The sequence below is a fragment of the Flagellimonas marina genome, assembly GCF_042651185.1.
Lineage (GTDB): Bacteria > Bacteroidota > Bacteroidia > Flavobacteriales > Flavobacteriaceae > Flagellimonas > Flagellimonas marina.
Window position 1 is genome coordinate 1,091,747 of the sequence record NZ_JBHSCL010000004.1, and the last position, 115,343, is coordinate 1,207,089.

108 protein-coding genes (2 of these 108 running past the window's edge) are annotated in these 115,343 nt (G+C 42.1%); 49 read left to right on the forward strand and 59 right to left on the reverse strand.

Translation table 11 applies throughout. The features are described 5' to 3' along the window. Together ACFOWS_RS08460 and ACFOWS_RS08465 are read right to left on the reverse strand one after the other, a co-directional pair. Positions 1 to 702, reverse strand: the 5' portion of a protein-coding gene (locus ACFOWS_RS08460; protein ID WP_379763490.1) for a TIGR03915 family putative DNA repair protein. It extends 75 nt beyond the left edge of the window; 702 of the gene's 777 nt are visible here — the first part of the coding sequence; its start codon is at positions 700 to 702; the stop codon falls past the left edge of the window. 116 nt (positions 703 to 818) lie between these two features. Continuing rightward, the gene (locus ACFOWS_RS08465) at positions 819 to 2,081 is read right to left on the reverse strand and encodes a putative DNA modification/repair radical SAM protein (RefSeq protein WP_379763491.1); all 1,263 of its coding nucleotides are present in this window, start codon (positions 2,079 to 2,081) and stop codon (positions 819 to 821) included. A gap of 100 nt (positions 2,082 to 2,181) precedes the next feature. Here ACFOWS_RS08465 and ACFOWS_RS08470 point away from each other — a divergent pair, with 100 nt between their 5' ends. Further along, positions 2,182 to 2,940 carry an XRE family transcriptional regulator gene (locus ACFOWS_RS08470; protein WP_379763492.1) on the forward strand — a complete coding sequence of 253 codons (759 nt, stop codon included), beginning with the start codon at positions 2,182 to 2,184 and terminating at the stop codon, positions 2,938 to 2,940. On the opposite strand, the gene ACFOWS_RS08475 is transcribed toward ACFOWS_RS08470, so the two are convergent. Genes ACFOWS_RS08475 through ACFOWS_RS08490 form a run of 4 tightly spaced genes read right to left on the reverse strand, consistent with a single transcriptional unit; the run spans position 2,941 to position 7,191 of the window. After that, a complete protein-coding gene (locus ACFOWS_RS08475) occupies positions 2,941 to 3,936 on the reverse strand; it encodes an SMP-30/gluconolactonase/LRE family protein (RefSeq protein WP_379763493.1) in 996 nt (331 codons plus the stop codon). It lies immediately after the preceding gene. Positions 3,937 to 3,996: 60 nt separating this feature from the next. Then, positions 3,997 to 4,917: an ATP-grasp domain-containing protein gene (locus ACFOWS_RS08480; protein WP_379763494.1), complete on the reverse strand. Its 921-nt coding sequence runs from the start codon at positions 4,915 to 4,917 to the stop codon at positions 3,997 to 3,999. Positions 4,918 to 4,927: 10 nt separating this feature from the next. After that, a complete protein-coding gene (gene ggt / locus ACFOWS_RS08485; protein ID WP_379763495.1) occupies positions 4,928 to 6,610 on the reverse strand; it encodes a gamma-glutamyltransferase in 1,683 nt (560 codons plus the stop codon). After that, a complete protein-coding gene (locus ACFOWS_RS08490) occupies positions 6,598 to 7,191 on the reverse strand; it encodes an acyl carrier protein phosphodiesterase (RefSeq protein WP_379763496.1) in 594 nt (197 codons plus the stop codon). Before ACFOWS_RS08490 ends, ggt begins: the two co-directional genes overlap by 13 nt. A 91-nt stretch (positions 7,192 to 7,282) precedes the next feature. Between ACFOWS_RS08490 and glmM the strand changes: the two genes are divergently transcribed. Beyond that, positions 7,283 to 8,674 (forward strand): phosphoglucosamine mutase, encoded by a 1,392-nt coding sequence (gene glmM, locus ACFOWS_RS08495; protein ID WP_379763497.1) that lies wholly within the window; start codon positions 7,283 to 7,285, stop codon positions 8,672 to 8,674. Here the strand turns inward: glmM and ACFOWS_RS08500 are convergent. From ACFOWS_RS08500 to ACFOWS_RS08510, 3 genes are all read right to left on the reverse strand, one after another. Continuing rightward, positions 8,671 to 9,210, reverse strand: coding sequence for a DUF4440 domain-containing protein (locus ACFOWS_RS08500; protein WP_379763499.1), 540 nt, complete (start codon positions 9,208 to 9,210; stop codon positions 8,671 to 8,673). The two genes, glmM and ACFOWS_RS08500, sit on opposite strands and share 4 nt — an antisense overlap. Before the next feature lie 113 nt (positions 9,211 to 9,323). Then, the gene (locus tag ACFOWS_RS08505; protein WP_379763501.1) at positions 9,324 to 10,316 is read right to left on the reverse strand and encodes a sterol desaturase family protein; all 993 of its coding nucleotides are present in this window, start codon (positions 10,314 to 10,316) and stop codon (positions 9,324 to 9,326) included. Positions 10,317 to 10,433: 117 nt separating this feature from the next. Beyond that, complete coding sequence (locus tag ACFOWS_RS08510) at positions 10,434 to 11,330, reverse strand: lysophospholipid acyltransferase family protein (protein ID WP_379763503.1); 897 nt, start codon at positions 11,328 to 11,330, stop codon at positions 10,434 to 10,436. Positions 11,331 to 11,383: 53 nt separating this feature from the next. Between ACFOWS_RS08510 and ACFOWS_RS08515 the strand changes: the two genes are divergently transcribed. Then, a complete protein-coding gene (locus tag ACFOWS_RS08515; RefSeq protein WP_366589305.1) occupies positions 11,384 to 12,034 on the forward strand; it encodes a rhomboid family intramembrane serine protease in 651 nt (216 codons plus the stop codon). 58 nt (positions 12,035 to 12,092) lie between these two features. Here ACFOWS_RS08515 and ACFOWS_RS08520 read toward each other — a convergent pair whose 3' ends face one another. Beyond that, positions 12,093 to 13,208, reverse strand: a complete 1,116-nt coding sequence (locus ACFOWS_RS08520) for a TlpA disulfide reductase family protein (RefSeq protein WP_366589303.1) — start codon at positions 13,206 to 13,208, stop codon at positions 12,093 to 12,095. A 98-nt stretch (positions 13,209 to 13,306) separates the two neighbouring features. Beyond that, positions 13,307 to 13,804 (reverse strand): hypothetical protein, encoded by a 498-nt coding sequence (locus tag ACFOWS_RS08525; protein WP_366589301.1) that lies wholly within the window; start codon positions 13,802 to 13,804, stop codon positions 13,307 to 13,309. A 90-nt stretch (positions 13,805 to 13,894) separates the two neighbouring features. Here ACFOWS_RS08525 and ACFOWS_RS08530 point away from each other — a divergent pair, with 90 nt between their 5' ends. After that, on the forward strand, positions 13,895 to 16,810 hold the full coding sequence (locus ACFOWS_RS08530) for an FAD-binding and (Fe-S)-binding domain-containing protein (RefSeq protein ID WP_379763505.1): 2,916 nt from the start codon (positions 13,895 to 13,897) through the stop codon (positions 16,808 to 16,810). On the opposite strand, the gene ACFOWS_RS08535 is transcribed toward ACFOWS_RS08530, so the two are convergent. Continuing rightward, positions 16,781 to 17,719, reverse strand: a complete 939-nt coding sequence (locus tag ACFOWS_RS08535) for a UDP-2,3-diacylglucosamine diphosphatase (protein WP_379763507.1) — start codon at positions 17,717 to 17,719, stop codon at positions 16,781 to 16,783. The genes ACFOWS_RS08530 and ACFOWS_RS08535 overlap by 30 nt on opposite strands. A gap of 195 nt (positions 17,720 to 17,914) precedes the next feature. Between ACFOWS_RS08535 and aroC the strand changes: the two genes are divergently transcribed. Further along, positions 17,915 to 18,979 carry a chorismate synthase gene (gene aroC, locus ACFOWS_RS08540; protein ID WP_379763509.1) on the forward strand — a complete coding sequence of 355 codons (1,065 nt, stop codon included), beginning with the start codon at positions 17,915 to 17,917 and terminating at the stop codon, positions 18,977 to 18,979. A 54-nt stretch (positions 18,980 to 19,033) separates the two neighbouring features. Beyond that, on the forward strand, positions 19,034 to 20,365 hold the full coding sequence (locus ACFOWS_RS08545; RefSeq protein ID WP_379763511.1) for a dicarboxylate/amino acid:cation symporter: 1,332 nt from the start codon (positions 19,034 to 19,036) through the stop codon (positions 20,363 to 20,365). Here ACFOWS_RS08545 and ACFOWS_RS08550 read toward each other — a convergent pair. The 3 genes from ACFOWS_RS08550 to ACFOWS_RS08560 form a co-directional block, all read right to left on the reverse strand. Next, the gene (locus ACFOWS_RS08550) at positions 20,362 to 20,769 is read right to left on the reverse strand and encodes a thiol-disulfide oxidoreductase DCC family protein (protein ID WP_379763513.1); all 408 of its coding nucleotides are present in this window, start codon (positions 20,767 to 20,769) and stop codon (positions 20,362 to 20,364) included. The two genes, ACFOWS_RS08545 and ACFOWS_RS08550, sit on opposite strands and share 4 nt — an antisense overlap. 305 nt (positions 20,770 to 21,074) lie before the next feature. Further along, positions 21,075 to 21,953: an amidohydrolase family protein gene (locus ACFOWS_RS08555; RefSeq protein ID WP_379763515.1), complete on the reverse strand. Its 879-nt coding sequence runs from the start codon at positions 21,951 to 21,953 to the stop codon at positions 21,075 to 21,077. Between the two features lie 393 nt (positions 21,954 to 22,346). Beyond that, the gene (locus ACFOWS_RS08560) at positions 22,347 to 23,375 is read right to left on the reverse strand and encodes a DUF6414 family protein (RefSeq protein WP_379763517.1); all 1,029 of its coding nucleotides are present in this window, start codon (positions 23,373 to 23,375) and stop codon (positions 22,347 to 22,349) included. Between the two features lie 316 nt (positions 23,376 to 23,691). On the opposite strand from ACFOWS_RS08560, the gene ACFOWS_RS08565 reads away from it, so the two are divergent. Further along, entirely contained in the window at positions 23,692 to 23,970 is a 279-nt protein-coding gene (locus tag ACFOWS_RS08565) for a hypothetical protein (RefSeq protein WP_379763519.1), read from the forward strand. Positions 23,971 to 24,098: 128 nt separating this feature from the next. On the opposite strand, the gene ACFOWS_RS08570 is transcribed toward ACFOWS_RS08565, so the two are convergent. The 3 genes from ACFOWS_RS08570 to ACFOWS_RS08580 all read right to left on the reverse strand — a co-directional run bounded on the left by ACFOWS_RS08570 (position 24,099) and on the right by ACFOWS_RS08580 (position 27,668). Then, positions 24,099 to 24,512 carry an EthD family reductase gene (locus ACFOWS_RS08570; protein WP_379763521.1) on the reverse strand — a complete coding sequence of 138 codons (414 nt, stop codon included), beginning with the start codon at positions 24,510 to 24,512 and terminating at the stop codon, positions 24,099 to 24,101. 150 nt (positions 24,513 to 24,662) lie between these two features. After that, positions 24,663 to 25,367, reverse strand: coding sequence for a hypothetical protein (locus ACFOWS_RS08575; RefSeq protein ID WP_379763523.1), 705 nt, complete (start codon positions 25,365 to 25,367; stop codon positions 24,663 to 24,665). A 411-nt stretch (positions 25,368 to 25,778) separates the two neighbouring features. Further along, complete coding sequence (locus tag ACFOWS_RS08580; RefSeq protein ID WP_379763525.1) at positions 25,779 to 27,668, reverse strand: tetratricopeptide repeat protein; 1,890 nt, start codon at positions 27,666 to 27,668, stop codon at positions 25,779 to 25,781. 312 nt (positions 27,669 to 27,980) lie between these two features. Between ACFOWS_RS08580 and ACFOWS_RS08585 the strand changes: the two genes are divergently transcribed. Then, positions 27,981 to 29,591: a thiol-activated cytolysin family protein gene (locus ACFOWS_RS08585; protein WP_379763527.1), complete on the forward strand. Its 1,611-nt coding sequence runs from the start codon at positions 27,981 to 27,983 to the stop codon at positions 29,589 to 29,591. Positions 29,592 to 29,915: 324 nt separating this feature from the next. On the opposite strand, the gene ACFOWS_RS08590 is transcribed toward ACFOWS_RS08585, so the two are convergent. Next, complete coding sequence (locus ACFOWS_RS08590; protein ID WP_379763529.1) at positions 29,916 to 31,373, reverse strand: Gfo/Idh/MocA family protein; 1,458 nt, start codon at positions 31,371 to 31,373, stop codon at positions 29,916 to 29,918. Positions 31,374 to 31,515: 142 nt separating this feature from the next. Next, complete coding sequence (locus ACFOWS_RS08595; protein WP_379763531.1) at positions 31,516 to 33,687, reverse strand: endonuclease MutS2; 2,172 nt, start codon at positions 33,685 to 33,687, stop codon at positions 31,516 to 31,518. Positions 33,688 to 33,848: 161 nt separating this feature from the next. On the opposite strand from ACFOWS_RS08595, the gene ACFOWS_RS08600 reads away from it, so the two are divergent. Next, entirely contained in the window at positions 33,849 to 34,514 is a 666-nt protein-coding gene (locus ACFOWS_RS08600; RefSeq protein WP_379763534.1) for a uracil-DNA glycosylase, read from the forward strand. Positions 34,515 to 34,596: 82 nt separating this feature from the next. Continuing rightward, positions 34,597 to 34,995, forward strand: coding sequence for a response regulator (locus ACFOWS_RS08605; RefSeq protein ID WP_379763536.1), 399 nt, complete (start codon positions 34,597 to 34,599; stop codon positions 34,993 to 34,995). Here the strand turns inward: ACFOWS_RS08605 and ACFOWS_RS08610 are convergent. The 5 genes from ACFOWS_RS08610 to ACFOWS_RS08630 form a co-directional block, all read right to left on the reverse strand. Continuing rightward, complete coding sequence (locus ACFOWS_RS08610; RefSeq protein ID WP_379763538.1) at positions 34,985 to 35,839, reverse strand: substrate-binding domain-containing protein; 855 nt, start codon at positions 35,837 to 35,839, stop codon at positions 34,985 to 34,987. The genes ACFOWS_RS08605 and ACFOWS_RS08610 overlap by 11 nt on opposite strands. A 79-nt stretch (positions 35,840 to 35,918) precedes the next feature. After that, a complete protein-coding gene (locus tag ACFOWS_RS08615) occupies positions 35,919 to 36,800 on the reverse strand; it encodes a nucleoside phosphorylase (protein WP_379763540.1) in 882 nt (293 codons plus the stop codon). A gap of 9 nt (positions 36,801 to 36,809) precedes the next feature. Beyond that, positions 36,810 to 37,742: a DUF1835 domain-containing protein gene (locus ACFOWS_RS08620; protein ID WP_379763542.1), complete on the reverse strand. Its 933-nt coding sequence runs from the start codon at positions 37,740 to 37,742 to the stop codon at positions 36,810 to 36,812. A gap of 124 nt (positions 37,743 to 37,866) precedes the next feature. Beyond that, positions 37,867 to 38,196, reverse strand: coding sequence for a translation initiation factor (locus ACFOWS_RS08625; RefSeq protein ID WP_379763544.1), 330 nt, complete (start codon positions 38,194 to 38,196; stop codon positions 37,867 to 37,869). A gap of 3 nt (positions 38,197 to 38,199) precedes the next feature. Next, entirely contained in the window at positions 38,200 to 39,150 is a 951-nt protein-coding gene (locus tag ACFOWS_RS08630) for an isopenicillin N synthase family dioxygenase (protein ID WP_379763546.1), read from the reverse strand. A gap of 111 nt (positions 39,151 to 39,261) precedes the next feature. Between ACFOWS_RS08630 and ACFOWS_RS08635 the strand changes: the two genes are divergently transcribed. The 5 genes from ACFOWS_RS08635 to ACFOWS_RS08655 all read left to right on the forward strand — a co-directional run bounded on the left by ACFOWS_RS08635 (position 39,262) and on the right by ACFOWS_RS08655 (position 44,032). Beyond that, positions 39,262 to 41,238: an alpha-ketoacid dehydrogenase subunit alpha/beta gene (locus tag ACFOWS_RS08635; protein ID WP_379763547.1), complete on the forward strand. Its 1,977-nt coding sequence runs from the start codon at positions 39,262 to 39,264 to the stop codon at positions 41,236 to 41,238. 86 nt (positions 41,239 to 41,324) lie between these two features. Beyond that, the gene (locus ACFOWS_RS08640) at positions 41,325 to 41,807 is read left to right on the forward strand and encodes a lipocalin-like domain-containing protein (RefSeq protein WP_379763549.1); all 483 of its coding nucleotides are present in this window, start codon (positions 41,325 to 41,327) and stop codon (positions 41,805 to 41,807) included. Positions 41,808 to 41,811: 4 nt separating this feature from the next. Then, positions 41,812 to 42,504: an OmpA family protein gene (locus ACFOWS_RS08645; protein ID WP_379763551.1), complete on the forward strand. Its 693-nt coding sequence runs from the start codon at positions 41,812 to 41,814 to the stop codon at positions 42,502 to 42,504. Positions 42,505 to 42,671: 167 nt separating this feature from the next. After that, entirely contained in the window at positions 42,672 to 43,001 is a 330-nt protein-coding gene (locus ACFOWS_RS08650; RefSeq protein ID WP_379763553.1) for a hypothetical protein, read from the forward strand. Positions 43,002 to 43,114: 113 nt separating this feature from the next. After that, a complete protein-coding gene (locus ACFOWS_RS08655) occupies positions 43,115 to 44,032 on the forward strand; it encodes an EamA family transporter (protein ID WP_379763555.1) in 918 nt (305 codons plus the stop codon). Positions 44,033 to 44,047: 15 nt separating this feature from the next. Here the strand turns inward: ACFOWS_RS08655 and ACFOWS_RS08660 are convergent, their stop codons facing one another. Then, positions 44,048 to 44,617, reverse strand: coding sequence for a Crp/Fnr family transcriptional regulator (locus ACFOWS_RS08660; protein WP_379763557.1), 570 nt, complete (start codon positions 44,615 to 44,617; stop codon positions 44,048 to 44,050). Positions 44,618 to 44,693: 76 nt separating this feature from the next. Here ACFOWS_RS08660 and ACFOWS_RS08665 point away from each other — a divergent pair, with 76 nt between their 5' ends. After that, entirely contained in the window at positions 44,694 to 45,896 is a 1,203-nt protein-coding gene (locus ACFOWS_RS08665; protein ID WP_379763560.1) for an MFS transporter, read from the forward strand. Here the strand turns inward: ACFOWS_RS08665 and ACFOWS_RS08670 are convergent. Next, positions 45,885 to 48,080 (reverse strand): carbohydrate binding family 9 domain-containing protein, encoded by a 2,196-nt coding sequence (locus tag ACFOWS_RS08670; protein ID WP_379763562.1) that lies wholly within the window; start codon positions 48,078 to 48,080, stop codon positions 45,885 to 45,887. The genes ACFOWS_RS08665 and ACFOWS_RS08670 overlap by 12 nt on opposite strands. Positions 48,081 to 48,174: 94 nt before the next feature. Between ACFOWS_RS08670 and ACFOWS_RS08675 the strand changes: the two genes are divergently transcribed. Both ACFOWS_RS08675 and ACFOWS_RS08680 read left to right on the forward strand, forming a co-directional pair. Beyond that, positions 48,175 to 48,738 carry a DUF4251 domain-containing protein gene (locus ACFOWS_RS08675; protein WP_379763564.1) on the forward strand — a complete coding sequence of 188 codons (564 nt, stop codon included), beginning with the start codon at positions 48,175 to 48,177 and terminating at the stop codon, positions 48,736 to 48,738. 92 nt (positions 48,739 to 48,830) lie between these two features. Beyond that, entirely contained in the window at positions 48,831 to 50,018 is a 1,188-nt protein-coding gene (locus tag ACFOWS_RS08680) for a PQQ-dependent sugar dehydrogenase (RefSeq protein WP_379763566.1), read from the forward strand. A 7-nt stretch (positions 50,019 to 50,025) separates the two neighbouring features. On the opposite strand, the gene ACFOWS_RS08685 is transcribed toward ACFOWS_RS08680, so the two are convergent. Then, positions 50,026 to 50,319 carry a hypothetical protein gene (locus ACFOWS_RS08685; RefSeq protein WP_366589231.1) on the reverse strand — a complete coding sequence of 98 codons (294 nt, stop codon included), beginning with the start codon at positions 50,317 to 50,319 and terminating at the stop codon, positions 50,026 to 50,028. A gap of 530 nt (positions 50,320 to 50,849) precedes the next feature. On the opposite strand from ACFOWS_RS08685, the gene ACFOWS_RS08690 reads away from it, so the two are divergent. The 3 genes from ACFOWS_RS08690 (at position 50,850) to ACFOWS_RS08700 (ending at position 55,847) form a co-directional block, all read left to right on the forward strand. Next, positions 50,850 to 53,972 (forward strand): WD40/YVTN/BNR-like repeat-containing protein, encoded by a 3,123-nt coding sequence (locus tag ACFOWS_RS08690; RefSeq protein ID WP_379763568.1) that lies wholly within the window; start codon positions 50,850 to 50,852, stop codon positions 53,970 to 53,972. A gap of 195 nt (positions 53,973 to 54,167) precedes the next feature. After that, entirely contained in the window at positions 54,168 to 55,250 is a 1,083-nt protein-coding gene (locus ACFOWS_RS08695) for an AAA family ATPase (RefSeq protein ID WP_379763570.1), read from the forward strand. A 3-nt stretch (positions 55,251 to 55,253) separates the two neighbouring features. Continuing rightward, positions 55,254 to 55,847: a DUF3226 domain-containing protein gene (locus ACFOWS_RS08700; protein WP_379763572.1), complete on the forward strand. Its 594-nt coding sequence runs from the start codon at positions 55,254 to 55,256 to the stop codon at positions 55,845 to 55,847. Between the two features lie 4 nt (positions 55,848 to 55,851). Here ACFOWS_RS08700 and ACFOWS_RS08705 read toward each other — a convergent pair whose 3' ends face one another. Continuing rightward, entirely contained in the window at positions 55,852 to 56,136 is a 285-nt protein-coding gene (locus ACFOWS_RS08705; RefSeq protein WP_379763574.1) for a hypothetical protein, read from the reverse strand. Positions 56,137 to 56,331: 195 nt separating this feature from the next. Between ACFOWS_RS08705 and ACFOWS_RS08710 the strand changes: the two genes are divergently transcribed. The 9 genes from ACFOWS_RS08710 to ACFOWS_RS08750 all read left to right on the forward strand — a co-directional run bounded on the left by ACFOWS_RS08710 (position 56,332) and on the right by ACFOWS_RS08750 (position 64,623). After that, positions 56,332 to 56,799: a YHS domain-containing (seleno)protein gene (locus ACFOWS_RS08710; protein ID WP_379763576.1), complete on the forward strand. Its 468-nt coding sequence runs from the start codon at positions 56,332 to 56,334 to the stop codon at positions 56,797 to 56,799. Positions 56,800 to 56,857: 58 nt separating this feature from the next. Then, positions 56,858 to 57,274 carry a DUF1348 family protein gene (locus ACFOWS_RS08715; RefSeq protein ID WP_379763578.1) on the forward strand — a complete coding sequence of 139 codons (417 nt, stop codon included), beginning with the start codon at positions 56,858 to 56,860 and terminating at the stop codon, positions 57,272 to 57,274. Positions 57,275 to 57,446: 172 nt separating this feature from the next. Further along, positions 57,447 to 58,256, forward strand: coding sequence for a hypothetical protein (locus ACFOWS_RS08720; protein ID WP_379763580.1), 810 nt, complete (start codon positions 57,447 to 57,449; stop codon positions 58,254 to 58,256). Between the two features lie 3 nt (positions 58,257 to 58,259). After that, positions 58,260 to 58,892 (forward strand): YdeI/OmpD-associated family protein, encoded by a 633-nt coding sequence (locus tag ACFOWS_RS08725; RefSeq protein WP_379763582.1) that lies wholly within the window; start codon positions 58,260 to 58,262, stop codon positions 58,890 to 58,892. A 196-nt stretch (positions 58,893 to 59,088) separates the two neighbouring features. Then, on the forward strand, positions 59,089 to 61,026 hold the full coding sequence (locus ACFOWS_RS08730) for a hypothetical protein (protein WP_379763584.1): 1,938 nt from the start codon (positions 59,089 to 59,091) through the stop codon (positions 61,024 to 61,026). 2 nt (positions 61,027 to 61,028) lie between these two features. Beyond that, on the forward strand, positions 61,029 to 61,859 hold the full coding sequence (locus ACFOWS_RS08735; protein ID WP_379763586.1) for a DUF2490 domain-containing protein: 831 nt from the start codon (positions 61,029 to 61,031) through the stop codon (positions 61,857 to 61,859). A gap of 33 nt (positions 61,860 to 61,892) precedes the next feature. After that, entirely contained in the window at positions 61,893 to 62,738 is an 846-nt protein-coding gene (locus ACFOWS_RS08740) for an MORN repeat-containing protein (RefSeq protein ID WP_379763588.1), read from the forward strand. A gap of 308 nt (positions 62,739 to 63,046) precedes the next feature. Then, the gene (locus ACFOWS_RS08745; RefSeq protein ID WP_379763590.1) at positions 63,047 to 64,006 is read left to right on the forward strand and encodes a DUF4382 domain-containing protein; all 960 of its coding nucleotides are present in this window, start codon (positions 63,047 to 63,049) and stop codon (positions 64,004 to 64,006) included. A 188-nt stretch (positions 64,007 to 64,194) separates the two neighbouring features. Next, positions 64,195 to 64,623: an FKBP-type peptidyl-prolyl cis-trans isomerase gene (locus tag ACFOWS_RS08750; protein WP_366589205.1), complete on the forward strand. Its 429-nt coding sequence runs from the start codon at positions 64,195 to 64,197 to the stop codon at positions 64,621 to 64,623. A 205-nt stretch (positions 64,624 to 64,828) separates the two neighbouring features. On the opposite strand, the gene ACFOWS_RS08755 is transcribed toward ACFOWS_RS08750, so the two are convergent. Both ACFOWS_RS08755 and ACFOWS_RS08760 read right to left on the reverse strand, forming a co-directional pair. Further along, a complete protein-coding gene (locus tag ACFOWS_RS08755; RefSeq protein WP_379763592.1) occupies positions 64,829 to 65,713 on the reverse strand; it encodes a CPBP family intramembrane glutamic endopeptidase in 885 nt (294 codons plus the stop codon). Positions 65,714 to 65,718: 5 nt separating this feature from the next. Continuing rightward, the gene (locus ACFOWS_RS08760) at positions 65,719 to 66,246 is read right to left on the reverse strand and encodes a hypothetical protein (protein WP_379763594.1); all 528 of its coding nucleotides are present in this window, start codon (positions 66,244 to 66,246) and stop codon (positions 65,719 to 65,721) included. A 146-nt stretch (positions 66,247 to 66,392) separates the two neighbouring features. Between ACFOWS_RS08760 and ACFOWS_RS08765 the strand changes: the two genes are divergently transcribed. Continuing rightward, positions 66,393 to 67,424, forward strand: coding sequence for a helix-turn-helix domain-containing protein (locus ACFOWS_RS08765; protein WP_379763596.1), 1,032 nt, complete (start codon positions 66,393 to 66,395; stop codon positions 67,422 to 67,424). On the opposite strand, the gene ACFOWS_RS08770 is transcribed toward ACFOWS_RS08765, so the two are convergent. Together ACFOWS_RS08770 and ACFOWS_RS08775 are read right to left on the reverse strand one after the other, a co-directional pair. After that, positions 67,395 to 69,605, reverse strand: a complete 2,211-nt coding sequence (locus ACFOWS_RS08770) for a DUF5916 domain-containing protein (protein ID WP_379763598.1) — start codon at positions 69,603 to 69,605, stop codon at positions 67,395 to 67,397. The two genes, ACFOWS_RS08765 and ACFOWS_RS08770, sit on opposite strands and share 30 nt — an antisense overlap. A gap of 468 nt (positions 69,606 to 70,073) precedes the next feature. Continuing rightward, the gene (locus tag ACFOWS_RS08775; protein ID WP_379763600.1) at positions 70,074 to 70,301 is read right to left on the reverse strand and encodes a hypothetical protein; all 228 of its coding nucleotides are present in this window, start codon (positions 70,299 to 70,301) and stop codon (positions 70,074 to 70,076) included. Positions 70,302 to 70,501: 200 nt separating this feature from the next. Between ACFOWS_RS08775 and ACFOWS_RS08780 the strand changes: the two genes are divergently transcribed. The 3 genes from ACFOWS_RS08780 to ACFOWS_RS08790 all read left to right on the forward strand — a co-directional run bounded on the left by ACFOWS_RS08780 (position 70,502) and on the right by ACFOWS_RS08790 (position 72,579). Then, positions 70,502 to 70,705 (forward strand): helix-turn-helix transcriptional regulator, encoded by a 204-nt coding sequence (locus ACFOWS_RS08780; protein WP_379763602.1) that lies wholly within the window; start codon positions 70,502 to 70,504, stop codon positions 70,703 to 70,705. Between the two features lie 158 nt (positions 70,706 to 70,863). Continuing rightward, positions 70,864 to 71,343, forward strand: a complete 480-nt coding sequence (locus ACFOWS_RS08785; RefSeq protein WP_379763604.1) for a hypothetical protein — start codon at positions 70,864 to 70,866, stop codon at positions 71,341 to 71,343. Between the two features lie 234 nt (positions 71,344 to 71,577). Beyond that, entirely contained in the window at positions 71,578 to 72,579 is a 1,002-nt protein-coding gene (locus tag ACFOWS_RS08790; protein WP_379763607.1) for a hypothetical protein, read from the forward strand. 655 nt (positions 72,580 to 73,234) lie between these two features. Here the strand turns inward: ACFOWS_RS08790 and ACFOWS_RS08795 are convergent. Then, positions 73,235 to 74,605, reverse strand: coding sequence for an aldehyde dehydrogenase (locus ACFOWS_RS08795; RefSeq protein WP_379763610.1), 1,371 nt, complete (start codon positions 74,603 to 74,605; stop codon positions 73,235 to 73,237). Between the two features lie 120 nt (positions 74,606 to 74,725). Continuing rightward, entirely contained in the window at positions 74,726 to 75,520 is a 795-nt protein-coding gene (locus ACFOWS_RS08800; protein ID WP_379763613.1) for a hypothetical protein, read from the reverse strand. A gap of 155 nt (positions 75,521 to 75,675) precedes the next feature. Between ACFOWS_RS08800 and ACFOWS_RS08805 the strand changes: the two genes are divergently transcribed. Beyond that, positions 75,676 to 76,152 carry a hypothetical protein gene (locus tag ACFOWS_RS08805; RefSeq protein WP_379763616.1) on the forward strand — a complete coding sequence of 159 codons (477 nt, stop codon included), beginning with the start codon at positions 75,676 to 75,678 and terminating at the stop codon, positions 76,150 to 76,152. A 12-nt stretch (positions 76,153 to 76,164) separates the two neighbouring features. On the opposite strand, the gene ACFOWS_RS08810 is transcribed toward ACFOWS_RS08805, so the two are convergent. The 3 genes from ACFOWS_RS08810 to ACFOWS_RS08820 form a co-directional block, all read right to left on the reverse strand. Then, entirely contained in the window at positions 76,165 to 76,806 is a 642-nt protein-coding gene (locus ACFOWS_RS08810; RefSeq protein ID WP_379763618.1) for a class I SAM-dependent methyltransferase, read from the reverse strand. A gap of 6 nt (positions 76,807 to 76,812) precedes the next feature. Further along, positions 76,813 to 80,064 carry a WD40/YVTN/BNR-like repeat-containing protein gene (locus tag ACFOWS_RS08815; protein ID WP_379763620.1) on the reverse strand — a complete coding sequence of 1,084 codons (3,252 nt, stop codon included), beginning with the start codon at positions 80,062 to 80,064 and terminating at the stop codon, positions 76,813 to 76,815. A gap of 100 nt (positions 80,065 to 80,164) precedes the next feature. Next, entirely contained in the window at positions 80,165 to 80,584 is a 420-nt protein-coding gene (locus ACFOWS_RS08820) for a DUF3052 domain-containing protein (protein WP_379763622.1), read from the reverse strand. 134 nt (positions 80,585 to 80,718) lie between these two features. Here ACFOWS_RS08820 and ACFOWS_RS08825 point away from each other — a divergent pair, with 134 nt between their 5' ends. The 4 genes from ACFOWS_RS08825 to ACFOWS_RS08840 all read left to right on the forward strand — a co-directional run bounded on the left by ACFOWS_RS08825 (position 80,719) and on the right by ACFOWS_RS08840 (position 82,473). After that, positions 80,719 to 81,147, forward strand: coding sequence for an SRPBCC family protein (locus ACFOWS_RS08825; protein WP_379763624.1), 429 nt, complete (start codon positions 80,719 to 80,721; stop codon positions 81,145 to 81,147). Beyond that, positions 81,137 to 81,463, forward strand: a complete 327-nt coding sequence (locus ACFOWS_RS08830; protein WP_366589183.1) for an ArsR/SmtB family transcription factor — start codon at positions 81,137 to 81,139, stop codon at positions 81,461 to 81,463. The genes ACFOWS_RS08825 and ACFOWS_RS08830 overlap by 11 nt, the downstream gene beginning before the upstream one ends. A 142-nt stretch (positions 81,464 to 81,605) precedes the next feature. Beyond that, the gene (locus tag ACFOWS_RS08835) at positions 81,606 to 82,253 is read left to right on the forward strand and encodes a GntR family transcriptional regulator (protein WP_379763626.1); all 648 of its coding nucleotides are present in this window, start codon (positions 81,606 to 81,608) and stop codon (positions 82,251 to 82,253) included. Between the two features lie 28 nt (positions 82,254 to 82,281). Next, positions 82,282 to 82,473, forward strand: a complete 192-nt coding sequence (locus tag ACFOWS_RS08840; protein WP_366589179.1) for a hypothetical protein — start codon at positions 82,282 to 82,284, stop codon at positions 82,471 to 82,473. Here ACFOWS_RS08840 and ACFOWS_RS08845 read toward each other — a convergent pair. The 11 genes from ACFOWS_RS08845 to ACFOWS_RS08895 are packed head-to-tail and all read right to left on the reverse strand — an operon-like array spanning position 82,435 to position 92,784. Continuing rightward, positions 82,435 to 83,517: an amidohydrolase family protein gene (locus ACFOWS_RS08845; RefSeq protein ID WP_379763629.1), complete on the reverse strand. Its 1,083-nt coding sequence runs from the start codon at positions 83,515 to 83,517 to the stop codon at positions 82,435 to 82,437. The two genes, ACFOWS_RS08840 and ACFOWS_RS08845, sit on opposite strands and share 39 nt — an antisense overlap. Positions 83,518 to 83,524: 7 nt before the next feature. Further along, entirely contained in the window at positions 83,525 to 84,115 is a 591-nt protein-coding gene (locus tag ACFOWS_RS08850) for a nucleotidyltransferase family protein (protein WP_379763631.1), read from the reverse strand. Between the two features lie 3 nt (positions 84,116 to 84,118). Then, positions 84,119 to 85,117, reverse strand: a complete 999-nt coding sequence (locus tag ACFOWS_RS08855) for an XdhC family protein (RefSeq protein ID WP_379763633.1) — start codon at positions 85,115 to 85,117, stop codon at positions 84,119 to 84,121. Beyond that, positions 85,114 to 86,316 (reverse strand): molybdopterin molybdotransferase MoeA, encoded by a 1,203-nt coding sequence (locus ACFOWS_RS08860; RefSeq protein WP_379763635.1) that lies wholly within the window; start codon positions 86,314 to 86,316, stop codon positions 85,114 to 85,116. Before ACFOWS_RS08860 ends, ACFOWS_RS08855 begins: the two co-directional genes overlap by 4 nt. Next, positions 86,313 to 87,095 (reverse strand): sulfite exporter TauE/SafE family protein, encoded by a 783-nt coding sequence (locus ACFOWS_RS08865; protein WP_379763637.1) that lies wholly within the window; start codon positions 87,093 to 87,095, stop codon positions 86,313 to 86,315. Before ACFOWS_RS08865 ends, ACFOWS_RS08860 begins: the two co-directional genes overlap by 4 nt. Next, the gene (locus tag ACFOWS_RS08870) at positions 87,086 to 88,150 is read right to left on the reverse strand and encodes a ThiF family adenylyltransferase (RefSeq protein ID WP_379763639.1); all 1,065 of its coding nucleotides are present in this window, start codon (positions 88,148 to 88,150) and stop codon (positions 87,086 to 87,088) included. The genes ACFOWS_RS08865 and ACFOWS_RS08870 overlap by 10 nt, the downstream gene beginning before the upstream one ends. 3 nt (positions 88,151 to 88,153) lie before the next feature. After that, on the reverse strand, positions 88,154 to 88,747 hold the full coding sequence (locus ACFOWS_RS08875) for an NTP transferase domain-containing protein (protein WP_379763641.1): 594 nt from the start codon (positions 88,745 to 88,747) through the stop codon (positions 88,154 to 88,156). 20 nt (positions 88,748 to 88,767) lie between these two features. Next, positions 88,768 to 89,754, reverse strand: coding sequence for a GTP 3',8-cyclase MoaA (gene moaA / locus ACFOWS_RS08880; protein WP_379763643.1), 987 nt, complete (start codon positions 89,752 to 89,754; stop codon positions 88,768 to 88,770). A gap of 47 nt (positions 89,755 to 89,801) precedes the next feature. Then, a complete protein-coding gene (locus ACFOWS_RS08885; protein WP_036384838.1) occupies positions 89,802 to 90,056 on the reverse strand; it encodes a MoaD/ThiS family protein in 255 nt (84 codons plus the stop codon). 4 nt (positions 90,057 to 90,060) lie between these two features. After that, on the reverse strand, positions 90,061 to 92,295 hold the full coding sequence (locus ACFOWS_RS08890; RefSeq protein ID WP_379763645.1) for a xanthine dehydrogenase family protein molybdopterin-binding subunit: 2,235 nt from the start codon (positions 92,293 to 92,295) through the stop codon (positions 90,061 to 90,063). Positions 92,296 to 92,322: 27 nt separating this feature from the next. After that, positions 92,323 to 92,784, reverse strand: a complete 462-nt coding sequence (locus tag ACFOWS_RS08895; RefSeq protein WP_366589158.1) for a (2Fe-2S)-binding protein — start codon at positions 92,782 to 92,784, stop codon at positions 92,323 to 92,325. 183 nt (positions 92,785 to 92,967) lie between these two features. Between ACFOWS_RS08895 and ACFOWS_RS08900 the strand changes: the two genes are divergently transcribed. Together ACFOWS_RS08900 and ACFOWS_RS08905 are read left to right on the forward strand one after the other, a co-directional pair. Further along, on the forward strand, positions 92,968 to 94,056 hold the full coding sequence (locus tag ACFOWS_RS08900) for a vWA domain-containing protein (protein WP_379763648.1): 1,089 nt from the start codon (positions 92,968 to 92,970) through the stop codon (positions 94,054 to 94,056). A gap of 73 nt (positions 94,057 to 94,129) precedes the next feature. Then, positions 94,130 to 95,077 carry a 3-keto-disaccharide hydrolase gene (locus tag ACFOWS_RS08905; protein ID WP_379763650.1) on the forward strand — a complete coding sequence of 316 codons (948 nt, stop codon included), beginning with the start codon at positions 94,130 to 94,132 and terminating at the stop codon, positions 95,075 to 95,077. 223 nt (positions 95,078 to 95,300) lie between these two features. Here ACFOWS_RS08905 and ACFOWS_RS08910 read toward each other — a convergent pair whose 3' ends face one another. Continuing rightward, positions 95,301 to 95,909, reverse strand: a complete 609-nt coding sequence (locus ACFOWS_RS08910; RefSeq protein ID WP_379763652.1) for a 3-keto-disaccharide hydrolase — start codon at positions 95,907 to 95,909, stop codon at positions 95,301 to 95,303. Positions 95,910 to 96,058: 149 nt separating this feature from the next. Between ACFOWS_RS08910 and ACFOWS_RS08915 the strand changes: the two genes are divergently transcribed. After that, complete coding sequence (locus ACFOWS_RS08915; RefSeq protein WP_379763654.1) at positions 96,059 to 96,226, forward strand: hypothetical protein; 168 nt, start codon at positions 96,059 to 96,061, stop codon at positions 96,224 to 96,226. Here the strand turns inward: ACFOWS_RS08915 and ACFOWS_RS08920 are convergent. From ACFOWS_RS08920 to ACFOWS_RS08935, 4 genes are read right to left on the reverse strand one after another with little or no spacing between them, the layout of a single operon-like run. Further along, positions 96,223 to 97,668 carry a M14 family zinc carboxypeptidase gene (locus ACFOWS_RS08920; RefSeq protein ID WP_379763656.1) on the reverse strand — a complete coding sequence of 482 codons (1,446 nt, stop codon included), beginning with the start codon at positions 97,666 to 97,668 and terminating at the stop codon, positions 96,223 to 96,225. The two genes, ACFOWS_RS08915 and ACFOWS_RS08920, sit on opposite strands and share 4 nt — an antisense overlap. 4 nt (positions 97,669 to 97,672) lie before the next feature. Continuing rightward, positions 97,673 to 98,353: a peptidoglycan recognition protein family protein gene (locus ACFOWS_RS08925; protein WP_379763658.1), complete on the reverse strand. Its 681-nt coding sequence runs from the start codon at positions 98,351 to 98,353 to the stop codon at positions 97,673 to 97,675. A gap of 37 nt (positions 98,354 to 98,390) precedes the next feature. Next, on the reverse strand, positions 98,391 to 98,795 hold the full coding sequence (locus ACFOWS_RS08930; protein ID WP_379763660.1) for a 3D domain-containing protein: 405 nt from the start codon (positions 98,793 to 98,795) through the stop codon (positions 98,391 to 98,393). 46 nt (positions 98,796 to 98,841) lie between these two features. Beyond that, positions 98,842 to 99,714, reverse strand: a complete 873-nt coding sequence (locus ACFOWS_RS08935; protein WP_379763662.1) for a pirin family protein — start codon at positions 99,712 to 99,714, stop codon at positions 98,842 to 98,844. A 50-nt stretch (positions 99,715 to 99,764) separates the two neighbouring features. Here ACFOWS_RS08935 and ACFOWS_RS08940 point away from each other — a divergent pair, with 50 nt between their 5' ends. Continuing rightward, positions 99,765 to 101,102 (forward strand): serine hydrolase domain-containing protein, encoded by a 1,338-nt coding sequence (locus tag ACFOWS_RS08940; protein ID WP_379763664.1) that lies wholly within the window; start codon positions 99,765 to 99,767, stop codon positions 101,100 to 101,102. Between the two features lie 391 nt (positions 101,103 to 101,493). On the opposite strand, the gene ACFOWS_RS08945 is transcribed toward ACFOWS_RS08940, so the two are convergent. Continuing rightward, positions 101,494 to 102,336, reverse strand: coding sequence for a 1,4-dihydroxy-2-naphthoyl-CoA synthase (locus ACFOWS_RS08945; protein ID WP_379763667.1), 843 nt, complete (start codon positions 102,334 to 102,336; stop codon positions 101,494 to 101,496). A gap of 108 nt (positions 102,337 to 102,444) precedes the next feature. On the opposite strand from ACFOWS_RS08945, the gene ACFOWS_RS08950 reads away from it, so the two are divergent. The 5 genes from ACFOWS_RS08950 to ACFOWS_RS08970 all read left to right on the forward strand — a co-directional run bounded on the left by ACFOWS_RS08950 (position 102,445) and on the right by ACFOWS_RS08970 (position 109,921). Beyond that, entirely contained in the window at positions 102,445 to 102,819 is a 375-nt protein-coding gene (locus ACFOWS_RS08950) for a hypothetical protein (RefSeq protein ID WP_379763669.1), read from the forward strand. Between the two features lie 120 nt (positions 102,820 to 102,939). Then, positions 102,940 to 105,804 (forward strand): glycosyl hydrolase 115 family protein, encoded by a 2,865-nt coding sequence (locus ACFOWS_RS08955; RefSeq protein WP_379763671.1) that lies wholly within the window; start codon positions 102,940 to 102,942, stop codon positions 105,802 to 105,804. Between the two features lie 123 nt (positions 105,805 to 105,927). After that, entirely contained in the window at positions 105,928 to 107,532 is a 1,605-nt protein-coding gene (locus ACFOWS_RS08960) for an N-acyl-D-amino-acid deacylase family protein (RefSeq protein WP_379763673.1), read from the forward strand. A gap of 163 nt (positions 107,533 to 107,695) precedes the next feature. Further along, the gene (locus ACFOWS_RS08965; protein ID WP_379763675.1) at positions 107,696 to 109,222 is read left to right on the forward strand and encodes a carbon-nitrogen hydrolase family protein; all 1,527 of its coding nucleotides are present in this window, start codon (positions 107,696 to 107,698) and stop codon (positions 109,220 to 109,222) included. Between the two features lie 285 nt (positions 109,223 to 109,507). Further along, complete coding sequence (locus ACFOWS_RS08970; protein ID WP_379763677.1) at positions 109,508 to 109,921, forward strand: DUF6326 family protein; 414 nt, start codon at positions 109,508 to 109,510, stop codon at positions 109,919 to 109,921. Positions 109,922 to 109,991: 70 nt separating this feature from the next. On the opposite strand, the gene ACFOWS_RS08975 is transcribed toward ACFOWS_RS08970, so the two are convergent. Together ACFOWS_RS08975 and ACFOWS_RS08980 are read right to left on the reverse strand one after the other, a co-directional pair. After that, positions 109,992 to 111,230 carry a glycosyltransferase gene (locus tag ACFOWS_RS08975; RefSeq protein ID WP_379763679.1) on the reverse strand — a complete coding sequence of 413 codons (1,239 nt, stop codon included), beginning with the start codon at positions 111,228 to 111,230 and terminating at the stop codon, positions 109,992 to 109,994. Between the two features lie 116 nt (positions 111,231 to 111,346). Beyond that, entirely contained in the window at positions 111,347 to 112,858 is a 1,512-nt protein-coding gene (locus tag ACFOWS_RS08980) for a DEAD/DEAH box helicase (protein ID WP_379763681.1), read from the reverse strand. 243 nt (positions 112,859 to 113,101) lie between these two features. Here ACFOWS_RS08980 and ACFOWS_RS08985 point away from each other — a divergent pair, with 243 nt between their 5' ends. Then, positions 113,102 to 113,965: a sigma-70 family RNA polymerase sigma factor gene (locus ACFOWS_RS08985; RefSeq protein WP_366589112.1), complete on the forward strand. Its 864-nt coding sequence runs from the start codon at positions 113,102 to 113,104 to the stop codon at positions 113,963 to 113,965. Positions 113,966 to 114,378: 413 nt separating this feature from the next. On the opposite strand, the gene ACFOWS_RS08990 is transcribed toward ACFOWS_RS08985, so the two are convergent. Together ACFOWS_RS08990 and ACFOWS_RS08995 are read right to left on the reverse strand one after the other, a co-directional pair. Then, entirely contained in the window at positions 114,379 to 114,735 is a 357-nt protein-coding gene (locus ACFOWS_RS08990) for a hypothetical protein (protein WP_379763683.1), read from the reverse strand. Positions 114,736 to 114,745: 10 nt separating this feature from the next. Next, a protein-coding gene (locus tag ACFOWS_RS08995; RefSeq protein WP_379763685.1) for a hypothetical protein crosses the window boundary here: on the reverse strand, positions 114,746 to 115,343 show its 3' portion. Its footprint extends 188 nt past the window's final position; 598 of the gene's 786 nt are visible here — the last part of the coding sequence; its start codon lies beyond the right edge, outside the window — the gene reads right to left on this strand; it ends in the stop codon at positions 114,746 to 114,748.

Genomic DNA, 115,343 nt, shown 5'->3' on the forward strand with positions numbered 1-115,343 from the left:
GATGCGCGATTTTATACTGGTGCTTTTAAAGTAATCATTCCACAAGGTTTGGTAATCGTACTCCTCGGTTTTAAAAACATCACTTTTAATGGTCTTGTTGTAGTGGATGTCTCTAAGATTCAAGGATACCATTTCCACATGGTCCAAATTGTAAAAAATACCATAGTTTCGTTTTACATCATAGATCAACCATTGCTGGTCCGCGTAGCGGTCCCGAAAGTGTTTGGAGATTAAAGGCAAGACATCAAAATCGGGTTCAATATTGGCAAAATAAATGTCGTCCTTGGTCAATTGAAAACGGACAAAGGCTTCCATACGGTGCTTTTCACGCCCTACTTTTCGAGCCAGTTGGCTAATGTGGAGCACAATTCCGTCCGAATAATCCAACTGTTTTCCACTTTTGGTGGCCATCAATTTTTGGATGTAGGTATACAGCATTAATTCCACGCCCTCAGTTTCGCTCAAAAAGGCAAAATACACATTGGCAATGGCATTATGGCTCTTGTTCCGAACACCATTCCATACCCGCTTGGCTTTTTCAACGTTGGTGAAGATGGTTTCAGTTTCAGAAAACAAACCATTTTGACATTCGCTATTTTTTTGGATATCGGCCACATTAAGTTTTTCATCAAAAGCGACAAAGACGGCGGTGAGGAAGCCGTTAAAGCTACCGTCGTAAATTAAGGTTGTTGAGGGTTTCATAATGTTCGTTTTTATAGTTTTTCAATGTCATTTCGAAGGAGTTTACGACTGAGAAATCCAGATTTCTCACATGCGTTCGAAATGACATACTCCTGTTCATTGCTCATTGCTCATTGTCAATTGAACAATGACAATTGTGTACTGTACTGATTCCGAAACTTGCCAGACGAAGTCTGTAGAATCATACCTTTAATTTTCTCCGCATCCAAATCACGGCGCTCCCAATGGCGGGAATCGCACACCATAAAATATTTGGCACGGTTGAGGGCCACTCCAATTTTCTTGAGATGGTCCCAGTTCAATTTTCGAAACTTTCTAGCTTTTATTATTTTTTCAACGGATTGCATGCCAACACCGGGAATGCGTGCCAAAAGCCGCTTATCCGCTACGTTTACATCCACAGGAAAGTGATGCAGGTTGCGTAAAGCCCATGAAAGTTTGGGGTCTACCTCCATATCTAAATTGGGATGGTTATTGTTCAAAATTTCATTCACGGCAAAGCCGTAAAAGCGCAATAGCCAATCCGTTTGATACAATCGGTTCTCCCGAAGCATGGGGACTTGCGAGCCAATGGCCGGAAGGCGGGCATCATCTGCCACCGGCACATACCCGGAATAATATACCCTTCGCATCGCATATTTTTTATAATAATACGTCGCTGAGTACATGATATCTTTATCCGTCTCCCCAGACGCCCCCACGATCATTTGGGTACTTTGCCCCGCAGGGGCATATTTAGGTGTACTCTTGATGATTTTTTTCTCTGACTTGTATCGTACAATCTCATTTTTGACTTTTAGCATGGGTTTGGTGAAATCTTCATGCTTCTTATCAGGAGCCAATAATTTTAAACCTGATATGGTGGGCACTTCAATATTCACCGAAAGCCGGTCTGCATACAAACCAGCTTCATACATGAGTTCGTCACTGGCTCCGGGGATGGATTTGAGATGAATGTACCCATTAAAGTTTTCCTCTTCCCGCAATTTTTTGGCCACGGCCACCAAACGCTCCATGGTGTAATCGGGGCTTTTGAAGATTCCCGAACTCAAAAAAAGTCCTTCAATATAATTTCTTCGGTAAAAATTAATAGTCAAATCAACCACCTCTTGAATCTTAAATGCGGCACGTTTGACATCGTTGCTTTTTCGGGTGACGCAATAGGCGCAATCAAAAATGCAGTGGTTGGTCAATAAAATTTTTAATAGGGAGATACAGCGACCATCTGAGGTATAACTATGGCAAATTCCCATGCGTGAAGCGTTCCCTAACCCTTTGTTCTTGTTGGTCCGGTCGCTGCCACTACTGGCACAGGACACGTCGTATTTGGCGGCGTCTGCAAGGATGTTTAGCTTTTCTCGAATTCTGTCAAAGTTCATAACTTGGAAATATTCCAATCAAAGATATGGAAATATTCCAATAAATGGATATAATCCAAATTTATTTTTGGAAATAATCCAAAATGTATATATTTGAATTGTGGAAAACGAACTTACACTAAAACGGTTTATTGATATTCGAAGGGAATTGGGCTATACCCAAACTGAGTTTGCCCAGTTGTTGGGGGTGAAGAACACGACTGCGGATATTGAACGGGGCCGGACCAAATTGTCAGGGAAAGTAGTGGAGGAGCTATTAAAGCAATTCAAAATAAACCCACTGTGGCTTTTTGGCGATAGTGACCAAAAACATTTGGACACCTCCAAAACCAGTGTAATTCCAAAAGTGGTCACTGTAGATAGTTCCGATCAAGATAATATGGTCTTGGTCAATGCCAAAGCCGCTGCGGGGTATCCTCAAAATATTACAGACACGAGTTGGTACCAACAACTTCCAGCTTTTGATATGCCCATTCCAGAGTTTCGGAATGCTACGTATCGTGGTTTTCAGGTAGAAGGTGACAGTATGTTGCCCAATTTACGGCCCAATGATTGGGTATTGGCGCGTGCCATTGAGCATATTGACCATGTGAGCCCCAATAAAATGTATGTGGTGGTTCTTCAAGATTCGGTGATGGTAAAGAAAATTGAGCGTAAACCAAATTCCAACAATATTACCTTGGTTTCTTTGAACGAATCGTATCCTCCCTACGATATTAAACCCTTCCAAATTCAGGAAATATGGGAAGTAAGTAGCAAACTTACTTTCAATATAGACGCCACTACAGAAACTGGACTACTGAAACAATTGCAGCAATCCATGGAGGAATTAAAAAAGCAGATGGGTCAAATCAAATAGTTAAAACCCATCACCGACCGTTTTGGTCTGAACTCGCATCAACGTATTATTGGCGGTCATATAAAGTACCGAACCATCATCGCCCCAAGCGCAGTTGGCCGTGGGTTGACCTGTTTCTATCCTTCCCAAGTATTTGCCTTCCGAAGTAATGACCAGAACACCACCGGGACCTGTGGAAAATATAGTTCCGTCTTTGGCTACCTTCAAGCCATCGGGCAATCCCCTTAAACCGGGTTTTAATACAGTTTTGGCATCAAAAAACACTTTTCCTTCATCCACAGAGCCATCATCTTGTATGTTGTACGCCATAATATAAGGGGCATTGAAATCTGATTGGGCCACATAGAGTGTTTTCTCATCTGGGGAAAGCGCTACGCCATTGGGACGGTTAAGGTTGCTGATTACCATTTCCACACTACCGTCGGTTCCTATTCTGTAAACACCAAAGGCATCGATTTCCCGAATTTCTGAATCCTGTTGCTTGGGCAAGCCGTAAGGTGGGTCGGTAAAATAATACGTTCCATTGGAAGCTTGGACCACATCATTGGGGCTATTAAACCGTTTGCCTTGCCATGTGTCGGCTAAGGTGAATTTTCCACCTCCAACCAATGGCATTCGGGTGATTCTGCGGTCACCATGTTCACAGGCGACCAACTCACCATTGTTGTTTATGGTAAGACCATTACTGCCCGGTTCACGACTGTAGGGCAGCACGCCGGTGTACCCTGAAGGTTTTAAAAATTCGGAAATTCCTTCACCTTCCTTCCATTTAAAAATGGTGTTTTTGGGAACATCAGAAAAGAGAAGATAACCCCCTTCCTTAATCCAAACTGGTCCTTCGGACCAAGTGAAGCCTTCGGCCAAAATCTCTATTTCAGCATTCTTATCAAGATAATTGTAAAATGCGTCGTTTTCGGCTACTAATTTTGGTGCAGCTTTTTCTTGTGCTGTGCACCCCAATGTTATTCCCAATATTAGGAATGCTATTTTTTTCATTTTGATAATTTACTGGATTAAATATAATCATAACTCTGGGCAGGAACCTGAAGAGCACAACTAAAAATACGATTTCATTATAGATTGTGACAAAATATCTGCCGCTTTGGGATTGAGTCGAAACCAAAGTTCTGGCTCAAAGATTTCCAGTTCGGCCAAGGCCCAATCGTCATCGTTGTCCTTAAAAATATCTACACGGGCATATATGGGAAGCTCAGGAGCGGCATGTACCACACTCGTGGCAAAGTCAATTTGTTCTTGGGTAGGTTCATGCTGATGAACGGTTCCTCCAAAATCGTCCTGCACCCTAAAATCACCCGGTTTTGCAACTTTTAATACGGCATGGGTGAACTCTCCATTGAAGACCATCATGGAGATTTCTCCTTCCTTTATAATATTCTCTTGAAATTCTTGTAGCATCATGGCTTCTTCGGAAATCAATTTCTGAAATACAGCCTCATGTGCTTCAATGGATTCTTTCTTGATTTTGTACGTATGCCGGGCTGCACCGGACACACAGGGCTTCAAAATAAATTCTGAAGGTTGAAATCCCATCGTATTTATTGCATGTTGAAAAGCTTCTTCCAAGGTGATCTGTGTACCCGATTCCACAAAATAGGTTTTTGGAATGGTGACCCCAGCCTTAGAAAGATCTTGCAGATAGTGTTTGTCAATATTCCAATGGATGAGCTTTTTGGAATTGATAAATTGGGTTTTTTGTGAAGTGGTCTCCAACCATTTGGCAAACTTGGGAAAGCGGTCAAAATAGTCCCAAGTGGTTCTGAAGAGGGCATATTTGGTAGAGGACCAATCAAATTCTTGATCGTCCCATGATTTACGAATAGCCTTCAACCCTTGATTTTGTAGAGCTTCCAGAACCAATCGGTCTTCCAAGAGCACATTATCGATATAAACGCTTTGTTTTTTAGGATTGATGTACCTCGAATCGGTAAGTACTACCACATCATAATGCATACCCATAGTATAGAATTTAAAAACCAACTGCCGTATCGTCGCCGCGTTTGTCAGCGCCACCTTCCAATTTGCCATTGGGCAGTACGCGAATGGCATCTACTTTTCCGATAACCGGGGTACGGCCTTCCAAGATTTTGTAGCCTTTGGATTCTAGTTCGGTCTTTAAAGTATTGGAAAAACCTTCTTCTTCAAACATAACTACATCAGGTAGCCATTGGTGATGGAAACGAGGAGCATTCACGGCCTCCTGCATGCTCAGGTTGAATTCATATACATTGAGAATGGTCTGAGCCACCGCTGTGATGATGGTTGAGCCCCCGGGGGTGCCCACGACCATATACAACTCCCCATCTTTTTCCACAATAGTAGGCGTCATACTGCTCAACATTCGTTTTTCCGGCGCGATGCTGTTGGCTTCGGCCCCTACCAGTCCAAACATATTGGGAACTCCGGGTTTGGCGCTGAAATCATCCATTTCATTATTCAAAAAGAAGCCCAGTTCTGCAGCATAAAGTTTTGAGCCATACCCACCGTTTAGGGTGGTAGTGGCCGAAACGGCATTACCCTCACTATCCACAATGGAGTAGTGGGTGGTTTCAGCACTTTCAACAATCTCCACCTCACCATAACTCACTTCAGATGAAGGTGTAGCTTTATCAAAGGAAAAGTCGGCCATTCTTGTTTGCAGATAGGTGTCATCCAAAAGCCTGTCCAACGGAATGTCCACAAAATCAGGGTCACCCAAAAAATAATTTCTGTCGGCATAAGCGCGTCGCGAAGCTTCAGTAAACAATTGTATGGTCTTGGCAGAGTTATGGCCAAAATCGGATAGGTGATACGGTTCCATCATCTTAAAAATCTGATTGATGGTGACCCCACCGCTACTGGGTGGACTCATGGAAATAATCTTGATATCCTTATAATCAAAAACAATAGGGTCTCTCCATTTGGCTTCATACTTGGCCAAATCCTCTTCGGTGATAAAACCGCCGCTTTCTTGAATAAAAGCGGCTAGTTTTTGGGCAACTTCACCCTTATAAAAACCATCTCTTCCATTATCAAGGATTTTTTGCAGGGTACTGGCCAGTTCGGGATATTTTATGGTATCCCCTTCTTTAAAATAGGCAGCAAACTTGGTACTGTCTCCGTTTACTTCTATAAAGGCCTCTTTATAACTTTTTAATCTTTCTGCTTGTTTCTGAGTGACTACAACCCCCTTCTTGGCCAAATTGATTACCGGCTGTAAAATTTCCGATAGGGGAAGAGACCCGAATTTTTTGTGCACCTCCATTACCCCGGCTACCGTGCCTGGTACACCCACTGCTGTAGCACCCAAGGTGCTCATGTCAGGAATTACATTCCCAAGGGAATCCAGATACATATCCTTATGGGCACCAAGTGGGGCTTTTTCCCGGTAGTCCAATCCACCAAGGTCCCCATTCTTCTTTCTATAGACCATAAAACCTCCTCCGCCAAGATTTCCAGCATAGGGATAAGCCACCGCCAAGGCGAGTTCGGTGGCAACCATAGCATCAAAAGCGTTCCCTCCTTTTTCCATGATGGCAACCCCAATTTGGGAAGCTTCCTCACGTGCGGAGACCACCATGGCCTTTTCAGTGACCAGTCCGGTTGGGCTAGCTGGTTGTTGTTTACAATGAATGAATAGGATGAGGGGCAGAAAGAGGATCAGTCTTCGCATAGGGAAATAAATTTTTGCCGGGAAAAGGTAATCAATTCTTTAAAAAAAGCGGTGAATTCATTTTCGAAATCAGAATAGTGTTCTTCAAGGTCCATGATGGCAAAATTCATCCTGGATTTGTTCTTCGTCCTTCGGTTCATACCATTGAGAACTCGATCTATCCCGTTAAGATTGGCATAGTTCAACAACCAATTGTCCGCAATCATGTAGGGCATCAGTCGTTTGGTACCCAGTGGAAGTATCTCATAATTGTTTTCCAATAAGTCGTAAAAATTTTCCACATAATTCTCAAGCGGTACCTGAGAATATTCACTCCAGTTTTTGGCTAAAAAATGGTCGTAGAAAATATCCACAATTACCCTACTGTAATGGCTGTAGTTTTTATGGAGCCGTTTGCTGCTTTTTTTGGCAATGGGATGAGAATCGGTGAAGGTATCTATCTCACGATGCAGGAGAATTCCTTTTTGTATTTTATCCGGGAAGTGCTTGTACTTATTCCCCCGAATATGGTCGGCAAAAAAATTCCCCAAAGTGATTTCTTCGTCATCAAAGGACAAATAAATATGTGCCAAGAAGTTCATCGGGGCTTTTTCTTTTCTGTCGAAATTTACAAATTCAAAACATGGATTACCGAATGCCCCGCTATATTTGCAAAAACTTTTTTAACAATTTATGACACTGATCAAATCAATTTCGGGAATACGAGGCACCATAGGTGGCAAAACAAATAACAACCTTACTCCATTGGATGCTGTTAAGTTTGCAGCATCATATGGTACTTGGTTAAAAGCGTACGCCAACAAAGATAAGCTCACCGTGGTTATTGGAAGGGATGCCCGACTCTCGGGTGAAATGATTCAAAATCTGGTGGTCTCCACCTTGGTGGGGCTTGGAATTGATGTGATTGATTTGGGTTTGTCTACCACACCAACCGTTGAAATTGCTGTACCACTTGAAAAGGCAGATGGGGGGATTATTCTTACTGCAAGTCATAATCCCAAGCAGTGGAATGCGCTTAAACTGTTGAATGAGAAGGGAGAATTTTTGGATGCTGAGCAAGGTGCCAAAATTTTGGCCTTGGCAGAAAAAGAGGATTTTGATTTTGCTGAAGTGGATGATTTGGGCGAAATCACCAAAAACGATTCGTATATGGACATTCACGTGGATGAAGTATTGGCACTACCGTTGGTAGATGCAGAGGTCATAAAAAAAGTTGGTTTTAAAGTGGTCGTGGACGGCGTAAATTCTTCAGGAGGCATTGCCATTCCCAAGTTATTGGAAGAATTGGGCGTGGAAGTGGTGAAGCTGTATTGTGACCCTACGGGTCATTTTCCCCATAATCCAGAGCCTTTAAAGGAGCATTTAGGGGATATTTGCAAGAAAGTTGTGGAAGAAAAGGCCGATTTTGGTATTGTGGTTGACCCCGATGTGGACCGTTTGGCATTCATCAGCAATGATGGGGAAATGTTTGGCGAAGAATATACACTGGTAGCTTGCGCTGATTATGTTTTGGGCAAGACCAAAGGAAATACGGTCTCTAATTTGTCATCTTCAAGGGCTTTACGGGATGTTACTGAAAAACATGGGGGAACCTATGAGGCCGCTGCTGTGGGCGAAGTGAATGTGGTAGCTAAAATGAAAGCCAACAAAGCCATTATCGGCGGAGAAGGAAATGGAGGCATCATTTATCCTGAAAGTCATTATGGACGGGATGCCTTGGTGGGAACGGCTCTTTTTTTAATGTTGATGGCAGAGCGGGGCGGAACCGTGGCCGAACTCAGGGCCAGCTACCCAAGCTATTTTATGAGCAAAAAGAAGATTGAACTCACCCCAGAATTGGATGTGGATGCCCTATTGGAAGCCATGCACAACAAGTATAAAGACGAAGAAGTATCCACCATTGATGGGGTAAAGATTGATTTCCCTGAAAACTGGGTGCATTTACGCAAGTCCAATACCGAGCCCATTATCCGAATTTACACCGAAGCCAAAACACAGGACTCGGCGAACAATCTTGCAGACCGAATTATTGATGAAATAAAGGAGGTGGCGGGGTTGAGCTAGGATTTTCCTAATTCATAAACGATTTCTTGCGCGTTAAAATCTTCAGGAGAGAGCTGGATGCGTTTGTCCGAATCCAGCCATATTTTCCATGAACCGTTTTCTTTGCGAAGACCTACATTGAATTCGCCATAGCCTCTCACTGTAAAGGCCTCTTCACCACTGCGTTTAGAGCTGAACCGATAATACCCGGTTTGGTGGGCTACATCATAGTTGTCGTTAATGGCCGTGGAAACTACAGCAAAGGCAATATTAACATGGTCACCTCTGGATTTTACACTCTCTACAAAGTTTCCGAAACTCTCTAAATAGGTTTCTCCGGTCTCTACCTGATTTTGATCCAATGTGACTCGAACAATATCCTTGGTGTGGATGGATTTTAATTTTTGGGAGTCGGATTGGTCATAAGCTTCCATAAAGGGAATCCATACATCAGTTTTGATGGCTTCCAAGGTTTCTTGGGGAATGTCTTTTGGAGGTTGTTGTCCATAAGAAAGTGCAAAGCAACCTAAGAGCAAGAGTGTAGCTAACTGTTTCATTTTTTGAAGTTTGAATTGTGCTGAATGTATAAAACATCCTTAGATCAAGCTTCCTTTTTAAGAAAAGTATAAGATTTTGCCTGTTCTTACAGAACCCTTTAGACATTTTGGGGTCAATTGGCTTTGGCGCTTTCCAAATAGGCGCTACGTGCTACTTTCGCTGTTTTATGATTGCCGGTATGGTTCCAGCCCGGGGGCATCAGTAAATACCGAAACTTGTTGCCGATGCCGGGAGCGTTCCAGACATCTTTGGCCAAGGCCACGATTTCACCAAAATATACATCCAGAAAATTTCCGGAATCCATCTCGCGTGTAATGCCGTATTCAATCTGGATATGGTGCTGCTCTTCTTGATAAGTCTTGAAGACCTTGTCCCAAATGTTGAGCAGATTGCAAAAATTGGTATCCATATAGAGTGGATTTTTGGCATGGTGCACCCGATGGTGCGATGGGGTCAGGATAATTTTGTTCAAAAAGCCCAAGCGACCATTTTTCAATATATTTTCTCCAATATGGATGAAGGCACCATACGTGCCGTCAATGAACATGATAAGGAACAACATTTCCGGTTGCACGCCCAAGAGAATGCAAACGGTGGTCCTAATGGTGTCAGCATACGGAGCTTCCAAAAAGAAATGTGCATGGGTCACGGATAAGTTCATGTCCTCGGGGGCATGGTGCGTGGAATGTAAACACCAGAATAATCGAACTTTATGACCCAGATAGTGATAGACAAAATGACCCAGTTCCCAAACAATGTACCCGTAAATGAACCAATACCACGTCATTGTGGTCTGGAACGGGGCGTATTGTTGAAAAAGTCCAATACAAAGGGCGACCATGGCAATGGCAATGAACCGACCCACAAACCGATTGAAGATGTAGATAAGGAAATTTACCTTGTAGACCTTGGCCTGGGGTTTTTTGTAGATGAACCCCAAAATAAGTTCAAGAATGAGCAAGAGAGGTATAATGGGGTAGATTAGGGAAACAATACCGTCGTACGTGGTAAAGGTAGAATAATCCCCAGAGCGGAGAATTTCCAAGGCCTGCGAGATGCCCAGAAAGCCAATGACCTCGTTATAAAGGGTTTCTAAAAATTCCATGTGGGTTTGTTTAGTTGGTACAGAAAATAGAAAACTTGGAAAAAAAGTCTATAAAATTTCGACCAACACCCATTTAAGGCACATTTACGTTAAAGAAAGTGGCTGTTTTATATAACCTTAAAAATTTTGTAGGGCTTTGGGAGCTTTATCTTTGTGTTTCCAACGTTTGTGTGTCCAGAAATAATATTCAGGTGCCTCAAGAATAGCTTTCTCTGTTTCGTTCATAAACGCTTCTGAAATCTCATAATCCGGTATTTCGTTAGGATTTTCAGTCAAAACTTTAAAGGTGGCTTCATAGTATCCGCGCCCTGTTTTTTTAACCTTCAGGTATACCGGAACCATACCGGTGCTTTTACAGATTTCCTCCGCACCAACATGTATGGGGACCAAAATGCCCATGAATTTGGCCCAATGTCTTGCTCTGTTCAACATAGGGGATTGGTCGCTAATAATCCCGACCGTAATCAATTCGGATGCTTTTTTTGAATCGGCTATAATTTTTCGACTCTCAGAGGTCTTTATCAATGTAGTGCCATATTTGCTCCGTATATCTCGGACCAACTTATCAAAATATTTATTTTGGATGGGTTGATATATGGCATAAGCTTTTGAGCTTATTAGCGTATTTAATGAGAAAACCCATTCCCAACTGGCATAATGGGGCATCATTATCATAACACTTTTACCACTATTTTCAAGTTTTTGAAAAACCTCAACATTGGTGAAAACATACCTTTTTTTTATTTGTTCAGTGGTGATTCCCAAGGTCTTTATCATCTCCAAAAACATATCACAGAAATGTTTGTAGAATTCCTTTTCTATCAATAAACGCTCTTCTTCCGATTTTTCGGGAAACACAAGGGCCAAGTTGTTGCGCACCACTTTTTTACGGTATCCTATGGCATTGTAGAGGAGGGCATAGACTCCATCAGAAATGACATAAAGGATTTTAAAAGGCAACCTGGAAATCAACCAGAGTAAAGGATAAGAAAGGATATAAACTACTAGCTGCATTGGTAATTCTTGTGTGCAAATATAGCTATATTTGAATCCAAACCTGAGTTACCATGTTCAATTTACATATAGCAACCATTGGCATTATTGCAGCCAATGTAATTGTGTCCTTGCGCGGCTTTAGCGACTCCATTTTTTTTGACCGATATAAATTCAGTATTGGTGCCATACGTGCCGGACAACGGGAAAGAACCGTTACATCGGGCTTTTTGCATGTTGATATTTCCCATTTGTTCTTCAACATGTTTACCCTGTATTTTTTTGCCAATGTGGTCATTAATTGGTTTGGACCCGGAAAGTTTTTGATCATTTACTTCATCAGCCTGCTTGCCGGAAGCCTCTTGGCCATGTTTTTCCATAAGGATGAACCCTACTACAGTGCCGTTGGGGCCAGTGGTGCCGTCACGGGTATTTTATATGCTGCAATTCTGTTGAATCCTGATATGCAACTTGGGATAATGTTCATTCCCATTCCATTGCCCGCTTACGTTCTGGGAATTGCTTATTTGCTCTATTCCATTTACGGAATGAAAAGCAGACTGGGCAACATTGGCCATACAGCCCACTTTGGCGGTGCCATTGGGGGTTATGCCACTACGTTGTTGTTCAGGCCAGAATTGTTTGTAACGGATACTTTTATAGTTGTTCTTTTGGCTGTTCCTATTCTGATTCTCTTTGTTTTGGAGAAGATGGGTAAAATTTAAACCATAAAAAAAGGTTCAAGTAAAACCTGAACCTTCTCTATTTTGAAAGTATCTTGTCTTAATTGAGAAGTTCTGCCACTTTTTCTTCCAAAGCAGCTCCGCGCAAGTTCCTGGCCACGATGACTCCATTTTCATCCAATAAAAAAGCAGCAGGTATGGCATCAACATTATACATTTCTGCTATGGGGTCTTGAAAACGCTTTAGGTTGGATATATGGTTCCATGCCAATCCATCGGCTTCAATGGCGCTTTTCCAATCTTCGGCACGGGTATCTAAAGAAACGCCAAGCACGTTGAATCCTTTGTCTTTGTACTTATTGTAAACGGATACAATATTGGGGTTTTCCATACGGCACGGTCTGCACCATGCAGCCCAAAAGTCCACTAAAGTAAGTTTGCCTTTACTGGTGACCTCGCTAAGGGCCAAGGGTTCACCGCTTGGCGTAGGAGCAGAAAAATCTGGGGCCACGGCACCAATTTCTGTGGATTTCATACTGTCCAAACGTTCTTTTAGCTCCATGGCAGGCTTGGTGGCCTTCATTTCTGGGGATAGTCCTTCGAACAGTGCTTTGATTTCATCCGCAGGAAGTGCCTTGCTCATCATTAGATTTCCAATGATCAACACTGAAATCATAGCATCTGGATGGTTCTTGGCAAAGTCTACGTTGAAGTTTTTTGCCTCTTCTTGGAATTCAATAAATTCTTCCCGAAGTGCATTGACTGTTGCGGTATCGCGCTGTTGCGCAGCAGTTCTCATATCATTTTGCATGGACATGGCCCTATCGGAAAGGATTCTGGATTCATCCAAAAAGTCCATAAAAAGCTCATTCTGTGGAGTACCCTTAAGCTTTGCATAGTTCATACTATCCTTTTGGAACTGGATGTCGATTTCTCCGTTTTCCAGAAAGAAAGGAACGTTGCCTCTGTTGGCTTCTAAAAATATGTAGTGTAGTTTGGGTTCAGTTTGGGTGCCCTTAAAACTGAAGACACCGTTTTCAACCGTGGTCGTGTCTATATCAACCAATTGATTGATGGAATCCGTAGTTTTTAGGTATACTGGCGTGCCATTTTCCAATTCGCCGTCAACCTTGCCATTTAGCGTATATCCATCGGATTTTGAACCACATGATGCCAAGAACACAACTCCCAGCACAATTGCAAATACTTTTTTCATTTCTCGTTGTTTAAGCCGCTAAGGTATTCATAACTTATTGCATAAAAAAACCCTTGACCTTATGAAAGTCAAGGGTGAGTTCAGAATTATGCTATTTGTTAGAATTGATATCGAATTCCCAGGGCGATATCGAAGTCAAAATCATTGTCGAATCCATCATAGCCCACTAGTCCGATTTCAGGTCTAAAATCCAATGAAATGAGCAGGGGTATGTCAAAATTGTATTCCACACCAATATCACCGGCAGCAAACACAAAAAGACCATCATTGTCGTCGTCAAAATTGGGGTTTGGTTCAAAATCAACACTACCCAATCCACCACCTACACCGTAAAACCAGTTAAAATTTCCATCCAGTTGATGTACCCATTGATAAACACCGGTAAGTTTAAAAGCGTCAAAGTTTCTACTATCACGCCAGCCCAGGTCGAACTCTGCCCGATTATATCTACCTATGGATTTCTGATAAGATATTTCGGCCCCAAAACCGTCGCTGTCACCCAAACGGAGACCTAGGGCGTGCTCGGAAATTTCCTGTGCACTAACGGAAGCTGTTGCAAACAAAAAAAGCGCAGCAAATAATGTGGTAATCTTCATAAGTTTACTCGTTAAGTTAAAAATTAGAGATAGTTTTGTAACTACATTTACGTTTGTTAAACCATTTTGGTTCCCAAAAAGTATTCCAAATTGAATAAAAATTTGTTAAAAGCCCTTTCTGAAGAACTACAGGGGGAGTTGATGGTGGATGACCTCAGCAGAGCATTATATTCCACCGATGCTTCGGTGTACAGAAAGCGACCTCTTGCAGTGGCTTACCCTAAAAATACACTGGACCTCAAAAAACTGATTCAGTTCGCCAATGCCCATACGGTTGGGCTAATACCCAGAACCGCTGGAACCTCATTGGCAGGGCAGTGTGTAGGTGATGGTATTGTGGTGGATGTTTCCAGGCATTTCACTCAAATATTGGAACTGGACAAAGAAAAAAAGCAGATAAAAGTTCAGCCAGGAGTTGTCCGTGACGAACTCAATCAATATTTAAAACCATTCGGTCTATTTTTTGGACCGAATACCTCAACTTCCAATCGATGCATGATAGGAGGGATGGTGGGCAACAACTCTTCGGGTACCACTTCCATTCAGTATGGGGTAACCCGGGATAAGGTCATAGCAATGCACTGTGTGCTTTCGGATGGAAGTGAAGCAATAATCTCGGACATTTCCAAAGCAACTTTTGATGCCAAAAAGCAGGAAGACACTTTGGAAGGTAAGATTTACGCATCCTTGGAACAAGAACTTTCCAATGGAGAGAACAGAAAAAATATTCTGGCCGAGTTCCCAAAACCCAGCATACACCGAAGAAATACAGGCTATGCGGTGGATGAACTTTTGAAAAATAATCTCTTCGGAAGTGAGAAAGAGGACTTCAACCTCTGCAAATTGTTGGCCGGAAGCGAAGGAACCCTTGCATTTACCACCGAAATCACCCTTCAATTGGATGATTTACCACCACCATTGTCCGCCATGGTGGCCACGCACTACAAAACCTTGGAAGATTGTTTGAGCGATGTGGCGCCAGTGATGCAGCATAACCTGCATACCTGTGAGATGATGGACAAGGTGATTCTGGACTGTACTAAAAACAACAGGGCACAGTTGGCCAATCGTTTTTTTGTGGATGGTGATCCCGCCGGAATCTTAATGTTGGAATTAAAAGCTTATTCCGAAGAAGACCTTGAATCGCAACTAAAGGAATTGCTACAAACTATTGAAAAATCAGGTTTGAGCTATGCAAATCCCATTTTAATGGGTGATGACATCAATAAAGCCATTGAATTGCGTAAGGCAGGTCTTGGTTTGCTTGGGAACATGGTGGGTGACCGAAAGGCGGTGGCCTGTATTGAGGATACGGCGGTTGCTTTGGAGGATTTGAAGGATTTCATCATGGAGTTCTCCCAAATTATGAAGGGGTATGACCAGCAAGCGGTATATTATGCTCATGCTGGAGCCGGAGAATTGCATTTACGACCTATCCTTAATCTAAAAAAGTCGGAAGATGTGGTGTTGTTCCGTTCCATTACCACCGATGTGGCCAAGCTCACCAAAAAATACAAAGGAAGTTTTAGTGGGGAACACGGAGATGGTATTGTTCGTGCTGAATTTATCCCGTTGATGATTGGCGATGCCAATTACGAGCTGTTGAAACGGGTTAAAAAGATGTTCGACCCGAACAATATTTTTAATCCCGGTAAAATTGTGGATGCTTTCCCGATGGATGAATCGCTTCGATACGAGGTGGACCGACAGGAGCCTGAGGTAAAAACCTTTATGGACTTCTCGGACAGTGAGGGTATTTTGAAAGCGGCTGAAAAATGTAATGGAAGCGGGGATTGCCGAAAAAACCATACCATGTCTGGAGGGATGTGTCCGAGTTACCACGCCACTAAAGATGAGAAGGACACAACTCGGGGACGGGCAAATGCACTTCGGGAATTTTTGACTCAATCTGACAAAACCAATCGGTTCGACCAAAAAGAACTCAAGGAAGTATTCGACCTGTGCTTAAGTTGTAAGGCCTGTGCCAGTGAATGTCCCAGCAATGTTGATGTGGCCACCTTAAAAGCGGAATTCCTCTATCAGTATCAAGAATCCAACGGGTATCCTTTGCGAAGCAAACTGTTTGCCCATAACACCAAAGTGAATGCTTTGGGAAGTAAGATTTCGGGTATCACCAATGCCGTATATGAGTCCAAAATTTTGGGCGGATTCTTGAAAAAGACCGCTGGCGTAGCTTCCGAGCGAAGTTTTCCCAAGGTGTACAACTTCAATTTTGAACGACATTTGGAACAATTCAATCTGAAAAACACGGACCTTTCCAAGAAGAAAGTGGTGCTCTATTTGGACGAGTTCACCAAATATCTTGACATTGAAGTAGGTAAGGATGCCATTGAGCTTTTGTGCAAATTGGGCTATGATGTGGAACTCTTCTATGCCGAAAGCGGACGAACCTATTTATCCAAAGGTTTTTTAAAGCAAGCTAAAAAGTTGGTGTCCAAAAACATGTTGAAACTAGCACCATATCTAGAAAAGAACATTCCCATTGTTGGACTAGAACCTTCGGCCATACTATCGTTTAGGGATGAGTACCAAAGGCTCCATGACGATAGACCTAAATTGACCAAGCTGGCGGTTCAATCTTTGTTGATTGAGGAGTTCTTGGCAAAAGAAATCGCTCAAGGTCATATTACTAATGAGAGTTTTACAGAAGAGGAGCGTACGGTGAAAATTCATAACCACTGCCATCAAAAGGCGTTGAGCGATCAAAAAGTGACCTTTGATGTATTGAATCTTCCTAAAAACTATAAGGTTACAATCATTTCCTCTGGTTGCTGTGGTATGGCAGGTTCATTTGGCTATGAAAAAGAGCATTATGAAACCAGTATGAAGGTGGGGAGTTTAAAATTATTCCCAGCCGTTGAAAAAAGTGAGAAAAACACCTTGATTGCTGCCAATGGAACCAGCTGTAGGCATCAAATTAAGGATGGCACCAACAGGAATGCGGAGCATCCGGTGTCAATCCTGCGTAAAGCCTTGATTATCTAGACCTTTTTTGTTGGGTTCGTTCGTTGGTTCGTCTTCCAAGGGATTTTCAATAAAGAAATCTTCTTGGTTGATTTCCTCCATGTCCACTTCCTTATCGGTGATTGAGGCAATAAGTTCGTTCATGTCCATCTCCTTAAGGTCTTCATCCACAAAGAAGGGGGATAGTCTATCATGGTTGTAATGGTATATTCTCCAGCGCTTGAAGGAGTATTCCAAGGCAGTGAGGTTCTCTACCCAATCTCCTGAATTAAGATAGGTGCAGCTACCATATTTATTTTCGTAATGCTCTTTTTTAGGCTGATGGATGTGCCCACAAATCACGTAATCATAATCATTTTCTATAGCAAGGTCGGCCGCAGTCTTCTCAAAATTATTGATGTATTTTACCGCACCCTTCACACTATTTTTGATACGCTTGGACAAGGAATATTTTTCGCGCCCCAACCTTACCAACCACCAATTCACAAAGCTGTTGATCAAAATCAAAAGGTCATACCCGTACCCACCCAGCTTGGCCAACCATTTTGCATTTTGAATGGAGACATCGAACACATCCCCATGGAAGATCCATGCTTTTTTGCCATCTAGATTGAGCACTAGCTTGTTCATGATTTTAAAGTTTCCCATTGAAGTATCACTGAACTTACGAAGCATTTCGTCATGATTTCCAGTGATATAGTAAACCTCTGTGCCTTTTGAGGCCATTCCAATTACCTTTCTCAAAACCTTTAAATGGGACGGCGGGAAATAACGTTTGCTAAACTGCCAAATGTCGATGATATCGCCATTTAAAATGAGTTTTTTAGGCTGAATACTGTTAAGATAAGCAATGAGTTCATCAGCATGGCAGCCATAGGTTCCAAGGTGGACATCTGAAATAACCGCCAGTTCTATCTTCCTTTTTTTCAAATGAATAGGGTTTGTATGCAAAATAACGGTGTAGGAATAAACTTAAAATCAATTTCAAATCAATAATTCATGAGGATATGGTTAATAAAACATGAAGTCCATAAAACCTATGTTACTTAAAGATTAACTAAAGGAGTTACTTTTGAATTCGGCTGAGAACATCTACCTTTGGGCAACCATTAATTTTTATACCGGATGGCTGGAAATTCTTTTGGAGAACTTTTTAGGTTGACCACCTTTGGTGAATCACATGGAAAAGCCATTGGCGGCGTGTTGGACGGATGCCCCGCTGGGGTGGAATTGGATATCGAAAAAATCCAATTGGAATTAAATCGAAGAAAACCAGGTCAATCCGCAATTGTTACCCAACGCAAAGAACCTGACACGGTTGAAGTCTATTCAGGAATTTTTGAAGGAAAGACCACAGGTACGCCCATCGGCTTTGCCATTCATAATACCAATCAAAAATCCAAAGATTACTCCCACATCAAGGATTCATACAGACCTTCGCATGCAGATTATGTGTACGATAAAAAATACGGTTTTCGCGATTATAGAGGCGGGGGTCGAAGTTCGGCCCGCGAAACTGCAAGTAGGGTAGTGGCCGGCGCCATTGCCAAACAATTTTTGAGCGATATTCAAATCAATGCGTTTGTCTCCCAAGTTGGGGAATTAAAAATGGGAAAATCGTATCAAGAATTGGACTTTTCATTGATTGAATCCAATCCGGTACGTTGTCCGGACCCAGAGATGGCCCAAAAAATGGAGGATTACATCAAATCCATTAAAAAAGAAGGGGATACCATAGGCGGTGTCATTACCTGTGTTGCGCAAAATGTACCCATTGGTTTGGGCGAGCCGGTTTTTGATAAGCTCCATGCTACTTTAGGAGCGGCCATGCTCTCCATCAATGCGGTAAAGGGCTTTGAATACGGGAGCGGCTTTGAGGGCATCAAGATGAAAGGTAGCGAACACAATGATGCCTTTAATCCAGACGGCACTACAAAAACCAATCGAAGTGGAGGAGTGCAAGGGGGTATCAGCAATGGGATGGACATCTATTTCAATGTAGCTTTTAAACCCGTGGCCACGATATTGCAATCCTATGAGACCATCAATAAAGAAGGCGAACCCGTGACCACCCAAGGTAAAGGAAGGCATGATCCCTGTGTGGTGCCCAGAGCGGTGCCTATTGTGGAAGCCATGGCAGCATTGGTCTTGGCGGATTTTACGCTATTGGCCCGAACCAATAAAATTTAGGAGCATTAGGGCGTTTCGCGCCAAAATACTATCTTCCTTTCCTAAAAACTACTCATGCGTAAACTCGAACTGCACTGGCAGATTCTTATTGGGATGCTTCTAGGTATCCTATTCGGATTTGCAATGACCCAAGTAACTTGGGGTATAGATTTTGTATCAGATTGGATCCAACCTTTGGGAACCATTTTTGTAAAACTACTTAAACTGATTGCGATTCCGCTGATTTTGGCGTCGTTGGTCAAGGGGATTTCCGACCTCAAGGATATATCAAAATTCAAGAATATTGGTTTACGTACCATTGGCACGTATATCGTAACAACCGTGGTGGCCATCACCATTGGATTGCTCTTGGTGAATGTCATAAAACCAGGCAATGGGATTTCCGAAGAAACGGTGACAAAACTTACCGATACTTATGCCGGGGATGCGGGAGTTACGTCTAAGTTGGAGGAAGCCAGTCGACAAAAAGAAAGCGGCCCCTTGCAATTTTTGGTTGATATGGTCCCTGACAATGCCTTTTCGGCCATGAGTGATAATGCTCTTATGCTCCAAGTGATTTTCTTTGCCATTATATTGGCGATTTCCATGTTGTTGATTGGGGAGAAGAGTGCAAAACCCCTCAAGGATTTCTTTGACTCCTTGAATGATGTGGTCTTAAAGATGGTGGATTTGATTATGCTCACCGCACCTTATGCTGTTTTTGCCTTGTTGGCCGGGGTTGTGGTTTCCTCCAGTGATCCTGATTTATTATTGGCTCTATTAAAATATGCCGGTGTTGTGGTCTTGGGACTATTTTTAATGATAGTATTCTATTCCATTGTGGTAACGGCATACACCAAAAAGAATCCGTTTTGGTTTTTAAAGGAGATGAGCCCGGCACAGCTATTGGCCTTTTCCACCAGTTCCAGTGCAGCCACCTTACCAGTGACCATGGAACGTGTTGAAGAACATATTGGTGTGGACAAGGAAGTATCCAGTTTTGTATTGCCCGTAGGAGCTACCATCAACATGGATGGAACAAGTTTGTACCAAGGTGTTGCCGCGGTTTTTATTTCGCAGGCGCTTGGGTTTGACCTTACTTTTTCAGGCCAATTGACCATTATTTTAACCGCTCTACTGGCTTCCATTGGTTCCGCGGCCGTTCCAGGAGCAGGGATGGTGATGTTGGTGATTGTACTGGAATCCATTGGTTTCCCTTCGGATAAACTGGCTATCGGTCTAGCCTTGATCTTTGCGGTGGATCGCCCGTTGGATATGTGCCGGACCATTGTAAATGTAACCGGAGATGCCATGGTCTCCATGGTGGTGGCCAAATCTGTTGGTAAATTGGGAGATCCCCATGTGGAAGAGTGGGACGATCATTTAGATCAAGTTAAAGGCAGTTAACCCAAAAACTTGGCCTTCAATTCAGGGGTGGGAATCATACACGACTCTTGTTTGCCAAACCATTTATAACGATTCTTGGCCACAAAGTCGTAAATGGCATTCCGAAATGAAGTGGGAATCCACGTGAAAATGGCGCTCAGTTTCCATAACCCACCCAATTCTTGGGCAATCTCCAAGGCTGCATCCGATTTTGTATAGTAGGCCACACCTGGTTCAATGAGAATGATGGAATCCACTTGGCTCGTATCAATATTGCGTTCTGAAACCAGTTTTTCACCAATTTCACTTTGTAAGGCCGCATAGCGGAACACGTCCTTCTTGTCCCGCTTGATAACAAACTGAACGGACCCGTTGCAAAGATTGCATACGCCGTCGAAAAGAATAATTTTCTTGCCGTTTTCCATGCTACAAAGATACGCAGGTTTAAAATGAAAAACTATAGATAAGCATGTCAGGCGTAGGCAGGAATCACAAGAATCATCACGAATGTTGGAGGGTGTCATTTCGAGTAAGCGAAGCGACGAGAAATCTATTTTTGTTCAGATTTCTCAATCGTCGTTGCACTCCTCATGTCGAAATGACATCGCGGCCGAAACTGTCACTTCGAGTTAGTGCCAACTCGTGTAAAGCATTTATTCAATTTCAACCATTTCTGGGTTAAAAAAATAAGACGCGTGAATCAGGCTTAGGGCCTATAGATTTAATATAATCATTCCTTCAATCGTAAAAACCGTACTGCATTGTCATAAAATATCTTCCTTTTATCTTCTTCATTCAGAAAGTCGTAGCTATTTAATTGGTTTATGCTTTTTTCAATGGCGTGTGGCCACACCATTTGGTCAGATCCAAACATGATCCTATCCATCAAGCCATATTTTTTGGCTTTCCTTAAAAATTGTTCTGCATAATCCATTGGTTGCTTGTCCACCCAAAGTATAACCCCTAAATCCGTGTACAATTGGGCATATTGAAGCATTAGTCGCAATGCATTTTCGTAAAAAACTTCGCCGGCATGCATCATGTAAATTCTCAATTTAGGGAATTTGGCAAGGACATCTTCAATGGTATATGGATCTCCAAATCGTATTCTAAAATTTGGGCAGCACCTGTACGTAATGTTCATGGGGCCTCCGCCCGTATGCACAGCCACGGGGATGTCATACCGTTCGCAAATTTTTAAAAAGGGTTCAAATTCCGGGTCAGACAAGGTGTGCCCATCATAAACAGCTCCTATTTCTCCAAAAACCTTCAATTTTCCGGACTCAATAAGTTCCTTAAAAGCAATGGTGTCATTTGGCGGGGAATTGGTATAATATCCAGGTATCATAATTCCATCATTATCCCATGTATTTGGTCCTCCAATAGTGCTGACTACCGCTTTTTGAATATTATTCTCCTTTAGGGCTTTAAGCAATTCTTCCTTATAGGTTTTGTAGTCCTTTGGGGCCATTGTTCCATCTGGCGCAGGTGCGGTAAAATACGTTTGCTCTGTATAGTCATGTAGGTGCATGTCTATTATGGGCTGATCCCCTACTTGCGCATGACTTAAAAACGAGGTGACAAGCAGGGCGAATACTATTTTTTTCATTTTTCTGGGTTATAGGGTTAGTGTGTTATGAAATATAGTTGCCTCCTAATTTCACCTATTTCTAGCTGAAAAGCAAGTGGTTGACAATGTACAATCTTTCAGTGGTCTATAGACCGACACAAATGGCACAAATCTTCACGAATTATTGTGGTGCGTCATTTCGAACCGACCGGAGGGAGTGTGAGAAATCTAGATTTCTCAATCGTCGTTGCACTCCTCATGTCGAAATGACATCGCGGCCGAAAATGTCATTTTGAGTGAGTGTCAAATACTGTAAAGTGAGTATCTAATTTCACCCATTTCTGGAATAAAAACAAGTGGCATAAAAATCCATCTTATAATTTGAGAGGGGGAGTTAAGCAATAAATTATGGCCATAATTTGGTAAAAATTTTTATTCCATAATAACTTCTCTGTAAATTCCTATTGGACTAATAGCTATTTTCGGATAGCTTGGTACAAAAAAGAATTTTTCAAAATTCTCGAATGATGCAAACATATTTCTAAAAGCTTTGTCGTAAACAGCTTCTTCGGTTAATTCATTCTCATCAAAAGCAAGGTATTCCTCATTCAAGTCAACTCGAACATCATTCTCTTGCGGACAAGAAGTTATTACTCCGAAAACTGATAGCTTTATATTTGGTCTACTTCCATATGTGTAAATGACATTCTCAAAATCACCATTTACCAAATATTGACTTTTTAAATTCGCCAATATTTGAAACTCAGAAAAATCATCAAAAGGTGCAAGTCTAAAGTTTAGTCGATTTGGTGAAAAGGTGTCAAGGAAAATCTTTACTCTTTCAACAAATGTTTCATCAAGTAATTGTGCCTCCGAGTGTTCTTCGATTATTTTGTCAAAGTTTTTTTCAGCGGCTTTTAGTCTGTTTAATTCTTTGTGGTTTTGTGATTTTTTTAGTGACCGTTTTAATTCACTTATTTGTTTCTTATGTGCAACAATTTCTGGATTGTCTTCTAATGCGGAAGCATATATTAATCTTTGAACATCATTAAAATTTGACATTATATTTTTAAATCTCCCGTAATCTTCAAATGAACTCCAACCCGTAGCTTTTATATATGTGTATTTTAGAACATTTTCTAAAAATTCATCAAAACTTTTTCCGTCAGTTGTCAAAGCTTGATTTAAGTCTTTTAGTACTCTATTGTCATTCAGCTTATTTTCTACCTCATTCAATAATTCGTGATAGAGTTCAATTCTTTCAGTTTTTATTGTTTTCTCGTCTGCTGCTGCTCCAACTTTTGCTTTTAATAATTTAATGTCAAAACCAAATTCAGATTGAAGTCCGCCTTGTTCTTCGATTGCTCTAGTTATTTCGCTAACAATTCCTCCACTCAATTGGCTATTAAGTGATTTGGCTTTGTCGTAATCGAAGTATATCAAATCTTTTACTGATTTCATTGTTTCTTCAAATGTTTACTAACTTGTTTGATGGGATGTAAAATACATCTGTTAACCGCCAAATTTCACTCATTACCTTCTCAAAACCAATAGGTTACAATCAAAACTTTTCAAGATTTATCAACCAAAACTTTTAAAATGTATATTTGCTCCGTCAACACATTTTATAATCTCGCAATGCGAAAATCTCGAAATCGGTTTAAACAAAAGAAACTGGGAAGGCATACGGGTGCAAGTCCCGAGACCTATCTAAGCATTGCTTGGAATGTGTTGACGGTGACCTTCCCTCTTTGTTTAATTTTTAATCCTCTTATTTATGTCAGCACAAGATGGTCAAAAAAACAGCCCCCATTGTCAGCAGGGTAGTACCGATGCCGCGCTGAGCGCACCCAAAATCACCCGAGAACTTAGCCCGGCCCAAGAGCAGCTCTTGGAGTACACCGATTACCTAGATGGCCCCGATCTGGTAAAATGCCTAAAACTGCTCCACGACATTACCATTTACCATTCCCACGAACCCTTGGATGAGGCAGAAAAAGATGCTCTCTTTACCGTAAAGGGGCTTTGGGAGTGTATTGAACGCATCAATGCGTGAGGTACGAAGTTGGAGGAGGGAAGTTAGAAGTTATTAACCCGAATGTCAGTTCGAGCGCAGTCGAGAACAGCTTGCATGACGCGTACTGTAATGACCTCTCGACTGCGCTCGAGGTGACACTTTAAAAATCATTGCACAGTCTGCACCTCACTAAATTGAATCACGGGTTGTATGTTGGTGTAGTTGGGAACATCGGCCCGTAGTTTGTCTCCAATAGGTCCCATGGCCTTTTGGAAGGCTTCCATGCTTTCAAAATAAAAATAGCCTACGGCTACATAAGGGGAGGGGCTGTCTGGCGCTCCACCCGAGAGGCCCTTGTCGATCATCATGGCTTTTAGGTCATCGCCCATAAGATCGGCCGCCATGGCCATGTGGTTGTTGATGTAATAGTCCATGTTAAAGGTTGCGTCTTCGGCATTGGGGTAGAAAATGGTCATTTTAATCATGCCCTTTTCAATTTTGGGGTAATCGGCAGTTTCGTTTTTGGCAAAGGCAAATACGATGATCAGGGCCAAGGCTAGGAGTGTGCTTTTTGTTTTCATATGATGTTGTTTAGTGTGCTGTTCGTGATAAATTGTGCTAGTGAATATAGTTAAAATACGGGTATGTTTTATGGGATGGTTGGATAATTGAAAGGTTGGGGGTCAGAAGTCAGAAGCCTGATATCCGATGTCTGAAATCTGTAGTCTGAACTAAAGAAAGGGTTTTACAAAAATGGCTGCTAACATATCCATAAAAGCAGCCCCCATTGGGGACAACCAGAAGTAATCGGCGAAGAAGAAAATGCCCAAAACGAGTACAGGGGTAATTAAATCGACCCAGACCACTTTTTTTAGTTTTACGAAATCAAAAAGAAACAAAACGGCTGCCGGGAAAATCTGTATGCCTTTGTTGAACAACTGACTAGCCTGAAGGCCAAAATCAAAGGACACCCTAAAAATAGCAGCACTGGTGCACATTACCATGCAGCCTAACATCAATCGCTTGTGCAGAAAGGCTTTTTTTCGGTAGGCAAATGCAAAACCGAACAGGATATAGGCAGACAGTAGACGAAATACATTGTGTCCTGCAACATCAACGGTATTGGTGCCCACATACGCTTTGTAGACGACCGGAAAGAAGCCGGTTGGAATCATTACAGCCATGATGACAACTCCAAGGATACCCAAGGTCATGTGTGTTTTATAGTTTCGGTAACGGATTAAAAATACTTGCACCGCATACAGCAAGACCCAGAGGGTAAACGATATTCCATGAATGAAAAGATGAACGGGAAGCGGTTCGGGGTTATCAAAATATTTGGAGAGGTAGAAGGAAGGCGCAAACCCCCAAAATACAATGAGGAGAAACCAAATGGCCGAAAAGATAAAATATCGGTTTTCTGAGGTGGCTTTCATACCGTAAAGTAGATTGAAAATGAAATAGTTAAATGGGGGAGAGAGCCTAAGTTCGTGTATTCTAAGCAAATAGCCAACACTTATTGCAGAACTGGGATCACTTTTCTTATTTCCACCTACGCACAAAAGGAATAAAACACATCTAGATTTCTCAATCGTCGTTGCACTCCTTATGTCGAAAAGACATTGGTTTCAACCGTATAGAGGTCTTTTGATAAAATTTGTCATTTCGAGTGAATTCAGCCGAAGGTCTTGTGCTGAATTTGTATCGAGAATCAAATTTTAGTTCTCTACCTACCTGCCAGCAGGTAGGTACGATTTCCTTCTGAAACCACTCGAACTGACAATGTTTTGGGTTGGGTTTTCGATACAATTTTCTTCGAAAATCACTCGAACTGACATTGGTAACAGTTAGAGCGAATTCAAAAAACTCACCAAATCCGTTTCTTTGTCCAGTTCCAGTTTCTTTTTGAGGCGGTATTTGGATTTTAGAATACTATCCGGAAGTACATTCAGCGTAGCTGCAATTTCTTTGGTGGTGAGGTTCATCCGCAGAAAAGCGGCCAAACGTATTTCCTTTTCTGAAATATCGGGGTAGAGGGTCTTGAGTTTTTGGTCAAAATCGTTGTGCACTTCGGCAAAATAGGTTTTGAATACCTCCCAATCCTTGTCCGAAGCATTCTCTTTTTTGAGCAGCATCACAATCCGCCGAAACTCCATCTTAAATTTTTCTGGGGAGTTTTTAATGCTCTCCAGATTTTCCATCAACTCTTGGATAAAGGTGTTCTTCTGCACCAAATGCAGGGTTTGGCTGGCCAGTTCCTTCTTTTTATGGGCAATCTCTTGCTTGTAGATTTCCTCCTGTTTTTCTCGGGCAATTCGGTTTTTCTTCATCCGCTGGCGAAACCCAAATACCAATAACCCAGACAATGCTAGGGCAGAGGCCATGCCCCCGGCGTAAAGACCCTTGGTAAGTTTGTCCACTTTTGCCTTTTCGTTGAGGGTGTTGATTTCTTCTGTTTGTAGAGCGATTTCGGCTTCTTTCTTTTCGGTTTCGTAGATGGTTTGGAGTTCGGAAAGGCGTTGTCCGTTTTCAATATTGTAAATGCTATCGTTCAGGGTTTTGTATTCCTTAAAATAGGTCAATGCCAAACCTTCCTTTTTTTGTTTATGGGCTATTTCCGACAACAATTGATTTGCCCTGGCCTGATTTTCCAAAAGTTCGTTTTCTGTGGCAAGGGATAAGGCTTTTTGGGCCCATGACGTTCCTTCGTCCAGTGCATTCTCTTCCGTTGCAATCTCGGCTACATGGATTTGGTTAGCAACCACGTTCACTGTTTGACCTATTGAATCCGCTAGGAAAAGTGACCGATTAAAGTATGTTTTGGCTTCAGGAAAGTCGCCTTTTAGTTGATAGTATCTCCCCAATCCAAATAAGGTGTTTATCTGGCCCAATGGATATTTCATGCTTTGGGAGAGCTCCCAACTTTCATCAAATTGTTTTTTGGCAGTTTCCAGACTATCCTTTTTAGTCAAGTATATATTACCCAAATTGGTAAGGGAGGCAATAATGCCATGTTTATCATTATCCTGCCTGTTCATTTGTTCCAATTGTAACAGATAGTTGATGGCGTTTGTGGTATCGCGCATCTTCAAATAATTACGGGAAATTCCCCGCATAGCATCTTTCAAGCTGTTCCGGTCGTCATAGCGTTCGTAAATGTCCATGGCCTTTAGGTTGTTTTCCAAGGACAATCGATACGCACCTTTGGAGAAATGCATTCCGGCAATAACATTATAACAGGCCGCAATTCCTGTGGAATCTTGCTCCTTTGCAAAATTCTCCATGGACTTGTTGGCATAGAACAAGGTACTGTCATGCTGGCTCATGATAGAATGGTTAATGGCGATGTTGATTTGCATGGCGGCGGTAGAGCTATATTCTTGGGCTTTTTCGCTCAACTCCATGGCTTTCCTGTAATAATTATTGGAAGATGGATAATCATCAATATAGGAATAGGCAATCCCCATCCGTTGGTAACCGGTATGTTGAATAGGAACGTTGTCCAGTTTCTTTCCCAAATCAATGAGTTGGTTCGCGTAACCGAAGGCTTTATCTATATCCCTGTTGATGTGCGCTCTCCAGAGGTTGACCAAAATAGGGGTGCGGGAAGAATCAATTGGAGATTTTTGTAAGACGTTCAATAAGCTGTCAATAAGTTGGGGACTGGCATCATATTGCCCATAACTACCAAATTGGGTCATCAAAAAACAGACAAAGAGCAAAAGAAATCGTTTCATGGCGGGAGGTTGATTGCTTTACCAAGATACCGATTAATTCCATTGGGCAAACAGTCGTTTCTATGCTCAAAGTTCCAGTTGTCCATAAAAAGTCCATGAAATCTTAAGGATATTTCTTGCGATTTATTTCTATTATGTGTTGATTTTAAAGGGTTTAATCGATGAAAAATATATTCTGTGAAAATGCGATGTCCATGCCTGATTTTGTCGGAATCCATGAATGCTGTCCATACTTTGTCCATGCCCAAAAATAGGCTGGTGGGGGATTGGGGTCTAATTTCGGCAGTGTTGAACCCATAAAACCAAATAGTTATGAAAACAAAACAATCACCCCTAACCCTAGGACTCTACGTTTCAATATTGAGTCTTGTGTTTATAGCCTGTAATGGTTGCAGTAAAGATGAAATTGAACCTGGCCCCGAACAACCTAAGTTCTCCAACGATGAAGCGGAGGCGTTCGATGCGGCTGTGGCACAACTTCAGGCTTTTAGCCAACCCACTGAAACTTCTGTTCAAGAAGATGCCGCAACCGACCCTGAACGTGATACCGAGGATACTGCTTTGGAATGTGTGACCCGGACGTATAAAGGAGCTCCCGGATTTAATGAATTGTTTACATTGGACCCTACCACGGATGTTATTTATCCGGGTTCCATGCTAAAAGGAGAATCCATTCCTACAGGAGAATATACCAGAATCAGTGCGGATAGGGCCCCTATCACCATGTCCATTTCGTTGAGCAATATCACGGGAAAGTCTAGTGTTACCGTTAACGACCCTAACAAACTCAGTGAGGTGCGGGATGGCATCAATGAATTGTTGAATCGGGAAGTGACGGGAGCCACTCCTGCACAACTAGTGGTTACCGAATCTGAAGTATATTCCGAGGAACATTTGTCCGTTGCTGTTGCTGCCAACTATAGGGATGCCACCAAAGATGTTTCGGCCAATCTTGATTTTAGTAATTCTACGTACAAAAACAAATATGTACTAAAGTTTCTTCAGCGTTATTTCACCTTGGATTTGGATTCGCCGGGTAAATCTCCAAGCGATATGTTTACCAATCTTCCCAATTTGGAGACTTTGGGGACTACCAATCCAGTATATGTCTCTTCAGTCACGTATGGTCGGATGGTGTTGTATACCATTGAATCCGATTCCACCATATCTCAGGTAAAAGGTGCTTTTGATGCGGCCATCGAAGCCGGCAAAAAAGAAGGTGAATTTGAATTGGATGTCGAGTCAAAGGAAATCATTACCAACTCTAGTATTAAAGCTTTGATCATTGGTGGGTCGGGTGAAAGTGCTGCCCAGGCCATAAGTGGTGTGGAGAACAACCCGGCTCAAATTTATGAGTATATCGCTGAAGGCGGTAATTACTCCAAAGACTCTCCTGGTGCTCCCTTGGCCTATAAGTTGAGCTATGTTAAAGAAGGTTTTCCAGCGGCCAAAGTGGTTCTGTCAACAGAATATCAAATACGGGATTGTGATGTGGCGTACCCGGAGTTTCAAGTTACAATTGATAAAATAACGGGGACCCAACCATCCGACACCGAAGTGAACGGGAGTTTGAACATGAAGATGAAAGTAGGCACAGATTATTTGGACATTAATAACAATGGTATTGATGATGGTCCGTATTGGAGTAGAGGCACTTCAAACTTTGTGGATGTTCAGAATGATAAAACCCACAACATTGGCGAAGTGTACGTGCTGAAACCCTACCGACCTAATATGGCCGTGGACCAGATTGAATACTACGGAAACCTGTATGACTACAATGGGATTTTGGGCAATGCCAATTTAGGCGAACATACTGGCACAGTGAAACTTGATGATTTGAAAATGAACGAAGAAGAGACCTACACCTTAAACTTCAATGCGGGCATCACCGCCCATTTTAAAATAACCCGAATCAAGTAAATTAGGTTTTAAAAGCACAGTCGGCCGCTCAAGTGGGTTCAACCATTTGATGCCGGCTGTTGTTTTATTCATGCGTAGGTCGGAATCAATGCACTTTTGCAGTTTGACACGCCTGCCTGCCGCAGGAAGGAATTGCACGAATTTCCACATATTCTTGTGGTGCTGTCATTTCGAGTGAGCGAAGCGACGAGAAATCTCTTCTTGTTCAGATTTGGCAATCTTCGTTGCCTCTTAATGTCAAAATGACCCTTAGAAACACTGCAAAATAAAAGGCCGCATCATGCGGCCTTTTTTGATATTTGAATTTCATTCAAGGGGTATGGCTTACACTTTCCATCCTTCCCGATAGGTTCGGGTAACAAACTGGTTGGCGTCCTCAAAATTGGTGATTTTCATGTTCTCCCCATCCCACAACAATTTTTTACGGCCATAAAATTCCATATTGCCTTCACCATTCTCTCTTCGCAACATATAACTACGAATGGCCAAGTTGCCCATAAGTACTGTTTCCGTCATGGGGCCGGCATAGTTAAAAGAGGAGGTCAACCCTTGGTGCTCGGGACTTCCAAACCCCGCTTTGCAGGCATCCACCCATTTCCGTTGGTGACCGTATTCCGGTTCTGGCATGTCTTCGACCTCGGGACCAAATTCGGTAACCCCGTTGTTCATATACAACTTGGGAGTGAGTGGCGAACTGTCATTGATGTTGGTGGAAATGATACCATGTTCCCCATGAATCAATACCCCATTGTAGCTTCCAGGGCCTCCAATGTCGCTATCGGCGGGAATAATTTCTGGATGGGAAGGACGAATACCACCATCGCTCCAGGTCATGGTGACCGGTGCGCCAGTTTTGTCCGTCGCTTCATAATTTAATGTAATGAATGAAGTGGCGGGACAACCTTCTGGATGGTAATCGGGATTCCACATTTGGGAGAAGACCGTTCCGACACTGCATTCTGCGGCGGTGGGGTATTTTAAGTTCAGGGTTCGGTACGGGATGTCAATCAAGTGACACCCTACATCGCCTAAAGCGCCTGTTCCGTAATCCCACCAGCCTCTCCAGTTGAAAGGGTGTAAGTTGGGAGTGTAAGGCTTCATTGGAGCGGGCCCCAGCCATAAATCCCAATACAAATCTTCGGGTTTCATGTCAGGGTTAGGCTCTGGCATAGCATAACCTTGCGGCCACACCGGGCGATTGGTCCAAATTTCCACCTTGGTGATTCTTCCTAAAGCGCCTGAATCGACCCACTTTTGCACGAGGCCCAATAAGGGATTGGAACCCCCTTGGTTGCCCATTTGCGTAACGACCTTTTTGTCCCGGGCCATTTGGGTCAATATGCGAGCCTCTCTTATATTGTGGGTCAATGGTTTTTGTACGTACACATGCTTGCCTCGTTCCATGGCATAGGCAGCAGCAGGTCCGTGTACGTGGTCGGGAGTACTGATGGTCACCGCATCAATCCCTTTAACCTTATCCAGCATTTCACGATAATCATTAAACAACTCTGCTTTTGGAAACTTCTCCACTGTGCTTTTTGCAGACCCAGAAAAGTCGACATCGCAAAGCGCAACCACACGCTCACGGCCATTTACCGAAGCATTGGCAATATCGCTCGCGCCCTTGCCACCAGAGCCAATGGCTGCCAAATGTAAGCGGTCGCTAGGGGCTAAATAACCGGGACCGCCCAAAACATGGCGAGGTACAATAAAAATCCCGGAGGCGATTGCTGTATTTTTGATAAAGTTTCTTCTACTTGAGGAGGAGGGTGTTTTTTTCATTTTTATAAGGTTGGGCAAAATTTATATGCTCAACAAGATAGAAAAATACTGTTCAATTTGCTTGGGGGCCTTCTCAAATTCTTGAAATTGATAATGTTTATGCAAAAAAAATGGCGCTTAAGTATATCGGAACTCTTATTAATTATTTTTTCGCCTCCACCAACTCCAATTGGTCCACGCTCACGTTGGTAGTGAACATGCCGTAATTAACAACTGCTTTACCTTTTTCTAGGGTGTCGATGCTGCCCACAGCTTTTCCGTCCATGAGCCGGACGCGGTCCCCAATTTTAAAGACAGGTCTGGGCTTATTCTTTTCTTTTTGGATGGCCTTTTTCTTTTCCACCTTTTTCTCTACCCGTACTTTTTTGATTTTCTGTTCCAGTTCTTGGGCTACCTGCTGTTGTTGTTTTTGCTTTTCTTTTGCCTTACGGGCAGTAGTTTTTTTACGTTTACTGTTTTCAGTTTCCACAATGCGCAGCAATTCGGAAATCAGGGGACGCTTTTTGTTATTGATGAAATACTGTTCCGCGGCTTTGTTCACTTTATTGCCCAATTGGATCATCCGTTGGTTGTGGTCGTACAACTCTTGGTAGCTTTCCAGTTTAGATTTGATTTTGGAGTTCAATTGCTCCAATTTATCGGCTTCTTCACGGGCTTTGGATTCCTCTTCCTTGAGTTTGGAACCCGTCTGAACCATTTTATTGCGCTCTTTCTGCAATTTGGCAATCGTAGCATCAAAACGGACCTTGCCACGCTCTATCTTTTTCTTGGCTTTATTGATCAAGGAGTAGGGGATGCCATTCTTTTGGGCTACCTCAAATGTGAAAGAACTTCCAGCTTCACCCAATACTAGTTGAAAGGTCGGCTCCAAAGTCTGGGAATTAAATCGCATGTTGGCGTTGGTGGCATGTGGCAACTCGTTGGCCAAAGCCTTAAGATTGGCGTAGTGTGTGGTGATAACTCCATACGCTTCGCGTTCATAGAACACTTCCAAGAACGCCTCGGCCAAAGCCCCGCCCAATTCTGGGTCGCTTCCCGTACCAAATTCGTCAATAAGGAATAAGGTTTTGTCGTTGCAGCGCTTTAAGAAGTGGTTCATGTTCTTCAAGCGATAACTATATGTACTAAGATGATTTTCAATGGATTGATTATCTCCAATATCCGTCAAAATTTTATCAAAAAGACAAACTGTACTTCGTTCATGAACCGGAATCAATAGTCCACTTTGAAGCATCACTTGTAGTAGCCCGATGGTCTTCAACGTGATACTTTTTCCGCCTGCATTGGGTCCCGAAATGACAATGATTCGGTTTTCTTTATGCAGTTGAATGGTCTGCGGCCATGTTTTTTGGTTCTTGCGTTTGTTCGTCAAATAAAGCAGTGGGTGGTAGGCATCCCGTAGGGATAATTCTCGCTCTTCACTGATTTCGGGCAATAGTGCATCCATTTCTGAAGCATATTTGGCCTTGGATGCTGTGATGTCAATATCTGTAAGGTACGATTGGTATTCCTTGAGCAACGGAGCAAAAGGACGGATGGTATTCGTAAGCTGATTGAGAATACGCTGTATTTCTTCTTTTTCATCAAACTCCAAATTATTGAGTTCGCGGGTGTACCCTACCGTGGTATCGGGAATAATATAGACAATGCTGCCCGTCTTTGAACTACCCATCACTGTGCCTTTTACTTTACGGCGGTGCATGGCTTTTACTGCCAAAACTCTTCTATTTTCTACAACAGATTCCCGAATATCATCCAAAAAATCAGAGGATTGGTAACGGGTCAAAGCCGCGCCGAAGCTTTGATTGATTTTACCACGGACTTCATTGATTTGGGAGCGAATGTGTTGTAAATCAGCCGAAGCGAAATCCTTAATCTCACCAAATTTGTCAATAACATGGTCAATGGCATCCGGAATTTCGGTGTTGGCTTCCAGTGCATCCGATTTTTTATGCAGCAATGGATAGTATTCCTTGAATTTCTTCAAAAACTTCTGGTGGATGGACACCGTTTTGCAGATTCCTCCAATCTTTCTAAACCCGGAAATTTCCAAAGTGCTGTTTTCAATCTTGAGCAATGACAATTCCGAATTGATTGTATCGAACCCATGATTGGGAATCCGGTTATCATTGGAAAAGGAGGCGAGATACTCCGAGGTCTGCCCCAAAACTTCCTTTAAAACCTCTTGGTCTGAAATGGGCGTTATGGTCAAGGCCATTTCTTTCCCCAATTCGGTATTGCACCGGGCGGAAAGCTGTTGCAGCACCGTGGGAAATTCTAGATCTTGAAGGGTTTTTGGGTGAATGTTACGCATCTTTTTCTGTTAGCAAGACAAATATAGAATTTTGCTGTTTTTTCTTATCCAAAAAGTAAAACCATAGTAATGTGTACATTTGACTAGACGAATGTTCTGCTCAATTATGAGCCAGACTCTTTGGCTTTGTGAATATTTTGACCAAAAAGAACACATAATATATGGATGTTTCCATTGAACCAAGCTGGAAAGCACACTTACAACCCGAATTTGAGAAGCCCTACTTTCAACAATTGACTGATTTTGTGCGGCAAGAATATCAGAATCATACCTGTTACCCAAAGGGAAAAGATATTTTTGCGGCTTTTGATTATTGTCCATTCCAGGAAACCAAAGTGGTGATTATTGGTCAAGACCCCTACCACGGGCCAAATCAGGCCAACGGATTGTGTTTTTCGGTAAAGGATGGTATTCCGCATCCTCCATCCTTGGTAAATATATTTAAGGAAATCAAAGTTGATATGGAGAAACCCTATCCCAAAAGCGGCAATTTGGAGCGATGGGCCAATCAAGGGGTTCTGCTGCTCAATGCTACCTTAACGGTTAGGGCGCACAATGCTGGAAGCCATCAGAACAAAGGGTGGGAGCAGTTTACCGATGCCGTCATCAAAACGGTTTCCAATGAATTGGAGGGAGTTGTTTTCTTGCTTTGGGGCGGTTTCGCTAAAAAGAAATCGACATTGATTGATAAGAGCAAGCACCATATCCTAACTTCAGGGCATCCTTCGCCTTTGAGTGCCAATAGAGGACTGTGGTTTGGTAACCAGCATTTTAGTAAAACCAACGGTTTATTATCAAAAATGGGGAGAACATCCATAGAATGGTGATGTTCGGCTAAACAGATTTTGTAATTGTTTGGAATTCTGTATGTTTGGTCCCTTTAGCTGAAAACGCCCCAATTTGGAGAGATTGAAATCTATTTTATTGGTTGATGATGACGAAACCACCAATTTGGTCAACAGCTTTTTTATTAGACAACTTGACAGTTCTTTAAAAGTAAACAACGTGAATAATGGCAAGGAAGCCATTGCGTTTTTGGAAAAAGCTTCTCCCAGCGAAGATTTGCCATGCTTACTGTTGTTGGACGTAAATATGTCCGTTATGAATGGTTGGGAGTTCTTGGATGTCTATACGGAAAAGTTTGGTGGCCGATTTGAAAAGGATGTTGTTATTGTGGTTCTAACGAGTATGGACATTGATGATAATGCGATGGCCATGACACATCCCAGTGTTGCGGAAATGATTCAGAAACCCTTGTCGGATATTAAATTCCGGGCTTTGGTGACCAAGCACTTTTTTAGTGATTAGGATGTAAGAAGGTATTCGGTTGTTTAATCTCCTCAATCAAATTTAAACTGAATAGCTTTTCTTGGACGTTCAGTAGTGTTTCTTCCGATAGTTGATGTTGCCCCCAAATGGTTTTGGGCAACCATTTTTGAATATCATCCAGTTTTTGACCGTAACGGTTGGCCAAAGTGCGGTCTATACTAGGTATTTGCTTGAATTCTTTGGTATAGGTATTGATGACTTCCAAAATATGCTTTAACACTCCTGGTTGAGACCCTAAAAACGAATCGGTGGCGGCAATCACAAAGCAGGGCCATGGTGTAGGGCAGTCCCCCAACCTTTTAAAGATACCCTTATCCACCAGGGGTTTGGTAGTAAAGTGCTCCCACATGAAATAAGCGCCAGAACCCTCATTGAGGCTTTTAACAGCACCTTCCAGATTGTTTATGATTTCAAATTGCAATTTCTCGGGATTCCATCCTTGATTTTGGGCATTTACATAGGCCATTAAGTGACTGCCACTTCCAAATCGGCTTATGGCTACTTTATCATCCTGCAAATCTTGAATGGAATTTCTAGAGCTTTCAGCTGCTACGTGAATACCCCATAGAAGGGGAGAGGAAATAAATTCTTGGACAATTTTACTTGGATTCCCCTGCGAAATACTTTTGATGATGCCTTCTGTGAGAATTATGGCCAAATCCGCTTCGGTATCTTCCAATAATTGACACATTTTGCCTGTTCCTTCCGGTACATCGGTCCATTCAAGGTTAATGCCACGATCTTCAAAAGCACCATCTTCCATAGCCAAATGCCAAGGGAGGTTAAAATGCTCTGGAACTCCAATTATTCGTACAGTCTTCACGAGATTTTTTTAAGGGTTTATAAAAATATTGATTCCACTTGGTATCTTTTTTCTCTGAGCAAATAATACAACAAAAACGTTAGTCAAAATCAGAAGAGATTATTTTTTCCAATGTAAATTGAATAAGGTCATTAATTGTTTTTTGACCATTTTTTGAAAATTCCCCTGTAGCTCTATTGGCAAGTATGGCGCTTAATGAAATTGCTCGGTGTCCATGGAGTTTTGCCAGCCCATAGATGCCGGCGGTTTCCATTTCCAGATTGGTGATTTGGTGGTTTTGATAGGAAAATCCAGCAAGACGAGCATTAAAATCGGGTAAGGCTGTAGCTATCCGGAGGTTTCGACCTTGAGGCCCGTAAAATCCTGAATTTGTTGCTGTTACGCCAAATCGTATACGATTTGAAGTGAAATTACCTGCTAGTTGCCCGTCAAAATCAGTGGCGTACGCATAGATTTTCTGTTCCTTCCATCTTAAGTAATCGTTGAGTTTGGATTCTAAATCAGCGTTTCGGACGTGTCCACTATCATAAAAATGCAAGAGCCCGTCAAAACCGACCCCTGATGAACTTAACAGAAACGAGTCAACTGGGAGGTTGGGTTGAATACTTCCCGATGTACCAATCCGTATAAAACTGAGCTGTCTTTTTTTTTCGTTGATGGTCCGAGTGACAAAATCAATATTTGCCAGAGCATCCAATTCGTTCAAAACTATATCTATATTGTCGGTTCCAATACCTGTGGAAATAACTGTAATGCGTTTTCCTGAAAGAATACCGGTATGGGTAGTAAATTCACGCTTTTTCTTTTCCAGTTCAACAGAGTCGAAATGTTTGGAAACCTCATGTACGCGGTCTGGGTCTCCCACGGTGATTATGATGTCCGCAATATCATCGGGAAGAAGGTTTAGATGATAGATGCTGCCATCAGGGTTCAGAATCAATTCTGAGCTGCCTAAGGACATGGATGCTATTTAGAGTTTTAAAATACGGTTGGTGTCTGTGTTGTATAGAAAATTATACTTTAAGGAACCGCCCAGATATAATTGATTATCACGTATTTGTGAATAATAATTATTTTTATTCTCCAATACTTCCATTCCCTTTTTGGTCAATTTGACAGGGTTGAAAGAGCTGAAGAGGGGTTTTAAAGAAGTAATAATACGCTCATATTGCGAATCCCCAAATCCATAGAATCCTTGGTCTGTCAAAAGGTTTCCTAAAAGTTCCTTTCTGGATTTTGGCTTCTGCGTTGCCGCTAAGTCCAAAATATGGTTCTCCAATTCGTTCAGACCATTTTTTATGGTTGGGAATCGCTTTAAATGCGTTTTAAGGGCATCTGAAAGATATTCAAACTGAAAGTTATCGTTGTTGATGAGGTTCTCCAGCCGGATTGGGTTGTCGCTGCAATAGAGTTGCCACACATAATCAGCGTATTCTATATCGTCTTGGGAGAGCATGGTCCTATTTTCGTAAAGCTCTAAGAGTTTTTCATCGCTCAATTCACTAAGACCATAGTATTTATCGCTGTCATCTTCTTTTCCACTGCAGACCAGTGAGATTTCGGCATGCCTTCTGTGGGTTTTTAACCAACTTAGCACGGCCAGCATGTTGATTTGGCAAAATAAGTCATATTCAAACCAAAGTACAATCTGGTCTTGCTGTTTGTGGTTACATAAAGAGCGGTACTCTTTGAGTGTTTTTTCAACAAACCAAGATTTGGAAATCTTGTAGTTTTTACTCAAAAATTCAAATCGTGTTTTCCAGAAAGATTCACTACCAACCGTACACAAAGTCTTGCCTTCGCAAAGCATCTCTCTCCATGTAATAATATCTCCCTGTAGTTGTAACGATTGTAATTTAGACGTGAAACTGTCCCCGTTGGTTATGTGCAACAGTGATTTCATTTTCAGTTCAGTTTTCGTTGGTTAGGAAGAATAAAAGTAAGGTACTCTGCCAAGAACACAAAAAATTTTTTGTAAAACATTGGTTTTCAATATGAAAATTTAACAAGTAAATCGCTCCAAATCCCTATCCACCGACTCGTTTTACAGAAAATCCATGGTCCTTTAAAAACTCCATGATTTTATCCCTGTAATCCCCTTGAATAATGATGGATTCGTTCTTGAAGCTGCCGCCTACACCCAAAAAAGTTTTTAGATCTTTTGCTAATTTTTTGAAATCCGAATCGGCACCATTGTATCCTTCCAAAATGGTAATGGGTTTTCCTTTTCGTTTTTCATATTTGCAGATAATGGGGTCGTCCTGAAGCCAATAATCAGACTTTTCACTTTCCTTTTCCGTGTTTTCCTCGGGAACATAATCTGGAAACAGGTTCTTGAGCTGGTCCTTAAGGTCCATATTCTATTTTTTTATCAATCCGAGTTCAATCAATCGCTCATGAAGAAATTCCCCCGCGGTGATGTCTTCAAAAGCTTTAGGATGTTCTTTATCCACACAATTTTCCAGGCAGTTTAAAGGCATTTCGCTTATGGGGTGCATAAAAAATGGAATGGAATACCGAGAAGTGCCCCAAAGTTCCTTCGGAGGATTCACCACCTGGTGAATGGTGGATTTTAATTTGTTGTTGGTCAATCGTGAAAGCATATCGCCCACATTGATCATCAGTTCATCCGGTTGTGCAATGGCATCCACCCATTGTCCTTCATGGTTTTTTACTTGCAACCCCTTTCCGTGGGCACCCATGAGCAAGGTGATAAGGTTAATGTCCCCATGCGCCGCTGCCCGCACCGCATTTTTAGGTTCTTGGGTAATGGGCGGGTAATGGATGGGCCTTAAAATGGAATTTCCATTTTTAATATATTCATCAAAGTAGGTTTCTTCCAACCCTAGATGCAATGCCAGTGCACGAAGGACATATTGGGCCGTTTTTTCCAACATCTTATAGGTCTCCTTGCCGACTTCGTTGAACTTGGGCAGTTCTGTAACGGTTACATTATCTGGATATTCGGCCTCCAACTTTGGATTATCCTCCACATATTGCCCAAAGTGCCAAAACTCCTTTAGATCTCCTTCTTTTTTGCCTTTGGCATGTTCTTTTCCAAAGGAAGTGTATCCTCGTTGTCCACCTATCCCTTCAATTTCATACTTGTCCTTGATTTCCTGGGGCAACTGAAAGAACTTTTTAATTTCTGAATACAGGTCATCAACAAGTTGGTCTGATAAAAAGTGACCGCTCAATGCCACAAACCCGATATCCTCGAAAGCAGCGCCGATTTCTTTGACAAACTTTTCTTTTCTGGCGGGGTCCCCAGAGACAAAATCTTCAAGGTTTACACTTGGAATTGCACTCATGCCATGATTTTTTGATTACGTTCAAAAGTAATGAATATTGCCGAACGTTTAGAAATTTGCAGGAGTATGGATGGCTTTTTTACTACATTTATCCCGTAGAATTTTCAGGATATGCGATATCACATTGGGGATTTGGATCACCAAAAATTGCGGGATCTTTACGTGGGAATGCTAAAGCCCAGAATGATTGAGGAAAAGATGTTGATTCTGCTCCGGCAGGGCAAGATTTCCAAATGGTTCAGTGGCATAGGGCAAGAGGCTATTTCAGTGGGTGTTACCCAAGCCTTGAAAGACGAAGAGTACATTCTTCCAATGCATCGTAACTTGGGGGTGTTCACTTCCCGAAACATCCCATTGCACCGGCTTTTTTCCCAATGGCAGGGAAAGCAAAGCGGTTTTACCCAAGGTCGTGACCGAAGTTTTCATTTTGGGACGCAAGAGTATAAAATTGTCGGGATGATTTCTCATTTGGGCCCTCAATTGGGTGTGGCAGACGGAATAGCACTTGCAGATTTATTGGGTAGAAAAAAGCGGGTCACTGCTGTGTTTACCGGAGAAGGCGCAACCAGCGAGGGTGATTTCCATGAAGCTTTGAACATTGCTTCCGTTTGGAATCTTCCGGTTTTGTTCTGTATCGAAAACAATGGTTATGGACTATCCACACCTACCAACGAGCAATACAATTGCGAGCATTTGGCGGATAGGGCCAAAGGGTATGGCATGGAATCCCGAATCATTGATGGGAACAACATTTTAGAGGTTTTCTCTAAGGTGGATGAACTTTGCAAAGCCATGCGAAAGCGTCCCCGACCCATGCTGTTGGAGTTCAAAACCTTTCGGATGCGGGGCCATGAAGAGGCCAGCGGTACCAAATATGTTCCGGATAAATTGATGGCCAAATGGGCAAAAAAAGATCCTATTGCCAATTATGAGACATTTCTATTGGAAGAAAGCATCATAAGCCAAGAGGAGATTGATAAGCTCAAAGAGGAAATCTCAGAGGAAATCAACGAAAATTTAAAGAAGGCATTTGATGAGGCCCCAGTTTCTTCTAATGAAACCAAAGAATTAAGTGAAGTTTACCATAAATTTGATTACCAGCATATTGAATCAAAAGAAGAACTGAATAATATCCGCTTTGTCGATGCTATTTCCCAAGGTTTGGAGCAATCCATGTACCGCCATAACGAATTGATTATTATGGGTCAGGATATTTCCGATTACGGAGGGGTTTTTAAAATCACAGAGGGCTTCACTTCCAAGTTTGGGAAGAGCCGGGTGCGCAATACACCCATTTGTGAATCGGCAATTGTCTCCACAGCCATGGGATTGTCCATCAATGGCATGAAAGCCGTGGTTGAAATGCAGTTCGCGGATTTTGTTAGTTCTGGATTTAATCCCATCGTCAATTATTTGGCCAAAGTGCATTACCGCTGGAACGAAAAAGCGGACGTGGTCATTAGAATGCCCTGTGGGGGTGGAGTAGGGGCCGGACCTTTTCATTCCCAGACCAATGAGGCGTGGTTCACCAAAACCCCTGGATTGAAAGTGGTGTATCCAGCTTTTCCGGCAGATGCCAAAGGACTTTTAAACACAGCCATCAATGACCCAAACCCTGTTTTGTTCTTCGAACATAAAGGACTTTATCGAAGCGTATATGGCGATGTGCCCAAGGACTATTACACCTTACCTTTTGGAAAAGCCAATCTGCTGAGAACGGGAAACTCCATTACTGTGGTCAGTTATGGTGCTGGGATACATTGGGCTTTGGAAGTATTGGAAAAACATCCAATTATTGACGCAGATCTCGTAGATTTACGAACACTTCAACCTCTTGACATGGATACTGTCTACTCCTCGGTGAAAAAGACAGGGAAGCTCATTATTTTACAAGAAGATACGTTGTTCGGCGGAATAGCCAGTGATATCTCAGCAATGGTCATGGAAGAATGTTTTCAGTATTTGGATGCGCCCATAAAAAGGGTAGGAAGTTTGGAAACCCCCGTTCCATTTGCCAAATCGTTGGAAGAAAATTACCTGCCCAAACAACGGTTTGAATCAGCACTACTGGATTTACAGGCCTATTAAAACAAAGTGTTAACAAATTTTAACAAGACAAAACACCTAATCTGGTGTCTCACTCGTATATATAAAAACTAAAACTCCAAATTCTTATGGTAAAACAATTCTTTTTTGTTGCGCTTACGGGAATATTCCTTGCTTCATGCTCGGTTTCCAAAAGTGCGAGGGGCCAACGAGACCTTTTTAGCGGTACCTGGTCCTTGGACAACATTTCTTATGAAAACAATTCGGGTAATTTTAAATCCGTCATCTTCAATGATGCCGAGGATATCTGCTTTGAAGGCAGTGAATGGTTCTTTCGGGACAATAACAGTACCGGAAGATATACCATTGCTCAAAGTACACTTTGTAATGGGGGCGACCGTTTTTTTAGATGGTCTGTTGTAGAACCTTCCCAAAATTACAGTAGTCAATTGCAGTTCAAGTTTATCGATGAAAACCGGAATGACATATCTGGAGGATATGGCTATCGTTTGAACATTGTCAGTTTAACAGAGCAGGCTATGACCTTAAAATCCAACGTATCGGTGGATGGACAACCCGTTACTATAGTTTATGAATTCTCAAAAAAATAATTAGATGAAAAATATCCTATTAAAAAGTACAACTGCTTTCTTGGCATTATCTCTAATTCTAAGCTGTGATGCCGTAAAAAATGCCAATAACACCCAAAAAGGTGCCGCTATCGGTGCTGGTGGTGGAGCCGTTATCGGTGGAGTTATCGGGAACAATGTTGGAAAGGGAAATACTGCCCTCGGAGCTATTATTGGCGCCGTTGTGGGTGGAGCCGCCGGTGGATACATTGGTAACCGGATGGACCGTCAAGCTGAGCGTATTGAAGAAGAAATTCCCGGCGCAGAGGTTAAACGAGTTGGTGAGGGAATCAACGTGACCTTTAGCGGTGAGAATGGTGTTTATTTTGATACCAACAAAGCTGACATTAAGGGTGCCTCAGCCACTACATTGGATAAATTGGCCGGAATCTTCCAAGAATATCCACAATCCAATATCTTGGTTGAAGGTCATACTGATAGTGACGGTAGCGAGGAATATAACATGAGCCTTTCGCAAAGAAGAGCTCAGGCTGTGACCAATTATCTGGTGGGCAAGGGAATTTCAAGTGGTAGATTCACCACCAAATGGTATGGAGAAGTGCAACCCGTGGAAAGTAACGACACTGCCGCTGGAAAAGCTGCAAACCGTCGTGTGGAATTGGCCATTGTTGCCAGTGATGAATTGAAGCAAGAAGCCTACGAAAAAACAAAGGGCTAATAACCAATTTCAAGATAACCAAGAAGCCCGATGCAAAACATCGGGCTTTTTTGATGACAAACGTAGTGTTAATTAACAAAAATTTGAAGTAGGCCTACGTGCCCATATGTAAGATTATCACTACCTTATAGAAGAATTTAGTTCAACCCCAAAAACTACTCAAGGGTATGTCGCATGTAGTGGAAAATAGCACCTATGAAGTTCAGGAACTATTGGTTCGCTTGGAGCGGAACAACAGGGTCATTCAACGGCTTTCCAAAAAGCTTTGCTCGTATACCTGCGAACCCAATAACCCTTCCTGTTTTGAAAAATTGTACGAGATAAAAAACAAATTCAAGGTCTTTGCAAAACATCAAAAGGAAATCATGGAGGTTCTAAAGAGCAGAAACGATGAAAGCCGTGAGCTCGATGTCAAGATTGAACTTCACCTAAAACGCTTTAAACAATTGGAGCGGGACATTGCTGGATATCTTTTGGACACGCAAAAGCACTATTAATTCTTTCCTTCTCTAAAATAGTAACCTAAATTTAATGTAAAAGTTAGTGTGCAATCTGTTTTGTACTCTTTCAAACATGCGTAATATTGCAAGGCAATTGCTAACATCTTGCCATGGGTAAATCCTCAAACTCTGCACTGGTTTTTCTCGCCTTTTTTGCCATTTACGTATTTTGGGGTTCCACCTATTTGTTGAACAAGATAGCAGTCACGGAGCTGCCACCGTTTATGTTGGCGGCATGCCGATTCATCACCGCGGGACTGTGCATATTCATTTTGGCCAAAATTCTGGGAATACCGCTTGTAACCACCAAAAAGCAATTTATTAATGCGGTTATAGCAGGAATTCTTTTTCTAAGTTTTGGCAATGGCGTAGTGGTGTGGGCGCTTCGGTATGTGGACAGTGGCTTTGCTGCTCTTGAAATTTCTGCCCAACCGCTCATCATCCTTTTGATGATGCGAATAATACAAGGCAAAAAAATTCAACCGATGTCCGTGGTTGGGGTGGTTCTGGGTATTATCGGCATTTATTTACTGGTCAGTCAAAAGCAGGTAATAACCAAAGAGGATTCCATCACAGGAATGATCATGATATTCTTTTGTATGCTGAGTTGGGCTTACGGAAGTCTTTTTGTAGCTCGCGCCGACCTGCCCACCAATTACTTCGTGAACACGGGATACCAAATGTTCACCGCGGGGATAATCCTTGTGTTGATGAGCCTAAGTTTTGGTGAGGAATGGACCTCGCCTCTGGATTGGAGCGTGGAGGTGCAATGGTCTATGGTGCTTTTGGTCATTTTCGGGAGTATCTTGGCATTTACCTCTTTCAACTATCTCTTAAAGGCGGTATCACCGGAAAAAGTAGCAACATCTACCTATGTCAATCCTATAGTGGCATTGTTGCTCGGATGGTATTTTTTGGATGAACAGATTACGGTTCAATCAGTAGTGGCAGCCGTTGTACTATTAACGGGTGTATATTTCATCAATACCAAAAAGACCTTGGCTATTTTTGAACGTTTCAAGCACTAGTGGATAGTGTTGTTGTCATTCTGATTTTTTTTTCAATTCTTTTAGGGCCCTGTTCAAACTTCGCTGGGTTACCCCAATATAGTTGGCAATGTCTTTTTTGGAAATTATCTCTGTTACTTCAGGAAACTCCCTTTTCAATTTGAGAATATTATCTTCAATGGGATATGCATGTTGGTACGAATGCCTTGGAGCCTTATAGCGAATCTTATCCGCAAGTGCTTTCATGATCAATCGATTGAACCGCATATCTGTTTCCAAAAGAGTATTGAAACTTGCATGCGAAATGGCAAAAGCTTTCAATGAAGTAATGGATGCCACGGAACAAATTGCTGGTCTGTTGTTGAAAACCTCAAGCTCACCAAATTCCAGCCCTTCTCCTAAAAACTCTTGGATAAAATCTTTTCCATTTTCATCCGAAATAAAACATTTTACAATACCCTCCCTAATCACATAAATTTTGGTGTACCGATGATTTTGTTCAAGAATGAGTTCATTGGCACCATACGATTCTTCCATAATGCCATGCCCCCCTTTTTTGAAGAGTTGTTCCGTGTAAGCCACTAATTCTGCATTGATTCGTATCATTTTTGAGTTTGGGACAAATGTCCTTTTCAGAATAAAAAAGATCCGATTTCTTTGTCCCTAAAAATACGGAATAGCAGTGAAGACCATCGCTGGAAATAGCACAAAATTGGAAGGGCAACGGATGTATTCCAAAAAATTCATTCTTATCTGTGTGGGTTCGCTTCTGTTCTCCACAAGCTTCAATATGCTTATTCCCGAGCTTCCTGCATACCTCTCAAGCTTGGGTGGTGCCAAATATATTGGGCTTATCATTGCCCTGTTTACCCTAACTGCTGGGATTTCCAGACCGTTTAGTGGCCGTTTAACGGATACGATTGGAAGAAAACCGGTCATGCTTTTTGGTGCCTTCGTGTGTTTGATCTGTGGTTTTTTCTATCCGATATTAACCTCGGTGTCCGGTTTTCTGATCCTTCGGTTACTACATGGGTTTTCCACAGGGTTTACGCCAACTGCTTCTTCCACATTTGTTTCCGATGTTGTTCCGTACAAAAGATTGGGTGAGGCAATGGGCATTTATGGGATTGCTTTTAGTACTGGGTTGGCCTTGGGCCCTGCGTTGGGAAGTCTCATAAAACTTCATTTTTCTTACACGGTATTGTTTTACAGTTCTTCAGGAATGGCGTTTCTGGCGTTATTGTTCATTTTTAATCTTAAAGAAACACTTCCCGAACGAAAACCTTTCAAGTGGAGCCTTCTTAAAATTACTAGGAGGGATATAATTGCAAGAGAAGCACTACCAGCCGCAGTCGTTAATTTTTTGGCCTATGTGGGATTTGGCGTGGTACTTACTTTGATTCCCGATTGGAGTGACGCTGTTGGCTTTGCCAATAAAGGAGTGTTCTTTATCGCATTTACCATTACATCCTTGCTGGTGCGAATTTTAGCAGGAAAACTTTCCGATCAATATGGAAGAACAAAGGTACTTGTAGTCGGATTGGTAATGTTAATTGTATCCTTATTGGCCATAGGATATTCAGAGGGTACCACGGGATTACTGGTGGGCGCTGCAATGTATGGACTTGCCATGGGAGTGGTTACCCCAACCATTTATGCATGGACCATAGATTTGAGCCTTCCAGGTCAAAAAGGAAAGGCTATGGCCACCATGTATATCTCTTTGGAAGCTGGAATTGGCTTGGGAGCCCTTTTTTCTGGGTGGTATTACCAAGAAAACATAGCTCGGATTCCAGATACGTTTTATTGTTGCGCTCTGTTGGTGGTACTGGCCATCGGATATGTTGTTTTTCAAAAAAACAAAAGTAGGGGTCTAGTTCAATAGGTCAAATCGATGGGTATACTTTATCGTAAAGGTCTGATTGTCTATCGCATCAATTAAATCATCGTCCTTCACCACATTGAACACCACAAAAAGTCCGGTGTTGGCATTTTGTAGCCATCCAAAACGAGCGTTTACGGAAGTAATGTTCGACACATTGTTGCGTTGTATCAAACTTTGAAGAAATATCCTAGGTGTAAAGGAATAAGCGAGTCGAAGCCCTCCCACCAAAGCCGTAAGGTTCCCAGTAGCTAATTGAATATCGCTATGGCTCATGGTCAAAGAACTATTAAACCTATCCCCAATCCTATATTTAGCCGTGCCGCTGTTGGTAATCTGGTGCCCATTAAAGTAACCTCCAATAATGGTTCGTGTATCAAAAGAAAGTGCGGTATTGGGATTGGTGGTGATGACAAGTTGCAGTTCCTCATTGTTGTAATAGCCTACAGGTACGGGAACGTCAGAAATGGTAAATTCTTCAAACACCTGTTCTGCAGTAAAGTTGATACCAGTATGGATTTCAAATCCACTCTTGAGTACCCAATGGTTGTCCACATGCAAGAAACTGGTGATCAATTGATCATCAAAATTCCAATACCCTCGGTAGGATACGTGTGGCCGAATCTCCAATAATTTTCCTGCATCCTTAAATCGATGCGCCTTAAAGACCAAAAACTCGGGTTTCTTAAAGGCAGTTCGTTGCAAAAAGCCAACTTCGGGGTTAAAGCCTTCGCCCACTTCGGTATATCCTGCATTAATATTCCAACCTCCCCACTCGTAATTGCCCAATAGTTTAAATGCATGGTCTCCATTGTCTATTCCCGGAGTAACACTTTTTGCCACAAAACCATTTATGGTTGCCTTGTTGCCAATGCCCCATTTACCATCCATGGCATAAACCCGATTGTAATCATCGTCCGTTTCGCCCAAACCGGCACGATTGACAAAAATACCGCCCAAGGAAGAACGTGTTCCTCCAAAATTATGGTTCACCCGCGCTACGGTAAAGTTGTTCTTTTTTATGTCAGCTTCCGCCACATCATCCGTAAACATGCTCAAAAATCCTATATTGGTCTGGCCCACTTTTCCAGAGAGGCGACCTCCACCAATGATGGGGACTAGGCTCCCGTTTTCGCCAATACCGATTCGCCTGCTGAAGAATAAATCTACTTCTCCGGGACTTCCAACCCCAAACTGACCCGCATTTTCCAAAAAGAATGCTCTTTTTTCCGGGAAAAAGAGGTTGAAGCGGTCCAAGTTAACCTGTTGGTCATCTACCTCCACTTGGGCAAAGTCGGTGTTATACGTGAGGTCCAAGGTAAGGCTGGGAGTAACACTATATTTAATATCCGCTCCGGCATCAAAATTGGTTTCATTCTCATCCATGGCCTTATCGTTCACATGCTGACCCAAGACATACGGAATCAATTTCAGGTTGCCCGGATTTCTGAGGTTAAGTCCGTTTAAACTTCCGGCAAGGGAAAGACGTTTCATATCAAAGCCCAATGGGAGGGAGGTCCAGTACGCGGTTTCTGTGTTTTTACTGATGTTCCGTTGAAAATTCAACCCCCACGTTTTGTTCTCCCCAGGGGCAAATCGTAGCGAACGGAAGGGGATGGCAAATTCGGCACTCCAACCATAGTCACCCAATTGAGACCGTACCTTCCAGGTAGCATCCCAATTAATGTTGGTGCCCCCAATGACCCCACCCTGTTGGCGATTGGCGTTAAAGTTACCTTTACCCTCATTGTCAATTTGCGCATCATACTCCATTCCTTGGGCATTGGTCCCAAAAAGAAAACCATTTTGGCGATCGTGATAGGTGTCTATGATAAAGAGAAAACTATCCTCATCATTTAGGTCGGCATCACGGCGTGAATCGGAAACCACAATACCTTTCGCATCCGTATCATAACATACCACCGAAACATAAAATGTAGTGCTGGAATACGCAATGCGCACCTCTGTCTTTTCTGAAACCAATGCACCGTAATTGGGACGAATCTGAATCAAATCTGTAATGGCCGGAATCATTTGCCAAACCGGGTCGTTGATGACCTCTCCATCCACTACAGGATCTTCCTCCAATACAGTGGCATAATAGGCTGGTAAAGTGCTTTTTGGAGGTTCTTGCGATTGCAAGGACACATAGCAAACGAGAGCTATGAGAAAAGACAATTTTTTCATAAAATGAGGTCTGGTTGGACGTTAAATATACCTTTAAAATCGGAAATCTTGATTAGTTTGAGTATTTTGTACTAAGGTTTTGATTTTGAAACAAATGAGAAAGATAGCAAGGTACATCATAGGAGCATTGGCACTGTTTGCGATGGGGTGCGCATCTGGGTCAAAAGTGAGTGCGACCCCTGCAGAGATAGAGGCTTTGGACAATTTGGTGGCCAACCAGTCTTTTGAAATCAATGCCCGATGGGCATTACCTATGCCCAGTCAGGCTCTCAATAGTATTTCAAACGCCAACCTCCTTCCCATTGGCAGCAACGCAAGCCGTATTGACCTTACCGGAAATGCAAGCTACCTGCGAATGGTCGGCGATCGTGTTGAAGCCGATTTGCCCTATTTTGGAGAGCGACAAATGTCTGGCGGATATGATCCGCAAAGAACCGGGATTCAATTCGAGGGTATGGCCGAGAACCTAAAGATTGAACCCAATACCAAAACCAAGGGGTACACTATGCGTTTCGATATCAATAATGGCTTGGAAAGCTATCAAGTCATTGCCCAATTGATGCCATCGCGTTCCAGTAGCTTTAGTATTGTAAGCTCGCACCGCACCCAAATCAGGTATCAAGGAATTCTTTCCGAGTACAGCGAAGAGGAAGATTAGTTTTTTTGTGAAACATTGCATTGCTTTTGTCCATTTCCATGATTTTGTCATAGTTTTATAGGATTAGAAACCAAAAACAAAAGTATTCCACAATGAAAATGGCCCAAATGCCCCTCAAAACTGCAATCGTAGTTTTGTTCTCCCTTTTAATTATGTCCTGCAAAGGCAAGAAGGAGGAATCCAAAGAAAATAAGGATGAAACCACACAAAATGACACCTTGGCAAAGTCCAGTTTGCCTTTGGAGCGTTTGAATCTTCCCAAAGGATTTAAGATTGACACCTATGCTGAAGGCGTTGAAGGAGCACGCTCCATGGCCATGGGAGCCGATGGTACCTTGTTTGTGGGGACCCGAAATGAAAATACGGTGTATGCCCTAAGGGATACCGATGGCGATTATAAAGTGGATGAGATGCATATTATTGCTGATAGTTTGGAGCAGCCCAACGGAATTGCCTTTAAGGATGGTGACTTGTATGTGGCGGCCGTGAGCAAACTCTTCAAATTTCCCAATATTGAGGAATCCCTGGAAAGTCCGCCGACGCCCGAATTAATCTATGACGACTATCCTACCGAGTTCCACCATGGTTGGAAATACATCGCTTTTGGTCCTGATGATAAATTGTATGTACCCGTTGGAGCGCCTTGCAATATTTGCGATAGTGCCCAAGTGGACAAGCGTTATGCTTCCATCACCCGAATGGACGCCGATGGCTCCAACCGGGAGATTGTGGCCCATGGAATACGAAATACAGTAGGGTTTACGTGGCATCCAGACACGGACGAACTGTGGTTTACAGACAACAATCGCGATATGATGGGGGATGACCTCCCTCCGGGAGAGTTGAACCGTATCACTGAAAAGGGGCAACATTTTGGCTATCCTTTCTGCCATGCGGGAACCATTCCCGACCCAGAATTTGGCAGCCAACGTCCATGTTCCGATTTTGTGCCTCCTGTGCAACAATTGGGGCCTCACGTGGCGGCGCTTGGGATAAAGTTTGATACAGGCTCCATGTTCCCTGCAGAATACAAAGGGCACGCTTTTCTTGCTGAGCACGGTTCTTGGAATCGTTCCAAAAAAATAGGCTATCGCATTACCTTGGTGAAATTGGACGGAAACGAAGCTGTTAGCTACGAACCTTTTATTGATGGCTGGTTGGATGACGAATCCCAAGAAGCTTTTGGTCGTCCTGTGGATTTACTGTTCATGGAAGATGGTTCCCTGTTGATTTCCGATGATGAGGGGAATGCCATCTACAGGGTCACCTACGAAAACTAGGTAAGTACTACAACTGGCTTAGGTATTTTGGTGGGGTCATATCCTCCATTTTCCAAGTGCTACGTTGATTATCACTACTGGCCACTTCAAGAAAAATATGGGTAGAGGCAAATTTGCCTTGCGAAACAATCCGTTCAACGGTATAGGTCCATTCACCACAGGGGAAGACAAATTCCGTTTTGTCCTTTTTTGGGGTTTGGCGAATCACCCCATCGCTTAAAACAAAGTTCGGCGGTTCTAAAAATGTTTTGGGCTTATGCCAACATTGGTATCGAATCTGTCCATTACAAAGTTGGTCCACTTGGACTGTGTAATCAGAGTTTTGGCAGAGGACAAGGATGTGCTGTAGGTCGGGTTCGTCTTGGGGAATGGCTATGGCGGTTAAGGTTTAGTTTGGTCTGGGACTACTTCAACGGATTTTAAGCCTTTGTATTGTTCAAACTTTATTTCTCTTTTGCCAATGGGCACCATGAAGAAAACCAAGTAGATATAATATGAATGCCACAATGACCAAGCAAATTATCTGTAAGAGGTTTATGGTTTCAAGTGTAGTCATTTTCTTGTTTTTATAGCAAGCTAGATTGACCTGACGGTATTTGGTGGTTTAAATTGATGGATGAGCTTTTTGAATTGATGAATGATTGATTCTAATTGACGTGTGAAATATTTGTCCTACAAAAACTTTTGTAATCCATCTCGTATAATTCTGATGTCTTTCCCTAAAAAAGCATCTTTTTTTCACCCCTTTTCCTTATTTTCATGACCGAGTACGCAAAGCGGTTCACAACTCCTTGCGTACAACCTGAATGACTAACTCAAAAAGCTAATCTCATGAAAAAAATCATGCTCCTTTGGTGCGCTGCACTGGGGATGGTCTTTTATGGCTTCGGACAACGAAAAGCAACCGGGCCTACCATCAACAAAACCCTTTACGAATCCATGAAATACCGGAATATTGGTCCCTTCCGAGGTGGACGGGTCACCACGGTGGAAGGATTGCCCAATGACATCTTCACCTATTATATGGGTGCCACCGGGGGCGGGGTATGGAAGACCACCGATGGCGGGGAAACTTGGAACAATATCTCCGACGGCTATTTCAATACCACAGGTATTGGCGATATCACCGTGGCACCATCGGACCATAATATTGTGTATGTGGGAACGGGCGAATCGCCCATCCGTGGGGTAAAGACCTCCCATGGCGATGGCGTGTACAAATCCACCGATGCCGGAAAAACATGGAAGCACATCGGTCTGGAGGCCACCCGACATATCGGAAAGGTGTTTGTGCATCCCACCAATCCCGATAAAGTCTACGTAGCGGCCCAAGGAAATCCATGGGGCACCGATGAACACCGGGGACTGTACCTCACCAATAATGGCGGTGAGACCTGGGAAAAAATCCTCTACGTGGGGGACGACAACGGGATTGTGGATATGACCGTAAGCCCCACCGACCCCAATTTTATGATGGTGACTTCGTGGCAGTTTCAACGGAAACCATGGGCGCTCACCAGTGGACCGGACAGCAAGGTGTTCAAAACCACCGATGGCGGCCAAAACTGGAAAGAAATCACCAAAGGCCTGCCCAAGATGAAGGGGAAAATGGGCATCGATATATCGCCTGCCAACCCCAATATTGTGTATATGGCCATCGAGGCCAAGGAGCGCGAAGGCGGTGTGTACCGTTCAGATGACGCCGGGGAAACCTTTACCCACACCAGCAACGATGCCACCACCTTTGCACGGCCGTGGTACTATATGCACATTATTGCCGACCCTAACGACGAGGACGAGCTTTGGGTGATGAACAGCTACGCTATGAAATCCATTGATGGCGGAAAGACCTTTGAGGGCAATTCGGGTACCCATGTGGACCATCATGATATGTGGATTAACCCGAATGATAACAACGTTATGATCAACGGTAACGATGGTGGCGCAGCGGTCACCTACAACGGTGGCAAAACCTGGTCCACCATCTACAATCAGCCTACGGGACAGTTTTATAGGGCTTTGACTGACAATGGCCATCCATATCGTATTTACTCGGGGCAGCAGGACAACAGCACCATCGTTATAGACAGTCGGGTGATGGATGATGGTATCGGGCGGATGCACTGGGACATTGTCCGCGCTGGGGAATCGTCTACCGTAGCCGTGGACCCCAACAATCCGCGCTATGTGTACTCCACCTATTTTGCCAGTAATTTTATGGAGTGGGACAGTAAAATCGATAACACCCGAATGGTGCGGCCCTATCCGGAGCGTATCAGTGGGGAGCAGCCCAAAAATCTAAAGCTTCGGGCCAACTGGAACGGTCCGGTGATGGTTTCGCCCCATGATCCCAACACCATTTACTACGGCTCGCAGTACGTGATGAAATCCACCGACCGCGGGGTCACTTGGGAAACCATGAGCGAAGACCTCACCCGAAACAATAAGGACCACCAAGGCGAGGGGGGAGGCCCCATTACCAATGAGCAGATTACGGCGGAAAGCTACAACAACCTCTTCAATATTGAGGAATCGCCCATCCGCGAAGGGGTTATTTGGGTCGGTTCCGACTGTGGTTTGGTACACGTGACCCAAGATGGCGGGCAAACCTGGACCAATGTTACGCCCAACGGACTACCAGAAGCCATCATCAATGTGGTGGAACCTTCGCCCCACGATGCGGCCACGGCCTACATTGCCGTGGCGGGCTACAAAATGAACAATTTTACCCCCATGATCTACAAGACCAGCAATTATGGGGCTTCTTGGGAAAAAATCGTGAACGGATTGCCCGGCAATACCTTCGCCCGAAGCGTCCGGGAGGACCCAGACCGCAAGGGATTGCTCTACGCGGGAACCGAAACGGGGGTTTTCGTCTCTTTCAATGATGGCAAACAGTGGCTGCCCTTGCAGAACAATCTGCCCGAAGTGCCCATTACGGACCTACGGGTTAAGCGGAAGGATTTGGTGGTGGCCACCCAAGGGCGCGCTCTTTGGATTTTGGACGATTTAACCCCACTGCACCAGATTTCGGATGAAGTGGCCAAGGCGGATTATTATTTGTACCAACCCCGTGATACCCATGCGGAGTTGTCCATTGCCTATTCCACCCGCGATGTGCCCGGGGAGAACCCACCGCAGGGATTGCAGGTGCACTACGTGCTCAACAAGGAAGTGCCTGCCGATACCCCCATGGCGTTGGAGATTTTGGATAGTAGCGGTGACGTGATTCACTCCGAATATAGCGACCGCCCCAGAACGGGCTGCGACACCCTCGTAAAACCCCAATTGAAAAAGAAAATGGGCGCACACCGTTATCGCTGGAACATGAAAGTGGGGCAGTTTGACTGTTTTAAAGAATTCTACACCACCAACCGCGACCTTACCGCCTACGAGGCCGCCCCTGGCAACTACAAGGTACGGTTGACCATTGGCGATTTTACCCAGACCCAGGACTTTGCTATTACCATTGATCCCCGTATAAAAATGAGCGCGGACAATGTGGAGGCCGCCTATGCGGAGCGGGATGCCCTCAACAAGTCCCTGTACAAGGCTGCCACCGAAATGAGCCAAGGTGTGCGCGACCTGCGAAAGATACAGGAGCAACTGCACTTTGTATTGGGCGAGACCAACTCCTCCGAACTGCAGGAACAAGGCAAAGCCTTGAACCAAAAAATAGAAAACTGGATAGCGGAAATTTTGCAAAAAGAGATGCGCACCTACCAGAGCAACTATATGTTTGAGGCGCGGCTCTTGATCAAGTTTAAGGATTTCTTGAACGATATGGGAGGGGGGAACCTCCCTGTAAACGAAGGCGCCAAAGAGGTAGCCCGCGACTACCTACAAAAGTGGAGCACGGTAAAAGCGGACCTGCAAAAGATAAAGACCCAAGATGTGGCCACGGTAAATGCCCTGATCCAAAGCACTGGCCTACCGGAATTGTATGTACCGTAGGTAATTAATTAAAGAATATTAATAAAAAGAAGGGAAGGCCAAAGGGTCTTCCTTTTTTTATTGAAGTTAATCTGTTAAACCAAATGTTCTAAAATATTAATTTATGATTCACTTACAATCATTTTTTAGTAATGAATCACCTACTTTCGTTTTTATATGTAATTTGTATCTTTCCTTCGTATTTAAAGAAATATCATGATAACATCCCTCAGCATAAAGAATTTTAGAGGTATTAAGACGCTTGAATTAGAAGACCTTGGAAAGGTTAACTTACTATTAGGAAAAAACAACACTTCCAAAACATCAATTTTAGAAGCACTTTTTTTGCTATGTGCGGGGGGAGCACCTGAAATCATTTATCGAATCCATCAATGGAGAGATTTGACACTTAATGAAGAGGATGATTTGAAGTTTATTTTTTATAACCTAAACTATAACAATAAGATTAATATAGAAGCTGAAAATTCAGTCAATGAGTTGAATACTCGTTTGGAAATCTCTCCTGATGAATCAGGTAAAACTTCTGTTTCAGGTGATATTAAAAAAGATAATATTACAATTTCTGACTCGACAAATTACCATGATATAAATTCTCTAAATGTTAAATTAGTTTGGAAGGAAAAACACAATAAAACTCAATCGAGTACAGCAACTATTCAGCATAATGGTAATAAAGGTTTTGTGTTTTCAAACCATAAAGGAAAAATCCCTTTCATTAATGCAGTTATGGTCGTTTCACGTATACATTATGCTCCAAACTTAGAAAAGAGGCTGGAAAAGCTGATCATTAGCAAACAGATTGATGAAATTGTTTCAATTCTAAAAACTATTGATTCAAGAATAAGGAATATCTCAGTTCTTTCTGGTCGAATGGTTTACGTTGATTTGGGAAAGGAAAATCTAGTGCCCCTTAATCTTATCGGTGACGGGATGAGGAGGTTATTCAATATATTACTGGCAATTTACGATGCTGAAAATGGAATAGTAATCATTGACGAAATTGAGAATGGTTTTCACCACACTGTTTTGGAAAAGGTATGGGAAGCCATTCTAAGCACATCAAGAAAATTTAATGTCCAACTTTTCATAGCTACTCATGACTTAGAAGCACTAAAACGTCTAAATAGTGTGCTTAAAATTGAAAAAGATGATATTCATTCGTATCAGAAAGGTGTTCGCAGCTACACTATAAGGATGTTGGATGATAATTTAAAATCATATAAATATGATTTTAAAAGTTTTAGCACTGCAATCGAAGAAAATTTGGAAATCCGGTAGTATATGTTAATGGCATATGTTGAAGGTAATGATGAAAAGTTAATAGAAGCTTTATTGGAAGAGAAGCTCAATATTGATAGTTCTACTTTCGAAATCAAAAAATTAGGAGGTGGCATGTCAAGTTTGCTTCAAGTGCCTCAACAGATTAGGGAGAATATGGATAATGGAGACAAGGTTACTGTTATACTCGATGCAGATTCTCCTCCTCATGCAGGATTTACAAACGTGTGTCAAGCGTTAGAAGATTTCAAAAATGATGAGAATTTAGAGTTTGAATATTTCCTTTTGCCCAATCATCACGATGATGGCAATTTGGAAGATTTACTTGAACAGATGATTAATGTTAACCATCAAGCTCTTTTTAATTGTTTTGATGCTTATGTCAATTGTCTTCAAGTTAATAACACAGGTAATTTTCATCTACCTGTTAAAAAGACTAAGATTTATGCTTATGTTGACACCTTAACCCCTAATAACAGGAAAAAATATCTTAAAAAGGGAGATTACCAATTTAAAGATGTCCATTATTGGAATCTAAATAGTGATTCAATAAATGGATTGGTTAATTTTCTTGAGAATCAAATTGAAGATTTATAAGCTCTCACAACCCCCCAATCACCTTTAAACTCAGTCCGGTCACTTTTTTGATAACCTCATCCGTTATCCCTTCACCCTTCATCCTTTTAGCTACTTTTAGTAGCTCCTCCTTTTTAACCCTTTTCCGTTCCGTTTCCAATGTAAAGGCCTCCAATTCCTGCTTTTCGGGCCCCATGATGGCAATAGCTTGAATTCCAAAACCCAAATTCCAAACTCCAAACTCTAAATTCCAAAATCCAAATCCCAAAATCCAAATCCCAAAATCCAAACTCCAAATTCCAAATTCCAAAACCCTTTACCCTTCACCCAAACCCCTTCCCCCAATACCTAACACCCAATAGAAAATCCTCCAGTTAGTAGCCAGGTTCTCACTTGGAGATCAGTTTCGGGAAATCTGTGCAAGAAGTTGTGACGTTTATCCATGTGATTCCATACCGCTATGCCGCAACTTTGTACCAATATTAAAATACATAAATCAGAAATCATGAAAACAGTAAAACAAGTATTTGCTTTGGCAGTGGCCCTTCTATGGGGAGCCTTTGCCCAGGCCCAAATTGATCCTGTGAACACCGATGGTGTGGCACTGGGAGGCTACGATGTGGTATCCTATTTTTCTGGAAAGGCCAAAGAAGGTAAAAAGACCTTTGCAGCCAAGCACAATGAAGTTACCTATTATTTTGCTAGCAAGGCCAACCGGGAAGCCTTTACCAAAGCCCCGAACAAGTATCTACCCCAATTTGATGGGTACTGCGCATGGGGCGTAGGGGCCAAGGCGGCCAAGTTTCCCATAAACCCAGAGACTTTTGACATTGTAGATGGAAAACTTTACCTGTTTTTCGATGGAGAGTTCAATGGGGAACAGCTGGACACTTCTGTAGATTGGAAAGCCCGTACTGCAGAGCTTGAAAAAGCGGCCCATACCAATTGGCCTAACATCAAAGACAGCAAGTAATGTATTCAGGGCAGGTTGAGGTTCTCAGCCTGCTCTTTTTCATTTAAAAACATACACCATGGCAATAGAACAAAAATTTCCGTTACCTCCTTTTACTGAGGAATCGGCAAGAGAAAAAGTACAGTTGGCCGAAGATGCCTGGAACAGCCAAGACCCCGAAAAAGTATCCAAGGCCTATACGGTGGATACCGAATGGCGCAATCGCGCCCAATTTGTAAATGGACGGGAAGAAGTGGTAGCTTTTTTGACAGACAAATGGCAGAAAGAGAAAAACTATAAGCTAAAAAAGGAACTTTGGGCTTTCACCGACAGTCGTATAGCGGTGCGGTTCGAGTATGAATATCAAAACAGTCAAGGACAGTGGTTCAGGGCCTACGGCAATGAAAATTGGGAGTTTGACCAACACGGCTTAATGCGGAAACGCTACGCCAGTATCAATGATCTGCCCATCGCCGCAAACGAACGAAGATTATAAATGGCAACTGCGCACATTTCGTTCTTAGCTTTTTTGGGATAGGGTAGGCCACGCCTTGGTCTTATGTTCCTTTTTCAGCAGGTACAATTTGTGGGGTAAGGGGTTTCAGTTAATCAAAAATCCATTATTTCAGGAAAATTGAATACCTTAAAGCCCTAGTTCGTAAACGCTTATGAATAAAAAGTGGTTCTTAAGTACCGGGTTTTTGCTGCTGCTCTTATTTTGCTGCAGTCCCGAGTCCACCGAGGCTTCGGGCCAAGATACCCAAGTGGAGCAGGGCAGTGTGGATGACAGTCAGCCCGAAGAGAATGTAGATGACAACGACGATGAAGATGAAGAGCCCCAAGATAATGAGGACAACCCGGAGGACACTACAGATGACACCGTGGATGAGGGGAGTGACCCAGAGGAGGTTCCCGTTGGGCCCAAAGGTCCTCGTCCTGTAAATACCTATAAGGTCCTTTTTGTCGGCAACAGCCTAACCTATTACAATGATCTGCCCAAAGTTTTTGAAGAAGAGGCCACCCGAAGTTACCGAATTATTGAAACCGATATGGTCGCTCTGGCCAATGCCGCACTCCTAGACCATTGGCATAACGGCAATGTTCAGGAAATGATAAAAACGAATGGTTATGATTTTGTGGTCATACAGCAAGGACCCTCTTCGCAGGCATATGGAAGGCAGATTTTATTGGATTACGGAAGGCGGTTCAAGGACCTTTGTGATCAATATGGTGCTGAACTGGTCTATTACATGGTTTGGCCTGCTAAGGTAAACTACCATACCTTCGATGCTGTCATTGCCAACCATCGGGAAGCTGCGGAAGTCAATGATGCCCTATTGGCGCCTGTTGGTGAAGAATGGAAGGCTTATTTTGACACTACTGGCAATTTTTCGTATTATGGTTCCGATGATTTCCACCCATCCGAAAAAGGAACGGAAAAGGCGGCGGAAATCATTGCTGAAACCCTTTTTCCATGACCTATGAATGCAGCAAACCCTGAAGTTGACGAATATATTGCCGAAGGCTGCGGCCGTTGCGATTTGGTGGGCACACCGGACTGCAAGGTGCAAAGTTGGCAGGAGGAAATCAAGGCCCTGCGCCGGCTTTTATTGGAAAGCGGGCTTACCGAAGAAAGAAAGTGGGGTTCGCCCTGTTATACCCTTAATGGCAAGAATGTGGTGATGATCGCTGCGTTTAAAGACAATTGCTCATTGAGTTTTCTAAAAGGTGTATTGCTGAAGGATCCGCAGGGCATCTTGGAAAAACCGGGTGAAAATTCCCAATCTGTCCGTTTTGCCCGATTCACCAATGCAAAGCAAATTATGGAACAATGGGACGTTCTAAAACACTACGTGTTTGAGGCGATTGAGGTGGAAAAAGCCGGATTGGAGGTAAAAAAGAAAGATATATCCGAACACGATATGCCCGAAGAGCTTCAAGCCAAAATAGATAACGACCCCGATTTTAAAACCGCCTTTGAAGCCCTGACTCCGGGCAAGCAACGCAGTTACATGATCCATATTTCGCAGGCCAAGCAATCCAAGACCCGCCTATCCCGAATTGAAAAGTGTATACCCAAGATCAGGGAAGGGAAGGGGCACAACGAGTATTAGTCATCCCCATAACTATCGGATACCCATAAAATTCAGGGCTTGTCCAAAGTTTTTTTCGATGTGGGATTCATATCTTACCAATCACTTAATTTTTTAAGAAAAAACCGGGTAAATCACTAAAAACAGGACCATATAGTCCAGATGCACGGTTCTGTTCGTAATTTAAACGGACATTTGGCTAATCTAAAATTTGCGCATGACCCAGCCTATTCAAAAATGGCTTTTTCCACTCTTCTTTTCATTGACCTCGTTGGCAATGTCGTACGGACAGCAACGGAAAACATTTGAAGGCCCACTTCAAATAGGACCTTATTCGGGAAAAGCAACGTATCAATTTATCATTTCGGACCTTGACACCGTTTTTGACGGGGATTTTTTATTGCAGAAATCCAATTTGGAAACCTTGATGGAAAATGAGGACGCCTCCTTCCGTTTTACGGGTTCTTTTGATGAAGGAGTGGCCAATGGTCCTTGGCAATTCCAGTTCGGTGAGTACAAGACGAACAGCCAAAGTCAGGTGGTGGACTATCAGTACCGGGTATTGGTAAGTGGTCAACAAGAAATAGGTGAAGGGGTTTTAAAGGATGGAAATCCTGACGGAGACTGGACCTATACCATCAATCAAATCAAAGATTCCGAAGTTGAGAAGGTCCTTTTTAAGAGCAGTATTTCTTTTGAAAATGGGATTCCCCAGCAAAGCTTTCAAATAGAAAATGACAGTAGTGTGTTGGTGGGACGGTTTTTACGAAATGGCCTGGCCCATGATGAGTGGTCGTTTTACGCCACCGATGTGGTAGAGGACACCGAGAATTGGTTTTTTGAGGACGGATTGCTACAGCGTATCCAAACAGAATCCAATGGCGTTTCCCAAGAGCTACCCGTATTTGATGCCAGTGCCCCTAACTACCAAACCATTCCATTGAATGACCGGTATTTTGCCTTGTTACGTGCAATTTTAAACAACGATTCGGGCAAAAGCCAAATCATTCATCTCTTGGAACAGAATATAGGCTACTACACAAAAATGGATGGGGTTCTTTCCCATTTGAACGCTCCCGGGATCGCCGCCAACATGAAGGTGAGGGTTCCGTTTTATGCCTTGGATTCCCTTCAAAAGAATACCTTGGAGCAAATAGCTGCAGAATACCAAACCGCAGCGGCCCTTAGCAATGCTATTTTAAAGAATAGCCACCTAAACATTGTAAAACGTACCGACCCGGAAGCCCTTTTCTTTTATCAAGTAACCGAAAAGATCAGCGAGGAGTTTTTGGGGCCTTTGGGAACACTGGCGGGGTATATTGAGCATGATATCGTTCAATTTCAAGAGATTTCAACGATTTCAGGTCGACTTTGGCCTAATGGAAAACCTGAAAAGGAAATTCGTGTTACAGGAGAAACAGGTCGGGAGCAGCGTACATTCAGTTTGCCCAGTTCCAAGGAATTTGGATACGAAGGAAATGACCTTCTGTCCGTTGCAGCTTTGGGCACCTATGCCAGAATGAGCTTGGAATATATTAGAGGGTCGCTTTCTTCCAGATTGACGAACGAGGAACAGCTCCAAATTTTAAATGGTTTGGAGGAGGAGCTCATCGCACTGAACACTACCTTGGAACAGCAGATGGACTCTCTACCAGAAACGTTTCCGGTCCGATACAAAAGTGCCATGACGAAGATGAAGCGTGTGGCAGATAGCGCATTGACCACATACGCTTCCATCGAAGAACCCAATGCAAAATTGGAATATGGGCAAGGCGCAAAAACATGTCTTTCGCATTTAAATAAGCTCGCTGTTTCCGTGGCGGAACTCCCAAAGCAACAGGAAGAAATCCGAAAAAAATATACCGATGCCGTTTGGAACCCTTTTATGGCCAATGTGATGGAGGAGGAGGTGAAAAAGAGAATCGTGAGTGCTTACAAAGATGTTCTGATTCCCTATTTCATTACAATAATTACGCAAGAGCTGAACTGCAACAATGCCAGCACACTCAATGACCAAATGGAACATACCTATCAACGCATGTTGGAACTTCGGGATTTGGATACCAAGAAACTCGAACGCAAGCTGCGGCGTGAAAAGCGACCCAAAGAAGTTTTACAATTGCTGCATCAGCAATCAACCGCTAAAAACCAATAGGCATGATGAGCAGCAGAAAAAGCTTTTGGTTGGTTGTTATGATCTTTGGCGGGATTGCGGGTACAGTTTTGGCACAAGAAACGGAACCAGAGGTATTGCCGGAAACTTCGCAATACAAAGACCCAAAGACCAAGGTTTGGTTTAATTCCTACGGAAATATTCGGATTGGTAAACGCTTCTTTTGGGATGCCCAGACCCATTTTAGGTTCGAGGAGACCAAAAGCACCCCGTTCATGGGACAAATCGGTCAGATTTACAACCGACACGCCATTGGTTATATTTTTTCCAAAAAGACCAATGTAAGTTTGGGTGGGGTAGTGCGTATCAATTTTAATACGGACGAAGAATCGGAAGACCGCAATGTGGTCCCAGAATGGCGTATTTGGCACCAATACCAATTTGCCATGCCCTTTTATTCGGCAATGCTCTACCACAGAATCCGGATAGAGCACCGCTGGACCCAAGGTTTTGCTGAGGATAGTGATTATATTTTCAGAAATCGATGGCGGTATATGTTCCGGGCCAAAATCCCATTGAACGACTATAAATTACAACCCAAAACGATTTATATCTCACCAGAGGCAGAACTCATCATGCAAAGCGGAAAAGCCGTAGTGGACAGTCCCATGGAAGACCTTCGGATAACCACCACCATTGGCTACATTGCAACCCCAAGGTTGACCTTTGCCGCAGGGCTTATGTATTCCCAAGGACAGGAACTGTATAACGGTGGATTCTATAAACAATCTTGGACCATGCGGTTCCATGTCTACTTCTCTCCCGACTTTAGAAGGGTGAAAAATAAACTGCCGGACATCCATTTAACGGATTGATACGTATCTAATACTGAAGCAACTAAAGACACTATGAAACTAAAAAAATACGCTCCGTTCATTCTTTTGTTCATTTTAACTGCAGGCATTCTGTTCTATGTTTCAAAAACAGTTCAGCTGAAAGAACATCTTGTTGCTATTCAAGAAGAAAACAAAATCATTTCAGAAAAACTGGATGAATATGAGCGATTGACGGAAATAGACTCCGTATTGCTTCAGGGCGATTATGATGCCGCTATCGCATCCTATAATGCTTCCATGAATTCAGTAAAAGAGGGTAGTGGGCTTATTCCATTGCGTATTGCCTTGGCTGAAAAACTAAGAAATAATCAAACAGGCGCGCCTAAAATTCCGGATAGTGTGTTGGCTAAGTTAGACTCACTCCCAAAATCTGAGTGGGATGAAGAAGTGGCCGTTAGAAAGTACGATTCCCTTAAATTCTCCCTTGAAAAAACCAAGGTACAGTTGGTCCGTTTAAAAAAGCAGCTCAAACAAAAATCCTTCGGGGAGTATCTTACCTTCAAAAGCAAAAAGGGGAACCAAATGCATTACATCGGTCAGGTTAAGGACGGAAAGGCCCATGGATTCGGCGTAGCCCTATTGGACTCCGGCAGTCGATATGAAGGGCAGTGGAAGAACAACGAAAGACACGGGGAGGGCACTTTTTATTGGCCTGATGGCGAATATTATGTCGGGAACTATACCCATGACAAGCGAAGCGGTTATGGCACCTACTATTGGCCCAACGGCGAAAAATACACTGGTGAATGGAAAGACGACAAACGCAGCGGAACAGGTAAGTTTTACGATTCCGATGGCGATGTGGTCGCCGGGGGCGAGTGGAGCGATGACAAACTGGTGGAACTGAACGAAAAATAGCACCCCCAGTACTTAAACCGTACAACTTCTTCTTTTTGCATGCCCATTTAAGTTCAGACAATCAAAATAGTGTTGAACTTGGCCCATATTCTGCTCACCACACCCATAAATACTATCCTAATATTTATAGAGGACATGCACTTACCTATGAAAAATTCATACAAAATTTTCAGTAATCTAAAGGGCTGACAGTCAATATGCAATAGGCTGCGTTAACATTTTTTAGAACGATTTTAACATTTTTTGCATAGGGAATACCCGTAGGTATATTGTTAGTACAATGAACATAACCCTATAAATTACAATTTATGAAGACGTATTTGAAACTGGCAGGAACAACATTTTTAAGTGTTTTATTTATGGTTTCCTGTAGCGATGACGAAAATGATGGAATGGAAACTCCCGAGGAATCGTACAGCACCACTTTCAAAATGACAGATGCCCCCATTGACAATGCAAACGTAGAAGCGGTGTTCATCACAGTTTCTGACATTAAAGTGGATGGAACCTCCTTGGAAGGATTTAACAAAACAACTTTTGACCTTTCAGCCCTGGTCAATGGTCAGACCAAGACCCTTGGGAACATTGATCTTGCCGCAGCATCGTATTCCAATATTGAATTGGTGCTTGATTATGATACAGATGCCTCAGGGAATGCCCCCGGCTGTTATGTGGAATTGGCGGGAGGCGAGAAGGATAAGCTTGAAGCCACGGCAAACAGCATCACCATTACCGATGCCTTTGAGGTCTTTGCAACTTCAACAAATGACGTAATCATTGATTTTGATTTGAGAAAGACTATAAAGGAAGAGGAAGGAACGCTTTCAAGCAACTTTGAGTTTGTTTCCATGTCAGAGCTTTCAGCAGGTATCCGCACTGTGAACGAAGAGTCCACGGGCTCCATATCCGGTACGGTGAACGATGCTGAAAACACCTCAGATAAAATCATTGTCTATGCCTATGAAAAAGGTACGTTCAATGCAGAAACTGAGACCCAAGGTCAAGGAGAAGGCAATGTAATGTTTAAGAATGCCGTGACCAGTTCCGTTGTTGCGGGTATCAACAATTCCTATAGTCTCAACTTTTTGACTGAAGGGGAGTACGAACTGATATTTGTTTCCTACAACGAAGAAACCGAAGGTAGCGGATTTGAGTTTAATGCATTATTGGAGGCCGAATCGAATACTGTACTTGATTTAGGTGCCATTAGTGTTACCTCGGCGTTGCAATTGGATGCCAATGTTACCATTACTGGAACCAAATCATAAGATGTTAATTCTTACTTGATTGAGATAAAAGGGAAAGCCCTGCTTAAAGCGGGGCTTTTTGTTTTGGATACATGAATACTTATCTCTCCAAATCCACAGAAGACCAGAAAAGTAGCAACTGCTTCGTTGAACCATTTTATACCCTTTATATTTGCAACGTTTTGATTTTAAAACTATAAACAAAAATTATGAGTAAAGTAAAGGAAAATGATACTGTAAAAGTGCATTATACCGGTAAATTGACCAATGGGCAGATTTTTGACAGTTCTTTGGAAAGGGAACCCATGGAAGTGGCCTTGGGGCAGGGTCAGCTTATCCCAGGATTTGAAAAAGGATTGATAGATATGGCCGTTAATGAAAAGAAAACCATAACCATTGATAAGAAAGATGCTTATGGAGAGGTCAACGAATCGCTTTTTCAAAAAATATCCAAATCCCAGCTACCCGATGATCTTAAACCCGAAGTTGGAATGGGTTTGGTAGGATCAAATTCAGCCGGGCAAGAACAACAGTTTCGTGTTGCCAAGGTTGAAGAAGAAGATATTATCATAGATGCCAACCACCCGTTGGCGGGCCAAGATTTGGTGTTTGACTTAGAGGTTGTTGAAATTTTATAGGTACCACCTTAACATTATAAAAACAGACCTGTCTATAACTAGGCAGGTTTTTTTGTGCGGTAACGTATTGTAAGGAATATGAAACTGGGGACTCCTTTTTTAATATGCCATTTAGGTTCAGGTGATGAACATCTTAGTGAACTGAACCTATACTGTTGTTCATTGAAGAGACATTCGACTTCCTGAGGACTTAACGTTAGAATCTTTATAACACGCTTCTGAGTTTTCTCAAGTTGTATAGGAGGATGAATCCAAGAATTAAGGTAGCGATAAGGCTTCCTTCCAAGCCAAATGAACCTCCAGTAATCCAATTTGAAGAATGCAGTTGTGTTTTGAATATCCATGCTTCTGAGGGTTTTCCACTATTGGGAAGACCAAACAGAATATTTTGACCAAAATTCCAAAAGCAATGAAACCCAACAGCAAAAGCCAAATTCCGGGTACGGGCAAAATTGGTGGTGGTCACCGCTCCAAAAATCAACAGGTTGATTACTCCCAAAACGGAGGCATTTTCATTAAATCCATGGACCATGCCAAATAATACTGCTGATGCTCCCACGGCAACCAAATGGCGATGGTTGTATAATCTTGATTTTGCCCCTATTGCATAAAATATTAAAATAAAGAGAAAAGAGGTGGTCAAGAGTTCCTCAAACAGGCTCCCAGATAGATATCGAAACAATTGTAACAAATAAACCCATGTTATGTCATGTTCTTTAAAAGAGGATCCGGGGTCCAATATCACTTCAGCATTTAACCATTGAAATCCAATAATGGCCATAATTGCTAATAAGCTTATTATTGTGCCACCAGCAAATTGAACTACGGTATCCTTACCTGGATATAGCCCGTATTTGGCCAACGAGCTATTATCCACATATTTTGTATAGACCCAAAGGGCCAACAACGCAGCAGCACATGAAATAGCATTGACCCCATAGGACAGATGAAAAGGACTGTTTTGAATATGGGGGATAGTGATGCGAAGCAAGATTAACCCTATGAGCTGAAATAGAACTATAAACGCCATCAACTTAAAAACTGTTCGCGCGTTACCTTGCTGATTAAAAATGATTTTTTTTATTTCCATATAGGTCAGTTTTTAGGTAAATAAGCTTCCGGAATAGGGTTCTCCTCGGTTTCCTGGGCCCAGAAAATATTGATAACTCTCCATCTGCCACCTTCATTGAACAATTGAATACTGTTGATACCTCTCATAAAAGGTTCTTTGTCCGTTTTACTCTTAAAACATTGGTAAGTGCTGAACACGTGTGCGATATTTCCAAATACTTGAGTCTCTCTGTGAATTTCTTCTTCAAAAAAACCATTTTCCATCAACCAAGGCCCTGAATTTTCAACATAGTATTGGGGGGTAATGTAGCGCGCCCCGACCTTACCTTCGGGATTTGTTCCAGTGGGTACCAACTTTGCATCGGGATGGTAGATATAGCGCATTAGGTCCCAGTCCCGTTCTTCTCCCTTCTCTCCAGAAATTACAGCGTACAGCGTTTTAATAGTAGTGTCTATGTTCCGAGTCTTATCTTGATACTTGGTTTGGTTTTCCTGTGCTTTAATGGAGATAGCCATGACCATAATCAGGTTAGCGATGATCAGTCTTTTCATGTTTAAAAAGTCTTTTTAAGGTTTTAACAATTCTTTAGCTAACGCATTTGAGTAACATCTACTAATTTTCAAATGTAAACCCCTGAATAAGCTATTATCTCTTGTTTTCGAAATTCTAGAGACTTTTTATTATGAATATAATGCTAATGTTAGCCTTTTTCTCAGGAGTGTCCTTACCAGCCGGTTTCTTGGGAGCTGTTTATTTCTATCGAATCCGAAAAGAGGATACCTTAAAACTAAACCTGTTGGCTGCTCTATTTGTGGCCATGGCTTTAAGATGCTCCAAATCTTTTCTCTGTTTTACATTAGGTATGCCCACGGTGGGAATGGCCTTGGGCTATTTGGGATTAGCGAGTATTGGCCCGCTATTGTGTTTATACCTTAAGTATTCAGGAAAAGTATCAGTTCAATCCATTGAAGCAAGGGATTATTCACATTTCTTACCTTCCTTGATAGGCTTTATAAGCATTCTCCTTGTGGGTAGGGAAGTGGCCATTGAACTGTACTTTTTTACTACATATATACTATTGGCCTATGTCTTGTGGGGGTGGAGAAAGTTGTTTTTGGATAAAGACCACAATGCAGAATTATTGCGGAAATGGAACCTACTATTGCTAATATCCATCTCAGTATTATGTGGTATTTTTCTATTTCAATACCATACAGATTATTTGATTAATTATACAATTGGTTCGGCATTAGCAGCGGTGGCGTTTTATGGCCTGTTGTACTTTGCCCTTAATCATTCGGTGTTGTTTCCGGTCACCAAGAAAAGGAAGCGATTGGATCCCAAAGTGATTCAAAAGGTAAAGCACGCTATAGAAGGGGAGAAGGTGTATCGAAAACCATCATTAACCCTTGACCAGTTTTCAAAAGAGCTGGGTCATCCATCGTATCTTATTTCCTTAGCTGTAAAAACAGAGTTTAAAAAATCTTTTTCTGAGCTAATCAACCACAAACGTATTCAGGAAGTGCTCATAGAATTGTCCAAGCAAGACCAAGACTATGGCAAAATAGAAGGCTTGGCCTATTCAGTGGGATTCAATACACCTTCCGCATTTTATGCGGCCTTTAAAAAGTTAACGGGTACTACTCCCACTGAATATCAAAAAGCCCAACGTAAAAAATCACATATGCCAAACATGGTCCTAGAGCCCAAAGCGATAGGTGAGCTTTAGAATGATAGACCGGTTACTGAGGTCGAATCCATTTACATTATTGTTTTGGTTATAGACCAAAAAGATGTCGGAAAGGGGCGAATACCTCCATTGCAGTCTCGAGAAAACACTGAAGTTGTCGCTGAGCGTATTGTATTGTACGGTATTGCTGAGAAAAAGTTTGTTTGTAAAACTCAAGGCCCCATTAAATTTCACCAGATGAATGTCTACATTTCCATAATTATTGGGTAGGTCTATGTTATTGTAGTCATAGGATAGGTTAAAATTTCCCCAGTTACCAAAACGATAGTTGGCTGAGGCATATAATGTGCTAATGTTTCCATTGTAGAAAGAACCTATAGTACCCCCTGCGGTATAGGTAAATCGATTTCTGATATCTGAACTGAAATCTACGGACCCATTCCAATAATTATACTCCTGTACAGGAAGGTTATCGAATTCATCCCCCAAAAAATTTGTGGGAAACTGAAGGTCAATGTCCACATTGGTAGCGGTCAATACTAGCGTAGCTGTATTTCTGAAGAAAAGGTCATAGGCTACATTGTTTTGTCGTTCAAAGAGGCTGTGGTCATGATAATAGAAATGATGCCAAGTTCGTGCTCCGTGTTCAACGATTCCAGAACCCTCTTTTTCAGGAAAGAAACGGTACTTCATCCAAGGATTCACAAAAGAATATCCTTGCCGGATAACTTCTCCCGTATCTGCATTGTAGTTGAAGAGTCTTGGGGTAAAACCCACATCGGCTCGATAATGGTCATTAATATTATGAAGTACCCAACCAGTACCAAATCTTCTAGAGTTGTAACTGCCTTCTAGTCCAACAAAATGACCATTGGAGAAATCCTTGGCCGTGCTGCCATGATAACTCACGGTATTGTTGAAATGTCCTTTCTCTGAAATATAGGTGAACTCTGTTCCAAAATTCTGACTAAGGTCATCCATGGAAGTATCACCGGTGGTATTCTTGTTGATGAGCACTCCCTTGACAATGGAACGCTTTAGGACTTTATATTGAGCTGCCAGTACCGTATTATTCTCTGCAGCGATGTCGCCTGACTTTTTTGTTTGGACATTCATGACACCTAACCGAAAATTCGACCCAAGATTTCCAGTCACTTTGGCTCCAAATAGAATGGGGATGCTTTCACCATTTTTTAATCCAATTCGACGCGAAAAGAAGGGCCGAAAGTTATCCGTCCCAAAATTGGTGAAGATGTCGTTGTTTTCTAAAAAGAACTCCCTTCGCTCGGGCAAGGAAATATCAAAACGGGTGATGTTCACCACTTCTTGATCTACATCGGCATTGGAAAAATCGGGATTAATGGCCAAATCACCATACAACGATGTTGTTATGGGGACTTTTATATCGACCCCGACATCAAAATTCCCGTCAGTATGATAATCCTCCCCGACCTTTGTTTTGTATGTACTGGCAGTTGAAAACGGTTTCACAAATACCGAGTTACTCCTTACTTGTGGAACCTGGTTCCATACCAAGGTTCCCATATAGTTCACATCAATGGCGTTAAAGTTTATGGGAAACGGAGTCCAAGTGTAGTAGAAGTTCTCAATCTTATCACCTCGAATAAAATTGATTCCCCATTCCCTGTTGTTTTCATTATAACGTAGACTGCTAAAAGGAATGGCAAATTCGGCAATCCAATAGGTGTCGTAATTTTTTACAGAAGAAAACCAGCGCTCATCCCATGTCTCGGAATACAAGGTCTGAGAAGATTCTACACTTAGGCTTGCATCAATTTCAGCTCCCCCAGCATTCACCCCAAACATGACCCCGTTCTGTTTGGTATTGATGGGGTCAATAACGATGGTGAACGAATCACTGTTAAAATGCGCATTGTCCGAATCGCGCTGAAGGGATTGCACCACGCGGGAGCCTTCGTCATATATTTTTGCAAAGACGTAGAGTATTTGGTCGGTATAAGTGAGTTTGACTTCTGTTCGGTTTTTGGCCAATCCCTTATCGCTTGGGTTATGGTTGTAGAATTGGTCTATGGACTGATGAATGTTCCATTCTCCCTCACTTTCAATGCCATCCACTTTAATGTCAGCTTGAGATGAAACAATGTTATATTGATAGACACTACGGGTTGAAGCGGTTTCTTGTGCCAACATGGCGTGGGCCACCAAAAGAAAGGAGACAGAAAAAATTGATTTTCTCAAATGATTGCTATTTTAATTTGAAGCGCAATCTGGCATTTTAGAATGGCACACATGTACTGAATTTCTAATTCAGGAGACGAAAGTTAAATTGGAAGTGGTGCTCCTTTGAAATGGTGGAAGGGGTATTTGTAATAAAATAACCAATGCTCAACTCTTTCGTTGAACCACTATATACCCTATAAAAACGGGTCTGTCTATAACTAGGCAGGTTCTTTTGTGCGGTAACGTATTGTAAGGAACATGAAACTTGAAACGACACCTCCAAAGCAATTTTACATAGCGTCAAATTATGGTACTAACAATGAACCATAATGTTCTCGCGTTATGTAACTTGAGCTTTGGTAAAAGCGAAAGTTTGTTCAGCACTTCCTGAAAAATTTCTTCTCAAAACATCCTTTTAAATAATGTAATGGAACACTTATTTGTCGAGCCTTCGGAGTAGGGGAGGAAATGTGTGTGGAATGGGTTTTAGGCACAATTATTTTGCTCAACATGGATTTTCAAAACAGCTTCTTTTAATTCCATAAGCACATGGCAAACATTTTGGCGTTCCGTTTCTGAAAACGAATCGGTAGGTAAGTAATGAAACATATAAATGGCCTTATCCAACCATTGGGTAATGGAAAGTAAATCTCCCTCATGGCATTCTTCAAAGTAGGAAAGGAGAGGATGTAGGTCAATTACTTTTAAGCTCATTTTGGTATGATTCCACTAGTATTTTATATACTAATACAGGTAAAAACGATATAAATATAGGTTTTAATTATAAAAATAAAAACAAAATTCATTGTTTTTATATATATAAATATAGTTTTAAACGGTATTAATAATGTTTTTACTAATGTCTTAAAAAACACGGCATTGTCTCTAAACTTGATTATTTCTAGCTTTAGACTATGTCTGAGCGAATAAATAGAATAAAAGAAGTGCTTGTTATTAAAGGAATGAGCCAAAAAGAGTTGGCGGTTAAACTTGACCGAAATCCAAATACAATTACCTCAATTTGCAATAACAAATCCCAACCACATTTAAAGGATCTAAAGAAGATTGCTGAAATCCTTGATGTAGATATTCGGGAGCTTTTAGTTTCTACGAAATAAAAAGTTTTTGGTTATATGGTAGATAAGACAAGACCAAAAAAAGAACGGAAAATAAATTTAGCAGATTAATGACATCTCTTTTACGTTTGAGTATATCGGTGGTTTTATGTTTTTTAATCATAACACAAGTAGCATGTAAACCCTCGAAGTCGGAAACATTGCAACAATTGGCACTTTGTTTGGAAGCTCAAGATCAGGCAGCCAAAGTATATAATAAAAGAAATCCTTACTTAGATGTTTTTGTTAAGGAGGCAAGGGTTGATAAATATGGGAATAGCCTTGATAATGTTCATAAAATCAAAGAAGAAAGTAAATCTATTGCTGATTTCCAGAAGTTTTGGTTGGACAAACTAAATTCTACAAAAAATAGATTTAAAGATAAAGAACTGATTGACCGAACAATCGATTTTCTTATCGCTGGTCAAAATTTAGAAGAAGAGCTAAATCAATTCATGGTTTTATGGCAGGATTCCATTATCGATAATGAGGAAGAATCAGCAATTAAAGTAAATGAGGTTGCCAGAGAATTGAAAGTTAGGGAAAGTATTTTAAACACCACAAAATCTGAATTTTTTGAACGTTACAATGTTAGTCAAAATGAAGTTGATTCAATTCTTGAGGTAATTAGAGCTGACTAATTTTTATGTGTTGAAAGCATGGAAGGAAGAAAATGCGGGCGAGTAGGGGAGTGAATTTGTGGCTTGGCACAAAGAGCCATTGCCCTGGGCTTTGTGTGGGGGCGTGAAACGCCCAAGTAGCGAAGTTACAAGGCACAAAGGGCGCGCGGAAGCATATTTTCTTCTTGATTTTTTGTTTCTTTTTTATCAAGAAAAAAGAATAATAGATTACAAATAAACTCCAATAGAACAATTATGCCTGCTTACTATTACATTGAAAATTTAATAGACTTCGATGTCAATGAAGAATTAAAAATAGAAGATGGATTAGTTATAAAAGCTGCAAATCAGGAACAAATAGCCATATTGAAAAGCCTATTAATCAAGTTTGGCAAAGTACCTTTTGATTTTAATTTACATGAATATAAGGTAAAGAAAAGGCTAGAATCAGGTGGGGCAGAGGTGGAAATAAGAACTGATGCAGATTTCAGGTATTTTATTCTAGAGCATAGTGTTGGCAATCATTATAATTTATTCTACGCCAAAGCGCTCTTATTGATGGAAAAAGAATTTTTTGTTCCTTTTGGATTTGCTAAGGGGCCAAAAAATAGTGAAATAGGCTTATCAATAAAATATCCTTTCGAAGAATTAAGTGCATATACTTATTTTAATGACAGAAGCATAATAAACTTTGATGCAGAGTCAAGTCAATTCCATCCTAAAATTTGGGATTCTGGAAGAAGCTTCAATCAAGCTGATAAAAAAGAATTTTTAGAAAAATTGGACTTGCTAAGAACATTCGAAAATGTAAAGGACGATTTCCCGCATATTTCAAAAGCCGTAGATGATTATTTTAAAATAAGTGAAATCTCAAATAATTCAGTTTTCAAAGTAGTTAGTTATATCGCATGTCTTGAATTGTTATTGGTTGACGGTTCAATGGAAAAATTAAAGTCAATTAATTTACAGCTTCAGTCAAAATTAAATCTTATTAACAATAGATTAAAGGATCCAATAAATCTTGCGAAGTACATCAAGGGCCCAGATACATTGAATCTGGGAATTGTTATGGGAATAATCTACAATTATAGAAGTTCCATAGCTCATGGAGATTTCATTGACTTTGAAAAAAAGCTAAAAGTTTTGGAGAAAGTGGCAATTATTGACATTTTGAGGTTTTTGAGAATTGTATTAAGGAAAGTGATTCTATTTTCTATAGAAGAACCTGAATTGATAAGGGACTTAAAAAGATGTTGATAATACTGTTTTCTATTTGACATAATATTTATTGGGGCTCAAGTAAAATTTCAATTGGGGGAGCATTTGAGCAAGTGCTTAGAAATTTATGCACTAGCAAAATTTTAAGCTTTTGCGACAAGCTGACGAGATTTTACTGAAATTTTTCTTCTCCAAATTTTCAATTAAACCAAAGGTTTCAACAAATACGAAAAGCTGAGCTTTTAATGGCGCTGGCCAAGTGGCTGAGAATTGCGTATAAAAATAAATGCTTGGGCATTTACTTTTTATGAAAGCAATGTGCTGTTGGCCGAGCGGCTATTTTACATAGCGACAAATTATGGTACAAATGCGTAGCATTCACGAACACCCGTAAAATAAAATTGGCGTGAGTAAATGCAAAGATGCAGCGTAGCTGACCGATTAGGAAAATATTCATGACCCCGTTGCAAATTTCAATAAATAACGCTCACATGAGGGATATTTTACATAATGGAGAATTATAGCTACGGATGGCAAAACCCATAAAATACAACATGACGACATTTGTACTATAATTTACATTATGTAAAATAGAATAAATAGAAACCATGAAACCCCTGTTGTTCCTTGACCTTATCACCCACTTAATTTCCAGAAAATATATAAGTCTTGGAATTTGACCAAAATCAATTCATCAGAATAAATATTTAAATCGCTTTACCCAACGTATGGGAAGCGTATACGGCGGGTAACGCATGGGAATATCAAGCCAATTGGCACGTTTCACCATGGATTTTTTATGAGAAAATAGCTCAAACGAATGTTTCCCGTGGTAGCCCCCAATTCCCGATGCGCCAACTCCGCCAAAAGGTAATCGTTTATTGCTGATGTGAACAACGGTATCATTAATGGTTCCCCCGCCAAATGAATATTGAGAGAGCAATCTTTTTTGAAACCTTTTGTTGGTTGAAAACAGGTAAAATGCCAGCGGTTTTCCATAGTTTGAAATGTACCGATGCAAATCTTGCTCCGTTTCATAGGAAATAATGGGCAAAATGGGTCCAAATATCTCCCCTTCCATTAGCTTGCTATTGAGGTTGGGCTCGTCTACCAAAGTAGGTTCCACATAGCTTTCAGAATCATTGCAGGTTCCCCCAAAAAGCAGGGTTTGCCCTTGAAGCATAGCTTTTAGTTCTTTATAATGCTTTTCAGTGGTAATTCGGGCAAAATCAGGGGATTTTTGAATATCAGGTCCATAAAACGAAGTGATTTGACCTTTAAGGGCTTCCACCAGCTCCTTTTTCTTGGAGGTATGCACCAAAATGTAATCTGGTGCAAGACAAGTTTGTCCAGCATTGATGAATTTACCCCACACAATGCGCTTGGCGGCCAATTTTAGGGAGGCTGTTTCATCCACCACGCAGGGATTTTTACCCCCTAACTCCAAGGTGACGGGCGTTAAATGTTCAGCAGCACTTTTGTACACAATTTTACCAACTTGGGTGCTTCCGGTAAAGAAAATATATTCCCATTTTTCAGCCAATAAGGCTTGGGAGACGTCCACCCCTCCTTCCACTACGGTGACGTATTCGGGTGGAAATACCTTTTTGATGATTTCGGCTATGATTCCAGATGTGTTGGGACTCAACTCCGACGGTTTAATAACAACCGTGTTTCCTGCGGCCAAGGCCCCCACAACTGGTGCCAAGGTCAGCATGAACGGATAATTCCATGGAGAAATAATCAGAACTTTACCGAACGGTTCATACTGAATCCAGTCTTTGGATGGAAAATTGGTCCATGACGACTCAATAGGTTCGGGTCTACTCCATCGCTCTATGTTTTTAAGCGCATGACTTAACTCCGCAAGCACCAATTGGGTTTCCGTGGCCAGGGATTCAAACGTTGGCTTTTTAAAATCAGCATAAAGCGCATCACAAATGGCATCTTCCTGTGCTTCAATTTCCTGTTTCAACCGCTTTAGGTGTTGTTTTCTGTAAGCGACATCTTTGGTTTGGTGGGTTGAAAAAAAAGCATTTTGGGCATTTACGATATCCTGTATCATGGTCAAGTTCAAATCATTTTCATAAATATAATCAAACCCCAATTAGGTTGGGCTGAAAACCGTGAAACAAAAAAAGCACCGACTCTCGCCGATGCTTTCTGTTATAGTTTATTGAGAAAACTACAGTGTAATTTCCTCGGATGCTCCATTAGGATAAATCAAGGTAGCAGTGTCATCGCATTCGCCATCACCAAAGTCCACCACAATGTCTAGACCGTTTTTAGTAACGATCATGCTGCCAGAAGTAATGTTTTCGCAGGTAAGGCTGCCCTCAAGGGTATCTGTAATCGCAACGGCATAGGTTTGGCCATCAGCGGTTACGGTCCACTCTCCAGCAAGACTGAAAGAACCACTTTGCAACTCTTCATCAAAAGCAAAACCAAAGGTTTTTGTGCCAGATTCTGAAATAACGCTTTCGTCTTCGAACTCAACACTCATGTTACTGGTTACCGTAAACGAAAAGGAATTTGCTTCCATATTTCCGTTCATTTCAAAACTCCGGGTTCCATTTATTTTAAGGGTGCCTACGTAAAAATCAGTATAAGTGGCGGTAAAAGAGGCTGACTGCTCCCCTACTTCATACGTTACGGTAACTGTACCGTTAACATTGTCCGTTCCATTCAATACACAATTATTGAATGTGGCCACAAATCCAGTTTCGGTATATTCAGCAACGTAGCAATCGTTGGTTTTGGCTGAAGAACCGGATTTTGCCGCAGCATCATCCGCAAACAGTTCAGCTAAGGCGTTATCCGCAACGCTGGAGATGTCATCCGTCTCCATAATGGTCCTCAATTCTGTCCCGGTCAATTCTTGATCGGCATTTGGTTTATTGTCCTCGCTACAAGATTGCGCCAAAAATAAAGAAGCACTTAGTAGGGCTATTGTGTAGATTTTTTTTGTAAGTCCGTTCATTTTACTTTAGTTAAGGGTTACGCTGCACTAACGAAAAGCAGTGTTTTTTAGTGTTCCCACCCCTTTTTTATCGATAAAATGCGGTTCTATTTGAAATAATAAGCCCCGAAATGTGTTATTTTACAACAGAAATACTTGAACTAAAAAATTGAGCTATGAAAAAAATTGAAGTAATCCTCCCCTTCCTCTTTGTAACTTTTTTGATGCTATCCTGCGGCAGTGATGATAGCGGTGGTGAAGTGGCTGCTGATTTACAGGTGATTGGGATTTGGGATTTGTCTGAAGTAAATATTAGTTCAGCACAAGATGTAAACATGGACGGTACATCGTCAACCAATTTGATGAATGAATTGGATTGCATTTCTGGGACCATTTTGATTGATGGGGATAATGTGTGGACTTTTGAGCAGACGGGAATTTCCATAACAACCATTACGGGTGGGCAGTACTTTGCGCAATGTTCTGTGAATGATGTTACAGGTACCGGTGCTTGGACTGCAAACGGAAACCAAATCACCTTCCAAGGTAGCACTACCCTGGGTACTCTTACTTTAAGCGGGGACCGACTCACCAACCTCATTGATGATGACTTGCCCGGAATTAGAAGCTACGTTTATGTAAAGCGGGAATAATTATTCTGAGGTCTATTTTTTGGCCAGGATTACCCACATTTGTTTATTGGTTTCGCGTTCCCAATCTCCATGATCCTCAATTTCGGAAACAATGGTAAAGCCTGCTTGTTTCAATTCTTCGCGCACATACTTTGGACCCAATGAATGTGAAGATACTTGTTCTTTCCTTGATTTTCCCCGAACCCAATCCTTGAGTTTTTCCATAATCATGATTTGTCCACCCGGTTTCAACGCTTTTTTTACATGTTGAAGGATTTCCTTGTGGGCATCAATCTCATGGTACGTGTCAAAAATAAAAACGGCATCCAGTTCGCCTTCGGGCAGTTTAGGGTTATCCGTATCCCCTAAAATAGTGATGATGTTTCCAAGCTTTCTGTCATGCGCATTGGCGCGAAGCTTTTGGAGCCGGTCTTCTCTAATATCAACGGCATAAACCCTTCCCGTCTCCATAACTTTCTGGGCCAAATGGATGCTCAAATAGCCTTCATGACAGCCAATATCGGCCACCTTGTCCCCCACCCCCACTGTGGTCATGGAAAGCAACGAGTCCGTTTTCATCCATAGGTCCCGTTCCTCCCAATCCGATTCGGTGTATTGGGCCTGAAGCCCAGCAGCACAAACGAATAGCATCAAGAAGGAACGGATGGATGTCATATGACCTTAATCTTCAATAAGTCCTTGGCTTTCAATCCAGGGGGCTCCTGCAGTTTTCAACTCAGACTCCAATCCTGGTAAGGTCCTGTTGACCATTGTGGACAACTCCTTTTTAATATTCTGCAATTGGTTGTTTGCTCTGTCCAAGGCTGCCTTTTGATTTCCTGTGGGACCATAGGTGTTGATGAGTGCAACAGTTCCAATGAATACGCCATCGCCGGGCAATGGAGGGTTACGCTCCCCGATTTCATTTTTGGCGGGATTCCCTTGCATCTTAATGTTCAAGGCCGATAATTGTGATTTTGCATCAAATATTTTGTCGGAAAGTGCTTTGCTAGGTCGTTCAGCTTGATCCAACGCTCTTTTCATGGCATCAACTTTCTGAAGGCTCTTTTGCAAAACAGTGGTTGTGGCCGTAAGGTCTTGTTGGAAATCTTGGAACTTCTCCCGGAAAGCATCGATTTCAGTGACTGGTTTGGCAGGGAGTGCACCTTCACCGAGTGGTTTTACCTCAAAGTTTTGCGCACTGGAAAGTTGTTGCAATTCACCATTTGTCCTTTGGTATAGTTCCACGGAATACGTTCCCGGAGTGGCTCGGTATGGCGAGGGCAAAAATTCATCATCTCCTTCGCCTGTTAGAGCCTCCAGCCGTACACCATTGCGTTCAGCATAAGATAAATCCCAAGCTACGCGGTTGAACCCTTTTTTGTTGGTTCCCTCAACGGTATTGACCACTTCGCCATCACTGTTCTTTACCATAAGAAGTAGAGCTGGCTCTTCTTGTAGATTTTCCTCTTTTAAATTATCCCACCCAGGGAAAGGAATATTCGCCTTTTGCTTGGTGAGCTCCTTCTCTTTTTCGGTCCTAACGTCCTTTGCGGATTTTAATTTTTCGGGCAAATAATACGTGAATGTAGCACCATACGGGGGATTCTTGGCGGCAAATTGGGAATGCCCCTGCCCATAAACAGCATCTCGTTCTATATACCAATAGGCAGGTTGTACCTTAAATAGCGTTGGTTCTTTTGTGGATGCATCAAAGTCACGCAGCGGGGATATATCATCCAAAATATAAATCCCGCGGCCAAAGGAACCCCCTACCAAGTCGTCCTCTCTTCTTTGTATGGTAACATCCCTAAAGGAGATGGTGGGTACTCCCCCATCCAATTTTGTCCAAGTATTCCCTGCATTATTGGTAAAGTAGATACCAAATTCCGTTGCAGCAAAAAGCATATCTTTCTTTTTATGGTCTTGAACAATACGCCATGTGATCAATCGCTTGGGTAAATTACCGTTTATAAATGTCCATGTGTTTCCCTTGTCGGTACTCTTGAGCAAATAGGGTTTTAAATCACCTTCTTTATGGTTGTCCAAAACCAAATAGACCGTATTGGCGTCATGAAGGTCAGCTCTAACATCATTTACAAAAGCCCTGCTTGGAACGCCTTTAATTGTACCAAGCATGATTTTTCGCCATGTGTTGCCTCCATCATCAGTAACTTGAAGAATACCATCATCGGTTCCTGCATAAATAAGACCTTCTTGCAAAGGAGACTCGGCTAAAGAGGTGATAGTGTTGTAATTAGACATGGCCCCTACATCCCAAGGATTGTCCCAACTCTGTTGCCCACCCATAATGGGCAGGTTAAATCGTTCTTCTTTTCGGGTAAGGTCTGATGAAATTGGGGTCCAGTCGTCACCTCTATTTTCTGATTTCCAAACACGATAGGATGCAAAATAAAGACGCTCAGGTTTGTGCGGACTCACCAAAATGGGCGCATCCCAATTAAAGCGTTCATGTGGTTCATCAGCACGTGGTTGCGGTTGAACAAAAACAATTTCTCCCGTAGTTTGGTCAATGCGCCACAACCATCCTTCTTGAAATTCACCATAGGTGATATCTGGATTTCCAGGTTCCGTTGCCGATTGATGGCCGTCTGCACCTAAAGTTATCCACCAATCTGAATTTAATATACCAACCTGACTCTTGGTCTGGGATGGACCGCCATGTGACCCATTGTCTTGTGTACCGCCGTAAATATTATAAAAGGGAGAGGAATCATCAACAGCAATTTTATAATATTGGGTAACAGGTAGATTATCAAAAAAGCGCCATGTTTGGGTATGGTCATACGATTCATAAAGCCCTCCATCGGTTCCAAAAAGCACATAGTCAGGGTCCGTTTTTTTAAAAGCCATAGCATGGCTATCCACGTGTTTCTTATCTTCATTCATTTGGGTGAATGTTTTTCCGTGGTCATTGGAAATCAACACAATATAACTCATTAAATAAAGTCTTCCTTCATGGTGGGGAGATGCATAAAGTTCCTGATAATAATGCGGTCCCGTCCCTCCAGATACCGCATCGGATTGTTTGCTCCAAGAAGCGCCACCATTTTCAGAGATATATACCCCACCTTTCTTGCGGTCCAATTCTATGGCAGCGTAAACCGTTTCAGAATCAAATGGGGAGATGGCCAATCCAATCTTGCCTAGATTGGAAGTTGGGATTCCATTGGTCAACTCGGTCCAAGTTTCTCCGCCATCAGTACTCTTGTGTATTCCAGACCCAGGCCCTCCTCCCATATAGGAAGCAACTGTTCTATGGCGGTCCCATGTGGCAGCATACAGGATATCGGGATTGGTTGAATCCATTTCGATATCTGTAACTCCGGTCCATTCGCTGTTGCCAAGCGTTCTGTTCCAGGTTTTTCCGCCATCTGTTGTCTTGTATAGTCCGCGTTCGCCACCTTTACTCCATAAAGGTCCTTGTGCCGCTACCCAGACAACATTAGAATTTTCTGGATGTACGATGATTTTGGAAATGTGTTCCGAGGTTTTTAGCCCCATGTTTTCCCATGTTTTCCCTTCATCATGGCTTACGTAGACGCCATCACCAAAACCAACATGTCTGCCCCCTACATTTTCTCCGGTCCCTACCCAGATAGTATTGGTATTGTTGGGGTCGATGGTTACACACCCAATGGAATAACTGGTTTGGTCATCAAAAATTGGATTCCAAGTGACCCCCGCGTTGGTGGTTTTCCAAACGCCACCTGAACCTACGGCAACGTACCACGTATTTTCGTTGTCGGGATGTATGGCTATATCCGCAATACGTCCAGAGGTAAGTGCAGGTCCAAGGCTTCTGAATTCCAAATCGGAAAACGGCGAGGGATCAGGCTTTTGGGCGAACAATGAAAATGAAAAAATAACGGAAAGAATGAGTGCAGAACAGAATTTGTAACAGTGTCCCATATATAACAGTTTAAGTTGAATTAGTGTCGTAATATAACCAAAACCCGAGCGTTATTCCCTAAATAAATGTGAAAAGATGCCAATGCCTTTAAATTGGAATTCAGTGCCTGTCTTTTAGTCTGTAAACAAATTTAAGTCCGCTCCAATCTTCATTAATGGCTGCTACTTTGATGTCCACCAACCCAATTGATAACAAGTGCTCACGAACAGGTTCGCGTTTTAAATCGGTTTTAATTTTTGATGTTCCCTTGGGCCAACTAACCCAAAAAATACCGTTTTGGTTTAAAACTTTTTTATGGGGTGTGGCAACGTTAATCAGCTCTTCCAAGGTGGTGCAGAAAATATGTATGAAATCCAACTTGTTTTCCCCTAGCTTTTTGTGAACATTCAAATTAATGGGGAGATCCGAAAATAAATCCCAGTAGTGCTCCGGAGGATTATATAATGCCATGGAAAAGCCCTCTTTTATGCCCAGCTTTTTGGCCAAAGGTGTTTCTGAGTATCCTGACCCTGATTTCAATACGTTGATTTTCTTGGTGCTAACTAAAATATGCAAAGATTTTAGGATAAAATGCAACCAAAAAGTTGCTTAATGGGATTATTTGTTTAAATTAGCAACCAAATAGTTGCGTATTAATTATTAAATTGAAGATTATGAAAGATGTAATTAAAAAAGAACACGTATTTCAACATCCTATTGGTAAAGTTTGGGATGCTATTTCCAAAGCAGAAGAAATTTCCAATTGGTTCATTAAAGCTGATTTTAAGGCTGAAAAGGGGTACAAATATACTTTTACGGCCAGTGAAGAGCATGGATGTACCCAGATTACAGGAGAAGTAAAAAGCGCCGACCCCTATACCTTGGTATACACTTGGATTGTGCAGAACACCAACACGGAAACTACGGTAAAATGGGATTTAATGGAAACTCCTGATGGTACTAAACTGTATTTGGAGCACTCTGGAATCTCCAAGTACCCAGGAGATTCGGCTGTTTCATTTTTCAGTAATTTTGACCAAGGGTGGGATAATTGTATCAACGAACTCACTTCATTTTTATCAAAAAAAGTCCATGCAGGATAACATCACAAAAATACTGAAAGCCATTGCTGACCCTAAAAGGCGTGAAATTTTTCACGCCTTGATTATTGCTTCCTCTGCCCTATCCATTACACAGATATCTGGTCAATTTGAAATCAGCCGACAAGGGGTGACAAAACATATTAAAACTCTTGAGGAGGCCGGTTTAGTGGAAATTTTGTCTAAGGGTCGGGAGCGATTTTGCATCGCAGATGCAAAACCTTTAAAGCAAATTACGGACTGGGTGAAGTTCTACGAACAGTTTTGGGATACGGCTTTAGGCAATTTGGATTCATTCTTGGATAAAAATACCGATTAATTAACCCTAGGTATTATTTTGGTTCTATTAAGGGATATACTGGAGCCTATTTTCCCTAAATCACTCCTTATTACTCAATTTATTCAACACTAAGCCCGCAGTTTAACCGTTGTAAATCGTATACGATTTGTACATTTGTGTTATGAGCCAGACTACTATCCTTCGAGACAGGGTAAAAGATCATTTGCTGGGCCAGATAGAAAATGGAGAGCTTGTTATTGGGAAAACGATTAATCTCGCAGCCCTATCTCGAACTATTGGCATCAGTGTCACCCCTATTCGTGAGGCCTTGAGTCAGTTGGAGCAGGCACGTGTGATCAAAGCGATTCCTAACAGGGGTTTTGTGGTGACTGATCTGACCATAATTGAAGCCAAGAACCTTTATGAGACGATAGCACAACTGGAGGTGATGGCACTGGAGGCTTCCACATTTGAACCTGGTGATATTGAGGCACTACGAAATAAAACGGAGCAACTTCAGGAGGAAAAAAGTCTAAACAATCGGTTTGAATTCCATCGATTGCTAATAAAGAACTGCACCAACTCGGTTTTGCTCCAAACTTTGGAAAGCCTTAAGGTTAGATTGCGATTTTATGAGCAAGCCCATGCCACGGATTCCATCTTTTTTGAAACGGCCAACCGACAGAATAGATCCATAGTACAGGCTATTGCCCAGGACAATATTCCCACTGCCGCTTTAATACTAAAAATGAATTGGATGGCGGTTTTGGAGCATGTTCAGCTAAAAATTAATGGGCAAACGGTTGAGAATCAAAATAAATCGAACTAGATTTCGTTTTTAGTAAAAAGATTTTCCTATGCAATTTTTAAATAAGGAAATTGAGGCCAAGATCAAACGGAAAAAATCAGCATCCCTGATCAAAAAGCAAATCTCCTGTGGTATTTTTCAGGATTTGGAGACTGCGGAAATGGATTTTAAAAGGCCGCAGCCCCAGAAACAATCTGTAGGCTTACTCGGGAAACAAGGACTTGTCCAACCCCGGGATTAAGTTCAAGGCATTTTTGTAATACACCTTCTTTAGCACTTCGTCTGGAAGGTCCAATCCATACATAGCCCAGAACGCATGGTATTTTTTGTAGTACGGGAAATACTCATCAGCGGTTTCCAACACTCTAAAATACGTGGGGAATTCTTCAGGTTTCCAGCTATCTTTTCCAAATACAATCCGATCTTGGTATTTTATAAAAAATTCTTTGGCTCTTTTGGGTTGTCGTCCTAATTCTGCTATTACCGCAGCTATGCCCACGTTCATATTGGGAATTTCATCCATCAACTCCCCTAGCCTATCCAAATCATTGGCATACCACCCCATATGAGCATTGATAAACTTGGTTTTTGGATGTTTTTTGAACATACGATGTTGTTCATCAATGATTTGTTGCCAAGGTGCCGGGTCGGTGGCAGAACGTTTTCTTCTTGGGTGCGTTTTCAATTCCAACCAACGCTCGTTGCTGCTGTCCATAGGGTCCCAAAACGACTTTGGGTCGGCAGAATGAATCAGGACTGGAATGCCAAGCTCAGCACATTTGGCCCAAATGGGATCGAGTCTTGGGTCATCCACTGGTATTCGGTTGCCATTTACATCATTGTTCCGCAATCCTAAACTCTTATATACTTTTAGTCCCTTCGCTCCATTTTTTACATCCTCTTCCAGCTGTGCTGCAGCTTGCTTTCCCCAATTGGGGTTCCCAACCCCACTGAAGTCCACATTGGCGAAAATGGCAAATCTATTGGGGTAATGCTCGTTTACGTTCTTTAGTTTAGCCACAAGATCTTCCCCTGAACCGCCACTCAAGTTTACCATAATTCCCTCATTGAGTTGGTTCATATCTTTGATTAATTCAGATAGATCTTGATTGGCCATCCGAAATTGATGACTGTGTACATCAATAAACTTAAATTTGGCCCTATCAACTGGATGTTCGGCCACCACCAATGTGGATGTGGGATTGTATTCTTCGAAGCCCATTTCTTGGGCAAAAATGAACGAAAAACTAAGAATTAAGATTAAAGTAAAAATATAAGTTTTCATTATTAACTTATTTGTTATTAATGTATTGAGTGTACTCTTTCTTTGTGTCGATATCAATTTCCTTTCCTTTTGGGAACACGGTGATGGTATCCGTTTTATTTTTTTCAATAATGTGTTTTGCTCCAACATCCTCGTGTAATTTCGCAAGCTGTGGAAGTAAAGAATTATCAAAAATTGCAGGTACTCCCAATTTATTGCCATAAGAAGTTGCCACAATTTTACAGGGTTTGTTTTCAAAATCTGATTTGATTTCTTGTAAATAGGTAGCATCCAACAAAGGTTGGTCTGCCAGCATAACAAGTACCCCTGTAGGTTTTTCGTTTGAATTTTGGAGATGCTCTATTCCTACGGAAATGGAACTACCCATCCCGTTTTCCCAATGAGGGTTATAAATAATTTCCACATCATCTGGAATCACTTTCTCGATTTCATCGGCATAAGCGCCCAAAACCACAAAAATTAATTCTGACAATTGCTTGGCTTGCTCAATGGCATGACCTAAAAGTGTAGTGTTTTGCCAAGGCAACAGCTGTTTAGGTCCGCCCTCCATTCGTGTGGAAGCACCGGCGGCCAATATGAGAACAGCAATGGATTTCATGGGCTAACTATGGATTTTCCCCATTTTATCTTTAAGCAATTGAGGTTCTTTGTTGTTAACCACTGAAAGAATTTCCGATAAAATGGATATGGCAATCTCCTGTGGTGTCTCAGCACCAATATCAATGCCAGCCGGACCGTGGATTTGCTCCAAAAAATCTTCCGAAATATCTGGAAAACGCTCTAAAAGCTCATCAAAAAGTTTTTCCCGTCTTTGAAAAGGACCCAATAAACCTATGTAGGCCCCTTTTTCATTGCGCAGCGCCATTACAAATTGAAGGTCTTTTACAAAGCTATGAGTCATGATGACTACTGCCGTTTGATTGTCGAGTTTATGTTGAAAAGCCTCTGGCTCTACCTGGATGAGTTTATGGATTCCCGGAAAATCCTTTTTGGTCTTTTCTTCCCTCGGGTTGGCAACTACGCTTACCTCCCACCCTGTTAAAGCGGCATATTTGCACAATTGAACGGCATCGTGCTCCGCTCCAATAATCACCAATTGAAAACACGGATGCATTTTCTGCTCAAAAATGGAAAGCCCATCACTGGATTCGTTGGTTTGGGAAACGGGATACCTGTTTTCACCGAATTGAAATACCGAATGGTATCCTAAGTGGTCACTTTGCTCTTTTTTGTAAAAAGATTGGATGTGAAATGGCTTTCGCTCCTCGATGGTTTTCCAAAACTCCGCCAGCAAGGAATGACTTGGCTCGAAAGTTTCCAATAAAATGTAAAGAATGCCTTCACACCCCAATCGGTAACGACCATCATATATCATAACCCGTGATACCCTTGTAGTGAAAACCGACTGTGCTTGGCGAAGGACTTCCTTTTCAACGCATCCACCACTAACAGCCCCTATCATGTCCCCATTTTCAAAAATCAGCATTCGAACACCGGGTCTCCGGTATGAAGAACCATCCAAAGCAACAACCGTGGCCAAAATTGCATTTTCCTGTCGTGCTTCGTAATGTTGGATTATGGTTTTTAATTCATGTGTCATACTGCACCGTTGTTTCTGGTTGGGATGAAAGGAACTAATTTGCCTTTTGGTATTTCTTCTTTTGGAAGAACCTTAACAAAACCATTGGCTTTGGCCAACGCCAACAAATCTCCAGAACCAGTTGTAGGAATGGTATTTGCTGCCAATTTTCCTTCTTTCAATTTTAAGGTAACCCCAATAAACAGCGTTAAATCGGTACTATTGGTATAGGGTTCATCTAAAAATACAGCAAAATGCGTTGTGTCTATTCCCAAAGTTTTGTTAAGCCACGGTTTAAAGTACAAGTGATAATTAACAAAAGTGGAAACTGGATTTCCTGGAAAGGAAAACACTGTGGTTTTTTGCTGTTCATGTTTTCCAAACCAGAACGGCTTCCCCGGGCGCTGTAATACTTTGTGAAAGACTTTTTCCACCCCCAGACTATCAAAAGCTTCTGGTAGGAAATCATATTTTCCCTTGGAAACCCCACCGCTGAGTAAGAGCACATCATATTCTTTGACGAGTTGCTCCAATCTTTGTTTTATGGCGGACGGTTCGTCCAGCAAATGATGGATGTCTCCTTCAATTTTTTCATTTTCCAAAAGCGAAAACAACGAATATGAATTGGATTTTCGAATTTGGAAGGGCAATGGGGTCTTGTCCACATCAACCAATTCATTTCCTGTAGATATAACCGCAACTTTTGGGAGCTTTTTTACGGAAACCGTTGCTTTTCCCACGGTGGCCAGTACGCCAATTTCGGCAGCAGTGATTTTCACCCCAGGGTGAAGTAAAACCTCCTCTTGATGCACATCACTAGCTTGGTAATGAATGTTTTGCCCTTTTTTAACAGGTTCATTGATGATAAATGCCTCATCCTCCTTTGTGGTATGTTCATACATGACCACTGTATCTGTGTTCTTTGGAATAATGGCTCCGGTCATTACTTCAATGCAAGACACTGTATCATCCAAAACCAACTGTGGACTACCCGCTTGAGCAATTCCAGAAACTTTAAATCTTTGATTTTGGCCGTTGAAAGCATCAAACCGTATGGCAATACCATCTTTGGTAGATCTGTCGAAAGGAGGAAAGTCCCGGTCGGCCACAATGGTCTCTGCCAAAATCCTGCCATGGGATTTAGTCAGTTCTATGAATTCATCCCCGTAATTTTGGGAATGACCTAATACCTTTTGTAAAGCTTCATCAAATGTAATCATGAAAAAAGTGCAATTTCCAATCCGTTTTTCAACAATACCCGAATGCCCACAAACAACACCAAGATCCCGGTCAATATTCGAATGCGCTTCGCGGATAATTTGCCAATACTAAGTCGAACACCCAATTGACCGCCCAGAAGCACTGCAAAAAGGAGTCCCAGTACTTCGGGCCAAAATAGTTCAAAGGAGTTGCTGGTCATCAATCCGCCAATTCCGGAAACGGAGTTGACCAAAATAAAAAAACTGGCCAGAGATGCAATGACAATGGGTTTGTCCCATTTCATATGGTTGAGGACAGGTGCTAGAAAAATACCGCCACCAATGCCCACGAGTCCAGATAAAAAACCAATGCCAGCACCCAACAAATAAGACATGTACGGTGGGTACTTCTTTACATTAAAATTGGAATACCGGGCCAAGGTCTGATAGATGAGTGCTATGGCGGAAACAATCAACGCCAGTGCCAACAGGATAAAGAAAACCTGCTCCTTCAGCAGGAAGGAAGCCCCTATAAAAGCCATTGGAATACTGGTAATGACGAAAGGCAGAAACTTTTTAAGGGATAAATGCCCACTTTTGTAATAGAGATAACAACTGCCCGTGACCACGGCTAAATTGCAGAGCAGCGCTGTTGTACGGATAGCAAAAAAGCTGGTCAAGACCAAGGTTAGAATGGCCAAATAGCTTGACCCACCCCCAAAACCTACAGCTGAATAAAGTGTAGCAACTACAAAGAAGGCCAGAATCAATAAAATGAAATCAGCGACATCTAAGGACATAGACTGGCAATTTTGTTCATTCCACCCAAAATAGTAATAAACTGTTTGTTTGGATATTGATCTTGAAGTTGTTTTGCGGCGATTTCACTTCGTTTTCCAGATTGACAAATGACATAAACTTCATCCACAGAAGTAATATGGAGGGATGACAGTTCCAATTTATCCAAGGGTATGTTGATGGCTTCTTTTAGATTTCGCTCGCAGAACTCCTCCTCCGTTCTAACATCAATCAAGGTGAGGGTGTTTTTTGATTCCAACAAAGACTGAAAATCTTCGGCAGTTATGGTAGGGGCCACATCACAATCCAGAGGTTCGTAAAAATCTTGAAGTTTCTTCAACTCCAAATTCTTTGGATTGAGTTTGAAACCAATTTGGGTAGATCGTTGACTGAGACCATCAAACAACAGCAATTTTCCTGACAGCACCTCCCCTATCCCGGTCAATATTTTTATGGCCTCTAACGCTTGAAAAGTCCCTATAATTCCTGGTATGACCCCCAACACCCCATTCTCATTGCAATTAGGCACCTCTTCTGCGTTTGGCATATTGGGGTATAGACAGCGATATGTGGGTCCATTTTTGTAATTGAAGACACTTACGTGCCCTTCAAAACTGTGTAAGGCCCCATATACAAAGGGCTTTTTTAATAGCACACAGGCATCGTTGATCAAATAGCGTGTTGGGAAATTATCGGTGGCATCTATCACCAAATTATAGTCCTTAATAATCTCCAAAGCATTGTCCTTGGTCAAAAACGTGTCGTACAGCTTAAAATGGGTCTGGGAATTCTGGGCACTTAATTTTTCGTGGACCACTTCTAACTTCTGCCGGCCTACATCTTGTTCGGTATAAAGTACTTGCCGCTGTAAATTGTGGTGTTCAACCACATCTTGATCCAGCAAACCTAAAGTGCCCACGCCCATGGCATTCAAATACTGAAGCACTGGAAGCCCTAATCCGCCCAAACCCACGACCAAGACCTTGCTTTGGGACAGTTTTTGTTGTCCTTCAGGTCCAAAATCCTTTAATTGGGTCTGTCTGGCATACCGGCTCATCAATCAATCTATTTTAGATTTGGCATACTTATAATCCTCAATATAATTCGCATTATAAAGTACCTCATCATGTTCAGGAAAGACCAATTTTGTATCCGAATTGATTAAAAATTTACGGGGACACGAGCTTTCAGCGGTTTGCATATGCTGAATTGCTTCCTGTAAGCCACTGGGTTCCCAAATGGTGATCAAGGGTTCTGGAAGCTCAGTTTCCTTTGTAGCGAACGAGGTTGCTCCTTGTTTCGGGTTCCTGTTTTCTGCCAATTGTCGCAAGGTTTCCAAGTTTATCAATGGAAGGTCGCAAGCAAGTACCAACCAAGCTACGTCGGGATATGCTTTATGTGCACTCAATATGCCATTAAATGGTCCTCGGTATTCGTTTTGGTCAATGATGGTCTTGAATCCATCTGGAATTGAAGTGCTTTGCTCTTCTCGAATACTCAAAAACACATCATCGCAAATCTGTCCCAAAAGCTTGTACAAATATTCCTGTTGAGGAACATCATGATAGGTCAATAGCCCTTTATCCGAACCCATTCGGGTACTTTTTCCTCCTGCAAGGACCAATCCGTATAGTTGGGGTGTTGTGCTGGCCATACTATATTTATGTAAAAAAATTAGCCTCCTATTGAGGTCATGGAATTGTCAAATATGGTCTGAGCATGTTTTTCTTGTGCCTCAAAACCAGTTTTTGCTCGGTTGCCAATTGCAGTGAGAATGGTCTCCTTTATCTTTTCGGTGTCGGATTCACCACGGACCAAATCCCGCAAATTGGAGACAGGTTTACCGTACAAGCAGGTAATGACATCTCCTGTAGCAGTTATCCGCAAACGGTTGCAGCTGCCGCAAAACGTTCGGCTAAAGGACGGAATAATCCCAAAGGTGCCCGTGTGCCCTTCAATCTGATAATTGATGGATGTGGATTCCTTCGGTGATTCCAATTTTTTGTAATTGGGATAGGTGTTGGCGATATGCTCCAAAATGGCCTTATAATTCCATTTGATAGTATTGAAATTCTTGGAACCGCCATTGAACGGCATTTCCTCTAGAAATCGAACAGAAACCTTATGGTGTTTCATCACATCTAAAATGGGAATGATGTCCTGCTCGTTCTGTCCATCCAAAACAATGAAGTTGATGCGTACGTTGAATCCTTCAGAGATTAATCGGATGAGATTATTGTGTACCGTATCAAATTGTTTTCTGCGCGTAATGCGTTCAAAAGTTTCGCGATTGATGGAATCCAAACTCACATTGATGTTGGTAATGCCCAACTTCTTGAGCTCATTAATATGTGGGCCAATCAACGTGGCATTTGTGGTTACAGAAATATCGTTGAGCTCTTCCAAATTGGCAAGATGGCGCATTAATTCCATTAAATCCTTACGAACAAAAGGTTCACCACCTGTTATCCGTATTTTGTCAACCCCTTGGGAAACCAATAGTTCACTGACTTTTTTCAACTCCGAAATGGAAAGCAACCTGTCACTTTTTACAAAATTGATACCCTCCGAAGGCATGCAATAATTGCAACGCAGATTGCACCGGTCGGTCACCGCCAGTCGTAAATAATTGATTTTTCTTCCGTGATTGTCTATCAGCATAAATCCGTTACTTCTTTTTCAGTGGTAAGTTACCGATTTTGCACGGATTATCCCCCACTTACCGGAGGGATAAGTGCAATTTCATCATAGGAATTGATGACTTGGTCATCCTCAGCGTAGCTGTTGTTCACAGCCACTGCCAAAGAGGATAGTTTGTTCAGCTCTGGATAGGTATTCCCCAGAAATGCTTTCAATTCCTTTACGGTCTTTGGTATTTTTTTCCCTGTTACGCTAGCTGTAGGAACGGACAGCGTGGGAGCTCCCACGATGTCCTTTGTAATTCCAAACAAGAGTATTGTCATATAATCAACCTATTATTTCTTTTTCGGGTACTTTTAAAAGTTCTGGTGTTTTGGTAAATGGTTGTTCATAAAGTCTATTGCCTGTGGCGGCTTTCATTGCATTGGAAACTGCACCGCCAGCTGGTGGCAGTGTGGGTTCACCCAACCCGGTTGGTGAAAGTCCATTATCGATAAAATATGTTTCCACAATAGGGGCTTCCTTCATCCGTAGGAGTCGATAGCTATCAAAATTAGTAGCGGTCGGTTTGCCATCCTTGAAGGTCAATTCACTGTACATTGAGTGGCCAACGCCGTCCAGCACACCTCCTTCAACCAAATTTTTGGCCGCAAGAGGGTTAACAACGATACCACAGTCCACCACACAGGTAATCTTTTTGATGACGGGCTCCCCGTTTTCAATTTCCACATCGGCCACTTCTGCTACGTGGCTGTTGTGGCAATAATAATTCACGAATCCTTGGTAGACATTGTCTGGTTTTTTGCCCCATCCTGATTTTTCAACCGCTGTTAGAATGACTTCCTTCATCCGTTCTGGAGAATATTGAATGCTTTCGTCCTCTTCGGGCTTTACATTGTCCAAGAGGTCTAAACGCAGTTGAATCTTATCAACTTCCATTAATTCCGCCAATTCATCAAAGAAACTTTGTTCGGCAGAGGCCAAGAAATTGGTGTAAGGTGCGCGCCAGGCCCCAGTGGTAATATTACTCTGGTATGAAGCTGTATCCACCTGATAATTTTCAATGGCCCCAGCTGGGAAGAAATTGGGAACCAATCCATACATATTGGAATTGATTGCCGCTTCCTTTAAATGATAGGCAGTAACCTTTCCGTCTTTCACCCCAGCTTTGATACGGTATTTAATCGACATTCTATAGATGCCATCTTCCATATCATCTTCGCGGGAATAAACCAGTTTTATGGGCTTTTTGGACTTATCGGCGATTTCAGCCGCTTCAATGGCGAAGTTACCATAAAGTCTTCTCCCAAAACCACCTCCAATTCGGGTCATTTCCAAATGAATATCCTCTGCATCACGACCTAAAAGTCCGGATACAAATCCTGCTGTTCCTTCGGGAGTTTGAATAGGTCCTACCAAATGTACTTTTTCATCTGTAACATGAGCGAAAAAGTTCATGGGCTCCATACAACTATGTGGCAAAAAGGGCGACTCGTAGGTGCGTTCCAAAATTTGGTCCGCTTCAGCAAAAGCTTTGGTGATATTTCCGTCTGACCTTCGGGTATCGAACTTGTTGCCATCCAACAGGTCTGTCAAAATTTTATCGTGTTCTTCCGTACTTTCGGGTTTGGTGACTTCTTCCCACTCTGCTTTTATGGCATTTTTGGCCTTCATCGCTTCCCAAGTTGAATTGGCAAGGACAACGACCTTATCGCTATCACTAATAATATTGGTAATTCTTGGTGTGGTTTCGGCAAAGGCCCTGAGTTTATCCCCAATGGTGAAAATATCCACTACACCAGACATGGCTCTAGCCTCAGAATCGTCATAAGAAACCAGTTTTTGTCCAAATGGAGGACGCAAAACAGAAGCATACACCATGCCCTCAGCTTTATAGTCCATTCCATACAAGGGCTTTCCGGTGATGATTTTGTCGATATCTACATTGGGCGTTGGTTTGCCCATAATTTTGTACTCGCTAGGTTTTTTGAGCGGCACATCTTCAGGAACTTCCAATTGGGCCGCTTCTTTTACCACATCACCATAACCCAATGTTTCTCCGGCGGCATTGGTGATGACACCTTCGCTAGCGGTACATTCGGATGGGTCAACACCCCAACGCGCTGCCGCAGCGCTCACCAACATTTGCTTGGCGGCAGCTCCTGTTTGGCGGAGGGCATCCCAACCAAATCGGATGGACTGGCTTCCTCCAGCTACCTGCCGAGTATAATTATTGGCATCCAAAATACCTTGTTCAACATAAACATCCTTCCAGGCCACATCCAGCTCTTCGGCTATGATCATGGGCATGGAGGTTTTTACGTTCTGACCCACTTCGGGGTTAGGTGAGAAAATGGTGACCGCGCCGTTATCGGCTATTTTGATGAAGGCATTAAAGTCATTATAATCCAAACTGGCCAAATCAATGGCAGGTTCTTGAATGACTTTGGGTTTGCACGCCTGGAAAAGGTTAAAGCCAATCAGCAGACCTCCTCCGGCAAGGGAAGAGTTACGAAGAAATGACCTTCTACTAAGTGAATTATGTATAGTATTTGTTGACATGTTGTTGTTTTTTGGATGAAAAGCGGATTATTCCATGTTGTCCGCAGCAATTTGTACCGCTTTACGGATTCTGGTATAGGTCGCACATCGGCAGATATTGCCGTGCATGGCATTTTCAATATCCTCTTCTGTGGGATTGGGATTGCTTGCCAAAAATGCAGAAGCGGTCATAATCTGACCCGCTTGGCAGTAACCACATTGGGGAACATCCACTTCTTTCCAAGCTTCTTGAACAGGATGGGTGCCATCTTCGGATAGTCCTTCAATAGTGGTGATTGATTTTCCTTCCACTTGTGAAAGGGTTAGGGAACAGCTTCTCATGGCAGTGCCATCTACGTGGATGGTACAGGCACCACATTGGCCTATTCCACATCCATACTTGGTGCCCACAAGGTCTAAATGATCTCTGAGCACCCATAAAACAGGGGTGTCCTCAGCAACGTCAACTGATTTTGACGTGCCGTTGACAGTGATTTGATACGTTGGCATAGTTTTTTGAATTGATTGTTTGTTGATACTATTGCTGTTGAAGTTACCAAAAAATGGATGGAATGCTCTTTTTTTAACAGCAGCACTTTCTTTTTAACTTTTCTTTAAATCTATTGTGCTTACACAAGATAATTTTCAGACAAATTGTACGTTCTGCATGTTGAACCTTAACTTGATATGAAAATGAAAAACACTTTTCGCTATTGCTTTTTGCTATCCCTTACCGTATTGATTTTCTCTTGTGGAAACGCTGATGATGATGTCAACTTTGATATTAACGACGGGGAGTTGGGGCAAGGAAAAGACCCAGATGACTGCCTTGGTTTTGATGATAATGACCTGTTCCTCTCCATTCAAGACCAGTTTACCACCCTACCGGGAAAGGTATCTATATTGTTCAGGGTTTCTGATGTTCAAGGGAATCCTATTTCTGGATTGAGAGCAGACCAATTCACCATATATGAGCAAGGAAGAAATGATGATTGTTTCAATGTAATCTCCTCTTCGGAGTCACAAGCTCGGATTTCACCGAACTCTCAGGTCTTCAACAACAATACCGTATTGGTTTTGGATTTAAGTAACAGTGTGCTTCAAAGCAGCTTGGCAGAATTAAAATCGGCTTCAACTAGTTTTGTGAATAATGTTATCCCAACGCCAGAAACGGAATCCTTTAAAATGGCCATCTATTGGTTTGATGGCGAGGATGAACTGCACCTTTTAAATGAACCCTCATCTTCCGCCGCCGAATTGACCGCAGCCATTGATGGTATTACTTCGGATATCAGTAATGACCCTTCCACAGATTTATATGGAGCTGTGATTAAGTCCACGGATATTGCTGAAGATTTATTACGGGAAAGTCAACAAGAATCGGTAATAGGGGCTGCATCCATTGTATTGTTTACTGACGGTACTGACCAAGCTTCCCGGTATAGTGAAGAGAATGCGTTGCGTGCCGTTGAAAACGCAAGTCGGAACATCTCTTACTTCACCATTGGTTTGGGAGCGGAAATCGATGCAGACATTCTCATGGAAATTGGAAAAACAGCCAGTGTATTTGCGGGTAACAAAGAAGAGTTGGAAACGACTTTCAACCAAATCTCGCAACGAGTTTCTGAACAGGCCAACAGCTTTTATCTTTTCGAGTATTGTACTCCAAAACGGGATGGCAGTGGAGATAATAATTTGGTGATTCAATTGACCAATGGAAGCCTTCAAGGTGCGGTGCAGACCAAGTTCAACGCCAATGGCTTTACTGGTGGGTGTGAATAAAAGGATTTCTATAGTTTGTTGAAGGGTGCATTTACAAGATTGCGTATCTTGGAAGCCAACTAAACAACAAACTATGATTATCAAAACAAAACTGCTACACCTTTTTCTTTTTGCATGCATTTTGGGTTCGACTTTTACGTCGTATGCCCAGCACATTAGTCCCTTGGAAGGGCGATGGGATTTGGAAATGGAATTTAAAGGCCGAACCGTTCCCTCGTGGCTGGAAATCCGACATTCGGGTACTGCAACCCTGATAGGTCGATTTGTATTTGCCTTTGGTAGCGCACGCCCCATTGCCGAAGTGGAAACCTACGGTGACAACAAATTTACCTTCAGTATTCCCAACCAATGGGAGCCCAAGGGAAGCGACATGATTTTTCATGGCGAACTTGTTGGTGGTAAGTTAACCGGAACCATGATCTATACCGATGGTTCTATTGCAAATTGGACTGGAGTAAAAGCTCCCGATTTGGTATATACCGAAAATCCAAAATGGGATAAACCCATTGAGGTTTTTAATGGTAAGGATGTTTCTGGATGGCATGTTGATGGCGAAAAGAACCAATGGGTGGTTAAAGATGGTATTCTGAGTAGCCCAGAATCTGGTTCCAACCTAATTACGGATGAAAAGTTCAAAGATTTTAAATTACATGTAGAGTTCAGATACCCCAAAGGAAGCAATAGTGGTATCTATCTTCGGGGAAGGTATGAAGTGCAGATTGTGGACAGTGAAGGTTTGGAACCCTTGGACATTTATTTGGGCGGCATATACGGATTTTTGGAACCCAACGAAAATGCATCCAAACCGGCCGGTGAATGGCAAACGTATGACATTACCTTGGTTGGACGTAGGGTTACGGTTGTTTTAAACGGAAAAACGGTGATTTGCGATGCGACCATCCCCGGAATTACTGGAGGTGCTTTGGACAGCAAGGAAGGTGAGCCTGGCCCTTTTATGATTCAAGGGGACCATGGGCCTATTGAGTACAAAAGCTTTGTGGTGACACCCTTGAAAAAATAAGGCTTACCCTTGATTAAGTTTGGGTTAAAATGTAAATATAACTCGTGAATCTTATAAAGAGGCTGTCTAAAAAGTAGATTTTTCGTCAACCTGAACTTGTTTCAGGTTCTCACTCAGGTTTGTGTATAAATTTGATGGGATTCTGAAATACCTTGCCTGTAGGCAGGCAGGAATTCAGAATGACGTACTTCATTCCTTTTTAGACAGCTTCTATTTCTATTTTTTAGTTGGTATTCAAAGGTTTAACCTTTATATTCCTCCATTTCACCCGAATACCACCTCCATCATGAATCTGAAGGGCAATGGCCCCTTTACCTTTACCAATTTTTTCATCTTCCAGATGCACCATTTCTGTACCGTTGAGCCAAGAGGTGATGTTGGAACCCTCAGCTCTTATTTTTAAGGTATTCCACTCCCCCATTTTAAGGGCTTTGTCTTTTTCAGGATCCGGTTTGATCAACCAACCACGGCCATACGATTCGTAGATGCCTCCGGTGTCTTTTCCGGGAGGGGCAACTTCAACCTGCCAGCCGCTCACTTTGGTGCCTTCAAAGGTGGAACGGATAAAAACACCACTATTGCCATCGGCCTCTTGTTTAAACTCCAAAGTCAATTCAAAATCGTCATAATGGTCTTCGGTGGACAAATAACCATATTCAGCCTTTGGACCGCTTTCACAAATAAGTTCGCCGTTCTCCACGAACCACTTTTCCTCGCCATGGTTGATCCAACCATCGAGGTTTTTGCCATTGAACAAATCAATTGAATTTTCCTGCGCCCCCATGGATTGAATGGCCATAAGGGATACTGTAATTAAAATCAGTTTTTTCATAATTATGTAATAAGGGTTAGAAATTACAGGAAATCTTTTTGAAAGCCCCCAAAATGTAGGGTTTTTAGACCGATAGTTGTTTATAGCATACAGACAACAACTAAGAACATCCTAATGACCAAGGAAAGTTTAACTTAAAATGAAATGTGATGGATGTAGTAAAAGAAATTATCGACAACAGTGCCATAGGTCCATTCTCCAATGGATTTAAAAGCGTGGTACTTTCCCTTTTTGCTTCAATTGTTTGTGCATTGCTGGCCATGTTGACCATTTTGATTCTTCATGGTTCCAGTATAACTTTTCATTACGGCTACTAGCGATAAATTAAGGCGTTACCAAACTTTTGCTCTTCAAGCGGTTTGGATAGGTCCAACAAAAACCCGTTAAGTACGGCATGCGTTATTTTTCCTTCTTTTTGTAAAAAAAAAGTGGGATTTACCCCAGGTTGCAGATTGAATCCGTTTAATTTAAAATCCAAATGAACTTTATGCATGGGCTCATCTACGGAACTTCCGTAGTTTGGGAGCTGTGTTTTTACATAAGCAATTCCCTGTTCTAAAAGGTTTTTATTGGTTTGTCCATTCCCTTTTATGGCTATTTTTGGGGGTACTATGGTGTACCCAGAGGCATCAAAGGTCTCGTACCCATAAAATGTGGACAGATCGCCCTGATCGCCAATAGTGCTCTTGTAATAAAAATCTTTATGGCCCTTTAGGTCAACCTCATTTCTGTAAATGCCCAAATCCAAAATATAATCGTTGCCCAAAAGCTGGTAGGTCACATTTTCAATTTTAAGGTCGAACAGCTTACGATCGTTATGGGGTATTTTCTCATAATCATCGATTGGAATATTTTTATAACTACCATTGGCAATGGTATGCAAGGCCGATAGAATGGAAACATAGTTGAGTTTTCGTATTTCCTGTTTTTCGGTATCATTGGCGTAACCTCCGGATTCAATTAAAATAAGACTGGTCCCCCATTTGGCAATGTTATCACCAAAGGCTCGGGGTTCAAAATCATCGCTGTACCTTCCCACCTGCCCTGGCGCATAATTTTGAATGATTCTGTTCATATATACAATGACCTTCATGGCGTTGGAACGCACCTCATTGATATCCTTTTCATAGTTAAAAGCCGTGGCCAAATACGAAATAGTGGCTGGTTTGTCCGTCAGTTCCGCATTGTAATAAGTGCTTTGGTCATGCAGGTTGAAACCAAAATCGGCATCCAGACTATCCCGGACACGTTTTAAAATTCGACCTTCAGGGGATTGTAATCGCAAGGCATCACGGTTGATATCAATACCCAACGCATTTCTCCGCTGGTACACCTCGGCACCATCTGGGTTGACCATCGGCATAAAATGCAATTTTACATGGGAAAGGATTTCGTTTTTCTCTTTCATAAAATCCGGGGAATCCAAAAAATTAAGAATGTCAAAGATGGCCATGGTGGCAGTAGGCTCGTCGCCGTGCATCTGGGACCATAAAAAAACGTTGACATCCCCTGCTCCTATGCTGATTAGGTGCAAATCTCGCCCTTGGATGGACTCCCCTACTTTTTGTACTGCAAATTTTGGGTTGGCATTGAATTGCTGGATCAAAGGCTGTATATCAGTATGCTTTATGCGACGTTCACTCAAGGAAGGCTCCTTGTATTTTTCATAGGTCTCATATAGTTTGGAGGTAATCTCATCCTGTGCGTTTACTGAGAATGTCAGCAATCCTATTACAATTGGGAGTAGTCTTTTGAACATGGTTCTATTTTGTTGGAACTGGTTTAAAGTTAAATTTTTTGGTTGCACTCCGTACTTTTTTCATGAAATCCATCCCAGGGTCAGTTTTTGTGGTGCGATAGCCATTATCAACCTCAAGCCATAGTGGATGATTTTCAAATTGGGTATATTCATGATGCCCTATTACGTAGTCAATATTGTATTTTGAGGCAAGATACTTCACCAAAAAGATGTTCGATCTCAATTGCTTTTTCGTTAAGGGAAATCCTTCTGAACCCCCTACGTTTTCTATCCCAATAGCGCAATGGTTTAGCCCAATTACATGACGCGCCATTACAGTTTCAGGCATCAATCGGTAAATGGTGCCATCCCGGTCTACCAAAAAATGGGAAGACACATTTAAACCGCTCACATTTTCCAAATCGGGTCGCCAATTGGGTAAAGTTGACTTGTTGAAAGCAGTAAAAGACCTTTTCAAACTTGGAATGGCCGTCCAGTGCAGTACGATCATTTGGGGGACAATGGTGGTGGTATCCTGCTCCAAACCGTAGCGTTGGGCCAAATATTCTTTGGTGAGTTCAATCCGTTGTTCATCAAAAATAATGGGGATGTCCACAATCTCTTTTTGAACGTTGCATGAAATGAGAAAAATACCGCAAATTGTTGCTGAACCTATTTTTTTCCAAAGGGATTTCTGAAAAGCCATACCCAAATGTAGTCCAAAATTAAGAACTGTACCACAATCACTCGTCAAGGGGAACAGCGTAGCAAATCATAAGTTTCTTTTTGCCCCATTCCCGTGCCTTTTTCACATCCTCTCCCATATAAATGTCGATTCGGTTTCGCCAGCGGTAGTGCATTTTATCTTTTACGTAAAATGTATCGGGAAAAGTATCGATTTTCACCATGGTATTATGTGTAAGGCCCATTTTAAGGAGATCACGGGACACCGCAATGCACTTCATGCCCGGTTTTAGGGTGTCGCCCCAAGCTGCCACGGAAGGGTTAATGCTGTCCGTTTGCCAAAAGACCGAATTGTAGGCCGAAGCAGTAACCTCGTGCCCTATCCACTCGTGGGTTGGTTTTTTAACCGGCTTTTGTCGGGTACAGGAAGCCAAAACAATAACACAAAGGAGTAATTTCTTCAATAGGCGTTAGGAATGGTTGATTCCTAAAGATACATATTTCTACAATTTACTCGGGTAAGGGCACATAGGTATCATCAGTTTCCATCATGGGAAAGGTCTTGCTGCGCCATGCTTCTTTGGCTGCTTCAATTTTATGTTTACTAGAGGATACAAAATTCCAATAAATGTGACGTTCCTCTGGAAAAGGCTCGCCTCCAAACAATAAGAGATTGGTGTTGGGCCGCAACAGGATGTTACAAGTGTCTTCTACTTTGGATACGAGAATGTTTCCTTTTTCCACTACCTCTCCGCAGGCTTCAATACTACCTTCCACAATACAAATCCCGATTTCACCCTTGAGTTTTCCATTCACGTTCAGGGAATAGCTTTCTTCGTTTTTTATTTCTACCATAAACAAATCAGAATGCACGGGAACGGGTGATTCTTTATCATAGCCTTTGCCGGCCACTAATTTGAACTCAGCAGAGTCATCCTTCCATTTGGGTAAATCAGCACCATCTATATGATGAAATTGGGGTTCCATATCTTCCAACTCCTTCGGCAGTGCGACCCAAATTTGATAACCATGGGCTGTAAAAAGTGTTCCATTCCGCATATCCTTCGGAGTTCTTTCAGTATGTGTCACACCTTTTCCTGCCGTCATCCAATTTACAGAACTTGGTTTTATACGCTGTTGGGTGCCCATGCTGTCCTGGTGCATAATCTCACCTTCTAGCATAAAAGTCAAGGTGGAGAGTCCCAAATGCGGATGCTGGTTCACATCCATATACCGAGCTGGTCCTAGTTCCGTAGGTCCCATATGGTCAATGAAAATGAAAGGGCCTATCATCCGTTTCTTCCGAAAAGGGATAAGTCTACCTACCAAAAAGTCCCCAATATCCCTGCTCCGTTCTTCTATGATCAATCCGATGTTGGACATAGCTTTTATGTTTATATTTAGAAGCAGAAAGTTACGACAAATCCAACACCATGAAACTACTTAAGCGCATTTTACTTCTCCTATTGATTGTAATTGGAGTAGTGGTTTATTTGAATTATCCCAAATTGAACATCATTTCTGGCTATGCGGCCAAAAATGTGGCCTCGGGTGTCTATGTGGCAGGCCGTTCCGAAGCTTCCATGAACCTGAATGACAACAATGTCCCCTTGGTAAAATTGGCAACCACCGAGGTAAACGAGGCGTCAAAATCCGCATCTTCTACCGTGTATGGTCTTATGGAACGAACAGCGGTATACCGTGATGGGTTGGGCTCGGTTCTTATCAATGATGAGTATGACCCCAGCAAGCTTACCATTCGTCCTCAAAGAAATTTTTCCATGGACACAATACCATATCCCTATGGGCAAGCTGCTCCGCTGGACTCCATTTTTGACGAAGTGGACATGGATCAAATCAATCGAGCTTTGGCGGTGGCATTCGCCAATCCTGAAACCCAAAAAACGAGAACATTTTTGGTTCTATATAAAGGTCACCTCATAGCCGAAAAATATGTTGATGGTTTTACCAAGGACACCCCCATCTTAGGTTGGTCCATGACTAAAAGCGCGCTGGCTACGTGTTATGGAATTTTGGAACATCAAGGTAAATTGGAAATGGATTGGCCGGCTCCCATCGCAGAATGGAAAGATGATGGGCGTAAAAACATCACCCTTAACCACTTACTGCGTATGCAAAGTGGATTGGAATGGGACGAAGACTACGGCGGCATGTCTGATGTAACAAAAATGCTTTTTTTGGATAGTGACATGACCCAAAGGCCAAAGGAGAAAAAAGCCGTGGCCAAACCTGCCGAAATTTGGAATTATTCTTCTGGAACCTCCAATTTACTTTCTGGGATTCTTCGGCAACAATTTCGAAGTCATCAAGAATATTTGGACTTTCCATATTCGGCATTGATTGATAAAATTGGAATGTATTCCATGGTTTTGGAGGCTGATATAGCTGGAAACTACGTGGGTTCCTCATATTCGTGGGCCAGCACCCGGGATTGGGCGCGTTTTGGGCAGCTGTATTTAGACCGAGGAATCTGGAATGGGGAACAAATCTTTGATTCGGAATGGGTGGATTACATTACCACCCCTACACAGCATTCCAATGGGGAATATGGTGCCCACTTTTGGTTGAATGCGGAAGGGAAATATCCCGATGTACCCAAAGACCTATTTTCTTGCAATGGTTATCAAGGGCAATACGTGTTTGTGATTCCCTCAAAGGATTTGGTAGTGGTGCGGACCGGATTGGCAGAGGAACCAGAGTTTGACCCAAATCGCGTGTTAAGAGCCGTGGTAGATGCCATTAAGGGGTAATAGTTTCCATCAATTGGTAAAAAACTTCCATTTTATCATCAAATCACAGCTATAAACCTGATTTTCACAGTGTTGTTCTATCGACAAAGCCTCTGAAAAGTCGGGTGACTTACAAAAACATTTCCCAACGCCACAACAATAGGCTATTTCACAACAATAATTTCATTTGTGGGTACTCTGGTGGTACATTTACAATGTAATTAATTAAGAAAGTAATTTTTTCATTTTCATATAGTGTTCTCGTAAAAGAGTCTTGACCTAACGGCAAGGCTCTTTTTGGTTTACAACCATTGGTAATCTAATCTTAGTTTGACACTAACTCCGCGAATCCTACGAATTTCACCAGTTAGCTTCTACATTGTTTATTGTCCACTGTAAATTGTCGATTGGATTACGGAATCCATTTATCCTTACCAAAGTCAGGTTTTCGTTTTTCCAAAAAGGCGTTTCTTCCTTCTTTGGCCTCGTCGGTCATGTAGGCCAAACGGGTCGCTTCCCCAGCAAAAACTTGTTGCCCTACCATTCCATCATCGGTAAGGTTCATGGCAAACTTGAGCATTTTAATGGATGTGGGTGACTTGGCCAATACCTCTTGTGCCCACTGATAGGCTGTGTCTTCCAACTCTTCATGTGGAACCACAGCATTCACCATGCCCATTTCAAAGGCTTCCTGGGCCGAGTAATTTCGACCTAGAAAAAAGATTTCACGTGCTTTTTTCTGTCCCACCATTTTGGCGAGGTAGGCAGAACCGTAGCCTCCATCAAAACTGGTCACATCCGCATCCGTTTGTTTAAAGATGGCATGTTCTTTACTGGCCAAGGTCATATCGCAGACCACATGAAGGCTATGTCCTCCCCCAACGGCCCAACCGGGTACCACGGCAATAACAACCTTGGGCATAAACCGAATAAGGCGTTGCACTTCTAAAATATTCAGACGATGGTAACCGTCATCGCCCACGTAGCCTTTATGCCCCCTCGCCTTTTGGTCACCTCCACTACAAAAGGCCCATTTACCGTCTTTGCCGGATGGCCCCTCGCCCGAAAGTAAAACCACGCCAATGGAAGTGTCTTCTTGGGCATCGTAGAAAGCTTTGTAAAGTTCACTGGTGGTTTTGGGTCGAAAAGCATTACGCACATCCGGGCGGTTAAAGGCAATGCGAGCCACACCATCACATTTTTTATAGGTAATGTCTTCAAATTCCATGGCGGTCTGCCAGTTGGGTGATTTCATGATATGATTATTTGATGTAGCACAAAATAACGGTTTTTCGTTGAAGCTAGCCCTACAATAAGGGGCAACCAAATGAAAAAATTGCATCATACAGTAAACCATTAGCATATGAGAACTATCCTGACCCTATTTTGTATCATTCTTATGATAGGCTGTTCAAATGACAACCAAGCTGACGAAGTGAGCATAAGGTTATCCAATGTGAGCGAATTCAATTTTGAAAACATTGTTGTTGATACTTCTACTGGAAGGGTGAGCTTTGAAAATATTGCTTCTGGTGAACAAACGGACTATAAAACATTTCAAAAGGCCTATCGCTATGCTTTTGTGCAATTGGAAATAGAAGGTAAAACGTATACACTTCAACCCATTGATTATGTTGGGGAGGAAGCACTCAAAATTGGAAATTATACGTATGAAATTGATGCGGATACTACTAAGGAGCAATATACAAGTCTGAGCTTAAAACTGGTTAAAGATTAGAACCAATCCCAATATTCTTTATTTTTTTGTGATTATGACTAGATTACGCAATCGATTGCGTATATTCGGGGCAACAAACGTATCCTGTTCGATGAATGGGAATAAATAGGTCGCATAGAAATGAGAAAAATATTTTTTGGGCTTTTGTTTTTGCCCTTTGTAGCCCTTGCCCAGTTACAGGTAAGCAGCACTTCAAACAACAAGTACCCCTTCCCTATTGTAGCCAAAAATACATCGGCAACCATTCTATATGATGCTTCAGATGAAAAATTGATTGAAATAGCATCAACGCTTTTAGCAGATGATATTGAAAAAGTTACTGGACGAAAACCAAAAACCACAACCTCAAAGGAGTCTTTGGATACTAACCTTATCGTGATAGGGTCCATTGGTCAAAGTGAATTTATAGATGGATTGATCGCATCCAAGAAGATTGATGTCAGTCCCATTAAAGGGCAATGGGAACGCTTCCTGATGCAAACGGTGAAAAATCCATTCCCCGGCGTATCCCAAGCCTTGGTGATTGCTGGTAGTGATAAGCGCGGTGCTGCTTTTGGTGTTTTCTCTCTATCCAAAGAAATGGGGGTGTCACCATGGCATTTTTGGGCCGATGTTCCTGCTAAACAAAAAGAGGCCATTTATGTGGAAAAAGGAAAATACGTTTCCAATGCACCTTCGGTAAAATATCGGGGTATCTTTTTGAATGATGAAGCCCCTGCCCTACGGGGATGGGCCGAGGAAACCTTTGGTGGCTTCAATCATGAGTTCTACGAAAAGGTGTTTGAGCTTTTATTGCGGAATAAAGCCAACTATTTGTGGCCAGCCATGTGGCAGCCCTCAGCATTTGCTGATGATGATCCAGAGAATGCCCGACGTGCACATGAATATGGCATTGTTATGTCTACCAGTCACCATGAACCCATGATGCGAGCCCATGATGAGTGGGGTCGATTTAATGGAGGTGCATGGAACTATGAGACCAACAAAGAAAAATTACAGGAATTTTGGCGTGGCGGTATTGCACGAATGGGCGACCATGAAAGTGTGGTCACCTTGGGAATGCGAGGAGATGGCGATGAAGCCATGTCCGAAGAAACCGCTGTGGACCTCCTAAAAACCATCATTGAAGATCAACGTGAGATTATTGCCGATGTCACTGGAAAACCAGCAGAGGAAACACCTCAAGTCTGGGCCATTTACAAAGAGGTTCAGGATTATTACGACAAAGGACTTCGGGTAGATGATGATATTCTGGTGCTGTATTGTGACGACAACTGGGGCAATGTTCGTATTCTTCCCAAAAAAGAGGATTTAGACCACTCCGGAGGATACGGAATGTACTATCATTTTGATTTTGTGGGCGGTCCCGTATCCTATCGTTGGCTCAATGTCACCCAATTAGAGCGCGTGTGGGAGCAGATGAATCTATCCTATGAATGGGGCGTTCGGGATTTATGGATTGTGAATGTCGGCGATTTAAAACCCATGGAGCTTCCTATCAGCTTTTTCTTGGATTTTGCTTGGAATACGGATGCTATTCGCGCTAAAGACCTCCCCAACTATTATGTGGATTGGGCTAAACAGCAATTTGGTGAACAACATGCCGAAGAGATAGCCGAAATTTTGTCGCTCTATACCAAATACAATGCCCGCCGCACCCCAGAAATGCTAAAGCCTGATACCTACAGTCTTTCCAATTATAGGGAGGCGGAAACCATTGTTGGGGATTACAAAAACCTAGTTGAAAGAAGTCAAACCATTTATGGGAAGTTGCCTCAGCAGTATAAATCGGCATTTTACCAATTGGTACTTTCACCTGTGGAACTGTGCAGCAACTTGAACGAAATGTATGTGGCAGCAGGTAAGAATGCTTTGTACGGTCAACAAGGTAGGGCATCTACAAACCAATATGCCAAAAAGACAAAAGAGCTTTTCTTTAAAGATGAAGCACTGACCAAAGAATTCCATGAGGAGGTTGCCGATGGCAAATGGAACCATATTATGGCCCAAACGCATATCGGTTACACCAGTTGGAACAATCCCCAATACAATAAAATGCCGACGGTGTCCTACCTTCAAAATAATCCCAATGCTGCATTGGGTTTTGTAGTGGAGCACGCTCCCAGAATGCGTTGGAACACCTCTGGACTGTTTGGTCAAACCTTTTCCACTTTCGACCCCATCAATGATCAAAACTATTATTTGGAAATCTTTAATCAGGGCGAAGAAGCATTAAATTATACCCTTGCGGCAAAAGAAGATTGGATAAAATTATCCGCTACCTCGGGTACCGTTCAATTTGAGGAAAAAGTATATGTCAGTGTTGACTGGAGCAAGGCTCCGCAAGGAAAAGCCTCCGGTGAAATAATAATTTCGGGGGCGGGAAGAGATTACACTGTTAAGGTACCCATTAGAAATGAAACCATGGAAGCCACTGGTTTTGTGGAAAACAATGGGGTAATTTCCATTGAAGCCGCACATTTTTCTAAAAGGAAAGATTCAAAGGATATTCACTGGACCACAGTTCCAAATTTGGGGAGAACCGATTCTTCCATTATGGTGGAACCAGCCAATGCGGAACCACAATCGCCAGAAAGTGCACCTTCGGTGACCTATGAATTCACTGTTTTTGATGATTCGGATTTAGCCGTGGAAACCTACCTAACCCCTACCTTAAATTATAAAAAGAACGAGGGACTCAAATATGCCATTGCTATTGATGATGAGACACCTCAAATAGTGAACATTCATGAAGGCGAAACACAACCCGATTGGGAATACCCGGATTGGTGGAACGATTCGGTTACGGACCATATCAAGAAAAAGCACACAGAGCATAAATCCATAAAATCTGGGAAGCATACCTTAAAAATTTGGATGGTTGACCCGGGTGTGGTATTTCAAAAGTTTGTGATTGATTTAGGAGGATTGCGTCCAAGTTATCTAGGGCCACCAGAAAGTAAAATGGTTGGTGGCGAGAAATAGGCCGAAATTCCCTAACTTGGTTATCTTTCACTAAATAACCCAGTTATGAAGCCTATCCGACCATTTTTTCTGCTTGTTTTTCTGCTTGTTGTAACCAGTTGTAAACAATCACAAAACTTTGATGTGCTTATTAAAAATGGCACCATCATGGATGGTTCGGGTGATGCTTCTTATGTCGGCAATATTGGAATCAATGCAGATACCATTGCCGCCATCGGAAATCTTGAGAATGCAACGGGCACAAAGGAGATAGATGCATCTGGCATGGTGGTGGCTCCGGGCTTTATCAATATGCTAAGTTGGGCTGTGGAATCTTTGATAGAGGATGGCCGTTCCATGGGCGACATTAAGCAAGGGGTCACTCTAGAGGTTTTTGGCGAAGGCTGGTCCATGGGACCATTGAACGATTCCATGAAAAAAGAGGAAAAGGAAAGTCAGGGAGATATCAAGTTTGATATAGAATGGACCACCTTAAACGAGTATCTGGAATACTTGACCCAAAAAGGAATTTCTCCGAATGTTGCGTCTTTTGTGGGTGCAACTACCTTACGGATACACCAAGTTGGTTATGAGAATAGGACCCCTACCCCGCAAGAATTAGATTCCATGAAGCTTATGGTAAAGCAAGCCATGGAAGAAGGTGCGCTCGGTGTAGGTTCATCCTTGATCTACGCTCCTGCCTTTTATTCCAGCACCGAGGAATTGATAGCGCTTTGTAAAGTGGCCGCTGAATATGATGGCATGTATATTAGCCATATTCGCAGTGAAGGCTCCCAACTTTTAGAAAGTTTGGATGAGTTGATTCAGATTGCAGATAAAGCTGGCATCCGTGCTGAGATTTATCACTTAAAACAAAGTGGAAAAGAGAATTGGCACAAGTTTGATGCTGTGGTTAAAAAAGTGGACTCCGCGAGAGCGGCAGGATTGAGCATCACGGCCGATATGTACACCTACGTGGCCGGAGCAACGGGACTGGATGCTTCCATGCCGCCATGGGTTCAAGAAGGGGGGTATGACAAATGGGCAGAACGATTGCAAGACCCTGCCATCCGAAAAAAAGTGATGCAAGAAATGCGTACCCCAACGGATGAATGGGAAAGCTTGATGCAAGCCGCAGGTGACCCCAGTAAAATTTTATTGGCAGGCTTTAAAAATGATTCCCTAAAATATCTCACAGGAAAAACACTCGCCGAAGTAGCTGAAATGCGTGGACTTTCGCCTGAAGAAACCGCAATGGATTTGGTTATACAAGATGGAAGCCGTGTTGGCACCATTTATTTTTTAATGTCCGAGGACAATGTCAAAAAACAAATTGCTTTGCCTTGGATGAGTTTCGGTTCTGATGGGGGTTCTTTGGCTGCTGAGGGCGTTTTTCTAAAATCAAGCACGCACCCCAGAGCCTATGGAAATGTAGCCCGGTTGTTGGGAAAATATGTTCGGGATGAAAAAGTCATTCCCATGGAAGAAGCCATACATAAACTTACTATGCTACCTGCCACCAATCTAAAAATCAAAAAACGGGGTGCTCTTATTGAAGGATATTATGCAGATGTGGTGCTATTCGACCCAAATACCATTCAGGATAATGCTACTTTTGAGGAACCGCACCAATATGCAACTGGTGTGAAACATGTCTTTGTCAACGGGACCCAGGTATTGGAAAATGGCGAGCATACTGGTGAATTTCCAGGACAGGTGGTTCATGGGCCAGGGTATAAGAACAACTGATCACTTTTTAGATATGAAAAAAGGTAATTACCATAAATTTTCTAATTTCAGTGGTTTTGTCACCAACATCAGTGATTCAAATGATAAGTATGCGTTGAACATTTTTGGTTGTGCCGTTTCCAAAACGTCAGCCTGCTTTTTTAAATCAGCTAATTTTAGATGAATGAAACTCAGTGAAATTGATACCATAGAATTGCAATATCTTCAGTTTGAGGATTATTTGGAGATAAAGGACGTTATGGTCTCTGCCTATTCCTCCATGCCGGAAGCGTTTTGGAAAGAACATCATATACAAACTTTGCTGGATAAGTTCCCAGAAGGACAGGTGGTAATCAAAGTCAATGGTCTAATCGCAGGATGTGCCCTTTCCATCATTATTGATAATGAAAAGTTTGAGGACAACCACACCTATCGGGAAATTACTGCGGATTACACCTTTAATTCGCATACGCCGGACGGAGATATTCTCTACGGCATTGATGTATTCATAAAACCAGATTTTAGGGGATTAAGACTTGGAAGACGACTTTATGATTACAGAAAGGAACTTTGCGAAAAACTGAATTTACGTAGCATCGCTTTTGGAGGGAGGATGCCAAACTATCACAAATACTCCCATGAAATCAGCCCCAAAGAGTACATTGAAAAAGTACGGCGGAAAGAAATTCATGATCCCGTATTGAATTTTCAGATTTCCAATGATTTTCACCCTGCCCGAATCATCAAGGGCTATTTGGAAGGGGATGAAGCTTCCAAGGAATTCGCGGTGCTCATGGAATGGGACAATATTTATTATGAAAAGCCCATTAAAAAGGCGGCTACCAAGAAAAAGGTGGTTCGATTGGGGCTTATTCAATGGCAAATGAGACCGTATAAGGATATTGATTCGCTATTGCAACAAGCCGAATATTTTATTGATGCCGTTTCTGGTTACCGCTCAGATTTTGCGCTGTTCCCTGAGTTTTTTAACGCGCCGTTAATGGCCGAGAACAATCACTTGGGTGAAGCGGCAGCCATTCGGGAATTGGCAAAACATACGGATGAAATTGTACAAAAGTTTTCCAATTTTTCCATTTCGTACAACATTAATATCATTGCAGGGAGCATGCCCGAAATAAAGGACGGAAAGCTTTACAATGTGGGCTATTTGTGTAAAAGGAACGGCACCGTGGAACGGTATGAAAAATTGCACGTCACCCCTGATGAAGCCAAAGTATGGGGCTTGCAGGGCGGTAAAGAGCTCAAGGTTTTTGATACCGACTGTGGTAAAATAGGGGTTCTTATTTGCTATGACTCCGAGTTTCCGGAGTTGAGCCGACTTCTTGCGGATGAAGGTATGGATATCCTATTTATTCCCTTTTTGACCGATACCCAGAACGGCTACTCCCGCGTCCGGAATTGTGCCCAGGCAAGGGCTATTGAAAATGAATGTTATGTGGCCATTGCAGGAAGTGTTGGGAATCTGCCCAATGTTCATAATATGGACATCCAGTTTGCTCAATCCATGGTTTTTACGCCTTGCGATTTCTCATTTCCCACCAATGGAATCAAAGCAGAGGCTACGCCCAACACAGAAATGATACTTATTGCCGATTTGGATATTGACCTTTTACGGGAGTTGCATCAATTTGGTGCCGTACGGAATTTGAAGGATAGGCGGAAAGATATTTTTGAGTTGAGAAAGCGGTGATTTTAGACAAATAAGTTCGTTTTTCTTTGTTTAATGTAACATGAAACGAGGGTTTCTCCGAACGTCATTACCTGTTTTGAACTCTATACCGTCAGGCACGGTGTTTCAGTATTGATTGATATTAATGACTTTGTGCAGAGCTTAATCGAAGTATTAAAACGATTCATTTCTTTCAGCATTGGTAGCAAGCTTAAAGCCCACTGAATTTATTAATGAGGCAACCGTTTGATAGGATTTTACGTCTTTATAAATAGATATCTATTAAACCTTAAAGACCAAACTGAAATGTTAGAAAATCCAAAAGTAAATATCAAAGTTAAACTTGCCTCATTATGGGTTTCTGTTACTCTATGTTATTTATATGGAGATTATTTTGAGTTATATACACCGGAAAAAGTAAGTAGTTTGATTTCAGGTGAAAATATTATGGACAATCCAATCAAGTTATTGATAGCATCGATAATTCTATCAATATCTTCTGTAATGGTTGCTCTTTCAGTTTTTCTTAAACCCAAAATAAATCGAATTCTTAATATTTTGTTCGGAATATTATTTACCATAATGATGGTTTTCATTGGAATAAGTACAACGAATGAATGGTATACATTTTATGTGTATTTAGCATTTTTGGAAAGTATCATTACTGCTTTCATTGTCTATTATGCTTGGAAATGGCCTAAAGAAGAAATAAGTGTTTAAAAATTTACCCTAATTAAAAAAATAAAAGCCAGCTGCCAACAACTTGTACAGCTCATTGTGGCCAAAACCCTCACCTCCTATTCTTCGCTTCAATCCACTTGGCCATGTATTTGGTGCTGGCTTGGGTATGGTGTTGCAGCATTCGCCCCATAAAGTTTTGGGAACGATGACCCTCTAAGTTTGTAACTGTATCATCTATTTTCTTTTTCAGGGATTGCCTCAAAAACTCTTTTTCATAAAAACTGTTGATGAGTGCTACGCCATTTTTCTGTGCGTTTTGCCATGTTGTAGGATTTTGATGTAATTCCACTGCCACCTCTGCAAAAGATGTCCATTCATTTGTAATGGCCCCGCTCCATGGTAAGTCCCCGTGCATCCCTTCTACCCCAATGGCCGTGGTGATGCTAGGGGTGCCACAGCACATGCTATCCAACAATTTTCCTTTGATACCCGCACCAAATTGTAAGGGTGCTAGCAGCAAGCGGGCATTTTTCAAGACAGTTTTAATATCTTCTGCCCATCCCCTAATGTGAAAACCTTCTTTCGGATGATGCATTTCTTCAATCTGTTGGGGCAAATAGGCACCGTACACATAAAGATGGGCTTCTGGAAGCTGCCTGCGAATCAAGGGCCAAATTTCTTTCTTCAACACTTGAATGGAATCCACATTGGGGGCATGTTTGCCATTTCCAATACAGACAAAACCGTTTCGTTCTTCAAACTTGGGCCATTTTGAAACGGTGGAATCATCCAATTTCTCAAATAGCAATGGCAAATGAAAAAGCAAGCTTTCGGAGATTCCCAATTCATTCCGAAGGATTTCAATTTCATAAGTAGATACCATTAAAGAAATATCAGAGCGATAGATACTGGCCACTTCCCGTATTGTCATAGGGTGATTTTTCCAATCGTCAAGTGAAAAAGATTGATTCCGTTTATGGACCTCTTCCCTAGCCTTTCGCAGGGCATGTAAGTCTTCGGTGTTTAATACCCGGAGAGCTTGTGGGGCAAATTCAGCCACTCGCCACCCAAACTGCTCCTCAATCATAAAGCGGTCAAAAATGACAAGATCGGGCTTTAGTGCTTGTATAAAATTGTCAAAACCGGAGTTGTTAAGTTCAATAGTCACTGAATCGATACCCAAAGCATCCAAATCATAGCTATACTCTGTGTTGGTGGCAGTGGAACCAAAAGTGATGTGATACCCAAAACTTTTAAAAGCTTCCAATAATTGAATCATACGATGCCCCGCCGCCGTGGTATTGGGTTCGGGCCAGACATAGCCGATGACAAGGAGTTTTTTGGACATTGGGTGATTGGTAAACTATAAAATACAAGCGCAAGCTCAAGTATCAAATTCAAAAAAACAAATTTCAAATTCCAAAATCCAAGAAATAAAGGTGCAATGGCACAGCACTCTTGACTTTATAGACGTGCGGCAAACTTCTTGGAAATACTGGAACGGAGTTTTCGCTCATAATCTTCCTCTAACCACTCCTTGTAGTTTTTGGTGTTGTTCATGATGCAATAGGAATACTGTTTTACCCGGTAGGCAATTTCTTCCTTGAGTTCCTTGGCGAGAATCCGTGCATCAAAAACATCTTCACTGTTTTCTACACAAATTTTGGCGTGTTGCTCAATGCTACGTTCCAGAACTTCCTTGGATTTTTTCCCTTCGGCAAAGACTTTTTTGTACTCCGCTTTAATGTCGAAGGTAATATCGTCTGACTTACTGAATTTGGCTCGGAGCTCATCGGGCATTTCATAGACAAAGTCGCGCTCAATTTCCTCATCATTTTTGATGTTTTCCAAATAGAAATCAGGAAAATGGAAGATTTCTTGCCAATCCACCGGAACATCCCAAGGACCAAAACGGGCAATGTTGTTCCCCATATCAATGACATTAAATTCATCCTTGTCCGGTAAAACACGGGAACCCCTTCCTATCATCTGAAAATACAGGGTAAGCGACCGCGTAGCCCTATTTAGTATGATGGATTGTACGGTGGGCTCATCAAAACCGGTGGTCAAAATACTAACGGAGGTAAGAATAGCATCTGGTGTTTCGGCGAACCAGTCCAGAATTTCACGGCGTTCCGTGGCTGTGTTCTTATTGTCCAAATGCCGGATGTTATATCCGGCCTTTTTGAAGGTTTCATACACATACAGGGACGTATTGATACCGTTGTTGAAAATCAAGGTTTTGGTTCCCTTCGCAATTTCCTCGTAAGCCATCAACAATTTGCCCAACATGCTGTGGTTTCCATAGAATTCGTCGGAGGATTTTACGGTATAATCCCCATGAATTCCCAGTTTAAGCGTTTTAAGGCTCACATCGTAGTTGTAGAGTTTGGCTTTGGCCAAAAACCCCTTTTCAATCAACGATTTTATGGATTCCCCAATGATTAAATGCTTGTAATTGTCCTTCATGGGGAGTTTTATGTTGGAACTCAACGGAGTTGCCGTTACCCCAAGTATAGTGGCCTTGTCAAAATATTTGAAGAGTTTTCGGAAGGAATTGTAGTGGGCCTCATCAATTATGACCAGCCCAATATTATTAATGGTGACTTTTTCCTCCTGAAGTCGATTGTTCAGGGTCTCCACCATGGCCACAAAGCACATATAGTCATCTTGATCGTACAGTTCTTTCACCTCACTATTAATGACCTTATTGGCAACGCCAAATCCATGCAGCATTTGTGAAGTCTGCTTGCTCAGCTCAATCCTGTGGGTGAGCACCATGACTTTTTTGCCCGTGTTTTGGATGTATTTACGGGTTATTTCAGAAAACACAACAGTTTTTCCCCCACCCGTGGGAAGTTGGTACAACAAATTGGTGCCCTGAGGCATTTCATCTAAATGCTTAAAGATTTTTCGCAAATCCTCTTGCTGGTAATCGTATAATGTTTTTTTACTTACTCCTTTTTTTACTTCCAAGGGAAAATGGCTTATGTATTCCGAATTAACAAACCCTACAAAATTAGGAGTTTTTTGCAGTACTGTCGAACACTTGGTTTGCAATTCTATTAAGATACTATCAACAATGGGAAAAATACAAGGATTTGCCGTTTATGCCGGTTTTGCTCATAACATTTTGATAACAATAACATTTGAGACTTGGAAAATAGGCTTTTATAATGTATACTGTAAGCTTATAACACGTACAAACCATACATAAGAATGAGGCAGTTAAAAATCATTAAACAGGTCACCAACCGAGAATCCAAATCCCTTGACAAATACCTACAGGATATCAGTAAAATTGATTTGATTACTGCTCAGGAAGAAGTGGAATTGGCCCAACGTATTAAAGCTGGGGATCAGGTGGCACTGGAAAAATTGACCAATGCCAACTTGCGATTCGTGGTTTCCGTGGCAAAACAATACCAGAACCAAGGATTAAAACTCCCAGATTTAATCAATGAGGGTAATGTTGGCCTGGTAAAGGCGGCAAAGCGATTCGATGAGACCCGAGGGTTTAAGTTCATCTCCTATGCAGTTTGGTGGATTCGTCAATCCATACTTCAAGCATTGGCTGAGCAATCCCGTGTGGTTCGACTTCCTTTGAACAAGATAGGGTCCATCAATAAAATTAAAAAGACATTTTCGTATTTAGAGCAGGCACATGAAAGACCACCTTCGGCAGAGGAAATTGCCAAGGAATTGGATATGACCGTCTCCGAAGTGAAACAATCCCTAAAAAATACAGGTCGTCATGTCTCCATGGATGCACCTTTAAAAGAAGGAGAAACCTCTAATTTATATGATGTGCTCAACGCTGGTGACTCGCCAAAACCGGATAAAGGCTTAATGCACCAATCTTTGAACACAGAGATAAATAGGGCTTTGGATACCCTTTCCCCTCGTGAGGCTGACGTAGTCCGGCTCTACTATGGCATTGGTGACCAACCCTCCATGACGTTGGAAGAGATTGGTAGCACCTTCGATTTGACTAGGGAGCGTGTACGTCAGATTCGGGAAAAAGCCATCCGCAAGTTGCGGCACACTTCTAAGAGCAAGATTTTAAAATCGTACTTGGGATAACACCCAAACAAACCACAATAAAAAAGGGAATGTTTAAAACATTCCCTTTTTCATGATATTCACTTAAACTATCAAGGTCTGCTCAACTGAGTAATATCAAAATCAGTAAGCATTTCGTTCAAATTTTGAATGAAATTCAAATAAGCGGAATTTTCTTGATTATGATTTTTCATGATAAAGCGTTTGGGGTGTTGTCTATAAATAATCGAGTTCAGCCAATTCGTTGACACTTAGAATCTCGTTTAGTTCTTGTAAAAAAGCCAAGTATTCTTCTCCGTAGGTATCGTATAACATGGTAATTAAGCGGTTTAAATGTTTGGGTCTTAGTTATAACGTGAATCTATTGTAAAGATTATGGTGAAACAATAAATTGTGGTGAAATCCTACATTCTGGTTGTGAAAATAAGGCTGTATCATTTTTTCATTTCCATGATGTCCAGAGCCACTTCAAAATCCAGTTCAGAATCTATTTTATTTGGACGAATGTTGAATTCATCATAAATGAAACAGAGGTTCATGGGCAATCTCCTTTTTTCCCGATCAGCTGTAATACCCAACTTCTCCTGCAACGCACACTTAATTTCAAAAGCTTTACCACTGATTTTTGGTTCTGCATTGGTTTCCAACTCCTCCAAAAAAGGAATCTCCTTTTTATCGCCAACCTCCAACATTTCATCCAACAAGATCAATCTACATTCCAAATCTTTGGTATGCTGAAAGAGTTGGTAAAAAATGCTCTGTAAATATTTTGGCAGGTTCGTATTTTCCATGACGATTTTTTTATTGCATTGCCCGAATCATTTCCATTTCAAAATCCACTTGCTCCTCCACTTTTGGAAATTCTTCCACAAATTGACCGTATAGGAATGAATGATGCTTTCTGTCGTTGTCGGTTCGGCATAAGGCAATGATTTCCTTGGTGATTTCCAGTAGCCCATCTGTTTTTAGCATTCTAAGGCACGACTGTACTTTTTGGCAGGATAAGTCCAATTCTTTGTAATTTTCATTTTGTAGATGAATTTTGGCACTGCCAACAAATTCCAGAACATTCTGCTTGAAAAGTTTTACCAATTCCTCCAACAGCTCCATCTGCCCCATGCAGTCTTCCAGCACAGGTTTTAAATTGATGGTATTGGAAGAAAAACTGGATTCCAGACTTTTTTCAAATGCCTTACTACTGCTATTCATGTCTTCGGGTTCACTGTCTATACGGTTTAAACGTTGGGCTACATGTTTTAAACCGGCTACAATTTCTTTTTGTTCTTGGGATAATCTGGTGTTTTCCAAGGAACTTAGCAAGACAATCAGGGTTTGGGGTGAAGCATCGAGTTCATCCAAGGGTGTTGATTGAGATTTTTTGGAACCTTGGATGCCTATG

What these genes read in the sequence shown, in the direction of transcription:
- ACFOWS_RS08765 (WP_379763596.1), top strand. Translation starts at nt 66,393, where the DNA reads ATGTTAGCCTTTTTCTCAGGAGTGTCCTTACCAGCCGGTTTCTTGGGA.
- ACFOWS_RS08805 (WP_379763616.1), top strand. Translation starts at nt 75,676, where the DNA reads ATGAAAAAAATTGAAGTAATCCTCCCCTTCCTCTTTGTAACTTTTTTG.
- ACFOWS_RS08945 (WP_379763667.1), bottom strand. Translation starts at nt 102,336, where the DNA reads ATGAAATCACCCAACTGGCAGACCGCCATGGAATTTGAAGACATTACC.
- ACFOWS_RS08580 (WP_379763525.1), bottom strand. Translation starts at nt 27,668, where the DNA reads ATGAAACGATTTCTTTTGCTCTTTGTCTGTTTTTTGATGACCCAATTT.
- ACFOWS_RS08565 (WP_379763519.1), top strand. Translation starts at nt 23,692, where the DNA reads ATGTCAGCACAAGATGGTCAAAAAAACAGCCCCCATTGTCAGCAGGGT.
- ACFOWS_RS08585 (WP_379763527.1), top strand. Translation starts at nt 27,981, where the DNA reads ATGAAAACAAAACAATCACCCCTAACCCTAGGACTCTACGTTTCAATA.
- ACFOWS_RS08810 (WP_379763618.1), bottom strand. Translation starts at nt 76,806, where the DNA reads ATGACATCCATCCGTTCCTTCTTGATGCTATTCGTTTGTGCTGCTGGG.
- aroC (WP_379763509.1), top strand. Translation starts at nt 17,915, where the DNA reads ATGGCTGGAAATTCTTTTGGAGAACTTTTTAGGTTGACCACCTTTGGT.
- ACFOWS_RS08760 (WP_379763594.1), bottom strand. Translation starts at nt 66,246, where the DNA reads ATGAAAAGACTGATCATCGCTAACCTGATTATGGTCATGGCTATCTCC.
- ACFOWS_RS08905 (WP_379763650.1), top strand. Translation starts at nt 94,130, where the DNA reads ATGATTATCAAAACAAAACTGCTACACCTTTTTCTTTTTGCATGCATT.
- ACFOWS_RS08630 (WP_379763546.1), bottom strand. Translation starts at nt 39,150, where the DNA reads ATGAGTGCAATTCCAAGTGTAAACCTTGAAGATTTTGTCTCTGGGGAC.
- ACFOWS_RS08875 (WP_379763641.1), bottom strand. Translation starts at nt 88,747, where the DNA reads ATGGCCAGCACAACACCCCAACTATACGGATTGGTCCTTGCAGGAGGA.
- ACFOWS_RS08500 (WP_379763499.1), bottom strand. Translation starts at nt 9,210, where the DNA reads ATGAAACAGTTAGCTACACTCTTGCTCTTAGGTTGCTTTGCACTTTCT.
- ACFOWS_RS08990 (WP_379763683.1), bottom strand. Translation starts at nt 114,735, where the DNA reads ATGGAAAATACGAACCTGCCAAAATATTTACAGAGCATTTTTTACCAA.
- ACFOWS_RS08985 (WP_366589112.1), top strand. Translation starts at nt 113,102, where the DNA reads ATGAGGCAGTTAAAAATCATTAAACAGGTCACCAACCGAGAATCCAAA.
- ACFOWS_RS08910 (WP_379763652.1), bottom strand. Translation starts at nt 95,909, where the DNA reads ATGAAAAAACTGATTTTAATTACAGTATCCCTTATGGCCATTCAATCC.
- ACFOWS_RS08680 (WP_379763566.1), top strand. Translation starts at nt 48,831, where the DNA reads ATGAAAATGGCCCAAATGCCCCTCAAAACTGCAATCGTAGTTTTGTTC.
- moaA (WP_379763643.1), bottom strand. Translation starts at nt 89,754, where the DNA reads ATGCTGATAGACAATCACGGAAGAAAAATCAATTATTTACGACTGGCG.
- ACFOWS_RS08895 (WP_366589158.1), bottom strand. Translation starts at nt 92,784, where the DNA reads ATGCCAACGTATCAAATCACTGTCAACGGCACGTCAAAATCAGTTGAC.
- ACFOWS_RS08525 (WP_366589301.1), bottom strand. Translation starts at nt 13,804, where the DNA reads ATGAAGATTACCACATTATTTGCTGCGCTTTTTTTGTTTGCAACAGCT.
- ACFOWS_RS08830 (WP_366589183.1), top strand. Translation starts at nt 81,137, where the DNA reads ATGCAGGATAACATCACAAAAATACTGAAAGCCATTGCTGACCCTAAA.
- ACFOWS_RS08545 (WP_379763511.1), top strand. Translation starts at nt 19,034, where the DNA reads ATGCGTAAACTCGAACTGCACTGGCAGATTCTTATTGGGATGCTTCTA.
- ACFOWS_RS08815 (WP_379763620.1), bottom strand. Translation starts at nt 80,064, where the DNA reads ATGGGACACTGTTACAAATTCTGTTCTGCACTCATTCTTTCCGTTATT.
- glmM (WP_379763497.1), top strand. Translation starts at nt 7,283, where the DNA reads ATGACACTGATCAAATCAATTTCGGGAATACGAGGCACCATAGGTGGC.
- ACFOWS_RS08505 (WP_379763501.1), bottom strand. Translation starts at nt 10,316, where the DNA reads ATGGAATTTTTAGAAACCCTTTATAACGAGGTCATTGGCTTTCTGGGC.
- ACFOWS_RS08720 (WP_379763580.1), top strand. Translation starts at nt 57,447, where the DNA reads ATGAATAAAAAGTGGTTCTTAAGTACCGGGTTTTTGCTGCTGCTCTTA.
- ACFOWS_RS08490 (WP_379763496.1), bottom strand. Translation starts at nt 7,191, where the DNA reads ATGAACTTCTTGGCACATATTTATTTGTCCTTTGATGACGAAGAAATC.
- ACFOWS_RS08710 (WP_379763576.1), top strand. Translation starts at nt 56,332, where the DNA reads ATGAAAACAGTAAAACAAGTATTTGCTTTGGCAGTGGCCCTTCTATGG.
- ACFOWS_RS08650 (WP_379763553.1), top strand. Translation starts at nt 42,672, where the DNA reads ATGTCGCATGTAGTGGAAAATAGCACCTATGAAGTTCAGGAACTATTG.
- ACFOWS_RS08690 (WP_379763568.1), top strand. Translation starts at nt 50,850, where the DNA reads ATGAAAAAAATCATGCTCCTTTGGTGCGCTGCACTGGGGATGGTCTTT.
- ACFOWS_RS08840 (WP_366589179.1), top strand. Translation starts at nt 82,282, where the DNA reads ATGCAATTTTTAAATAAGGAAATTGAGGCCAAGATCAAACGGAAAAAA.
- ACFOWS_RS08925 (WP_379763658.1), bottom strand. Translation starts at nt 98,353, where the DNA reads ATGGCTTTTCAGAAATCCCTTTGGAAAAAAATAGGTTCAGCAACAATT.
- ACFOWS_RS08635 (WP_379763547.1), top strand. Translation starts at nt 39,262, where the DNA reads ATGCGATATCACATTGGGGATTTGGATCACCAAAAATTGCGGGATCTT.
- ACFOWS_RS08640 (WP_379763549.1), top strand. Translation starts at nt 41,325, where the DNA reads ATGGTAAAACAATTCTTTTTTGTTGCGCTTACGGGAATATTCCTTGCT.
- ACFOWS_RS08625 (WP_379763544.1), bottom strand. Translation starts at nt 38,196, where the DNA reads ATGGACCTTAAGGACCAGCTCAAGAACCTGTTTCCAGATTATGTTCCC.
- ACFOWS_RS08575 (WP_379763523.1), bottom strand. Translation starts at nt 25,367, where the DNA reads ATGAAAGCCACCTCAGAAAACCGATATTTTATCTTTTCGGCCATTTGG.
- ACFOWS_RS08735 (WP_379763586.1), top strand. Translation starts at nt 61,029, where the DNA reads ATGATGAGCAGCAGAAAAAGCTTTTGGTTGGTTGTTATGATCTTTGGC.
- ACFOWS_RS08560 (WP_379763517.1), bottom strand. Translation starts at nt 23,375, where the DNA reads ATGAAATCAGTAAAAGATTTGATATACTTCGATTACGACAAAGCCAAA.
- ACFOWS_RS08750 (WP_366589205.1), top strand. Translation starts at nt 64,195, where the DNA reads ATGAGTAAAGTAAAGGAAAATGATACTGTAAAAGTGCATTATACCGGT.
- ACFOWS_RS08780 (WP_379763602.1), top strand. Translation starts at nt 70,502, where the DNA reads ATGTCTGAGCGAATAAATAGAATAAAAGAAGTGCTTGTTATTAAAGGA.
- ACFOWS_RS08975 (WP_379763679.1), bottom strand. Translation starts at nt 111,230, where the DNA reads ATGTCCAAAAAACTCCTTGTCATCGGCTATGTCTGGCCCGAACCCAAT.
- ACFOWS_RS08590 (WP_379763529.1), bottom strand. Translation starts at nt 31,373, where the DNA reads ATGAAAAAAACACCCTCCTCCTCAAGTAGAAGAAACTTTATCAAAAAT.
- ACFOWS_RS08615 (WP_379763540.1), bottom strand. Translation starts at nt 36,800, where the DNA reads ATGTCCTTAGGCAGCTCAGAATTGATTCTGAACCCTGATGGCAGCATC.
- ACFOWS_RS08600 (WP_379763534.1), top strand. Translation starts at nt 33,849, where the DNA reads ATGGATGTTTCCATTGAACCAAGCTGGAAAGCACACTTACAACCCGAA.
- ACFOWS_RS08730 (WP_379763584.1), top strand. Translation starts at nt 59,089, where the DNA reads ATGACCCAGCCTATTCAAAAATGGCTTTTTCCACTCTTCTTTTCATTG.
- ACFOWS_RS08950 (WP_379763669.1), top strand. Translation starts at nt 102,445, where the DNA reads ATGAGAACTATCCTGACCCTATTTTGTATCATTCTTATGATAGGCTGT.
- ACFOWS_RS08620 (WP_379763542.1), bottom strand. Translation starts at nt 37,742, where the DNA reads ATGAAATCACTGTTGCACATAACCAACGGGGACAGTTTCACGTCTAAA.
- ACFOWS_RS08835 (WP_379763626.1), top strand. Translation starts at nt 81,606, where the DNA reads ATGAGCCAGACTACTATCCTTCGAGACAGGGTAAAAGATCATTTGCTG.
- ACFOWS_RS08965 (WP_379763675.1), top strand. Translation starts at nt 107,696, where the DNA reads ATGAAACTCAGTGAAATTGATACCATAGAATTGCAATATCTTCAGTTT.
- ACFOWS_RS08645 (WP_379763551.1), top strand. Translation starts at nt 41,812, where the DNA reads ATGAAAAATATCCTATTAAAAAGTACAACTGCTTTCTTGGCATTATCT.
- ACFOWS_RS08870 (WP_379763639.1), bottom strand. Translation starts at nt 88,150, where the DNA reads ATGAGCCGGTATGCCAGACAGACCCAATTAAAGGATTTTGGACCTGAA.
- ACFOWS_RS08955 (WP_379763671.1), top strand. Translation starts at nt 102,940, where the DNA reads ATGAGAAAAATATTTTTTGGGCTTTTGTTTTTGCCCTTTGTAGCCCTT.
- ACFOWS_RS08755 (WP_379763592.1), bottom strand. Translation starts at nt 65,713, where the DNA reads ATGGAAATAAAAAAAATCATTTTTAATCAGCAAGGTAACGCGCGAACA.
- ACFOWS_RS08865 (WP_379763637.1), bottom strand. Translation starts at nt 87,095, where the DNA reads ATGTCCTTAGATGTCGCTGATTTCATTTTATTGATTCTGGCCTTCTTT.
- ACFOWS_RS08520 (WP_366589303.1), bottom strand. Translation starts at nt 13,208, where the DNA reads ATGAAAAAAGTATTTGCAATTGTGCTGGGAGTTGTGTTCTTGGCATCA.
- ggt (WP_379763495.1), bottom strand. Translation starts at nt 6,610, where the DNA reads ATGCGAAGACTGATCCTCTTTCTGCCCCTCATCCTATTCATTCATTGT.
- ACFOWS_RS08920 (WP_379763656.1), bottom strand. Translation starts at nt 97,668, where the DNA reads ATGTTCAAAAGACTACTCCCAATTGTAATAGGATTGCTGACATTCTCA.
- ACFOWS_RS08655 (WP_379763555.1), top strand. Translation starts at nt 43,115, where the DNA reads ATGGGTAAATCCTCAAACTCTGCACTGGTTTTTCTCGCCTTTTTTGCC.
- ACFOWS_RS08940 (WP_379763664.1), top strand. Translation starts at nt 99,765, where the DNA reads ATGAAACTACTTAAGCGCATTTTACTTCTCCTATTGATTGTAATTGGA.
- ACFOWS_RS08915 (WP_379763654.1), top strand. Translation starts at nt 96,059, where the DNA reads ATGGATGTAGTAAAAGAAATTATCGACAACAGTGCCATAGGTCCATTC.
- ACFOWS_RS08670 (WP_379763562.1), bottom strand. Translation starts at nt 48,080, where the DNA reads ATGAAAAAATTGTCTTTTCTCATAGCTCTCGTTTGCTATGTGTCCTTG.
- ACFOWS_RS08825 (WP_379763624.1), top strand. Translation starts at nt 80,719, where the DNA reads ATGAAAGATGTAATTAAAAAAGAACACGTATTTCAACATCCTATTGGT.
- ACFOWS_RS08510 (WP_379763503.1), bottom strand. Translation starts at nt 11,330, where the DNA reads ATGCAGCTAGTAGTTTATATCCTTTCTTATCCTTTACTCTGGTTGATT.
- ACFOWS_RS08715 (WP_379763578.1), top strand. Translation starts at nt 56,858, where the DNA reads ATGGCAATAGAACAAAAATTTCCGTTACCTCCTTTTACTGAGGAATCG.
- ACFOWS_RS08570 (WP_379763521.1), bottom strand. Translation starts at nt 24,512, where the DNA reads ATGAAAACAAAAAGCACACTCCTAGCCTTGGCCCTGATCATCGTATTT.
- ACFOWS_RS08900 (WP_379763648.1), top strand. Translation starts at nt 92,968, where the DNA reads ATGAAAAACACTTTTCGCTATTGCTTTTTGCTATCCCTTACCGTATTG.
- ACFOWS_RS08850 (WP_379763631.1), bottom strand. Translation starts at nt 84,115, where the DNA reads ATGAAATCCATTGCTGTTCTCATATTGGCCGCCGGTGCTTCCACACGA.
- ACFOWS_RS08515 (WP_366589305.1), top strand. Translation starts at nt 11,384, where the DNA reads ATGTTCAATTTACATATAGCAACCATTGGCATTATTGCAGCCAATGTA.
- ACFOWS_RS08475 (WP_379763493.1), bottom strand. Translation starts at nt 3,936, where the DNA reads ATGAAAAAAATAGCATTCCTAATATTGGGAATAACATTGGGGTGCACA.
- ACFOWS_RS08800 (WP_379763613.1), bottom strand. Translation starts at nt 75,520, where the DNA reads ATGAACGGACTTACAAAAAAAATCTACACAATAGCCCTACTAAGTGCT.
- ACFOWS_RS08595 (WP_379763531.1), bottom strand. Translation starts at nt 33,687, where the DNA reads ATGCGTAACATTCACCCAAAAACCCTTCAAGATCTAGAATTTCCCACG.
- ACFOWS_RS08740 (WP_379763588.1), top strand. Translation starts at nt 61,893, where the DNA reads ATGAAACTAAAAAAATACGCTCCGTTCATTCTTTTGTTCATTTTAACT.
- ACFOWS_RS08700 (WP_379763572.1), top strand. Translation starts at nt 55,254, where the DNA reads ATGTTAATGGCATATGTTGAAGGTAATGATGAAAAGTTAATAGAAGCT.
- ACFOWS_RS08555 (WP_379763515.1), bottom strand. Translation starts at nt 21,953, where the DNA reads ATGAAAAAAATAGTATTCGCCCTGCTTGTCACCTCGTTTTTAAGTCAT.
- ACFOWS_RS08660 (WP_379763557.1), bottom strand. Translation starts at nt 44,617, where the DNA reads ATGATACGAATCAATGCAGAATTAGTGGCTTACACGGAACAACTCTTC.
- ACFOWS_RS08935 (WP_379763662.1), bottom strand. Translation starts at nt 99,714, where the DNA reads ATGTCCAACATCGGATTGATCATAGAAGAACGGAGCAGGGATATTGGG.
- ACFOWS_RS08550 (WP_379763513.1), bottom strand. Translation starts at nt 20,769, where the DNA reads ATGGAAAACGGCAAGAAAATTATTCTTTTCGACGGCGTATGCAATCTT.
- ACFOWS_RS08855 (WP_379763633.1), bottom strand. Translation starts at nt 85,117, where the DNA reads ATGACACATGAATTAAAAACCATAATCCAACATTACGAAGCACGACAG.
- ACFOWS_RS08790 (WP_379763607.1), top strand. Translation starts at nt 71,578, where the DNA reads ATGCCTGCTTACTATTACATTGAAAATTTAATAGACTTCGATGTCAAT.
- ACFOWS_RS08745 (WP_379763590.1), top strand. Translation starts at nt 63,047, where the DNA reads ATGAAGACGTATTTGAAACTGGCAGGAACAACATTTTTAAGTGTTTTA.
- ACFOWS_RS08695 (WP_379763570.1), top strand. Translation starts at nt 54,168, where the DNA reads ATGATAACATCCCTCAGCATAAAGAATTTTAGAGGTATTAAGACGCTT.
- ACFOWS_RS08860 (WP_379763635.1), bottom strand. Translation starts at nt 86,316, where the DNA reads ATGATTACATTTGATGAAGCTTTACAAAAGGTATTAGGTCATTCCCAA.
- ACFOWS_RS08890 (WP_379763645.1), bottom strand. Translation starts at nt 92,295, where the DNA reads ATGTCAACAAATACTATACATAATTCACTTAGTAGAAGGTCATTTCTT.
- ACFOWS_RS08480 (WP_379763494.1), bottom strand. Translation starts at nt 4,917, where the DNA reads ATGGGTATGCATTATGATGTGGTAGTACTTACCGATTCGAGGTACATC.
- ACFOWS_RS08725 (WP_379763582.1), top strand. Translation starts at nt 58,260, where the DNA reads ATGAATGCAGCAAACCCTGAAGTTGACGAATATATTGCCGAAGGCTGC.
- ACFOWS_RS08970 (WP_379763677.1), top strand. Translation starts at nt 109,508, where the DNA reads ATGTTAGAAAATCCAAAAGTAAATATCAAAGTTAAACTTGCCTCATTA.
- ACFOWS_RS08775 (WP_379763600.1), bottom strand. Translation starts at nt 70,301, where the DNA reads ATGAGCTTAAAAGTAATTGACCTACATCCTCTCCTTTCCTACTTTGAA.
- ACFOWS_RS08675 (WP_379763564.1), top strand. Translation starts at nt 48,175, where the DNA reads ATGAGAAAGATAGCAAGGTACATCATAGGAGCATTGGCACTGTTTGCG.
- ACFOWS_RS08795 (WP_379763610.1), bottom strand. Translation starts at nt 74,605, where the DNA reads ATGATACAGGATATCGTAAATGCCCAAAATGCTTTTTTTTCAACCCAC.
- ACFOWS_RS08885 (WP_036384838.1), bottom strand. Translation starts at nt 90,056, where the DNA reads ATGACAATACTCTTGTTTGGAATTACAAAGGACATCGTGGGAGCTCCC.
- ACFOWS_RS08845 (WP_379763629.1), bottom strand. Translation starts at nt 83,517, where the DNA reads ATGAAAACTTATATTTTTACTTTAATCTTAATTCTTAGTTTTTCGTTC.
- ACFOWS_RS08465 (WP_379763491.1), bottom strand. Translation starts at nt 2,081, where the DNA reads ATGAACTTTGACAGAATTCGAGAAAAGCTAAACATCCTTGCAGACGCC.